Origin of the sequence: Thermoactinomyces sp. DSM 45891, assembly GCF_900119485.1 — a bacterium.
Taxonomy (GTDB): domain Bacteria; phylum Bacillota; class Bacilli; order Thermoactinomycetales; family Thermoactinomycetaceae; genus Baia.
In genome coordinates this window covers 238,382-347,171 of record NZ_FPJZ01000002.1, presented here as the reverse complement: position 1 = coordinate 347,171, position 108,790 = coordinate 238,382, and the positions used below count along the sequence as shown (strand labels likewise).

Here is a 108,790-nt window from a genome sequence, read left to right as displayed (position 1 = left end):
GTCTGGTGATGATGGCGGAGGGGATCCACTCGTTCCCATCCCGAACACGACCGTTAAGCCCTCCAGCGCCGATGGTACTTGGACCGCAGGGTCCTGGAAGAGTAGGACGTCGCCAGGCATATACATAATAAAAGAAGCATCTAGTCCATTTGGATAAACTAGATGCTTCTTTTATTATGTATATGCCACATCTGGTATAGAATGTGTTTCTGCTTAGAAAAAGCTCCCTCTAGGTTTCAAGACATGGTTAACAACCACCATACCTAATTCTAGAAGAAGCTTTTGAATGCATGCAAGAATAGTGAAGGATAACTGATAAAGACTTATGGCTACTCCATAGCAAGAACTACATTACCAGTTGCAGAACATCCTTGACTATATCCGTTTTGGCATTTCAAAACGAGTAAATACTCACCCGGGCCTTTTGGCTCTAGTCCATGTGCTGTTTCGCCTCTTCTCAGATAGCCAGTTTTGACTACTTTCCCATTTTTTACGATTTCATATTGAACATAGTAACGAGTATCTTGACCCGCCTGTACATCCCAGCCAAAATAGGTATACTTATCTAGATTATAGGTTTGAGAGAAGACGATACGATCTTGCTTGCCAAGTACCATTCCTTCACTGGCATGAGCTGTTTGAGATAGTAAAAGGAGAGAGCCTAGAGTGGCCATTATTACTTTTTTCATTTTACATTCCTTCTTTCAAGGTTAGGTTGTGAGTCGATTTAGCCTTCTAGAATATACCACACGACAAAAAACTGTGTCTATAAATTATTTTAAATTATTTACAAAATACTCTTTTGAATATCTATTTTGCTAGATAAATAATGAGGCTAGCTTAGTGTATGTATATGGTGGGTAGGCGATTCGGAAGGTTTAAGTCTTATATTTATAAAAGAAAGTATTTATGTAGCTACAGTTTTCAAGGAGAAGGGCATCGTCTAGGAGTCGTAGATATTGGAGAGTCTTTGCTATTTATTATCTAAGTAGAGATTCGGTGTGTATGCAGTGAACGAACAGGTTCTTGTCCAAATCATCTTATAAATTTAATCGATATATCTAATGCTGGAATTGAACCTAGCCAACCACTACAGCTTTTCCCAAAAAGAAATCTATTTTTTTTAGATACATTATATCAACAAATTAGACACTATTTTAGCCTTTTGCTATAATCATTATTAATGATTCAAAACAATATATAAAATCATTCTATTAATTCTAGTTTGTTATTTTTTGATTTTGTTGTTGAGAATCAGGTTACATGCATAGTTTGTTAGAAGGATATATAGGTTATTTGGGCTAGGGAGGGCTTTTGCATGGAGTTAGAGGCTAGTTTTCTAACGATTGCTTGGTTTATTGCACTCGGGATATTGTTGCCTGTAGCAGCATTGACAGTTGGGAAGTGGCTAAGACCGAATAAACCATCTTCTCGCAAAGCAATCACGTACGAAAGTGGGGTAGATCCTACTGGAGAGGGATGGGTGCAGTTCCACGTTCGTTATTATTTATTTGCTCTTCTCTTTGTTATTTTCGATGTGGAGACCATTTTTCTGTATCCATGGGCAGTCGCGTATGATTCTCTGCGGGCTACATTAGGTGTATGGGTTTTGTATGAAATGATTATCTTTATTGGGCTTTTGGTACTAGGCCTCGCCTATGCTTGGAAAAAGAAGGTGTTGAAATGGGAGTAAATTTTGAGGATTTTTCTCCGTTTGAAGAACAAGAACTACAGCGCAATGTACTAACTACGAATCTAGAGCAAATGAAATCTCTTATTCGAAGTAATTCTTTGTGGCCGCTTACATTTGGCCTTGCTTGTTGTGCGATTGAAATGATGGGGACAGGTGGCTCTCACTATGATTTGGACCGTTTTGGAGTGATTTTTCGTGCTTCTCCTCGTCAGTCAGATGTGATGATTGTAGCAGGTACGGTGACGAAGAAAATGGCACCGCTTTTACGTAGATTATATGATCAAATGCCAGAGCCTAAGTGGGTTATCGCAATGGGTTCTTGTGCCACAGCAGGCGGACCCTACATTAAGTCCTACTCTGTAGTAAAAGGTGTGGATCAAATTGTACCTGTGGATGTGTACATACCTGGTTGTCCACCTAATCCAGCCGCGTTAATATATGGAATCCACAAATTACAAGAAAAGATTCGCTATGAAGCGAAGCATGGAAAGCGGGTGACAATCCGTGAGTGACCAAGAAAAAAAACAGGAAAGAGAGCTTATTACAGAGACGAAGCCTGCAAATGCGATGGGTGAGGGAACTGTGAAAAATGAGTCATCTAATGGGGAACAAGGTGTTCAAAAGTCAGATGCTCCTTCTCAAGAGGTGACAGGGGATGGATCTGAACCCGTAAGCAAAGAACAAGATACTCAAATGTCGGTAAAGACTTTGTCTGGGCAAGCAGAAGAAGCTGTAACGAAGCCCCAGGCGGCATCTGTCCCCCCTAGGAAACCAGCGGCTACACCACGCCCAGTGGCGAAGAAACCAGTGGAGGATAAGCCGTTAGAGCCTTCTCGTAAACAACCTTGGTTGGATAAGTTCGTGGTCAAGCTAAAGGATCTGGAAGGATCTGAGCACTTAGAGGATGCCTTTATTAATCGAGCGAATCTTGATCTGCCCACTTTGGTTATAAAAGGTGAGTGGTGGCGTTTTCTCGCTCTTCATTTACGAAATCATTCGGATTGTCAGTTTCATTATGTGCAGAACTTTTCATCTGTGGATTATGAAACTCATTTGGAAGTGGTTGTACATCTTTTTTCGTTCCCGCATAAAGAACGTCTTGGAGTGCGAATCAAAGTAGATCGGACAGAAGCAAAAGCGGATTCAGTAGCTGATATTTGGGATGCTGCTAATTGGAATGAACGAGAAGCGTATGATTTGATGGGGATTACGTTCGAGGGACATCCAGATTTGCGTAGAATCATGTTAACAGATCAATGGGTTGGGCATCCGCTACGTAAAGATTATGTGCCGTATGATGAGGGGGTGTGAGCATGTTACGTACAGAAGAAATGTTACTAAATATGGGCCCACAGCACCCTAGTACCCACGGAGTTTTACGTCTGGTTATTAAGATAGATGGAGAGATTATCCGTGAGGTTGATCCTGTGGTAGGTTATTTGCATCGTGGAACAGAAAAGTTAGCCGAAGATTTAACTTATACACAGATCATTCCCTATACGGATCGCCTTGATTATGTATCCGCGATGACAAATAACTATGCGGTGGTTCATGCGACGGAGCTGCTGATGGGTCTGGAAATACCTGAGCGCGCAGATTATCTACGCATGATTACCATGGAACTAAATCGGGTTGCGAGCCATTTGGTTTGGGTGGGAACGTTTCTACTTGATTTAGGTGCGATGAGTCCATTCCTCTACTGCTTCAAGGATCGGGAAACCATTTTGAACCTATTTAACGAGCTCTGTGGAGCGCGTTTGACATATAACTATATGCGAGTAGGGGGCGTCAAGTGGGATGCTCCAGATGGATGGCTTCAGAAAGTGGAAGAATTTGTTCGTTATATGCAGAAGGAATTGAATACTTATCATGATCTGATTTCAGGTAATGATATTTTCCTTCAACGGACTAGAGGGATTGGGGTTTATACAAAAGAGCAAGCCCTCTCCTATGCCTTATCGGGAAGCAATCTGCGCGTGACAGGAATACCGTGGGATTTAAGGCAGCATCAGTCGTATTCGTTATATCATCAGTTTCAGTTTGAGATTCCAGTTGGTGAAATAGGTGATGTATTAGATAAGTATCATCTACGAATGCAGGAGATAGCAGAGTCGTTAAAAATTGTGAAACAAGTTCTTGATGTGATAAAAGAAGGCCCGATTATGGGGAAAGTACCGAAAGTATTACGTGTGCCAGAAGGGGAGGTTTATGCGGGTGTGGAGTCTCCTCGAGGGGAGTTAGGCTGTCATATCGTCAGCAATGGGAAGAATAAGCCGTGGCGCTTGAAATTCCGTCGTCCATCCTTTTACAACCTTCAGATCTTGCCAGTATTACTAAAAGGAGAGAATATCTCAAACTTGGTTGCGATTTTAGGTGGGATCGATATTATTTTGGGAGAGGTTGATGGGTAATGGATTTGTTCTTCTATCTCGGTCCGATCATCTTAATGCTTCTATTGCTTGGTTTTGTGACATATGCCATTTTGTTTGAGCGGAAAGTCATTGGATGGATTCAGAATCGACCTGGTCCCAACCAAGTAGGTCCCTGGGGATTATTTCAAACGATTGCAGATGTGGCGAAGCTATTGCTGAAAGAAGATATAGTACCAGGGAAAGCAGATCGCTCTTTATTCAAATTAGCGCCTGTTATTGCTTTTGTGCCAGCATTTGCTGTTTTGGCCGTTATTCCTTTTACAGATTCATGGCAGTTTGGTGATTTTGCGGTGGGGCTTCTATATTACATTGCGATCTCTAGTATTACCATCATCGGGATTTTGACAGGAGCTTGGGCTTCGAATAATAAATATTCATTACTTGGTGGAATGCGTTCAGCAGCACAGATGATTAGTTATGAGATTCCACTCGTGCTTTCTGTGATTGGGATCGTGATGACTACGGGGTCTTTAGATTTAAATGATATTGTCCTTGCCCAGAAAAAAGTTTGGTTTATTGTTCCACAATTTTTAGCGTTTCTCATCTTCTTCATCGCTTCATTGGCGGAGTTAAATCGAACGCCGTTTGATTTGCCAGAAGCGGAGTCTGAGTTAGTAGCTGGATATCACGTGGAGTATACTGGATTTCGTTTTGCTTTCTTTATGCTCGCGGAGTATGTGTATGTATTTGCGATGGCATCGCTTACCACTTGTCTCTTTTTAGGTGGATGGCTTCCATTGTTTGGATTGACGATGATTCCTGGGATCTTGTGGTTCTTATTAAAGTTCTCACTGGTTGTATTTTCATTATTTTGGATTCGGGCCACAATGCCACGATTGCGTGTAGACCAACTCATGCAGTTTGCATGGAAAGTACTGCTTCCATTATCGCTTCTCAATATTTTCTTAACGGCGATCTTCAAAGAAATACCCGTTCTTTCTTCATTCTATTGATTTGATTGAGACAAGGTAGGTGGAACAGAATGTTTGGATTGGTAAAAGGGCTTGGTGTAACATTGAAAAACATGACGAAGCCGAAAGTTACCTATAATTACCCTGCGGAACCCATTCCCGTTCCAGATCGATTTCGTGGGATTCAGCATTTTGATGCGGAAAAATGCATTGTCTGTAACCAATGTGCGTTGGTTTGTCCAACTGATTGTATTACGCTCACAGGAAAGAGAAATCCAGATCCTGAGAAAAAAGGAAAAGTAATTGAAGTCTACGATATAAATTTTGAAATTTGTATTTTGTGTGACTTATGTACAGAGGTTTGTCCCACAGAAGCGATTGTGATGACCAATAACTTTGAATTAGCGACTTATAGCCGCGATGATCTATTCAAGAGTATGCAGTGGCTTCATGATAACAATCAAAATATCCGGCAAGAAAACATGTCTAGCAAACCGCCTGGGGCTACAGGGAGGGCGAATAAGTAAATGGAGATTACGGGCGAATTTATTGCGTTTTTTATTTTATCTGTTTTAGCGATTTGCGGAGCCGTTTTTATGATCTTCTTCACGAATGTTGTCCATATGGTAGTATCGATGGCATTTACTTTCCTTAGTATTGCGGGGATCTACTTCTTACTAAACGCTGATTTTCTTGCTGTTATTCAAATTATGGTGTACACCGGGGCTATCTCTATTTTGATGTTATTTGGAATTATGATGACGAGACATAAAGAGACCGAAGAAACACTAAATCGACCTGTTCACTATTGGTTGAGTGTAGTAGGTGCAGGAGTGTTGCTAGTGAGTTTGGTCTTGTTATCACGGGGCGCTACATTTGTCTCGGATGCTGTAGATACCAACGAATACGGGATTGAGAAGATTGGTGAGTTGTTTTTTGGGACTTATATGATTCCATTTGAACTTGCTTCGATCCTGCTATTAGTTGCTCTGATTGGATCGATTATTATAGCAAGGAAAGAGGGGCAGGAGTAATGTTAATAGCTTCTTATCTAGCGCTTGCTGCCATCTTATTTGTCATTGGATTGATTGGCGTGTTGACCAAACGGAATGCAGTGATCGTGCTGTTTTCACTAGAATTAATGCTAAATGCTGCCAATATCAATTTGGTGATCTTTTCAAAAATGGGTCTCGTGCCTAATTTGAATGGGCAAGTATTTGCGCTCTTTAATGTGGTAGTTGCTGCGGCAGAAGCGGCGGTGGGTCTTGCGATTTTGTTTGCTATTTATCGCAATCGAGAAACAATCGATGCTGAGAAATTTAATTTGCTGAAGGGATAGAGGTGGTATGAAGCATGATGTTTACGTGGGCATGGGTTTTACCTCTTTTTCCGTTGATTGCGTTTGTCCTTCTTATTGCCTTGCGCGATGTAATTGAGAAAAGGCTTGCGGTTACGTTAAGTCTGATAGGGATAGGCATTTCATTCGGTTTCGCTGTTTACCTAGCTTGGATGGGGATTTTTCAGCAAAATGTGATTCAAACGGCGAAATATCAGTGGTTTTCGATAGCAGGTAAACCGCTGTATCTTGATTTTATGTTAGAGCCATTGAACATAATAATGGTTTTCTTAGTTTCACTGGTTAGCTTACTGGTTCAGATTTATTCCATGGGATATATGAAAAAGGATGCTCGCATAACCACGTTTTATGCGTATCTTTCACTGTTTACTAGCTCGATGTTAGGTCTCGTAATCTCCGCTAATTTACTACAAATTTATTTCTTCTGGGAACTTGTAGGTTTATGTTCCTTCTTACTAGTAGGGTTCTGGTATTTTAGACCGGAAGCAAAGGAAGCGGCTAAAAAAGCGTTTATCGTGACAAGGATTGGTGACATTGGCTTACTAATCGCGATCTTTATGGTCTATCACAAGGTAGGTAGTTTTGATCTACGAGTGATTCAAGATGCGGTTGGTTCAGGTGTATTAACAGGTGGAGCACTAACAACGGTGGCGATTCTCATCTTTGTGGGGGCCGTGGGAAAATCGGGCCAGTTTCCATTACATACTTGGTTACCTGATGCGATGGAAGGGCCGACTCCTGTAAGTGCTCTTATCCACGCGGCTACGATGGTGGCGGCAGGAGTTTACCTGGTAGGGAATCTATTCTTCCTATTTCAGGGTTCAGAGGTTGCTCTTACAACAATAGCGTATATCGGTGGGTTTACGGCTTTATTTGGGGCCACGATTGCGGTTACACAGAACGATATCAAACGAGTTTTAGCATACTCGACCGTTAGTCAACTAGGCTTTATGATGCTAGGAATGGGTGTAGGATCTGTCTATGCTAGTAGCTTCCATCTGCTCACACATGGATTTTTCAAAGCCCTTCTCTTCTTATCGGCTGGTGCGGTAATGGTTGCCTTGCATCATGAGCAAGACGTTCGCAAAATGGGGGGACTATGGAAGTGTTCCAAATGGCTTGGCATTCCTTTCTTAATCGGATGTTTGTCAATTGCTGGAATCCCGCCGTTCTCAGGATTTTTCTCAAAAGATGAAATCATGTATGCGATCCAGTTATCGGGTAAGACAGATTTATTAGTGATCGGGCTACTCACAACCTTTTTTACAGCCTTTTACATGTTCCGGCTCTTTTACCTGGTGTTTGCAAAGAAATCCCGCGGAGATCAAAAAATCCATTCGATTTCTGGGAGTATGAAGGTTAGCTTAGCTGTTTTAGCGGTGTTTTCAATCGTTGGGGGATTCTTTTCCTATCCAACAACGAGTGCGAGTGCTGAAACGATTACCCAGATAACGAAATTGCCCGGCCATGCTCCTCTATGGTTGATTGGTTCAGCAGTAGGGGCATCCTTACTAGGGATCTTGCTTGCTACTTTTCTATATGTGTGGAAACAGGGAGCGGCAGAGGGGTTGTCTAAACGGCTCTCTTGGCTCTATCAGGCATCGTATCGAAAATATTGGATTGATGAGCTTTATCAGATGATGTTTGTTTCATCGTTAAAAGCAGTTGCGTGGTTCTTGAATGGATTTGATCGCTTTGTCGTGGGTGGGATCGTTCGCTTTGTGGGTTGGGGGACGATGTCTATAGGTAGATTGGGTTCCATGATGCAAAATGGGCAGGTTCAGACGTATGTATGGGTAAGTCTCATCGCATTCTTGATTTTATTTGTTAGTTTGGCATTCGGGAGGTTGATCGGATGAATGCTCTACAGCACTGGCTCCTGAGTTTTATTATATTTGCTCCTTTGCTTGGTTTGCTGTTTTTGGCTGTCGTACCAAGTGCGAAAATCTCTTGGCATCGTATGATTGGTTTACTCGCGATGCTTCCCTCACTTGTCCTTAGCATTTATCTCTATCAACGATTGGGTAGTGGAGCAAGTAGTCTTCAATGGACTCAGAAGTTTGAATGGTTTCACATTGGCGATATGAAGCTGTTTTACCACTTAGGAGTAGATGGTTTATCCGTTATTATGTTGCTCCTCACTGCGGCGATTGCTTTATTTGCAGGGATCGCTTCACTCTACATCACAACGAAGACGAAGCTATACTATTCACTACTATTGCTTCTGGAAGTGGGTACTCTCGGTGTATTTGCTTCCCAAAATCTCCTTCTTTTCTTCTTGTTTTTTGAAATGACGCTGGTTACGTTATTCCTTCTCATCAGTGGTTGGGGTGGTTTGGAAAAGAAAAAAGCATCGTACATGTTCTTGCTATATAACGGGCTTGGATCTGCTTTTCTGCTCTTTGCGATCATCGGTTTGTTAGCTTTCACGAGTACGCTTGAATTAGATCAAATCAAAGCTGTTTTTGCACAAGTTGATTTAGGAGGACTTCCTCCAGAGGCGACTACATTCGTATGGGGAATCTTTCTCAGTTTCATGATTGCATTTGCCATTAAATTGCCTGTTTTCCCGTTCCACACATGGATGTTAAAGGTTCATGTGGAGGCACCACCATCTGTGGTGATGATTCATGCGGGTGTTCTACTAAAAATGGGAGCATATGGCATGATTCGTTTCGGTGTTGGATTGTTTCCGACGCTCTTTGCGCAGATCGCAACGGGGCTTATGATTCTAGGTTTGATAGGTATTCTGTACGGGGCGGTACTTGCTTTTTCACAAAAAGAGTTAAAAAGTGTGATCGCGTATTCAAGCGTTAGTCATATGGGGATTCTCGTAATCGGCCTAGCTTCATTGACGGAAGCCGGGATGCAAGGAGCGATCTATCAGGCTGTTTCTCACGGGATTATATCGGCGCTTCTTTTCTTTCTTATTACCAGTTTAGTAGAGCGTACACGTACGACGGAACTGATTGAATTAGGAGGGTTAGCGAAACAACTTCCGATTCTATCAGGATTGTTTATGGTGGGGGCTATGGGATTACTGGGTCTCCCGGGATTATCGGGTTTTGTAAGTGAATTGATTGCTTTCCTAGGGGTGTATCAAGTAAATCCACAGATTGCGATTATCGGCTCTTTTGGGTTTATTATCGCGGCTGCTTATACCTTACGAGCTTTATTAAAAGTAACTTATGGGCAGTCTGTAACTCGCTTTCAACATTTGCAAGATATCCAAGTGAGGGAATGGCTACCGATGTTGTTACTAGTCATTTTATCGATTTGGATGGGGGTTGATCCAGACTGGATTGGAAACCAACTCCAGCAGACCATTCAGATGGGGAGGTAAGGATAATGAATAATGTATTTGCACAGATAGAGTGGTCTCTTTTGACACCTGAAACAACCATTATCGCTGGGATTGTCCTGCTTCTCTTGATGGACTTGATTTTTCCTTCATCCCTATCACGTAAATGGTTTGGCTTTATTGGTTTAGCTAGTGTTCTGGGAGCCTTAGTGTTTGTAGTAGGTCAATTACCGCTAAAGTCAGCAGAAATCCTATTTGGAACATATCGCTTAGATCCAATGTCTCTCGTTTTTAAGCTTCTGTTCTTAACCTCGACTGCGTTAATTCTGCTTGTTGCGATGGATCGAAAAAAGGCCGATAGGACCGATCGCTATATTGCGGAAGAATATATCTTAATGCTCTCTGCCTTATTAGGTGCGATGTTCTTGGCATCCTCTGTGGATGTTATCACCTTATTTATCGGATTAGAGTTATTAAGTATCTCTTCGTATATCTTAGTAGGGATGAGAAAGCATGAACGTCTTGCCACAGAAGCCGCATGGAAGTATGTCATATATGGAGGGGTCTCCTCTGCCTTCTTCTTATATGGATATTCGTTTCTCTATGGGATATCAGGAACAACGAATTTGTTTACTTTGGGGCAGAGTTTGTCAGAAGTCGTGCAGAGTACTCAATCCGATCTTTTTATTATAGTGGGTCTTTGTCTAATGCTAGTTGGATTTGCTTTTAAAATTTCGCTAGCTCCCTTCCATATGTGGGCACCGGACGTATATCAAGGTGCTTCCTCCCCTGTTGCATCGTTCTTAGCGGTCGTATCGAAGGCAGCAGGCATTCTGTTCTTAATTCGCTTTTTATTAATTGGAATGTATCCCTTGCTCCGTTCTGAAGTATGGGGGGAGAACGTGATGTGGGCCTTGGCGATTTTAGCGGCTGTTTCCATGATTGTTGGAAATACAGTGGCTCTTAGACAGCAGAATGTGAAGAGGATTCTGGCTTACTCTGGAATTGCTCAAGCAGGCTATCTGTTTATTATATTTCCAAGCTTACAGTCTAACTTAATCTTTGTTAGCGTGGTTTTTTACCTAGTCGTTTATATGTTCATGACGATCGGTGCATTTGCGGTCGTACATGTTGTATCAAAAGAGACAGGAAATGATGAGCTTACTAGCTTTGATGGTTTGGTTCGAAGATCTCCAGGACTTGGAATTGCGATGACACTCTTTTTACTCTCACTAGCGGGAATACCGCTTACAGCAGGTTTCATTGGAAAAGTAAACTTGTCCTTAAATACGTTTGCTTCAAGCCATATGTGGCTATTGATAAGCACTTTGCTCGTAACCACTGTGATTTCGTATTATTACTACTTCCGGATTGTGCAACGTATGTTTGTCGAAAATGCAACTTCGGATCAAAAGATACCTATCTCGATTTTCCCAGCCCTCACCATACTCGTAGTAGTACTCGGAACAATCGGGCTTGGGATTGTTCCAGATATTTTATTAAGTAAGCTAGAAGCAGTAAAATGGGGATATGGTCTAATACCGTTAGAGGGGATTCAGCAATTGAAAAACTGATTCTTTTTCGAAGGCAATTTGGCTCACCATACAAATTTTTGTTTTACAAAATTTGTATGGTGAGCCTGTTCATTATGCGTTTGCTTCATAGATGAAAAAAGATTAAACTAGTAGTTGGTTTTAAAAAGGAAGCTTTGAAATATAGCGAAATTAAGTCAAACGCAGGATTTCTTTGATTCCGGTTGGAATTTACGATACCATAGGTTTATTGCAGAGAGAACAAGACGTGAAAGGGGTGCATAGCATGAACGGAGCGGCATCAATTGGTTTCCAGTCCTTATTATCTATCTTCGTATCGCTCTTTTGCATTGTACTTGCGTGGAGACTTCTGCTGAATGTCCGGATTGAGGCTATTTTACGAGTGAAACAAGCGTATCATGTAAAGTGGATGATGATCTTTTTATCGGTTATATTAGGACATTTGCTAGCACGGTTTATTTTGGACTATTTGACATGGTCGAGATGGCTTCCTAGCCTGATATCATCTTAGTAAGGGTATAATCTATTGATTTCATGTACACAATGATAGTGAGAAAATTCTGTGTACGTGAGGGGTATGAGTGATGAAGGCAAAGTGGGGAGTGTTTCTGGTTTGGATTGTACTTTGTGTGTTGTTGATGGGAAATACCCAAGCTCAAACGGATTTGATTCGAGAAATCCTGGATCATTATCAGACAACCAGATCAACTCCATCTTTATTTGTCCTCCATCATGGAAGTCGAACCAATCAGTTACTCACTGGGCAACAAGTGGAAGAGCTAGCAAAACGACTGAACGGTGAATTCCATGGAACAAACTTGCAGACATATAAAGGCAAAGACGGTGTGCGTTACCAAAGTGATTATCTACTCTCGCCATCTTTAAAAATAGCTATTCGAGTCATAGATGATAAACCCACAGAAATAAAGAAAAAGCCATATGTATCATTGCAACTGAGGGGAACGGGTGCACCAGATGCTCGTTTGTACGAATTTCAAAAGCAATTTCAGCAAATTTGCCAAACGTTAGGGATGACTCCTAGTCTTCACTTCTCGATTCAAGGAGATGTGGATTTGAAGCAAGCTAGTGAATTAAAAAGTCTGATTCAATCAACGATGAAGCCTTTGGGAGCAACTCAAATTGAAGAAATGACAACTGAAAAAACGGTTAGTATCTCCTACTTTATACCGAGATGGGGATCTGGGATTGTTACACAAGGCGGCGAAATGAATTTACAAGTTTCTGCACGCTGGAATTATCAGACCAATCGGGCGGTCCTTACAATGGGGACGCCGATTATCACCATAGAATATTAGATCAAGCGGAGGGAAGATCATTGGAAAAAATCGTTGTACAGGGTGGAGCTAGACTAAAAGGTAGAGTAAAAGTTCATGGAGCCAAAAATGCAGTGCTTCCACTCATCACGGCATCGCTTTTAGCATCTAGAGGAAACGTCCACATTGAAGATGTTCCGTTATTGGAAGATGTAAAAACCATTACAGAAACACTAAACAGTCTAGGAGCAGAAGCAAGCTTAGGAGAGGACTCTGTCACGATTAATGCAGAGAATTTATCGAATACAGCTGCTCCATACGAGTTAGTTCGGAAAATGCGTGCTTCTATCTTGGTGATGGGACCTCTTTTGGCTCGAAAGAAACATGCTAGTATTCCATTACCTGGTGGTTGTGCGATTGGTTCACGTCCAATTGATCTTCACCTTAAAGGCTTCGAAGCGATGGGTGTTCAATTTGAAGTTTCACATGGTTGTGTAGAAGGATTTGTAGCAGATCGCTTAAAAGGTGCGAATATCTATCTCGATTTTCCTAGCGTAGGAGCGACCCAAAATTTAATGATGGCGGCTACATTGGCGCAGGGGCGTACTGTAATTGGCAATGCAGCATGTGAACCAGAAATCGTAGACTTAGCGAATCTTCTAAATGCGATGGGAGCTAAAGTACGCGGTGCTGGTACAGATGAGATTCGCATTGATGGAGTCGATTTCTTACGTGGTACAGAACATACCGTGATTCCAGACCGCATTGAAGCAGGTACTTATATGGTTGCTGCGGCCATCACGCGTGGTGATGTATTTGTAGAGGGAGCAATCTCCGAACACTTAGTACCTCTAATCGCTAAGTTGCGAGAGATGGGAGTTAGTGTTTTAGATGGAGATAACGGCATTCATGTAAGTGCAAAAGGGGATCTGAGGCCAGTTGATGTGAAGACTCTACCGTATCCTGGGTTCCCAACCGATTTACAATCGCAGATGATGGCGCTCCAGCTAACCGCAAAAGGAACAAGTATGATTACGGAAACTGTATTTGAGAATCGCTTTATGCATGTGGAAGAGTTTAAGCGTATGAATGCACATATCAAAATTGATGGCCGTTCTTCTGTCATCGAAGGTGGCCACATACTATCTGGGGCTGAGGTCAAATCAACCGATTTGCGTGCAGGTGCCTCTCTAGTACTTACAGGATTAGTTGCGGATGGGATCACGGAAGTGACAGAGCTAAAGCATATTGATCGTGGTTATGTAGATTTAGTAGGAAAGTTACAAAAACTAGGTGCTACCATCTCCCGAGTAAAGATCGGTGAAGAAGTAGAGGAAGTACAGCAAGTAACTTTTGCATAGTTTTTCTTCCGGAAGCACGTTGCTAGAGAGCGACGTGCTTTTTTATGAGTTATACAATCTCCCCTGTTTATTCCCAATTTTGAAATCTATCAAACTCAGTTCTAGAGTCACGAGGAGACCCATAGAGTAGTATAAGCAGATAGATGAGGGGGATGCAGGTGAGATCGTATAAGGAAATATGGTTGACTAGGTGGAGACGAATACGAGGGAATAAGAGGCTTTTGTTCAAAGGAAAGATGATCCTCCTCTTTATCGGGGGCTTTCTATTATTATTAGCGATCCCGACGGTTCTAGTGGGATTTGGGTCGAATGTGGCACTTGTGGCGGGGCAAGCAATCCAGGAGAAGGAAACGAACCCTGGTGCGCAGAAGGCGCAGATAACAGACGCTAAGAGAGCAATTACCAATACCTATAATCCAAATGTACGCGTGTATTTGTCTAAAGAGAAGAAGGTGATCTCACTCCCATTGGAGACCTATTTAGAGGGAGTCGTTGCTGCGGAGATGCCGATTACGTTTGAGATTGAAGCGCTGAAAGCACAAGCAATGGCAGCACGGACCTTTGTGGTTAATCGATTAGAAAAGGGTTCTACAGTGAACCTAAAATCATATGGACTCCCCCATCAATTAGCAGACGTAACCGATACAGTGCAACATCAAGCTTATTCAACGGATGACAAATTAAAAAATCAATGGAAAGATCGCTATCATGAGTATAAAGCGAAGATAAAATGGGCTATTGCAGAAACGAGAGGACAGATTTTAACTTATCAAGGCCAGCCGATCTATGCCGCTTTCTTCTCTACTAGTAATGGCAGAACGGAAAGCTCGGATGAATACTTTACTGCTAAGTATCCGTATCTCGTCAGTGTTGACTCATCATGGGATCGTTCTTCTCCTAAGTTTGAGAAAGAGGCTACATATCCTATATCAGAGGTTTTTTCTAAGCTGGAAAAGCAAACGAAAAAATCGTTAGATGTGCCGGTATCCTTATTCCAATCTGGGAATCAAATGAGAATTGTGAAAAAGACGACAGGGAACCGTATTGCTAGCTTGAGTATCGGTGATAAGAGTTTTTCGGGTAGAGAAGTGAGAGAAGCCCTTGGATTAGCTTCCACCGACTTTACTTGGAAGCAAGAAGGCGACAAGATCACGTTTACTACATATGGATACGGTCACGGGGTAGGCTTAAGCCAATGGGGTGCTAATCTCATGGCACAGACCGGTGCGAAGGCGGATAAAATCGTTAAGCATTATTATCAAGGCATTCAGATTAGCGAGTTTGAGCGGAAATAGTGTGGATAGTCGGGTCGTTCTAATATAAAGCTCGCAACTATCAACAAACTATAATGATTTTCACCCACTCGCAATATACCAAAAATTTAACAACTTAGGTATAAAATGAGTTTTTCACGTCGACAATGTAGTCAGAGGTGAGAAACTTATGAAAATAGAGGATCCAAAAACGAAGGTATCCTTCTTGAATCAAAACAAACGCCAACTTGCGTGGAAAAGACTTCTTACGAAAAAATGGTTCTTTCCCGCTGTGTACTTAACAGTCGTCGCGCTTGTACTAGGTGGAGTATGGTTGGTACAGGGGACTGTTAGCAAAGACGTAAGCAAAAATATGCCATCGATTGATACCATCTTACCCGTAGAAAAACCATCCACTGCTGAAACGATGGTACTGCCTGTAGCATCCAACGCTGAAGCGACGGTCATCAAGAAGTTTTATGATGAGAAAATGACTGGTAAAGATAAAGAGCTAGCCCTTGTAAATTATCAAGGTACTTTTTATCGGAATACAGGTGTAAATTTTGCACGAAAAGATGGGAAGCCATTTGATGTGGTAGCTGCTATGGGTGGTACCGTAACCAGAGTAGAAACCAATCCAGTAGTAGGCTTGCAAGTTGAAATAAAGCATGAAAATGGTTTCATTACCATTTACCAAAGTTTAGCGGCCACTTCTGCAAAAGTGGGACAAACCGTGAACCAAGGAGATGTACTTGGACAAGCAGGTACGAACAAGTTTGAACAAGCTAATGGAAATCACTTACACTTCGAGGTAAGAAAGAATAACCAACCTCAAAACCCAGAACAATTTATCAAGTAAGATACGAAAAGCCCACGAAATAGTGGGTTTTTTCTATTCCTGTCCAAATTCGAAGAATAACCTCATTTTTGCCTCATATACTTTATCAAGAAATGAGGGGAGGGAGGACGGAATCGATGCATGACTATATAAAAGAACGTACTATAAAAATTGGAAGATACTTTGTAGAAACAAAAAATACAGTTCGCTCGATTGCCAAAGAATTTGGAGTTTCCAAAAGTACAGTTCATAAAGATTTAACGGAAAGACTACCAGAGATTAATCCCGATTTGGCAAATCAAGTAAAGGAAATATTAGAATACCATAAATCTATTCGTCATCTTAGAGGTGGAGAAGCTACGAAGATCAAATATAAAAGAAAGCCAAATACCAAAGATTCTCGTTTGAAAGAAGCGGTAAAGATCTGATATTAACTACACCGGGGTAGTACTTTTTATGTAACAAAATTGACGAAATGACAATAAAAGGAATCCTCCGGTGTGTTCGAATTTATGGTACAATCTAACAGAGTCGTCACACATGAATCTAGACGTACTGGTTTTTCTAGGATATATTCTATTTATGATCGTAAAGTGTTGCTGTATAAGACAGCATTCGTTTTTTATATAGACAGAATAAGATATACGTAGGTTTACAAAAAAATGATCTGCTTTTGGAGAGGTAGAAAAAATGAGTCAATTAGACCGAGAAAAAGAGCTGGAGCTTGATGAAAAAAATCATACAGATACTCAAGAGGATCGTGTGATGGTGGGGAAATTAAAGTGGAGTCAAAAAGAGGAAGAAAAGCGGACAGACGAAGGATTGGATGATGAGTTTAAAGAATTGAAAAAAGAGGAAGAAAAGCAAGGGAGCGAGGGTTCTAAAGAGGACAAGCTTGCGAATTTTGAAGATACACTCAGCCCTCTTGATTTTAAAGAATATAAAGTCGATCTTGAACAGCTTCAGGAAGCTTCTGCTGCAGTTGAAACACCTCTAAAAGAAGAAAATATTGTAATGGATGATGTAGAAGATCTCAAGAAGGAAGAGCATGTGCAGGATGAGGTTGTGAAAACGTCTTTTGATGCGCATGATAATGAACAAGAACTAGTAGAGTCTATAGACCAAGAGAATCAAGAAGTATTAGCAAACGAAATAAAGCCAGAAACAAAAAGAAGTCCTTTGAAAGCAGCTATAAAAATTCTCTGGATTCCGATGTTATTGATAGCGGCATTAATGACGGGTCTAGTGATCGGGAATACGATAATTGGTGGAAAGCCCATTTCAGACATATTTAGTTGGAATTCATGGGAACACTTATATAACTTAATTTATCAGAAGTAACCCCCCTAAATCCCGCTTAAGTAGACGGGGTTTCTTCGTGTCAAACCACTGCTTAGGAGGGACTATGTTGAATGTGCCCAATCTGTTGACGTTGGTTCGTTTTCTATTAGTTCCAGTTTACTTGTTCATATTTTTCTCGGATATTCCTTCACCAGCGCGTCTTTGTTGGGCGATTGGAATTATCTTCTTAGCGGGCCTGACCGATGTAGTAGATGGGTATCTAGCTAGGCGTAATAATCAAGTAACGCAAATGGGTGCTATGTTAGACCCACTGGCGGATAAGTGTATGTTAATGGCCATTTTTCTATCCTTATTATTGTCGGATAAAATCTCATGGGAAGCAGCATTTGCAATCCTTTTCCGTGATTTGGGTATGATTGTTTATGGGGCGATTGTTCATTTTCAAGGAAGAAAAACGGTGCCTGCTAACTTTTTAGGGAAATTGACAACAGTGCTTTCCTATCTCGTGTTATTTATGGTTATGTTTGATGTTCCATATGCTTCAACGATACTATGGATTGTAATTGGGCTCTCTTATATCGCGACTTTGTCTTATATGTTCCAATTAAAAGTGGTAAATGAGTAAGGGGATGTGAATAATAGAGGGATCGGGGCGATGAACCCCGATTCTTTCTCTTTGCGATATCGTTTTTCATTCTTGTATACATAAAATTAGGAGGATGCAACATGGGGGCAAGAAATGTAACTCGCACTATTATAGTCGAAACACCATCAAAGCCAGGGAATTTAGGGAAAGTGACAACGGCTATTGGCTTGTTTGGTGGGGATATCGGAGAGATTAAAACCAGACAAATAGGACCGTATTCGACTGTACGGGATATTACTGTACAGTGTGAAAGTGAAGAGCAATTAGAGACAGCGATAGCGGCTGTTGAACAGCTAGGGGAAGGAATCCATGTAAGAGCTGTCTCTGATGATGTCCTCCACGCCCATGAAGGCGGTAAGATTCATATGAGTAGCCGTTTTGATATACGTTCAATAGATGACTTGCGAAAAGTATATACTCCCGGTGTTGCTAACGTGTGCCGCGCGATTGAAGAGGACCCATCTTTGGCTCAATACTATACAAGCATAGGAAATACCGTTGCAATCATTACAGATGGAACGGCTATTTTAGGTCTTGGAAATATTGGACCATTGGCAGGGATGCCAGTAATGGAGGGGAAAGCGGCCTTATTTGATCGCTTAGCAGGGATTAGTGGAATTCCCATCTTGCTAGATACAAGCGATCCGGATGAAGTGGTAACAACTGTAAAGCGGATTTCAAAAGGATTCGGTGGCATTTTATTAGAGGATATTGGTTCCCCGCACTGCTTTGAGATTGAAGAACGTTTGATTGAAGAGCTTGATATCCCTGTGATGCATGATGATCAACATGGTACTGCTGTGGTTACGCTGGCAGCTGTTATGTCTGCTTGCCGTAGTGCGGGTGTTAACTTAAAAGAAGCAGTGGTCGGGCAAATCGGACTGGGTGCAGCGGGCTTAGCTATCTGTCGGATGTTTATGGCTTACGGTGTAAAAGAAATGGTTGGAGTTGACCGTCAGCCTGCTGCCTTAGATCGACTTGCTATGTATGGTGGAACACCTGCTCACTCGCTGGAAGAAATCATGGAGAAATGCGATATCGTGATCGCTACGACGGGTGTACCTAACCTAATCAAACCTGAATGGGTACGAGAGGGACAAGTGATCTTAGCTCTTTCGAATCCAAAACCAGAGATTGAGCCAGATGAGGCAATTAAAGCAGGAGCTTTGTTTGCAGCAGATGGACGATCGGTAAATAATGTTCTTGGATTTCCAGGCATTTTCCGTGGAGCATTAAATGCTGGAGCAAAACGGATTACCCATGATATGTTAGTAGCAGCTGCTACTGCTATTTCAAACCATACCAAGCCAGGCCAGCTAGTTCCTCACCCACTCGATTTAAAAGCACATCAAATTGTGGCAGAAGCAGTCGAGATGGCTGTGATGAAAGAGGAGTAAAGTAAATAAGAAATGAGGTTTGTTTATGGAATGGGCAATCGATAAGATTAAAGAGACGATTCCACACAGATATCCTTTTTTATTAGTGGATCGTGTGCTGGAATGTGAACCAAATGTTCGAGCAGTTGGCATTAAAAACGTGTCGATAAACGAGCCATTTTTCCAGGGGCATTTCCCCCATTACCCAGTCATGCCAGGCGTACTCATCGTCGAAGCATTAGCTCAAGTTGGAGCATTAGCCGTTCTCACCTCAGAAGAGCACAAAGGCAAAACGGGTTTCCTTACAGGGGTTGATGGTTTCCGTTTTCGTGGACAAGTTGTGCCGGGGGATCAGTTGCGCTTAGAGGTGGAATTAACTCGTTTTAAAGGAAGTATTGGTAAGGGAAAAGGAACGGCGAGTGTTGATGGAAAGGTAGTCGCATCAGGGGAATTGATGTTTGCGATTATTGATGTAGCGAGCTAAGGATAAAAGGTATTCAAGGGGATAGGATGGGTCATAGTGACCTCTCCTTTTTCTTTATCTGAATGGGTAGATAACGAGATAAAGAATGATCCAGAGTAGGATACTAAGAAGTAATGAGTTACGAATTCCAATTAAGGGATTTTGAGGCTCATCCATATCGATATCTGTTTCCAATTCTAACTCGACTGAATCGTGGTTTTCCATTGCTTCATCCTCCTTGGTCGCCTGAGTGTTCATTTAGTTTGCGAATGTTGGATAGGGGTTTATACGACGGTGCAAATGGAAGATTCCGCTGATTGTGGGTAACGTAACGTATATACATATTTAGGAACCGCGCATTCTACCAGTGTGCTACCCAAAAGATTTCAGTTATGTTACAGTGAGATTGTAGTTTGTAATGTTTCTGTAACATTAGATGCGTAATTCTACATTTGTTAGAGGTACAATAATAGTAAGTTTTTCTATACGGAACAAGTTTCGGAAATGAGGGAGATCTATGGTACGCTATGGTATTGTAGGTTGTGGTCATATTGCTAAGAAGCATGTTTCAGCGATTCAAGCTGATCCTGGGGCTGTACTCGTGGCAGTATGCGACACCAATAAAGAGCGTTTGAAGGAATTTGCAATCGATGGAGTCATCGGATATACGGACTTAGCTGATATGTTACAAGCAGATGTTGATGTTGTATCGATTTGTACACCAAGCGGTCTACACCCTGCACTCACTATCCAAGTGGCTGAAGCGAAGAAGCATGTCGTGGTTGAAAAGCCAATGGCATTAACTTTGGAAGATGCTGATCGAATGATCGATTCATGTGAGGAAAATGGTGTTAAGATGGCTGTGGTCCATCCAAACCGCTTTCGCCCAGCTATCGTAGAACTACGAAAACAAATTGAAAATGAAAAATTTGGGACCATCGGTCATGCTAACGCAACGGTTCGATGGAATCGAAATCAAGCATATTATGATCAAGCGCCTTGGCGTGGAACGAAGGCCATGGATGGTGGAGTCTTGATGAATCAAGCGATTCATAATATGGACTTGCTTTTATGGATGATGGGGGACGTGGATGAAGTTTATACATATGATGCGACCCGGATTCGCAAAATTGAAGCAGAAGATACATCCATTTCGGTGATTCGCTTTAAAAATGGGGCACTTGGGTTACTGGAAGCGGCTGTTACGATTTATCCGAAGAACTTAGAAGAATCACTAAGTATTTTTGGTGAAAAAGGTAGCGCTGTTGTAGGTGGTCCAACTGCTAACTGGATTAAAACGTGGGATTTTGAAGGCCTGACGGAAGAAGAAGTGACACAGTTGAAAGAACAAATTACGCAAGATCCATGGGGTGTGCCAGGTCATGAGTGTATTATTCGTGATATGACGCTTGCGATTACAGAAGGTCGTACTCCGATTGTCTCGGGCACAGAAGGCCGTGATGCACTCAGCTTAGTCGTCGCTTGTCAGATGTCGGCAGAATCAGGTAAGCCAATTAAAATGAATACGCTAGAACGGAAAATCCTAATAAAATAAATGATAAAAGGGGTATTTCAAAATGAAAAAAATTCCTTTACTAGACTTGAAAGCACAGTTTGCTACTATTCGCGAAGAAGTTTTAGCATCAGTAGAAAATGTATTTGAAAGTGGAGCTTATATTCTCGGACCGGAAGTAAAAGCATTAGAAAAAGAAGTGGCTGAGTACATTGGAGTGAAACATGCGATTGGGGTTGCAAACGGGACAGATGCCCTTGTACTAACGCTAGATGCGATGGGAGTGGGACCTGGAGACGAAGTGATCACGACTCCGTTTACCTTCTTTGCTTCTGCCGAAACCGTATCACAAGTAGGGGGAACGCCTGTATTCGTGGATGTGGACCCAAAGACATATAACTTAGATATCGAACAAGTGAAAGAAAAAATTACAGATAAAACGAAAGTAATCATTCCAGTTCATATCTTCGGTCAACCTGCGAACATGGACGAGCTTCGTGCGATTGCAGAGGAGAAAGGCATCTACATCTTAGAGGATGCGGCACAAGCGATAGGCTCTCAATATCAAGGTCAGATGATCGGCTCTTGGGGCGATGCGGCCACTTACTCCTTCTTCCCAACTAAAAACCTCGGTGGTTACGGAGATGGGGGAATGGTTGTAACGAATAACGATGAACTTGCACAGAAAATCCGCATTCTCCGGGTGCATGGTAGTAGCCCGAAATATTATCACAGCATGATTGGTTATAACAGCCGTTTGGACGAAATTCAGGCAACCGCATTACGTATTAAATTACGCCATCTTGACAAGTGGAACGATGCACGTCGAGAAAAAGCGACCATCTATAATGAACTATTAAAAGATACTCCTCTTGTGACACCTTACGAAGCACCCGATCGTAAGCATATTTATCACTTGTATATTGTACAAGCTGAAAAGCGTGATGAATTGATGAAGTATCTAGGGGAACATGGCATCTCTACAGGTGTTTACTACCCAGTTCCACTTCATCTTCAAGAAGTGTATAAAGATCTTGGTCAAGGCGAAGGTAGTATGCCAGTATCGGAGTATTTATCGAAACGTACTTTTGCTCTTCCACTTTACCCAGAGCTGTCTCGTGAGGATATGAATTATATCGCGGATACCATTAAGAAGTTCTATCAATAAGGAGGTATGAGGAGTGACAAACGTGCTACTAGAGAAGTTAGAGAGTCGTTCCGCTGTCATCGGAGTCGTAGGGCTTGGTTATGTGGGTTTACCACTTGCGGTTGAGAAAGCAAAAGCAGGCTTCCGTGTCATCGGTTTTGATGTATTGCAACATCGTGTGGATGAAGTAAATCGGGGGATTAACTATATCGGTGATGTCGTTGATGAAGAGTTAAAAGAACTAGTTGCCAGCGGAAAGATTATGGCTACGACAGATTACTCTAAGATCGCGGAAGTAGATGCAGTTGCGATCTGTGTACCAACTCCTTTGGATAAATATCAACAGCCAGATGTCTCGTATGTAGAGTCATCTAGTAAAGATATCGCGAAATATCTACATCCGGGGATGTTAGTTGTCTTAGAAAGTACAACTTATCCAGGCACAACGGAAGAAGTAGTCGGACCGATCTTAGAAGCAACGGGACAGAAAATAGGTCAAGATTTCTATCTAGCCTACTCCCCAGAGCGTGTCGATCCAGGTAATAAAATCTTTAATACCAAAAACACCCCGAAAGTAGTGGGTGGTGTTACAGCAGATTGCACGAAGGTAGCGGCTGCGATGTATCGCGCGGTATTGGAAGGGGAAGTTCACGAAGTATCAAGTCCGAAAGTAGCGGAGATGGAGAAGATTTTCGAGAACACATTCCGTAACATTAACATTGGACTTGCCAACGAAATGGCGATCCTCTGTCATAAGATGGGGATTGATATATGGGAAGTAATCGATGCCGCTAAGACTAAGCCATACGGGTTTATGGCGTTTTATCCAGGCCCAGGGCTAGGTGGACACTGTATTCCAATCGACCCATTCTACTTAACATGGAAAGCACGTGAATATAATTATCACACTCGTTTAATCGAATGTTCAGGTGAAATTAATAATGCAATGCCAGAATTTGTGGTAGATCGTACGATGAAAATCTTAAATCGCTATGGAAAAGCCCTCGCAGGCTCTAAGGTTCTTGTGCTGGGTGTGGCTTACAAGAAAGATATTGATGATATGCGCGAATCTCCTGTTCTTCCGATCTTAGAGTTGCTCGAAACGTATAACGCGGATGTTGAAGTAGCGGACCCACATGTACCTTCTTTCCGCTTCTCACATAATGCAGATGCAAAAGTGATGGAGACTGTCGAGTTGACAGCAGAGCGTCTTCAAAATGCGGATCTTGTCCTGCTTACTACGGACCACAGTGCCTTTGATTATGAGATGATTGCACGAGAATCAAAAGTGATTTTTGATACGCGTAATGCCTTTAAAGGAGTAGGTATTTCTACTTCTGACATTCGAGCAGACTACGAAAAATTATAGGAAATGGGTGTGGGCTCATGAACAATTTCGTACATGAACGTGCGACGATGGGGACAGATGTCTCCATTGGCCATTTTTCGGTTATTGAGGACGGTGTTGTATTAGGGGATCGTGTGACGATCGGGAATAATGTCACGATTCATGCAGGAACTATTCTTGGTAATGATGTATTTATTTCTGATAATTGCGTGGTAGGGCGTTGGCCGAGACCTGCGAAAGCATCGACGGTAAAAGTAGATGCTTCTTTGCCGGCGCTTGTGATCGGAGATGGGACAACCCTTGGAGCAAATACAGTTTTATATCGTGGCTCCTCATTTGGGAAGGAATGTATGGTTGGAGATCAAGCTTCTGTACGGGAGAAGTGTGAGATCGGGGATCGCGTGGTAATCGGGCGTGGAGTAGCGGTCGAGAACCAAGTTTCCATCGGCTCCTTTACGAAGATTCAAACCAATTCTTACATTACTGCTTATACGACGATTGAAGAAAGGGTTTTTATCGCTCCAACTGTAACGACTACCAACGATAACTTTATGGGGCGTACGAAAGAGCGCTTCCAGTTTGTAAAAGGTGCACACATCAAGAAAGGAGCACGTATTGGTGGAGCTTCTATCTTGTTACCAGGTGTAGTGGTAGCCGAGGAAAGCTTTATCGCCGCAGGCGCTGTTGTACACCGTGATACAGAGGAAAAGAAAGTGTATGTTGGGGTGCCAGCGCGTGTGCTACGTGATGTGCCAGTCCGTGAATTATTAGAAAATCAAGAGTAGTTGAGGTAGGAGCAATCCATGAACCAACTAATCAAGCGTTTGTTTTCAGACTCAGCTGCCTTTGCGATCGCTACGATGGGAAACAAGCTGGCAGCAGTCGTGTTGGCCCCTATTTATATTCGAATTCTACAAAAAGACCAGCATGCTATCGGTGACTGGGGCCTGACGCAGACGTACACGCTTATTTTAACGTATCTGTGTATCCTAGGTACGGATACGGCACTGGCTTATTATTTCTATGACACCAAAGATGAGAAGGATCGCCAGGTCTACTTCACAAATACCTTATTGTTTAGTGTAGGGATGTGCATTCTGTTTAGTGTACTATCCTTCCTCTTTGATTCTGCGATCTCTTCCGTCGTCTATCGAAGTAATCGGTATGACGATACCCATCTATTGACGATTGCAACCGTTGCGACATTGGGGGCGATTGTGATTCAGCATATCCTCGCCTATGCTCGCTACAACCGAAGAGTCTGGTTTTTTAATGTTTTTTCCATGGCATTTGTGATCGGGTCCTCTGTGCTAAGTGTGGTACTTGCTTACTACATGAAACCGTCTGTGCTCGGTATTTTTTACGGTCAGTTGATCGGTCAAGGTTCGGTAGCCTTGATCTTGCTATGGCTATATCGAAAAGAGCTAACATGGAAGTTCTCTAAACCTCATACGATGAGGCTCATTAAATATGGGTCTCCTGTGATGATTTCCCTATTATCTTTTTGGATTATGTCATCCATCAGTAGACCTATGCTGAATTACTTAGTAGAAGATAACTCTGCTATTAAGTACGATGCAAACGCCATCTATGAAGCGACTGTACGTATCGCCAGCTTTATCGTTTTGATTACGGCACCGTTTCAATTAGCTTGGCGCCCTTTTTCGATGTCGATTAAGGATCGTGATGATGCACAGCAGGTGTATGGATTGATCGGCAGAGGTTTACTCGTGTTTGGAACGTTAGCTATTATGGTACTCACATTCTTTATACAACCTTTGTACAATCTATATATCGGTACTCCCGGCCCAGAGACGAAGGTGGACCTGTCCAGTGGGTATCTCTATGTATGGATGTTATCGTTGGGGACCTTATTAAACGTACTACATCCCGTATTTGGCGTTGGATTATTCATTAAAAAACAAACCAAACACATCTCACGAATCTTTATCCTCGTTTCTGTGATTTTCTTAATTGGTAACTTTCTACTCGTGCCGTATTTTAAAATTTGGGGTACAGTTAGTATGACCGCTACTAGTTATTTCATTGCGGTGATCCTGATCTATCGAGCCAGTCAAAAAGTATATCCAGTTGAGTTTAAATTTGGCGCTATGATGCTCTACATGACGGTGTTCCTCGCTTCTATGGCTTGGATTAGCTACGTGCAAGCTAATCATTTGCCGAATCCGTGGATTACGTATGTGGTTGCATTTATAGTGAATATAGCTGTCGTTTTCTTAACAGGATTAATTCCTTTTCGCATGTTGAATCGAATAGGCAGTCTTTTGCCCAAACTAGGAGGTAAAAAGTGAGAGATGGTGAATGAGGGTTTGCTTTCCCAACGAAAACGTTTAGATACGTGGTTTTATCTAACGGCCGCCTTCGCTCTACTCGGGCCTAGCTTTGGTATTCCGGTGACATCCGGTTTTACATTAACTTTCTTCCGCCTCGCTTTTTTGGTTTTACTAGTCGGATTCATTTTTCGCTTTGTAAACAAAAAAAGCTTAGAAGCATCCTATATGGTTCCGATTCGTTGGTATGTCGTTTTTCTATGCTTTTGGATCTTGTATGCCGTCTTAACATTAACGTGGGTTATTGATATGGGAAAAGGGATTCGTTATGTCGTATTTTTAACTAATATGATTGCGTTAGCTCTTTCATTTCCTTACTTTATTCGAAATGAATCCTACTATCAAAAGATCACGAAAATATTATTCGGTATATATACAGCGATTATTTTATTTGCGGTCTTTGAATCGGTTACCTTAATCCATCTTCCTACTTCTCGAGCGGCAGATGAAAATGTTTCAGATGGAGTAAGTGCGTCGATTACATCCGTTTTTACTAACCAAAATGATTTGGCGACATGCATTACACTGGCTTTGCCATTTATCGTCGCTGCCATGATCATGTTACCTTTGTCCCGAATGATGAAAGCGGTACTGTACGGAGTATTCATCCTATCAGGATATGTTTTGTTTGCTACAGGATCACGCGTAAACGAGTTAATCGTTCTCCCATTGATTGGAGTGACCTTGCTCGTGCTTTTTTGGAAAAGTTTGGATCGGGATCGATTCCGTCTAAAAAGCATCCGGACAAATGGCCTCTTTCTACTCCTTGCTGTGGTATTGGTTCAGGTAATGCTATCGACTATGTTGACCCCAGAGGGTCAAAGAGTAGTGGAGGATAAGCTTGGAAGTACTTCTGCAAGCATTTCTGACCTTCATGATGCGGTTTCGGAGGAACTTGTAGAAGGAGAGGAGTCAAAGATAGAAGGCCAATCAGGAGAGAGCATAACGGTACGTGTCAATCTCTTAAAGCATGGACTTGATTTTCTAGTCAAAAGCCATTTTATGGGAGTGGGTGCAGGTAATATTGAACGGTGGATGCACCCTTCTTCAGATGAGTATGTGAGTGGAAATGTAAATAAGGAAAATATCCATAACTGGTGGGCTGAGATTTTAGTTAACTTCGGTGTGATTACCTTTGCGCTTTACCTGGCTTTATACGTCTGGTTGCTGTGGCGATTGTGGAAGCTGATCAGTTTAAAAAGATCTCCACATCTTTCCCCATATTTACGCTTCGGGGCAGTAGCGAGTTTAGCGGCGATGACTGGATATTTTTTCGGTGGCATGGCGATGAGCACTGCGATCCATTTCACTCCGATGTGGATTAGTTATGGCCTTGCTTTAGCTGTATTAGTACTAGGTGAACATGATAAACAAGTTAGACCAAAGTTGATATCTGGATCGAAATGAGCGGGGGGAGCCTAGATTTGTGATTCCTTCCCTTTCTTTATAGAGTAAGTTGCCTGAAGGAGCTGAACCCGTGAATGAAAAAAGTGATGATATTTAGTTCAGTTCATCCTTGTGATGACTCCCGAATTTTTCATAAACAAGCTGTCTCATTAGCAAAATCGGGATACGAGGTAGAGCTACATGCCATTTCGGATGTGGAAGAGAAAAGGGAGCAAGGTGTTAGGATTGTAGGAGTGAAGAGGGCGTCGAATCGCTTTCGCAGGTTACTAAAGGGATATGAATTATATAAACGGGCAAGAAAAAGTGGCGCTGATGTGTTCCATTTTCATGATCCGGAACTACTTCCGTGGGGAGTTCTCTTGCGGCTTCGAACGGGTAAGCCTGTGATCTATGACGTACATGAGGACTTACCCAAACAAATCTATACCAAAGTGTGGATTAATCCCAAGATTCGTAGGCCCCTATCTAGATGGGTTCACCGAATTGAAAAGGGGCTAGCGCGCAAATTAACAGCGGTCATCGCCGCAACGGAACCCATTGCCATCCAGTTTACTGGAGTGACGCGTAGGGAAGTCATAAAAAACTATCCACTTCCCATGCCGATGATCGAACGACAAGAAGATGGTAAAAATCAAATCCTATATGTGGGTGGGGTTTCTCGCCTGCGAGGGTATGATGAAATGATTCAAATGATGAATCATATTCCCGAAGAACTACAAGCGGAATTACACATTATCGGTCCGCTTCAGCATATCCAAGTGAGTGTGGAGGAAGCAGAGCGATTTAGTGAAAGACGGATCTACCTTCATGGAAGAATTCCTTTTACAGAGGTTCAGCAGAAATTAGCATCTGGAAAAGTTGGATTGGTTTGCTTGCATCCGGTTGAAAACTACCGTGAATCTCTACCCATTAAGATGTTCGAGTATATGTCAGCTGGTATGCCTGTACTTGCAACCGATTTCCCGTTATGGAAAGAGATTGTGGAGGGAAGCGACTGTGGGTTTACTGTAAATGCTCTGGACCCGAAGGAAATGGCAGAGAAGGCAACGCAGATATTGACTAATACAGAACTAGCTAAATCGATGAGTGTTAATGGACGGAAAGCATACGAAGAAAACTATAATTGGCATATTGAAGAGCAAAAATTGCTGCGCTTGTACCAAGAAATGGGACTATGAGATGTTCAAGGTAGGAAAACAAAGGGGGTATCAGCATGAAAGTTCTTGTGACAGGAGGAGCTGGCTTTATCGGATCCCATATCGTAGATCAACTGATTAACGAAGGGAATGAAGTGGTTGTCCTAGATAACCTGATAACAGGACACGAAGAGCAGATTCATCCAAAGGCGACCTTTTATCGGATTGATGTGACTCATCCAGAAGTCCATCAGATATTTGAACAGGTGAGACCGGATGCAGTAATTCATCAGGCGGCGCAAACGCATGTCCCTACATCGATTGAAAAGCCTCTCTATGATGCAAATGTAAATATCATGGGAGTGATTAATTTATTAGAAGCAGCAAAAGATACAGGAGTGAGAAAATTCGTGTATGCTTCTTCTGCCGCTGTATATGGAGAGCCTAAGTATTTGCCAATCGATGAATGCCACCCAACGCATCCTATTTCCCCTTACGGTATCTCCAAATACACAGTCGAACATTATCTAGACGTTTACCATCGTCTATTTGGACTAGAGTACACAGCACTTCGCTATGCAAATGTATACGGCATTCGTCAGGACCCAAGGGGCGAAGGTGGTGTGGTATCCATCTTCACCGACAAAGTACTAAGTAAACAGACGCTAACGGTGTTTGGTGATGGGGAACATACACGAGACTATGTGTATGTAGAAGATGTAGCCAAAGCAAATGTACAAGCATTGTCAAAGGCATCAGGGGAAATTATCAATATCGGTACGGGTGTTCAGACTTCATTAAATGAATTAATCGAAGCGTTTCGCATAGCCTCTGGAAAAGAAGTAGTCGTTACGTATGGACCAGAGCGTGCTGGAGATATTAAAGATAGTTATTTTAATGCGAAGAAAGCCGCGGACACCTTAGAGTGGGAAGCGAAAATCCCATTATTAGATGGCTTAAAGCAAACGTATCAATACTATTTAGAGAGGTACTAGCATACTCTTTTACATAGCAAACGTTGGACCAAGCAGAGATGGTTATGTATTCATACATAAATCGCTAAAGCTGTAACAAAACGTCTATTGTTATTTAGGCTCTCCTGAAGTATACTGTGTCATTATAGGCTTGAAATATTACTGTAATGTTACTGTTACTTTTGTAATCTAACTATGAGTATAAACTGTTGATAAACATAGATGATTTATAGCGATCAGGAGTGAATAGCAGATGCGTTTGAAGATGTCGGTCGAAAACGATGCAAGTGTTTTGACAGGAGAATTAGGAGCTGCTTCTATGGTCTACTTAATCGTTAAACGGGCGTTTGAGATCATCTTCTCGCTAGCCCTTCTCATCTTCACCTTACCTGTCCTCATCTTATCAGCGATTGCGATTAAAATGGAGTCTACTGGCCCTGTTTTCTATAAGCAAGAGCGAGTGGGGCTACAAGGGAAGAAATTTTGGATTTATAAATTGCGTTCCATGCGAACGGATGCTGAGAAAAACGGACCGCAATGGGCTGCTAAAGATGATCCTCGTGTTACGCAGGTAGGTAAATTTATTCGTAAAACCCGGATTGACGAACTTCCTCAGATTCTCAACGTATTAAATGGAGATATGAGCTTAATCGGGCCTCGCCCAGAGCGAGATTGTTTTACGGAGCAATTTGAAAAAGAGATTCCTGGATTTAAGAAGCGCTTGTTAGTGAAACCAGGCCTTACTGGATGGGCACAGGTAACAGGCGGTTACGAAGTGACTCCACGTGAAAAATGGGAACAAGATATGTACTATATTCAAAATCAATCGATTGCCATGGATGTGCGTATTCTACTACGTACGGTTTGGGTTGTCTTGTCAGGAAGCGGTGCAAGATAAAAAGAAAACACGGATACCATCTCATCATGATGATCCGTGCTTTCTTTTTATATGACTGTGACTCACATTAGAATATCAGACGAAGTCCTGCATACATCAGCAACCAAAACGGTACACTGATACCAGCGGCATTCATGACACCAATCCAAAATGATTTACCAACGACTGGATATTCCATGTGAGACACCTCCGTTTTCGCTTTGTAAACTTATTATACGCCACGGTATACTCATTTAGTTACATTTGTCGAACTTGTTAACAAAATGTAATCTGCAGGTAACATAAGCTTGATATTGACGATGAAAAGAGTGAGGATTGGTGGATCAATTGTTACTTCGAAAACACGATCGATTAGAAAAGATTTTCTACTACATGATTGCATTTGCACTGATTGGTCCGACACTGGGAATTGGTGCAGGGGACTTCCGTCTTACTTTTTTTAGGATCGCTTTTTTTGTTTTATCTGTAGGTGTTTTGATTCGACTTGTTTGGAACAAAGAATACATGAACTTTAATCAAAATCACGGGCTAACCACAATTTATCAAGTTCGTTGGTTTGGAGCATTCTTCTGCTTTTGGCTCTTTTATGCACTGATTTCGCTAACTTGGGCTGTTAGTTTAAAAGAGGGTATTCGATATTTGATTTTCCTTGGAATGATGCTTGCACTCACTTTTTCTTTCCCCTTCTTTATCCGTACATATGAAAATATTTGGAAAACAGCGAAAACACTGGTAACAGTATACGCAATGATTATTGCTTATGCTGTATTTGAATCGATGACCTTTATCCATTTACCTGTTTCTAGGGGTTACAATTCTGAACTGGTAAGTGTGGTTACTTCGGTTTTTACCAATCAAAATGACTTAGCTACGTTTATTACATTGGCACTGCCATTTTTGATTACGGCGATCTTTTTGTTGCCATTACATAAAAAATATAAATGGTTCCTGTATATTGGATGTGTTTTTAGTCTCTATACCCTTTTCGCAACGGGTTCACGTAGTAATGTGATGTTTGCCCTGCCGCTTGCTTGTGGAGTACTATTGATCGGTGCTTTTTTCGTAGTGAAGCGCGAGAAATGGACGAAGAAAAACGTGGTCAAGTCAATCATAGCTGTTTTAGCGGCAATTATATTAGCTAATGCAGTAGGCTTTGTTCTTTTATCTGATAAGGCAAGGGCTGCCAATAATGCAAAATTGGCTTCCATCTTCGGCTTTCTAGGTGATTTTCAAAAAGGTGGCTGGGATGCAGAGGGAGAAGATGTCATTGAAGGAGAAACGGGCCGAAGTGCTACGGTTCGTAAGTTTCTCATTATCAATGGACTCCACTTCTTACATGATTCGTATTACTTGGGAGTAGGACCGGGTAATGTTGAGCCGTTAATGGAAGGTGCGCCTCATGTAGATAAAAAAAATATCCACAACTGGTGGCTAGAAATCCTTGTTAATTTTGGGGTGCTGATCTTTATGATGTATATGGCGCTATATTTCTGGTTGTTGTGGCGCTTATGGAAGCTCGCTTCCTTAAAACACGGGGCATCAACGAGCCCTGTGGTCCGTTGTGGTGCTTTTGCTACGTTGTCCAGCTTGATCGGCTTCTTCTTCGGCGGGATGGCACCTAGTAGTTGTATTCACTATACCCCGATGTGGATTACGCTAGGGATTGGTTTAGCTGTGGTTGGTGTTGGCGAATTGGAGAGAAAGAAACAGGCTGTTGTACAAGGAAGTGAATGAATTGACGAAAAAAGTTTTGGTTGTTTCACATATGTACCCAAGCAAGATAAATCCACAATCTGGAATCTTCGTACATAATCAGACAAAGGCACTACAAGATGCAGGATGCGAAGTGCAAGTAGTCGTACCGATTCCTAGGTTTCCGTTATATAAAAAGTGGAAGGGGTACTCAGACCTACAAGGCCAAATCGATCTGGATGGAATTCCTGTCCATTATGTGCCTACATGGATGTTTCCTGGCGGTTTCTTTTTCCATCGCTATGGCGAATTTTATATACGATCCCTTAAACCGATTTTGCACCAAATGAAGCATGAGTTTCCTTATGAGTTACTCCATTGTCACACGATCTTTCCAGATGGATATGCAGGTGGACAGTTGAAAGAAGAACTTGGAGTCCCTGTTATTAGCACGATTCATGGCTCTGATATTATGCTTTATCCGAAGAAAAGTAAAAAGGTCTATGATCGAACGATCGAAGCATTAAAGACGAGTGACCAATTGATTACGGTAAGTGATCGGCTCTGTAGTGAAGTGGAACAAATGGTTCCAAGGTTACCTGTATCTACGATCTATAATGGCTTTGATCCGAAGCGATTTTACCCGATTGATCAGCAAGAGGCTCGCCATCGTCTGGGGATTCAGCTTGAGGGCAAACAGATTGTATTTATCGGGAATTTACTGCCTGTCAAGGGAATCAGTTATTTGGTACAAGCTTTTCGCCGTCTCGTTCAGGATGAGCAACATGAAGGTTTGAATCTATATTTAGTAGGCGCAGGACCACTTCAAAGTAGCATAGAGGATGAGATCACAAAGCTTGGTCTCACAGGTCGCGTTCACTTGATGGGGAGAAGACCGTACGATGAAATGATACATTGGATGAATAGTGCGGATGTGATTGCGTTAACCAGTCTCAGCGAAGGATTGCCTTCCATCTTATTTGAATCGATGGGATGTGGACGTCCGATGGTGGCGACGGATGTTGGCGGAATCAAAGAAGTCCTACAAGATGGTGTAACGGGAAAGCTTGCACGCCCCAAAGATGTAGAGCATATCTCGCAATGTTTACATGAAATTTTGACCATGGACGATGTGCGAGAAGTGCTAGGGAAACAAGCCTATGTAGCATCGCGTGACTTTTCGCTGGAGCAAAATGCAAATCAATTGATCGAGCGCTATGAGAAAATAAAAACATTGACATATTAAATAAATTGATCTAGTATAAGTTTTAGTTCGTTACAATATTGAATTGAAAAATGAATATCTGAGATTTTCTCTTATCCAGAGAGGTTGAGGGACAGGCCCTATGATACCTCGGCAACCAGTCTGTATGATCAAACATACAAACAAGGTGCCAATTCCTGCAGAGCTTTTTGTTCTGGTAGATGAGAGGAAAGTGGATCTTTGTATAGATACATATCCCCTTTCTGCAATCATCTGCAGAGGGGGATTTTTTATTTTGTAAATAAGGATGGTGATCAAATTGATCCAAATCGAGCAAGTTTCAAAACGATATCCAGCCAAAGGGCGAGAGCAAGAAGTGATTGCGTTGCAAGAGATTACTCTCCAGATCGATAAGGGTGATATCTTCGGGATCGTCGGTTACAGTGGTGCTGGTAAAAGTACCTTACTTCGCCTGCTAAACGGATTAGAAAAGCCAACCAGTGGTTCGATCCATGTGAACGGCAAAGAGATAGTAGCCTTGTCCGGTGGAGAACTCAGGTTGCTAAGACAAAAAATCGGCATGATTTTTCAACATTATCATTTACTATGGTCCCGTACCGTAAGAGAAAATGTAGCCTTTCCACTTGAAATTGCAGGAAAAGCCAAGCACGGGATCGAGCAACGAACGGAAGAATTATTGCGTCGTGTAGGGCTATGGGAGCGGCGAGATGCGTATCCATCCGAATTGAGCGGTGGGCAAAAGCAACGTGTTGGGATTGCGCGTGCACTTGCTAACGATCCCTTTTTGCTACTATGCGACGAGGCTACTTCTGCACTTGATCCAGAGACGACGTCTTCCATTTTGCAATTAGTAAAAGAGATCAATCAAGAGATGGGGATTACCGTTGTCTTGATCACGCACGAGATGAGTGTAGTAGATGCGATTTGTAACAAAGTAGCCGTGATGGAGACGGGATCGATAGTGGAATTGGGTGAGGTACAACAAGTGTTTCGGGATCCACAACATGAAGTAACGAAGCGTTTTACAGAAAGTTTGGGAGGTGGTCACATTGCTTAATCAGGTAGATTGGGTGACTGTCTGGCAGGCCACATTAGATACATTGCAAATGGTAGGGATTTCAACGTTATTTACAGTGCTATTGGGTTTACCGCTCGGAGTACTCCTCGTGATTACGAACCGTGATCATTTATGGGAGAACCAAGTGGCTCATAAAAGTTTAGCTGTTGTAGTGAATGTATTTCGTGGTGTTCCTTTTATTGTCCTTATTTTATTATTATTTCCGCTCTCTACGTTTCTCATCGGTACTAGTTTAGGACCGACTGCTGCTACGATTCCACTAACCGTAGCGGCTGCACCTTTTTTTGCTCGAATGGTGGAAACGGCATTACTGGAAGTGGATCGCGGCACACTAGAAGCCGCACATGCGATGGGGGCGAATCGATTTACGATCATTTGCAAGGTTTTATTAGCCGAGTCCCTGCCGGCGATTATTTCGGGAGTTACAGTAACGTGCGTTTCACTAGTCGGTTATTCCGCTTTTGCTGGGATAGTGGGTGGCGGTGGATTGGGAGACGTTGCTCTACGAGTAGGTTTCCAGTCGTTTAATAATGAGATGTTGCTTGTATGTAGCTTCATTTTGGTAGCGATTGTTCAAATCGTTCAGTGGATCGGCGATGTGATCAGTCGCAAAGTTGACCACCGTTAAGAGAGTAACTATATATTACATTGGAGGAATAAGAGATGAGAAAAAGCTGGCTTGTTACCTTAATTGCGATTGTATCCCTACTTGCCGTTGCTTGTGGAGGGAAGAAAGAAGAGTCAACGTTAACAGTAGGAGCTTCCCAAGTACCACATGCTGAGATTTTAGAGCATATCAAACCACAACTGGAAAAAGAAGGCGTAAAACTGAGTGTAAAAGTATTTCAAGACTATGTATTACCAAACAAAGCAGTAGAAGAAGGACAACTTGATGCGAATTTCTTCCAACACGTTCCTTGGTTAGAGACAACGAATAAAGAAAAGGGATACCATATCGCAAAAGTTGTAGGCGTTCACATTGAACCAATGGGGGCATATTCAAAGAAATGGAAAGAGGTAGCGCAGATTCCAAACGGTGCAACGGTAACACTGCCGAACGATCCTTCTAATTTCAAACGAGCCCTTCAGCTTTTAGAGACGAAAGGTTTGATCAAATTAGATAGCTCAGATGGTGAGAAAACTCTTCAGTCCATTAAAGAGAATCCGAAGAAACTTCAATTTAAGCAATTAGAAGCTGCTATGCTTCCTCGTACTATCGGTGAGGTAGACTTAGCGGTTATCAACACAAACTATGCATTACAAGCAAAACTAAATCCAATCAAGGATGCCCTGTTCATCGAGGATAAAAACTCACCGTATGTAAATATACTTGCGGCAAAACAAGGTAACGAAAATAAAGAAGCCCTGAAAAAATTGGCGAAAGTCTTGAACTCACCAGAAGTGAAAAAATTCATTGATGAGAAATACAAAGGTGCAGTAGTGGCCGCATTTTAATCGAATTCCCCAGTACGAACCTATCAACGTAATAGGACGTGCTGGGGAATTTTTGTTTCTCTGTCATGTAACGTGAATAATTTGGCAATAATGTAGATACAATGTATATACATGGAAATAAGGAGGGGATATAATGGGAGCAAAGGCAAGAAAGGGAGGAATTAGTATGACTGCATTAGTGTCTAAGTGGGGTAACAGCCTTGCCATCCGAATTCCGAATCATGTTGCGGAAATGTTATCGATTGAGAATGGATCGGAAATGGAAATGGTAGTAGAGGGTCAGGAGATTAAATTAATCCCCATGAAGCAGAGACCGACACTTGAGGAGCTATTAGCAAAAGTGACTCCCGAAAACCGACATCATGAAGTTGATTTTGGGGAAGCAGAAGGAGCTGAGCTTTTGTAATGGCCGCACCAGAAAGAGGTGATCTTGTATACCTCAGTTTTAATCCACAAGCTGGGCACGAACAGGCAGGGCGACGACCTGCGATTGTGTTATCGCCGAAAAACTTTAATGAAACTACGAAATTTGCAGTTGTCTGCCCGATTACCACCGTAGAAAAAGGGTATCCGTTTGAGGTGAAGCTACCAGAAGGTCTTCCATTTCAAGGGGTGATACTTGCTGATCAAGTGAAGAGCTTAGACTGGCATGCACGGGGATTTGAAACAAAGGGGCAAGTGACGGATGAAGTGGTGGCTGATTGTTTAGAACTAATTCATACATTTTTATCATAAGTGAGCGGGTAGACGTAGCTCGCTATTTTTGTGTTCATCATGAGAAATAAGAGGTGTACAGGGTGGATTTAGGTTAGAGATGGACTTTAATCTGTCACAGTTCCCTCCTATTTCTCGTTTTTTTTAGTTTCATAGGGGAAATAGAATCCCCTAAGGGAGGTGTCTTTTTCGAAGGAATAAAGTGGGAAACCAAATTCCCCCTCTACAAATCTATACAAAAAAGGATGATATCTCTTGAAGAAAATGAAAATGGCTATGAGTATGCTTGCTGGCTTATGTTTATTTAGTCTTACGGGTGTAAGTGGAATGGTTCAAGCAGAAGAAAATAAAGTCAAACATCGTGTAAGTGCTGCTGATGTGAATCAAGCGTTCACTGATCTGGAAAAGAAATTTGAGGCGAGGCTAGGTGTTTATGCGATCGATACTGGAACAGGACGAACTGTTACTCACCGATCGGATGAGCGTTTTGCTTATGCCTCTACGTTTAAGACTCTAATCGTAGGAATGCTGTTGAAGCAAAAGTCTGTTGATCAGCTAAATGAATTAATTACTTATACAAAAGAGGATGTAACTCGATCTGGGTATGCACCTATTACCGAAAAACATATAGACACGGGAATGACCCTAAGAGAACTTTGCGATGCTACCCTTCGCTATAGTGATAATGCGGCACTAAATTTAATACTCGAAGAAATAGGGGGTCCGAAAGTAGCTAGACAGGAATTAATGAGGATAGGCGATCATACTACGAAACCTTCTCGTTTTGAGCCGGATCTGAATGAGGCGACTCCTGGTGACATCCGTGATACAAGCACGCCAAAGGCGTTAGCAACAAGTCTAAAGGCTTTCACACTGGAGAATGTTCTTCCGATGGAAAAGCGTAATATGTTGATTGATTGGATGAAGAGAAATACGACAGGGGATAAGCTAATACGTGCTGGTGTTCCAGATGGATGGATCGTGGGGGATAAAACGGGATCAGGTGGTTACGGAACTCGCAATGATATTGCTATCGTGTGGCCACCGAACCGAGCACCGATTGTGATTGCGATGTTATCAAGCCGAGGCGAGAAGGATGCAACTTATAACGAGGAGTTGATTGCACAGGCGACTAAAGAAGTGGTTCATGCTCTGTATAAGAAGTAGATCTATGGAGAAACAATGTAGATTCAACTGAGAAGATTGGCTTAACCCCCTATGTAGATACTACGTAGGGGGTTAATACTTGAAGAGATAGTTAATTATCTGGTGGATCATGAGCTAGCAAAAATGGTTCTGTATCGTTTCTACTTCACTCGGTATTCTAACTCTCCCAGTTCTACATTTGCCTGACCATGGGTCCAATCGATGATCTGGGATTGGATTTGCTCTATTTCGTCCACAGGTACCCATAGGGTCCAGCTTACGTGCTCGGTAAATATAGGTTGGTCTAAAAAGTAGGAGGTTTGACGTAGTTCGTGCTCGAGCTTACCTATATGAGTGTAATCAAAGGAGATGTTGATGGATTGATGGAGGACAGGCTGGACGATTCCTGCGGCTTCTAGGGCCGCGGATGTTCCTTGGCTATAAGCTCTGACGAGGCCGCCAGCTCCTAGCTTAATTCCTCCGAAGTATCGCGTAATGACGACCGCAGTGTATTGAACTTTCTTGGAATGTAGGACTTCGAGCATCGGCTTGCCTGCTGTTCCGGAAGGCTCGCCATCGTCGGATGCTTTTTGGATGAGATCGGTGACGAGGTAGGCAGAGCAGTTATGGCTTGCGTCCCAGTATTTTTTAGAGATGTCAGCGATAAATTTTTGGGCTTCCTCCTCCGTTTTGACAGGTGTAGCTTGACAAATAAAACGAGATTTTTGAATAATGATCTCCGTTTCTCCATATCTAGCAATGGTTAGATACGATAAGGGTGTTTTCATGATGTAGGGGCTCCTCTCCCAAAGAAAAGACGGCGTTTATTGGCCGTCTTTGAGGTGTTGTTCAATTTGTCTTCTTCATTTGAGGGACCTCGATTTTATTTTGATCGTAAGGGAGGTCTAACTCTTTTTTTAGTAGATTGCTAACACGATCACGCTCTTTTTGGCTAACTAAATCATACCAGATTCCGTTGATTCTTTCAGAAGGGGCCTGAATCGTTATGTGTTTTAAGGATTCTTTTGGAATACTACGATAGATGCTAGCTAGAGTAGGGATTTCGGAGGGACTGAAGCTATAGGAAAAGTTGTTCCCAACGATTTCCGTGAGGGAAGTAAATTTGGTTAGCACTTGAACCCCTGTTAATTTGTCTAATAGTTGATTGATTACTTCTTGTTGTCTGCGATTACGACCGTGATCACCTTCAGGGTCTTGTTTTCTCATGCGGACATAGGCTAAGGCTTCTTCCCCATTTAAGTGCATGGGCCCAAGTCTGAAGTGGATGATTTTATCGTTAAAGGAGCGGTAAGTGAAAGCCCTCTTTACATCTACGTCAACTCCCCCCAGTTGATTGACGACGTCCATAAAGCCTTGGAAATTAATCTTCGCATAGTAATCAATGGGGACGCCTTCTAGAAAACTCTCAACGGTGAGTCTTACATTAGAAACGGGGTCGATGCCCTTTTCTCTTCCCCATGTGGCAGCGGAATTAATCTTATCTTTCCAGCCATTTGTATGGGTGATGGTGGTTCGAGTATCGCGGGGGATACTGACGATGGAGGCTGATTTTTTTGCTGGATTAATGGTAGCAATCATGAGTACATCGGGGCGCCACGACTCCTTTTCCCCTTTGGCAGTGCGTGAATCGACACCCATGAGCAAGACGGTAAACGGATCCTTCCCGATTTCTACTTGCTTCTGTCTAAGATCCGATTTTGTTGCATTAGAATCATGTCCTTTCGCCAGTGCATTCCACATTTGATATATGTAAAAGCTACCCGTTAGAGCGAGAATTGCCAAGCATATGAGGAGTATTCGATTCCTCTTTTTTCTACGCGCTACTTGTTGCTCTGAGCGTTGATTCTTCACCAAATGATTCCTCATTTCATTAGAAGCTTGGGAAAACGAATTGCCCTTATACTATCATCTGGGAAATATTAGGATCAAGTTTCGAGGGCGGAATATAAAAAATACCTGAATGGGATCAGGTATTTTTTATACGATTATGGAGTAGTGGTAGTCGATTTACCTTCCATTGTTAGTGGAGCCTGAAGGTTGATTCGATTCATGGGTACCTGTACCTTCAGAATTCCGATATGCTTTCTGTGGTACTTGTTTCGGGATTTGTTCGAGCGTTTTTGCCTCGAAAGGATCTAGCGTGTGATCATATGTGATGGCACGCTTGTCGTACTCTTTTCCTAGATGTTTGAGTAACTCAGCGATGGCACGTTGACGCTCACCCTCGGGAACGATCTGGAACCATTTCTCATTTTGTTTAAGAGAGTAGTTGTGTAGAGCGATCGATTCTTTATTGTTTTGTGCTTCACGATACACATTAAACATAGGGAGGATCTCGCCCATATCAAAGCTATAACGGAAGTTCTTCCCTACTGCTTTGGTGATGTCGCTAAACTGAGTCACGCCAGTAAATCCAGTCATTTTACCTAAAATGGCACTGATTACTTCTTGTTGACGACGGTTTCGATCATTATCGTTTTCCATTTCTGTAGGCACGATGGAGCCAGTGCCTTTGTGGTTTTTACGAGTTCTTACATACATCAGGGCTTTTTCTCCGTTTAAGTTAATTTGCCCTTTTTCGTATTTCAGCATTTTCCCCCCGTAGAATGGAACTTGGAATTTATATTTGTTATCTACGGTAATGCCACCTACTGCATCTACTAGATCCATAAATCCTGAGAAATTAATCTGTGCTACATAGTTGATCTGGATCTTGTTATCCAAGAATTGTTCTACCTGTTTTACGATTTGCTGGTTTTTTGCTTTTGCATCCGAACCAGAGTGCAGAGAAGATAGTGTCTCCGTAATCTTCCCTTTGCTGGTGGAATTATAAAATTTCACATACGTATCACGAGGGATACTCATGGTTCGTACAGATTTTTCCTTTGGATTTACTGTAGCTACCATTAAGACGTCGGGACGCCCTCCATTTTTACTTTCATTTTCAAGATCATACTGGTCAATTCCCACTAAAAGCATGGTAAAAGGCTCTTGTTTTATGTCTACTTTCTTGGCATCTGTTTTCAAGCTCTCATCGTGGGAATTTGAAAATGCACTCAGGAGATTAGTTGCATAGTAGCCAGCTACACCGATAAAGAGAGCTAGGATGGCACTAAAAATAATGACTCTCTTTTTCTTCTTCTTTTTACGCATCTCTACTCGTTCGAGTCGACTTCGTTGGGAGTTCATCATTTCATTCTCCTTTCAGAGATCTTTATTTTGCGGGCTTCTGTTTCCGATTGGGATTCTTGAGATCTTGTTCAAAATCGTACAAGAGATCTGCCTCATTGAATGGTTTGTCCATTGCTTTTTGCAGTTCTGCGACTACTCGTTTACGTTCACCCTCTGTCGTGATCTGACAGTCGCCGTGACCAGGGAGGGTTTTAGAATAGGTATTTAATTTAATGATGTGGTTATTTTCTTTAGGTATATCCGCATAAATACTCATTAGCGGTAAGATATCCGAAACATGAAAGCTATACTGGAAGTTATTCCCGATTACTTCAGTGATATCAGTAAACTGTGTTAAGTTTTTGAAACTGAGCATTTTATCTAAAACATGCCGTACAGCTTGTTGTTGGCGTTTGTTACGTCCGAGATCACCTTCAGGGTCTAGTTTTCGTTGTCGTACAAAAACAAGTGCTTCTTCCCCATTTAAATGTTGGTTTCCTTTTTTAAAGTGGAGATATTTCCCACCAAATGTTTGCATTTTAAAGTTGTATGGAACTTCTACGTCAATTCCACCTACTTTGTCGACAAGGCCTATGAACCCACTAAAATTGATTTTAGCATAGTAATCGATAGGGACTTGTCGATTCAGAAAATCTTGAGCGGTTTCCCGTACAGAGTTGATGGGGGTAAGCTTGTTGATATTCGTATATATGGAGGCTGCAGAAGCATTGATTTTCGTTTGTGTCTTCGTCCCATGGATTTGGAAAAAGGTATCGCGGGGGATACTTACCATGTGGATATTCTTTTTTTCTGGATTGACGACAGCAAGCATCATCACATCAGGACGCCAGCCTTCTTTTGACTCTTTTTTGGAGTTGTATTGGTCTGCACCGATGAATAGGATGGTAAAGGGCTCTTTCTTTACATCTACTTGTTCTTCTCGTAAGGAAGATTTTCCGGCTGTAGAGTCTTGACTGTTGGCCACTGTCGTATAGAGATTATAGGAATAAACACCAACTGTTACAAGAAGAGTTGAGAGAATAGCGGATGTCCAAATGACAATCTTTTTTTTTCTACTCTTTTTCGGAGTTAGTTGTTTACTTGAACCTGTGGGCCCGAAGCCATCTTGCATAACTAACCCTCACTTATTCTGTATAATTTTTTACTACATCCTATCACCTTTTCTACCTTTTTAACACATTACTATGTAAGTTACACAAAATCCTCAAAAATGAACGGAGACGTTGAGTCTGTGCAGGGGGTGGTGGAATATTTATTTAATTAAGAAATAAAACTATATGCATACCGAATATTGCTTGTGTTTATGAGTATAATCTTGTATTCTTAGTGGTGATGTAGAGATTGACTAAGAATCAGGTAGCCTCTTTTTACTAGGTGTTCACACGAGAAGTTTGTCATCAAGCTGAAGAGTAGAAACACCTTTCCAAGAGAGGAGAGGTTTTTTTGTTTACATATAATGGCTATTTAGGGGGAATGAATCCATGTCTGAAAAGAAGCGTACGTTATTTACTTCTGAATCTGTAACAGCGGGTCATCCAGATAAAATTTGTGATCAGATCTCGGATGCTATTTTGGATGCTATTTTAGAGAAAGATCCGAATGCCCGTGTTGCTGCAGAAACTTCTGTTACCACTGGCTTGGTTTTGGTTGCGGGTGAAATTACAACCAACTGCTATGTTGATATCCCAAAGATTGTACGTAAAACAGTAAGTGATATCGGATATACTCGTGCAAAATTTGGCTTTGATGCTCAAACTTGTGCAGTTTTGACATCGATTGATGAGCAGTCTGCTGATATTGCTCAAGGTGTAGACCAAGCATTAGAGGCTCGTGAGGGCTCTATGACGGAAGAAGAAATTGAAGCGATTGGTGCAGGTGACCAAGGACTCATGTTTGGTTTTGCTTGTAACGAGACTCCCGAATTGATGCCACTCCCGATTTCTCTAGCACATAAACTGGCTAGAAGACTTCATGAAGTACGTGTCGATGGAACACTCAATTACTTGCGCCCTGATGGTAAAATCCAAGTGACAGTAGAATATGAAGATGACAAGCCAGTTCGAATTGATGCACTTGTATGCTCTACTCAACACGCTGAGGATGCTACACTTGAGCAGATTCAGAGCGATATAAGGAAGCATGTCTTTGGTCCGATCGTCCCAAAAGATATGATCGATGAAAATACAAAGTACTTCATTAATCCAACAGGTCGATTCGTAATCGGTGGACCACTTGGAGATGCAGGATTAACAGGTCGTAAGATAATCGTAGATACTTACGGTGGATATGCTCGTCATGGTGGAGGAGCATTCTCTGGTAAAGATCCTACTAAGGTAGACCGCTCTGCTGCATATGCGGCACGTTATGTAGCGAAAAACCTAGTTGCTGCAGGTCTTGCTGAGAAATGTGAAGTGCAATTGGCTTATGCGATCGGAGTGGCTCGCCCTATGTCCGTTCGTGTTGAGACGTTTGGTACGGGTAAGGTAGATGAAGGGGTTCTAGTTGAATTAGTAAATAAACACTTCGATCTCCGCCCAGCCGGAATCATCCGTCAACTAGACTTACGTCGTCCACTCTACCGCCAAACCGCCGCTTACGGTCATTTCGGTCGCACCGATATTGACCTACCGTGGGAGCGCACAGATAAAGTAGAGGTATTAAAGACTGACGCAGGCTTATAAATGAATCACGAGGAGTCATCCAACAAAGGATGGCTCTTTTTGTTTAAACAAAAAAGGATTCATGATAGAATAAAAAGAGATGTCAGGCGATTTTGGATATTCATCAAGGGAGTGAGGTGAACGTTTTGATTGAGAGTCCGTTTCTTCACCAACGAAATGCCCATTTCAGTGAGCCTTCCAATATATCCCCCATTCGTATCTTAGTAGCAGATTCCAGTGACATTTATCTGAATAGATATAAAAATTTATTTTCTTATTATCCTGAGTTGCAAATTGTAGCATCTTGTATAGATGGATCGGAAGTAGCGCATGTATGTGAAACTCTTATACCGCAAGTAGTTGTGATGGATCTATATTTACCCAGAATGGATGCAGTAGAGGTTACGCACTACATCAATCGAGTGACTCCTCAAACAAAAGTCCTCATTCTAACGGATCAAGCCGATCAATATGCAGTAGAAGCCATCCGCAATGGAGCGACTGGCTATCTCCTAAAGGAAATAGAACCGAAACAACTTATTGAAGCCTTAAAAGTGGTGGTTTGTGGTGGAACCTATATACACCCAGTATTGGTGAGCAAGATGGCAAGTGAACTTCGTCGATTGAGTCGGCAAGAAGGTGCTTTTAGTCGAATTCATACATCGTATCATACAGTGAATTGGCAAGAAATTCTAACCAACCGAGAGATGGAAGTCTTACGTCTATTGTCACAAGGAAAAAATAACAGGGCGGTTGGAGAACATTTATTTATTAGTGAGAAGACCGTTAAGAATCATGTAAGTAAGATTTTATATAAATTAGATGTCCAAGATCGTACACAAGCTGTGTTGCTTGCTATCAAATACGGGTGGGTCCAATTAATATAGAAATCCAGTTGAGATAGGAAAAGGGGGTTGTGATGATGATGGTATGGGTTTGTTTAGCAGGAGTAGCTACCTATTTTGTAATCTGGATGTTAGTAAAGAGGTCAAATTGGCTTTACGGAAGTTATTATCATAATAAAGCATCGCACTTGGTCGTCATTGCAGATAATACAGAACAGCAATTAGAATGGTGGATTCGATCTTATTATACGAATCATCGCATTTCAGGGAGTCATGGAAAGGTTAGTTGTCTGCTAATCGGCCACACGGAAGAGGCAGACCGATTGCTGGAGAAGCTAAACCGCATATATGTGGAGTTAGAGTTTATTCATATGCAATCCGATGATGGTGCTGTAGAGCGATGGATGAAAGACAATCAGAAGGTCGGAGAGCGATTTATTGTGATGGATCTACGAGTTTCGTATGAAGAGGATACAGTTAAAGGAAAGTGGTCAGCATCGTAATATCACCAGACTCCGTGTACGTGTCTGGTTTTTTTATTGGTTTTGTGGGGTGATGTGATAAGTGGAGATCAAACAAGAAAGTGATTACGCCTATTCATTTTGGGAAGGTCGTCTACTACTAGATCAGGAAGTACAGCGATTTCGAGCACTTCATTTTCCACAACAATCGGAGAATGAGTGGAATGAAATAATACATCAATGGAGGGGGAAGAATTGGCTTTCTGTGTTTCCTGCCATTGTGCTTCGGGAAGGGAGATGGAAGTGTCTTCGTTGCGGTGCAGATCAAGAGTTTATCTTCTTCACCCCTTGTGGAAGGTGCGAACGAGATAGTTGTGCCAGCTGTAAACATTGTCTACTACTTGGAAGGGCAAGAAGTTGCCGGTATCTGTATCAGTTTGTGCGAGTAGGACGAGATAGGGTGCAGATTCCACGAGATGTAAACGCGCCCTCGATCCAACTAACAGCGAAGCAGTTGACTGCTGTGCAGGAGTTATCTACTTACGTGAGACAAAAAATGCCTTCTGTCTTGTTTTGGGCTGTAACGGGGGCAGGTAAGACAGAGACGATGATTCCGGTGATCGAACCACTGATTCGCCAAGGGAAGTCGGTACTATGGTGTACGCCTAGGCAAGATGTGGTGAAGGAACTAGCCCCGCGGTTAAAACGATTTTTTCCAGATGGGATTGTCTCTGAACATTATGCAGGAAGCCCAGATAAATGGATGTTAAGTCCATTGGTGATTGCTACAGCGCATCAGACGATTCGAATGGCCCATCTCTTTGATCTAGTCATAGTGGATGAGGCGGATGCCTTTCCGCTCGAGGGGAATCCTGCGTTAGAATATTCAATCCAAAGGTCAAAAAGAACAGGTGGTACGATTGTTCTCTTAACCGCGACGCCTACGGATTTATGGATTTATAGGATGCGAAAGGGAATTTTACCTACTGTATTGTTGCCATGTAGATTTCATGGCAAACTGATGCCATGCCCGATTTGGAAAAGAGAAAGGGCCTTGTGGGCTCAGATCAAATCTCACAAAATGAATCGAACGGTGCAACGAATCATAAGTGAGATTACGAGTACAGATGGACAAGCATTGTGGTTTGTGCCTCGTATTGAGGATACAAGGGTGGTAGGGGAATGGTTAAAAAGACAATTTCTTTGTGATGAGGGACAAGTGGATTTTGTATCGAGTACAGATGAAAATCGAACGGGGAAAATTATGCGATTTCGTGATGGAAACATTCTTCATCTAGTAACTACTACTATTTTAGAACGTGGTATTACGGTCCCAAAATGTAATGCGGTCGTGCTCGGTGCAGATCATTCCGTATATGACAGGGCTTCTTTGGTCCAAATTGCAGGTAGGGTCGGAAGAAGTTTGCAATACCAAGCAGGAAAAGTGTGGTTTATATCCAATCATAAAACAGAACCTATTTGCCAAGCGATTCGGGAGATACAACTCTTAAATCGAGAGGCTTGCAAGGAGTTTGGCGGATGAGGAGTTGGTGGTCGAAAATATTTGGTGATTCGTCTGCATACTGTTGGTTTTGTCAGTCCCCTCGTCCTAGGATGATAGGCAATCCTATCTGGGAACAGTTATGTGCAGGTTGTACAGAGAAACGCAAGATTTTAGCATACCCACAGTGCAGAGTTTGTGGGAAACCGAATTTGATCGATGATTCTTTTTGCTACGATTGCCTGCGGACTCCTGAGTCTGACCGAGTTGTAAACATGAGTTGTGTCGAGTATAACCATTGGGCGCGTTTAGTTGTTCAGCAATGGAAGTATCGGGGTGATGAGCGACTATCGAGGCCGATGGGACTTTGGATGGCTTCGCTGATTAAGCAACGTTTTTTACATAGGGATCGCTTTTTGATTACATATGTTCCCTGCCATCGCAAGAGAGTATATGAGCGTGGGTTTGATCAAGCCAAACAGCTAGCCCATATTATCGGTGCACAATTACATATTCCTGTAGTGGAATTGTTAGTTCGACAGAGGTATCAAGATCAGCCGCAAAGTAAGCGAAGTCGAGATCAAAGGCTTCAAGCACTTGTAGGAACTTTTTCTTACCAAAGAAAACAGATGGATTTATCCGGTCACTCGGTTGTTTTGATCGATGATGTATATACAACTGGATCAACCGTAAGGGAGTGCGCAAAGCTCTTGCGAAGAGCTAACTTACAGCCTGTTGCGTGTACATTTGCAAGGACGAATTCTGAATATGTATAAATCGGGTGAGTTTGGGAAAGACAGATGAATAAGAAAAAATGAGGAGAGTGTAAGATATGAATAAATCAGAATTAGTGGAACGAGTAGCAGAGTCTACTGGAAAATCAAAAAAGGAAGCAAGTGCTGTGGTGGATTCTGTACTCCAAGCGATTGCGGAGGCCCTTGTAAGTGGAGATAAAGTGACGTTAGTAGGATTTGGAAACTTTGAGGTAAAAGAGCGTGCCGCTCGTATGGGCCGCAATCCACAGACCGGCGAAGAAATTCAGATTGAAGCGAGCAAGGTTCCTGCTTTTAAACCTGGTAAACAATTAAAAGATGCAGTAAATGTATAGTTTGGCCCATTAGACACTTCTCTCGCGGAGGTGTCTTACTTTTGTGATTTGAACTCATTCTCCCTCATTAGGTTACCTCGAATTGGGCGTAGATCGATAATTTGGATAAATGATGGTAGTGAGTATATACTCATGTTAACTTGACATGATGAAAGTTCTGGTGATATAGTTTAATCGCAAAGATGTAACTCTTCTGCAATATTTTTTAACCAAGAAGGAAGTGTTTCCATGCAAGGCAAAGTAAAATGGTTTAACGCTGATAAAGGCTACGGCTTCATCGAGCGCGAAGGCGGAGACGACGTATTCGTACATTTCACCGCAATTCAAACCGACGGATTCAAAACCCTTGAAGAAGGTCAAACAGTAGAATTCGAAATCGTTGATGGCCCACGTGGTCCACAAGCGGCAAACGTAGTAAGAGCTTAATTGGCTTTTTCGAGGACTTCTTCAAGTCTAATACTAAGCTAGTCCACTCCCTAGGCCTATTTGGCTAGGGAGTTTTCTATATAATCCTTTTGGTCCACTATCATAACATGATTTTTTTCAAGTCTTATTGGAATAATTTAACTTACTTTTTTCGTAAAGATTTAGGAGGAATTTTTTCAGTAAAAGGGTAATAGATAGTATAAAGCGGAAGGAGGATTCAATTTTATGGATTATATCGTCCGTGGCAATAACATTGTGGTGACAGATGCACTAAGAGAGTACGTCGAAAAGCGTTTAGCAAAACTGGAGCGTTACCTCATAAGTAATGATACTTCTGAGGCGCATGTATCGTTAACTGTACAAGGCAACAAAGATCAACACAAGGTGGAAGTAACGATTCCGTTTCCAGGGTTACTTCTTCGAGCCGAAGATCAGGGTGAGGACATGTATGCATCAATTGATCTTGTGGTAGAGAAGCTAGAACGTCAGGTTCGTAAGTACAAGACCCGAATTCATCGCAAAGCCCGTCAGGAAGGTAGTCTCCGTTCGCAATATATGGAAGAAGCTTTAGCCGCCTACTCATCTATCGCGGCAACAGCAGTGGAAGAAGAGTGGGATTCTAGTTCTCCCGCAGATGTTGAGATCGTCCGCACGAAGCGTTTTCAATTTAAACCAATGGGTATGGACGAAGCGGTGTTACAAATGGACATGCTAAGTCACAACTTCTTTGTCTTTGAAAATGCTGAGACAGATGAGGTGAATGTGGTTTATCGCAGAAAAGATGGTAAGTATGGACTCATTACTCCAGAGTAAGTGCTGGATAATGAATTGATGATATAAAGAATAATGGAAAACAGACTAAAGGCTAGTGGGTACACTCACTCGCCTTTAGTCTGTTTTATGTCAGATTAGTCTGGATGGTTTAGAGTGGGGCAGGTTCTGTGTTAAGATAGGCATCATACACTATGCTCTAGGTCGTTGGAGGAATGATGATGAAGGTAGTAACAGTGGTAGGAGCTCGTCCGCAATTTGTAAAAGCAGCTCCTGTATCACGAGCAATCCGTTCGCGTGGACAAGAAGTTCTTGTGCACACTGGACAACATTATGATCAATCGATGTCGGATATTTTCTTTGAAGAACTACAAATTCCTCATCCTGAATACCATTTACATGTTGGTTCCAAATCGCATGGCGCACAAACAGGAGAGATGCTAACAAAAGTCGAAGAAGTGTTGATGAAAGAGAAGCCTGATGCACTTCTCGTATATGGAGATACCAACTCCACTCTTGCGGGAGCTCTTGCCGCAGCAAAGCTACATATCCCAGTAGCACATGTGGAGGCAGGGCTTAGAAGCTTTAACCGTCGCATGCCTGAAGAGGTAAATCGTGTGCTAACGGATCATGTATCTCGTTGGCTATTTTGTCCGACTGAGACGGCTTTGAGGCATTTATCTTCTGAGGGAGTGACTGAAGGAGTTTCTCTTGTGGGGGATGTTATGCTAGATGTGGTGAATTTTAATCGTACCTTAGCAGAGGATCAATCTCATATACTAGATGAATGTCGGATTACGTCTAAATCGTATATTCTGGTCACCTTGCATCGTGCAGAGAATACAGATGATCCAGCTCGTCTAAGAGCGATCGTGTCAGCACTGAATGAGCTACCTATGACTACGATTCTCCCTCTACATCCGCGTACCGTTGGAAAGTTAGAGCAGTTCAGCTTACAGATTACGAACCCTAATGTGCGGGTGATTCCGCCTGTGGGTTACTTAGACATGTTGCAGTTAGAGGTGCATGCGAGTAAGATTTTAACCGATTCAGGTGGTGTGCAGAAGGAAGCTTTTTTTGCACAAGTTCCTTGTATTACGATGCGTGATGAAACGGAATGGACAGAGACAGTAGATCTTGGAACCAATGTATTAGTTGGAGCCGATACTGCACAGATTTTAGAGATGGTGGAGCGGTTTACAGTCGATTTCTCAGAGGTGCCAGCCGCATTTGGAGATGGAACAACCGCTACACAGATCGTGGACATCTTAGAACAAGAGCTGTGATAGAGATGAATGATTCGTTATTACAAGGAAGTGTGTAGAGCAATGAAGATTTGGTTGGCCAATCACTATGCTGTTCCCCCTAATATTGCAGGGATTACGAGGCACTATGAGCTAGCGAAAGAATGGGCGGAAGAGGAGGGAGCAGAGGTAGATCTATGGATGTCCCGCTTCGTCCACCCGCGTCGTAGCTGGGTAACAGAAGAAGAGAAACAAGCGATTCCTCCTGTAAAAGGCTTGCGCTTAAACTGGTTATGGTCGTTTCCGCATAAGGTAAACGATTTTCGTAGAATGATTAACATGGCAAGCTTTGCTGTCGTCTTTTTCTTGCAGGGTTTGTTTAAGAAGCGTCCGGATGTGTTGATTGCTTCCTCGCCTCATCTCTTTTTAGCCTTTTCAGGCTGGATGTTAGCGGCAATCAAGCGCGTTCCGTTTGTGTTTGAAGTCCGTGATCTGTGGCCAGATTCCCTGATCAAGATGGGCGGGCTTACGAATAAACATATTATTCGAATCTTGACTTGGATGGAAAATCATCTGTATCGAAAAGCGGATCAGATTATAGTTCTTACCGATCACCAACGTACTTTTATCACAGATCGGGGAATCGATCCAAGTAAGATTGAATTGATTCCTAACGGAGTCGTACTCGGTTCATGGGAACCTACGCCGCAGACAAGAGATGAGTTTCGCAAGCGGATGGGAATTCGGGAAGATGAGTTTTTAGCGGTATATACAGGGGCACATGGACCAGCAAATGCTCTAGAGTATGTAGTGCGCGCAGGACTTTATCTGGAACCTGGGACATCGATTGTATTGATCGGGGATGGACCTGAAAAAGAGAAGTTGGTTCGCCTTCGTGAGGAGTTGGGATTAACGAATGTCCACCTACTGGATCCGGTTGCGAAGTCGGAGATCTTTGATTACACATATGCGGCTGATTGCGGAATCATTTCCTTGGCTGATAACGAAGTGTTTCGCGGGGCACGCCCGAATAAATTATTTGACTATACTTTTTTAGGAAAACCCATTTTATCAACGGTAGATGGGGAAGTTCGCGAAATTGTAGAGAAGAATGAGGTAGGGATTTTTGCGGGTGCTGAAAATCCGGAAGGGCTGGCGGCCGCTATTGGTCAAGTGCGCCAATATTCGGAGGAGCAAAAAGAACAGATTGCCATAAACGGCCTCAATTACATTGACCGTGAAGGTGATCGTAAGAAGCTTGCGCATGCGTTTTACTTGCGGTTGAAAAAATTGGTATCGAAAGAGAAATAGGAGCTGCCAGTATATAGACCATGGTGGGGATTCGTAGAGAGAAAGGGGAGTTGAGCATTTTTTATCATCTGTTCTCTCTATCGAATCGACCGGATGGTTTTCTTTCGGTTTTCTGTTTTGTTAAAGGATTAAAGTGAAAAACGGTATGTTATTTGATAGAATAAATAATAGTATGTTGAAAACGGTATGAGACTACCTCTTGGAGGGTGTTTACATGATTAAAGCGCTAAAGAAGTTTTTAGATCCGACGGAACGACAATTGAAAAAGTATTTTCAGCTTGCTAAGCAGGTTGATGCGCTGGAAGAACAGATGATTGCGTTAAGTGATGAAGCACTGCAGGCAAAGACAGGAGAATTCCAAAGACGTTATCAGGACGGGGAAACGCTAGATGACCTGTTGATAGAAGCGTTTGCTGTGATGCGCGAAGCAGGGAAACGTGTGCTGGGCATGCGTCATTTTGAGGTGCAATTAATCGGTGGGATGGTAATTCACAACGGCGATATCGCGGAGATGAAGACGGGTGAAGGGAAAACCTTAGTGTCTACTCTACCTGCGTATCTCAATGCGATCTCAGGCAAAGGTGTTCATATCATTACTGTGAACGATTACTTGGCTCAACGTGACAAAGAGTGGATGGGGCAAGTGTTTGAGTTCCTAGGGTTAACGGTTGGACTTAATTTGCCATTTATGTCTCCGGAAGAGAAGCGGGAAGCGTATGCCGCTGATATCACATTTGGTACGAATAATGAATTTGGTTTTGACTATCTGCGTGATAACATGGTTACGGATGTGGATAGTTTATCGCAACGCGAATTAAATTTCGCAATTGTCGATGAGGTTGACAGTATTTTAGTCGACGAAGCCCGTACTCCACTCATTATTAGTGGGCAAGCGGCGAAAGCCACTGATTTGTACTATACTGCGGACCAGATTATCAAACGCCTTCGTGACGAAGAGGATTATTCCATCGATATTAAGACGAAGCAAGTGGCATTAACGGATGATGGGGTTAAGAAGGTAGAGTCTTTCTTAGGTGTTGACAATTTATTTGACATGAAACACATTACCTTAAATCATCACGTGCAACAGGCCTTAAAAGCTCATGTGATCATGAAGCGTGACCAAGATTATGTCGTTACCGAAGAGGGCGAAGTGGTTATCGTTGACGAATTCACAGGACGTTTGATGCAAGGTCGTCGTTACAGTGATGGCTTACATCAAGCGATCGAGGCGAAAGAGGGTCTAGAAGTACAGAGAGAGAGCATGACACTAGCAACGATTACCTTACAAAACTATTTCCGGATGTACGATAAATTGGGTGGCATGACGGGTACGGCAAAGACGGAGGAAGAGGAGTTCCGTAAGATTTATAATATGGACGTTATACAAATTCCTACCAACCGTCCGATGATCCGAGAAGATAAAAATGACGTACTCTATAAGACAGAAGAGGCGAAGTTCCGTGCCGTTGTAGAGGAAATCGTACTAAGCCACCAAACAGGACGACCTGTACTAGTGGGAACGGTATCGATTGAAAACTCCGAGAAACTTTCACGTTTACTGAAAAAACGCGGTATCGCTCATCAAGTACTCAACGCAAAAAATCATGCTCAAGAGGCTGAGATTGTAGCACAAGCAGGGCAGATGGGCGCTGTTACGATTGCAACCAATATGGCGGGCCGTGGTACCGATATCAAACTGGGTGAAGGTGTGGCTGAGTTAGGTGGACTCCATATTATTGGAACAGAACGTCATGAGAGCCGTCGGATTGATAACCAGCTCCGTGGTCGTTCGGGACGACAAGGGGACCCAGGTACCTCCCAATTTTTCCTTTCTTTCTCTGACGATTTAATGCGTCGTTTCGGTTCGGAGCGAATAGAAGGCTTGATGAATCGTCTGGGCATGGATGAAGACCAACCGATTGAAGGTGGTATGTTTAGCCGTGCTGTCGAGAATGCACAGAAAAAGGTGGAAGGAAATAACTTTGATACACGCCGCTGGGTTCTTCAATATGATGATGTGATGAACCAACAGCGGGGGATTATCTACACACAGCGGAAGGAGATTTTAACTTCTACCGATCTACAAGATGTTGTGCTTAACATGATTAAGGCTGATATCGAGCGAGTTGTTAGTATCCATACTGCTGATAGTGATGAAGAAGAATGGGATCTAGATGCAATTGTGGATTATGCGCATAGTAACTTGCTTCCAGATGATACACTAGATGACGACGATCTCGAACATAAAACGTCGCAAGAAATCATCGACATTCTTTCTGAAGAGGTTGAGAGATTCTATAAGCAACGTGTAGAAGAAATCGGTCATGATCGTTTCCAAGAGTTTTCAAAGGTGGTTATCCTGCGCACAGTAGACCGCAAATGGATGGATCATATTGATGCGATGGAACAATTGCGTCAAGGAATTCACCTTCGCGCCTATGGTCAAGATAACCCGCTTCGTAGCTATCAAATGGAAGGCTTCGCTATGTTTGAGGCTCTCACTGCTGAGATCCAAGAAGAAGTGGCGAAGTATATGATGAAAACGGTCATCGAAGAAGATGAAGCCATTGAAGTAGAGCCAAACGAAATTGTCATGAATGCTCAAGCTGTCTCCGGTGACGACACTGAACGCTCTGAGCAAGCTAAAAAGAAACGCCCTGTCCGCAACATGGAAAAAATAGGGCGTAATGACCTTTGTCCATGTGGAAGCGGAAAGAAATACAAACAGTGTTGTATGAAAAAGCCACAGTAACGTTTATAACCAACAAGAGAAGAGGTAGCCGCCGTGCTACCTTTTTTCCATCCTATTGGAATCGTGGGTTTTCTTGCTCGTATACGTTATAATGGACATACATGCTTCAAGAGAGGCCAGCAACTAGAATAGGAATGATTAGGGGAGATACATTACCCCAGAACAAACTAACGCGACATAACCATAAGAGGTGAGAGCTTTGGATCTATCAGAAATCAGACATGAGCTCCAGAATACAGCCAAACGACTGGCGGACATTCGGGGGTCTCTTTGACTTAGACCAGAAAAAAGAACGACTGCAAGAACTAGAAACACAAATGACAGACGCTACTTTTTGGAATGACCAGCAGGCCGCCCAAAAAGTAATCGATGAGATGAAATCGTTGAAAGAACAAGTGGAGCAGATCACATCTCTTGATGAAGCACTTGAAGAGCAAAACATGATGTTAGAATTAATAGTAGAGGAACAAGATGAAGATTTGTTAGAAGAACAAAAGAGGGCAGTTCGGCAACTCGTTAAAGATGTTGATGCTTTTGAACTTCACATGATGTTGAGTGAGCCATATGACCGGAATTCAGCTATTTTGGAACTACATCCGGGAGCGGGTGGTACAGAGTCCCAGGACTGGGCTGAGATGTTGTTACGCATGTACACCAGATGGTCCGAACGAAATGGATATAAAGTGGAAACCCTTGATTATTTGCCTGGAGATGAGGCAGGAGTGAAAAGTGTTACCTTACTCATTAAAGGGATAAACGCATATGGTTATCTAAAAGCAGAAAAAGGAGTCCATCGCTTAGTACGGATTAGTCCGTTTGACTCTTCGGGACGTCGTCATACATCTTTTGCTTCGTGTAACGTTATGCCTGAGATAGATAATGATATTGAAATCGAGATTCGTACAGAAGATCTTAAGATTGACACCTATCGTTCTAGCGGAGCAGGCGGTCAGCATGTAAATACAACGGACTCGGCAGTTCGGATCACGCATGTTCCGACCAACGTGGTGGTAACTTGTCAATCGGAGCGCTCGCAAATTAAGAACCGTGAACGAGCGATGAAGATCCTGAAAGCCCGCTTATATGAAAGACAGCTAGCAGAACAACAAAAAGAGATGAATGCGATACAAGGGGAACAAGCAGAGATTGGATGGGGGAGTCAAATCCGTTCGTATGTATTTCACCCGTATAGTATGGTAAAAGATCACCGTACCTCGGTGGAGATGGGAAATGTCCAAGCTGTCATGGACGGAGAAATCACCTCTTTTATTGAAGGGTATCTTCGTAGCAAAATGAAATAATGTTAACTTAGCCAAAGCGACCGATTTACAATTCGGTCGCTTTGATTTCATTTCTCCCAGTGAAATGTTACAATATAATAGGTTCGAAGTAGCAACCTAAGAAGGATGAAAACATTTTCCAATTTTTATATTTTTATGAATGAATTGTTCGTTTTGTATAATGAAGGAGGAGAATATTGCTCTTTCTTGAACTAATGGGAAGAACCCTTGTTTGAAAGCGATAAATCAAGCATGATAGGTAAAGGCGCAGAAGGGTGGATTATATGATGGAAGCATATAAACATTTATTGGTAGAGCAATCAGACGGAACGGTAATGGTCACCTTAAATCGTCCTAAAGTATTAAATGCACTTAATGTAGAGTTGTTAGAAGAATTGGATCAAGTTATTACTTGGATTCAGCAAGAAGAGTCTGTTCGTGCGGTTATTATAACGGGTGCGGGTGAGAAGGCATTTGTAGCTGGTGCAGATATTACGGAGTTGCGTCAGATCGAAACATCGATTGAAGCAGAGCAGAAAGCTCTACGAGGGCAAGCCATTTTCCAAAAAATAGAGGACCTTACCAAGCCTGTTATTATGGCAATTAATGGATTTGCTCTAGGTGGAGGTTGCGAACTTGCCATGTGTGGAGATATGATACTAGCATCAGATCAAGCTTCATTTGGACAACCAGAGATTAATTTAGGTGTAATCCCGGGTTATGGAGGTACGCAACGTCTTGCTCGCGCGATTGGGCGGAATCATGCGAAGTATCTTTGTATGACGGGGGATCGTATTTCTGCTCAGGAAGCTTATCAACTCGGGCTTGTACAGAAAGTGGTACCTACTGATCAACTAATGGATGAAGCGAAACGTCTAGCTGACCAGTTGTCGAAACAGGCTCCGCTAGCACTTCATTTTATAAAGAAAGCCATTCATAATGGTGTGGAAGTAGACCTTAAGAGTGGTTTGCGTATGGAGGCCTCTTATTTCGGACTCACTTTCCACTCACAGGACCGGATGGAAGGAATGGATGCGTTTATTGAAAAACGTCGTCCTCATTTTAAAGGAAATTAATGATCAATGGAGGTTTCGTTATGTCTTTTCTTAACGGACCAATGCTTTGGGTTGGTCTTGGAGTAATCATCGTTGTTATGATTGCTGGAGTTAGTATTATCATCGGAAAAAAGCGGGCTAAGGAATTGGAAGAGCTGAATCAATTCTTTCCAGAAGATGAGCAATACGAAACTTCAAGTATATCGGTAGAAAAAGTGCGTCGGAGTACTCGTAGACGTGAACGAAAACGCCAACAAGCACAATACTTATCAGAGACAGAACAAGTGGACGAGGATCAGGAAGAAATTACTAATAAAGATCATGTAGCATCCTCGTTAATTGAACATAAACTAGTAAGGAAAAAAGAAGTAGAAAAAGCAGAATTTGGCCAACCATCTTCTTGGAGAAGTCGAAGAGAGCAGCATGCACAGAACACTCTTCTAGAAGATGATAGGAAAGAAAGTGGACAGAATGGTCATCATGAAGAAGAGTTCTTAACGCACACTCAACCATTTGCACGTCGTCGTTTTGCTAGGAAGGAACCTACTTCCCCCCATTCTGTTGTGCAACCTGAGCTAGGGCTAGAGCAGGATCAAGATTCGTCTTCGACTCATTCTAAAGCGATTACGCGACGATTGTATAAGCAAAACCTTTTAGGGGTAGATTCTACTGAAGAAGAGACGGATTCCTCTAAACAGGTCCCGGTGGTGGAAGCAATGGAGACAATGAAGGTGACTCCGATAGCTGCAGATCATTCTCAGAGCAAGGAATTACAAGAGCCAAGTGCTACTCGGGAAAAAGCGAACCCCGAAGGGTTTCAAGATAGAAAAAGGGTTAATAAGAAAAAACGGTTGTACTAATAGAATTTCGTGTTATGTTTTATAAGAAATACTCATTGACAGTATTTTGATTACTCGATTATGATGGAAGTAACAAATGCCATATATGTATGTTTAAAGGGGAGTAGCTGTTACAACAAAGTCGTCATTACGGGAGGATTCCCCGGCTTTGTTGGCAACGTAATCGTTGTTAGCAAGACCTTTATCCTATTTGGATTTTTCCTTTTAGGGTAAAGGTCTTTTCTTGTGGTTACGTAATTTTAAACAAAAAAAGGAGAAGGTTTATATGGATTTATTTACAACAGAGTTTTTAACAGCACTTATATCGATTGTGATCATCGACCTCGTACTAGCAGGGGATAATGCAATTGTCATTGGTTTAGCAGCAAGAAACCTTCCAAAAGAGCAACAAAACAAGGTTATATTTTGGGGGACTGTAGGTGCTGTTGTCATGCGGGTTGTAGCAACCTCAGCGGTAGTGTGGTTACTAAAAATTCCGGGTTTATTATTAGTTGGTGGCATTTTATTATTATGGATTTCTTGCAAGTTATTAGCTGATGACAAGGGTCATGAGATTGAAGCGAAGAAAACGGTATTCCAAGCGATTCAAACGATTATAATTGCAGATACCGTAATGGGCTTGGATAATGTATTAGCAGTAGCAGGTGCTGCACATGGAAATTATCTACTCGTGATCTTAGGCTTAGTAATTAGTGTGCCGATTATTGTTTGGGGAAGTACTCTATTCCTCCGGTTGATGGATCGTTTTCCATGGATTTTATATGTGGGCTCTGGAGTATTAGCTTGGACGGCGGGTGGCATGCTCATCAAAGAGAAATTTATGAAACCTTATTTCCCGTCAGGCTCGCTGCTTAGCTACGGTGTTCAAGTATTAGCTGTACTTGGTGTTTTGGCTTGGGGATATTTTCAAAAACAGAAGAGTAAAAAAGCAACGGATGAGGTACAAACCTCATAGTAGATGATTAGATAACAGTGGATCTTGATTATAGGGGGGGTAAGATGAAAAGCAGAACAGCCAAATTAGTAGGACTGTTTGTTGCTTCTGTGACAATGGCTCCACTTTCGGGATGTAGTAGTGGGAGCGACTTGGAATTCTGTGATGACTTGAACTCAGATAAATTTTGTGATGATGATGGAAGTACCTATAATCCCAACTCTTATCTTATTAAGGATGGAAAAAAAGCCGGGTATGTAAAATATGATAGCTCTGTTTCATCTAGTTCGGGTGGTTAGGGTGGAACAATAGATTATGAATAAATATAATCAAATGCGAGAACAAATGTACCAGCCTATTCGTGAGGAAGGGATATTTACATGGGATCTCACGCAGGGACAAGAGTATGCCTTAGGACAGTGTAAGACTATAACAGAGTCATTTGTCGATGAGATTCGCGTGGCAACTCAGTGCATCGGAGATCTTTACGGACGGCTGACCTGTGCTCTTCAACAAGGTTCTGATCCATTACTCAGTGAACTAGGGATTCCTCATGCTGCCTTTCTGTTTTGCCGTACGACCCTACCGCTTTCGTTTATCACTACGATTGGTAGGTTTGATTTTGCATGTACTCCTCAAGGTATTAAGATGATGGAATTTAATAGTGATACGCCGACGAGTGTGGTAGAGGCTTATTATGTGAATGAACAAGCTTGCCGTTTTTTTGGAATGGAGAACCCGAATCACGGTATGGAAGCACATATCACAAAAGCCTTTCAGCAAACGGTAACAGCCTATCAAGAATCCGGATACGGTATCCATACAAAGGTGTTTACCTCAATTGGCGGTCATGCAGAGGATGAGGGAACGGCGAAATTCCTTCTGAATCACAGTGGGATTGGCGGTCGTTTTATCCCACTTTCTCAATTAGGGATTTTACTTGAGGATCATCAGCTATGTTACATGGATGAAGGAAATTGGGTTTCTGTCGATGTTTTGTATCGGTTACATGCAGGTGAGTTTTTTGCCAAGGATCAGACGGAACAGGGCTACCCCATTGGTGAACATATTCTTCAATTAGTAGCGGGAAAGCGATTGGCAATGATTAACCCACCATCTGCCTTCGTAGCTCAGACAAAGGCGATCCAGGCACTTATATGGTCATTGCATGAGCAAAATCAATTTTTTACCCCTGAAGAGCATGAAGTGATTGAAACTTATTTTTTACCGACCTATTTAGATGATGAATTTAGTGGTGAAAAGCCATATGTAAAAAAACCAATCTTCGGACGGGAAGGTGGAGCAGTCACCTTATATTCGGCTGAAGGTGAGATTCTTGCGAAAGATGGAGAAGACGAATACAGGGACCAAATGATGATTTATCAGGAGTTGGCCGAACTACCTACTATGGAAGTGGAGACACTGAAAGGCCCTTATCGTGGGAAGTTGTTATGGGGCTGCTTTTATGTGGGAGGGCAAGCTTCTGCCTTGGTGACTCGCTTGGATCGGGAGATTACAGGTAATTTAGCTTACTATCTCCCATTTGGTTATAAATAAGGGGGCTAATGGTCAATGACGCAGTGGGAGGCATTTATTAATTTTTTAACTTATTTAGGGATTTCCATCCCTATTTTAATATTAGGGATAGTCGTTTTTGCTGTAACCACACCGTACCCAGAATTTCAATTGCTTAAGGAAGCTTCTCAGACGGATGACGCAAGTAAAGTCGCAGCAGGTAAAGCGGCAGCTTATGATTTGAGCGGCAAGATTTTAGGGCTGACTATTGTCTTAGCTTCGGCTATCTTAAGCGCTCAAAATATAGTTGATTTCATTATTTGGGGTGTGATTGGGGTTGTCTTTCAAGTATTGGTATTCTATCTTTTCCATCTCATCACTCCATTTAGCGTGATTAAGGAGATTCCGAAGGGGAATGTTCCTGTAGCGATCTTTTCTTCGCGAATCAGTCTCATTAGTAGCTTAATTTTAGCAGCTTCCATCTATTATTAAGGAGAGCTTTCTCGTGCATTATTTGCAGTATATTTTAGATGATTCTAATAAAAAGTATCCTGTTATTGCTCACTATCCGAGGATCGCCAAAGAGGAGATCCTCCTCCGTTTTGCTTGTGATTACTGGGTAAAAGACCATAAGGTATACGAGCAGACATTGACGGAGATCGACGGGATGATTTATTCGATTTATGTACAACACAATCCGGAGGAACAGGTTGTGGAGAAGGGGATTGTATTTGAGCCCAATTGGAAAGGGGTGAAATTGGAATTTCGCCATTTTCACCCAGATTGGACTCAATATCCGATTTTACAAGAACAGAAGCATTTTTCAGCACAGGACGTGTTGCTATCTTTACTAGCGGAATTGCATGTGATTCAAGGGCGTTGTTGGCAAAAGCAGTCGACAGAAGTGGATGAAAATCGAAAAAAATATGTAATCTATGTTTCCCCTTATGAAGGTTGAGTAGGAATATACGGGTCCATTTTTACAAAGCGGTATCCTTGCTTTTTTAGAAGGGGTATCGCTTCTTTTATGCCTTCTGCTGTATTGCCTCTGGGTTGGTTCATATGTAGGAGAATGATGGATCCGGGTTTCGCTTGTAACATTGCATTTTTAACTTGTACTTGATTAAAAGTAGCTCCAGCATCTCCTGTAATGTGGAATCCAGCGATCTGCTCATCTAACTGTTTGGCTACCTGAACTGCGATATCATCGTAATAAGCAGTGCCTGCACGGAAAAAGCGGGGCGCTCTGCCAGTCATCTTTTCAATGAGGCGATGATTGACGATGATTTCTTGGATGATACCATCAAGATTTTGGGTTCCTTGAATTCCATAAACAGAACGTCCGTTTATAGAAAGTGGACGGTGTTCAGAGCCGTGATTTTCGATTTCAAATAATGGATTGTTAGCGAGTTGCTTTGTCAACTCTGGGTGGGATTCAATCCAACGAGCATTTAAGAAGAGTGTCGCTGGGATCTGATTTTCTTGTAAATATTGAATCAGTTCCGCATCATACCCGTCTCCGTGTTTGCCTCCACACGCATCAAAAGTGAGGGCAATTACTTTTTCGCTTGTGGGAAGCTTGGAGATGATTCCAGGCATTTTCTCTCCCCAATGAGCAGGGGTGGCGTTTTGAAACTGGGATCGGATTGCTTGGATTTGCTTTTCATCGGGAGTAGTCTTGTCTTTTTGACTCGTTTCAGCCGTTGTCTTCGTAGTTTCTGATGGCTCAGTGGGACTTGTCTGATTTGATTGACAAGCAGTCATGATCATAGATGAGAAAACAGTGACAGTCATGACAAGAGTTGCTATTTTCGTAGATTTATTCATCAAACCATCCTTTTTTCTTAAAGAGTAAATACATAGTAAAACCCAGAATGGCCATTACACCCAGAACCAGAAAATAACCATATTGCCATTTTAGCTCAGGCATGTTTTGGAAGTTCATACCGTAGATTCCGGCAATAAAGGTTAGGGGCATAAAGATCGTTGTAATGACAGTAAGGGTCATCATCACAGTGTTCATACGGTTTGAGTTAACCGAAAGGTAGTTATCCCGAATATCCGATGTGATTTCTCTACTGGCCTCAATCATGGCGGCGAGCTTTACTAGATGATCGTGGACATCTTGGTAATGTCTCCGTTCTTCGTTACTATGGTTTTGTTTTTCTGAGTGAATCATACGATCTATCAATTCCCGCATAGGGATGGCAAAGTGACGGATATGAGATAGTTTTCTTCGTATCACAAATAACTCATCCATTAATGTTTGAATTTGATAGGAACGAGAGGACTTACTTTCTAAACGATTTAATTGTTCTTCTATATTTTCAAGATGGGGGAAACTAGCGTCTACCATTTTATCGATAATCCTATATAAAATCCATTTTGTATCTTGCAGTGGTGTTTCTTGGTTAGAAGAAAGATAGTCCCATACTTCATCAATCTCGACATAATCTAAGGCATGGTATGTAACCAGCATAGTCGGGCTTAAGAAGGCACTGATTTCATGGGATTTTAATGTTTTGTGATAGAGACCATTCATTACATAGAATTGATAGTTATCGTAATAGTCTACCTTGGGGCGCTGATTTACATGTAGGCAATCCTCTACGGCTAAAGGATGGAAGCCGAATGAATGTATGGAATCCCTTTCTTCTATAGTAGGTTTTGAAAAGTCGATCCAATACCATCTTAAATCCCTTCTCGCCAAAATATCATGGATCGGCTCATCTAAAATGAGTCTATCTTCCTTAGTGAGAACCATCGTTCGGATCAATATTTCTCACCCTTTCTTGTTTAGAAGTGGTAATAATATCTACATTTTTGTCATTGATTCATAAGAAAATGTATGTAAAGATAGATGATAACTTAATGAAGAGAGATAGAAAAAGAGAGAGTGATAGTTGATAGGCTAACCAAGTTATGGATTAAAGGTTATTCCAGATATTAGTAGAATTATTAAATACTAGTTTCAGAGAGGTTCTTTGGAGTGTATTTTCTCCATTTGGACCGTATTTATGTAACCTTAAGTGTCTGATCTATCATGATTTTGAAAAATGTTATCTGAGAAAACAAGTAGATGAATGCTATAATAGGAGTGTTATTGATCAAAAATCCTATTATATTTAGTAGGGATACATACGTGATCATTGTAGAGAAATGGAATTTCAAATAAAGTGATTAATGTAAGAAGGTGACTCTGTGATTGAAATGCATGATGTGTGGAAGGTATATCCAAACGGAATCGAAGCTCTTCGTGGTGTGAACATCACGATTGATACGGGTGAGTTTGTTTATGTGGTAGGTCCGAGTGGAGCTGGTAAAAGTTCTTTTATCAAGTTGATGTATCGAGAAGAGAAGCCTACTTCTGGAGTTGTTTTAATTAACGGAGTAAATGTAAAACGTGTTCGTGACTGGAAGATTCCTCATTTGCGCAGAAAAATCGGAGTTGTATTCCAAGACTATAAGTTATTACCACATATGTCTGCTTATGATAATGTGGCCTTTGCTCTGGAAGCGGTCGAAGTCCCAACGAAACAGATCCAACCTAGGGTAGAGGAAGCGCTGGAGCTTGTGGGTCTATCTGATCGCATGAAGGCTCTCCCTTCTCAACTATCAGGTGGAGAACAACAACGGGTATCGATTGCTAGAGCAATCGTTAATAATCCAGGATTTATCATTGCGGACGAGCCTACTGGTAACTTAGATCCGGAAAACTCTTGGGATATCATGTACTTACTGGAAGAAATTAATATGCGTGGTACGACAGTTGTCATGGCTACTCACAACAAAGAGATAGTTAATACCATGCGTCAACGTGTCATTGCCATTGAACAGGGAATAGTGGTTCGTGATGAAGTAGGAGGCGAATACGGTTATGAAGATTGATACCCTACGTCGCCATTTCCGTGAAGCGTACCGAGGGATTGTAAAGAATTCTTGGATGAGCTTTGCAGCAATTGGTGCTGTCGCTGTAACGTTGATGATTTTTGGTGTGTTTGTGATCTTTGCGATTAACTTAGGAAGTATTACCGATGAAGTTGGAGATAACGTGTCGATGAATGTGGTCCTGAAGGACGAAGTGACGAAAGAGCAGGCTGCTGCGTTAACTACCAAAATCAAAGGCTTACCTAATGTAAATGATGCTCGCTTTATCTCAAAGGATGAAGGGGTAGATGAAGTTAAGAAGAACTTAAAAGATGCTGACTTTACACGTGTTCTCCAAAAAGGGGAAAACAATTTCTTGCCCAACTTGATTAAAGTGACACCGAAAAATGTCTCCGTGTCAAAGCAAGTAGAGCAATCGGTTAAAGACCTTGAGGGGATTGAAAACGTAAAGAATAGCAACACAGCAAAGGAGCTTCTTGATTCCGTTTTGCTGTTTAAAAATATCATTTTGGTATTCGGGGTTGGACTAGCTGTATTGGCGGCCTTTTTGATCTCCAATACGATTAAACTGACCATCATTGCACGGAGGCGCGAAATTGAAGTGCAACGTCTGGTAGGAGCTAGTAACTGGTTTATTCGTTGGCCGTTTTTTATTGAAGGAGGCTTTATCGGGTTTGTTGGTTCGGTTCTTCCAATCGGGGTTTTGCTCCTCGTCTATCAAGGTTTTGTAAAGATGATAAGTGGTGGCTCTCAAAATACAAACTTGCTACAAATGGTAGGGTTTGGTGACATGGCTATGTACCTAACCGTTTCGATACTCGGAATTGGAATTTTTATTGGAGTATTTGGTTCGATCCTATCTATCCGTCGCTTCTTGAAAATCTAAGGGAGGGGAATAGATCATTTTGGGCAATAAACGTTTAGTAGCAATAGCTATTGTTTGTGTTTCTGTCATGGGTACATTCGATAGTCCTGTACTTGCGGAAAAGTTAAAACAAGGGTCCAAAAATCAGCAGACCAAACTAGAAAATGAGAAGAAGACACTAGAAGATGAGGCACGAAAGCAAGATCTGGAAGTACAGCAATTGGAACAAAAACTCGATGAACATTATAAAGAGATGAACGAGCAAGCGTCTCTATTAGCTGGAACGGAGTACAAACTAGAGCTTCAAGAGAAAAAAGTGAAAAATCTCCTCCGCTCTATGTATATGGAAAACTATCTTTATCCACTTACACAACTCCTTGATGCGAATAACCTAAATGATTTCTTAGAGCGGTATGATTTTACGATGTTCTTCTTAAATGAGCAACAACGGGCTGTAACCGAACTCAAAGAAATAAAACAGATGGCTCAAGATAAGAAAAAAAAGCTAGCTGACTTAGGTGAGAAACAGGATCAGGTATTAAAAGAGACCAAGCAAAAACAAGACGAGCTAGAGAAGAAGATCGCACAACTGGGTAAAGATATCCGTACGCTGAAAGCGACAGAGGATCAGACGGACCTGAGTGAGCGGGATCGTACGATGATCGCTCCTCATGATAAGGTTGCTAAAGGATCAGGGCGATATATATGGCCTGTCGGTGGTGGTGGCATGATTACTGATACGTTTGGTACTCGTGGTGGCAGCCATAAGGGATTAGATATTGCTGCACCTCCCAAAACCCCGATTCTGGCTGCAGATAGTGGAGTGGTCTCGATGGTTTCAAGCGGTGGAGGGTACGGTAATTGTATTATCATCAGTCATGGTGGAGGGATACAAACTCGTTACGCCCATATTTCCTCCGGGACGATTCTCGTGAAGCCGGGGCAAAGTGTTTCTAGAGGTCAACAGATTGCAGGTGTGGGAAATACAGGGAATGTACGAGGAGCACGTGGTGGATATCACTTACATTTTGAAGTAATGATAAATGGCGTTGCAACAAACCCATCGAGGTATGTATCAAGATAAAATTTAGAGGGTTAAGAAGTTTTTGTATTGTACGATTCTCCTTTTAAGATATTAGGAGGGACATCTCTTTTGAAGAAACGATCATGGATCACTTTGTCTTCCGCTTCTGTTTTCATCGCGTTGATTCTACTATCCGTTCAGGTATCTGCCGAGAGTTCTAGTAAGATACAAGAAAAATTTAAAGATGCTCAAGATGAAAAAAATAAGCTGCAATCTCAAATTGATGCGAAGGATACTCAGTTAAAAGAATTTGAACAGAAGATGGAGCAAATCGAGGGAAAAATTGATGAGATTCAAATGGAAATTACCCCCATTGAGGACAAACTGGATCGGGAAACAACTGCGTTAAACAATATGGAATCTCAGTACGCTGATTTAGTATCTAACATGTATGAAGAAGGAGTTTTTTCACCACTTGCTATGCTTCTACAATCAAAAGGTTTTGATGATTTTATCGTGAATCTTGATACGGTTCAACTGATTGCGGACCGCAAGCATGACTTGGTTAACAAGATAAAAGAGGCTCGAAATCAAGTTAAGAAACAAAGAGATGATCTCGTTGCTAGGCAAAACCTTCAACAACAGGAAGTCGATAAAGCGAAACAGCTATATTTAGACCTAGTAGAAGCGAAAAAGAAAGATAATAGTGCTTTAACAGAAGCAAATAAGATCATTGAACAGTATGCAGAAGAAATGATTGATGTAAACAAAGCACTTATTGCGAGTGGTAAACTAAACTTCTCTTATACAGGGCCACTAAAGAGCCCAATTAATGCGAGAATGAATTCTCCATTTGGATTACGGAAGCATCCGATCTACGGTAGATATATCATGCACCAAGGTGTCGATTATCCGAGTCCGACGGGCACGCCGATCTATGCTGCTGCAGATGGAGTTGTTGTTTCGAGCAAAGCATCGGGTGGATATGGTTGGTTGTTGACGATCTATCACGGTCATAAGAGTGGGGTTCCGATTTACACCCGGTACGCCCATAGTTACCCAAATCAAATTAAAGTTAGAGTGGGAGAACAGGTAACCAAGGGTCAGCAGGTTACCTCAGTAGGTGCAAACGGTCAAGTAACGGGTGCCCATCTTCATTTCGAAGTATATGCAGGTGCGAATCATGCAGTAAATCCAACGAGTTATCTTCAATAATGATAACCATTCCCCTTTTCTTCAGAGAGATAGAATAGAAAAGCAGCGTGAAAGGGAGAGGAGCTAGAATGAAGAAACAGATCATAATCAGTATGTTTTCACTAAGCCTTGTCTTTTCGACATTTGCTGTTCAGGGTGTATATGCAACAAAGCCTGATCCTTCTGTAAAGTTAGACAAGATTCAAAAGGAAAAAGAGAAAGCAACAAATGAATTGAAGGACGCTTCCAAAGATATGGAAGAGAAAAAAAAGAGCTTGGAAGCTTTAGAGAAAGACATTGTGAAACTGGATACCGACCTAAATGATTTAAATAAGAGCATCCAATTAGAAGAGCAGAAAATGAATAGGTCTAAAGAATCACTAGAAGGACAGGTTCGTCAGATGTACGAATCAGGCGAATATAGCTTCTTTAAACAATTACTCTCCTCTGTAGACTTTGGTAACTTCTTTGAGAAGCTAGATCAGACTCGTTTTGTACTAGATGCACAAAACGATCAGATTAAACGCTACCTTACTTCGAAGAAAAAACTGGAAGGCCAGCAGGCAGAGATGAAAACCAAGCTTGAGGCACAAAAGCCACTAGTCGAAGAGGCAAAGAAGAAATATGAAGAGTTGGTCAAGGAACAAGAGAAGTTAAAGAAAGACGTAGAGAAGTTAAAAGAGGATGAAGAGGTTGCGAAGGAAGAAATCGCTGAGAAAAATAAACAGGTTCAACAAGCAACTCAATTTTATGATGGTCCAGCTGGTTCAGGTCAACTTGGTTGGCCGATGAAAACCCGTAGTGTTAGTTCGGGTTTTGGTCCGCGTGGTGGTCGTATGCATGAAGGGATTGACTTTCGCACCCCAATAGGAACACCCATCTATGCAGCTGATTCGGGAAGAGTGGTATTAGTCAAATCAAATCCAGGTGGGTATGGGAACTATGTAGTCATTGCCCATGGAAATAATATATCAACTTTATATGCACATATGAAGCGCTCTGGCATTACGGTAAGTGTGGGTCAAAGTGTACAAAAAGGTCAATTGATTGCTTACTCAGGTAATGAGGGACGCTCATCAGGTCCACATTTACACTTTGAAGTTCATAAAGGCTCTACTCCCGTCAATCCATTAAGTTACCTAAGATAAGCGATGGGTCGTAAGGGATATAAAATTTGAACCATCTTGTTATCGGATGAAAATAGTAGATTCACTAGCAAGATGGTTCAAACTTTTTACTTTTAGTAGATTCATTTCATATACCTAAACGTTAGGAGATCCAACATCTATGCGTATGTGGAAGCGTTTATTTATCGCAATGCTAGTTCTACAAGTAACTACGACACCAGCTGTTACAACCTATGCAGAGTCACAAGCGGACACGAAAAAGAAGGTAGATGACCTTACCAATAAGAAAAAAGAAGAACAGAGTAAGTTAAATGATATAAATGGACAAATCACTCAGATTGAGTCCGAAATTGCTGGATATCAAAAAAAGATGGATGAATTAGGCCAAACATTTGAATCCGCTGAGCAGGAGTTAGTGAAAGCCAGAGAGCAAGAGGCTGCCGCTATGAAGAAAGTAGTAACCGCTACGAAGGGCTTATATGAAGAAGGATACTTAGATAGTCCACTGGCGAATTTGTTGCAATCTGATGGGGTTCGTGAGTTCACAGAGCAATTTGACCTATTGAAGTCTGTGATGGACTTTATGGTTGAGGACTTCCAACACTACAAAAAAGCAACAGATCAAGTGAAGCAAAAAAAGAAAGAGCTTCAGGGGATTCAGGATGAATTAGGGGGAGAAATGAAGAAGATTGGTCTGGCCAAAGATCAATTGCGTGAGAAACAAAAAGTGAGCCAAAATAAAGTAGATGGGTACGATCAGGAATTAGAGCATTATGAAGATGAGATCATTGAAATTAATCAAGATTTATTACGGAGTGGTAAGTTGAATTTCCCTTTTACAGGCCCGATGAGTTTACCGTGTGATAGTTGTACTAAGGTGAATTCTGAATTTGGAGTACGAATCCATCCGGTTACGAAGAAACGGAGTAGGCATGATGGATTAGATATAGATGCCCCTTATGGAAAACCAATCAATGCAGTGGCAGATGGCGTGGTAGTAGCTAGTAAACCTTCTAGTGGATATGGCTGGCTGATTGTAATCTATCATGGCCATAAAGATGGAAGAGCGATCTATAGTGCGTATGCACATAGTTTTTCCCAACAAGTTATCACGAAGCTGATTGGGGACCCTGTTAAGAGGGGAGAGCGTATTTCCTCAGTAGGGAATAATGGTATTGGAACTGGCCCTCACCTTCATTTTGAAGTACGAGTAGGGAATGTAAATAAGGAAGGCGCTGTGAATCCACGCTCGTGGTTACCGCCTCTTCAGTAAGATAGAGCGACTATTACATTATAAATTTGTAGTAGTCGTTTTTTCCTAGGAATGGATAGGATTTGTAAGGTTTCAAACCTTTTCCTAACTCGAAGACTATTTTGTTTTTTGATAACATATGTTTTATGAGACAAGTTTAGCGGCAACGCAGATGAATGAGGGTGAAGCGAACGTGGAGTTTAGAAAAAAGACAGTTGCACTTTTAATGGCTGGCTCGATGCTAGTAGGTGGGGTGGTTACGTCAGCAGTGATGATGACCCCATGGGGAAAGGGATCACTTGTTCAGACTAGCGGGAAAAACAGTACCCCATATCAGGCTAAAATGGATGAAGCATATCGCATCATTAAAGAACGGTATGTGCGTGATGTGGCGGATGATAAGTTGATTGATGGTGCTTTGAAAGGAATGGTTCAAGCTCTAGGTGATCCTTACTCCGATTATATGAACCAAACGGAGGCAAAAGAGTTTCTACAAGACTTGGATTCCTCTTTTTCTGGCATAGGTGCAGAAGTTACGATTAAAAATGGTCGCCTAACAGTCGTATCGCCTATTAAGGGATCTCCTGCTGAGCGTGCCGGGATTCGCCCGGATGATCAGATTCTACGTGTAAATGAGACCAGTATGGAAGGTTTAAGTGTGAAAGAGGCTGTTTCGAAAATACGAGGCCCGAAAGGTTCCAAGGTAGCTATCGAAATCCTCCGTCCAGGTGTATCTACCGTTCAAAAAATAAATGTAGTACGTGATGAGATTCCCTTGATCACTGTACACGGGAAGATGTTACCTGACCAGGTTGGATATGTTCAAGTTACGCAGTTTTCGAAGGATACAGCAGACGAATTTTTAAAGAGTATTGCTAGCTTGGAGAAAGATGGTATGAAGGGGCTTATCATTGATGTACGTCAAAATCCAGGTGGATTACTTCCAGCTGTTCAGCAGATGGCAGAACAACTCGTTCCCGGTAAGAAAGCGATTTTGCAAGTAGAAGCCAAAGATGGATCGAAAAAGAAATTTCCTTCCAAAGTATCAGAAGGAAAACCATACCCTATTGCCATGTTGATTAATAAAGGGAGCGCAAGTGCTTCTGAGATCTTAGCGGGTGCCTTAAAAGAGAGTGCAGGGGTTCCGTTAATCGGGGAAACTACTTTTGGTAAAGGTACCGTACAGACAGCGATCGATTTAGCGGATTCTAGCAATCTGAAAATCACAGTTGCGAAATGGCTTACACCGAATGGAAACTGGGTGGACCAACATGGAGGAACGAAAGGAATTAAGCCAGATATCGAAGTAAAACCTCCTGCATACACAGCGGCAGGTCCAATTAATGCGGAGACACCATGGAAAAAGGATTCCAATGATCTGCAAGTGAAAAATGCTCAGTTGATGTTGGATGCTCTCGGCTTTGCACCTGGAAGAGTAGATGGCTACTTTGATAGTAAAACAGAGACCTCAGTGACAGCATTCCAAAGGGCGAATAGTTTATCTGCCTCAGGTGTGATTGATAAAAATACGGCCGAGAAGCTACTGAACAAGTTTCGTGAGCATTTACAAGATCCAAAGCAAGATGCTCAGCTACAAGTTGCTGTTCAAACAGTAAAAAAGAATATGAAGTGATGTCATAAAAAGGATTTTATGGAAATCTCGTCGAAATTACCCCCTTAGCTATATTTTTTGGGGGTAATTTTTTTTGAGGTGGGGGGCGAAGTCTCATGGATTGGTCGGTCTGGTTGCAATACGGAATGGATGTTTTACAGTCGGTTGGAGATGTTGGGTTGGTTTGGCTTCAGATGTGGGAACAGCCGTGGTGGTTGATTGCTTTTTTATTACCATTCATTCACGTTTTCTCTCTTGTGTGGCGTGAATATCGCTTATATGGAAGAACAATTGAATCTCCAATCCGTTTGTTATTGCGCACTTGCTTAATTGGGATTGGATGGGGTTTTGTAGCTTCCCTTGCTTGGACGTCATTTTCTTTTGATATTACAGCCCAGCAGATTGTATATGTATGGTGTGTATGTTTCGCTGTTTCGCTACTCCGTTTTCGTTTTGCAGGTTTTTCTTATGCGGTTGGTTTGTTGTCAGTGATAAGCTTGGTCCTCGCGGCGAATCCTGAGTTCCGCTTGGCGGCTGAATATGAATTATGGTTAGAGCCAATTCGAACTTTTGCAGTCTTAGATTGGATCATGATTGTTGCAAGTGCACAACTAATAGAGTGGGTGCTTATTCGGTTAGAAGGGAATCGAGGTATGCTTCCCGTTGAGATCAAACAGAATCATGGACAAGTGGTAAGTGGATACCTCTTAAGTCGTGTGTGGACCCTATTTTCCATGATTCAAACCTCAAGTGGTTGGTTACCATTACCGATTTCCCTTAGCTTTGCTAGTAATAATTGCACAAAATCGTTAGCACGTCAGCAGAGGTTAACGTCTACATATGTCTTGATGCTTTCTGCCTTGTTATTTGTAAGTAGTTGGATTTCCCTGCAATGGCAACCTTTTATCTGGATCGCATCCATCTTAACGCTGGTTGGTCATGAATGCATCTATTTAATTGAAAAGTATAGAGAGAAACGAAAAGAGCCTGTATTTGTATCGGATGAACGGGGAGTGAAGGTGCTAGCTGTGGTACCGGAGACCCCTGCTGCGGAGATGGGGATCCGACCTGGATATACGATTCAAAAGGTAAACGGAATTTGTGTGAATACGATGGATGATATGGAAAGTGCACTGGCGACTTCTGCCTATAGTAAGTTTGAATTACTAGATGAGCGTAATGATTTTCAGATTCTGCATACAGCGATTTATGAGGATACACCGAAGCATCTAGGTATGATTGGGGCCATACCGGCATCGGTTAAGATGGGCCAAGAGATGAGATGGTTAGACATGAAATGGAAGAGCAGATGAGTACAGGTGCGTAAGAGTTATTTATATCGTGTACGTTAGGAGAAGTGTGCTCCTAACGTTTTTTACTTCTTTCAGTATGAAATAGTATATATTAGAGAATGATTGTAAAGAGATTAAAGAACTTATGTTCGTATCTATATGAATTATGATATAATTTTTTTGTGATATCTGGAAATGGGGGTGACTACCATGCAAGAGAATGTATTCCAACTTGTGTCAGAATATAAACCGCAAGGAGATCAACCTCGCGCGATTGAACAGTTGACAGAAGGGATTCAATCTGGCAAGAAGTTTCAAACGCTATTAGGAGCGACTGGGACGGGGAAGACGTTTACGATTGCTCAGACCATAGCTCGTGTGAACAAACCAACACTGGTAATTGCCCATAATAAGACACTCGCGGCCCAGTTATGTGGAGAGCTAAAAGAGTTCTTTCCAAATAACGCTGTCGAGTATTTTGTAAGTTATTACGATTATTATCAGCCTGAAGCATATGTTCCTTCGACGGATACTTTTATCGAGAAGGATTCCTCCATTAATGATGAGATAGATAAATTACGCCACTCTGCTACGAGTGCTTTATTTGAGCGCCAAGATGTAATTATCGTGGCAAGTGTTTCCTGTATTTATGGCTTGGGGTCCCCTAAGGAATACGGAGATTTAGTGTTGTCGCTTCGTGTGGGAATGGAGCGGGAGCGCAACGAGATTTTGCGCAAACTTGTGGATATTCAATATGAGCGAAATGATATCAACTTTACACGGGGGAGTTTTCGTGTCAGAGGCGATGTGATTGAGATTTTCCCAGTTTCAAAGAGTGAACAAGCAGTCCGTGTCGAATTCTTTGGTGATGAGATTGAGCGCATTCGTGAAATTGATGTTCTTACAGGAGAAATTATAGGAGATCGTGAGCATGTAGCGATTTTTCCGGCTTCTCACTATGTAACCAGTGTTGAAGTGATGGAACGAGCGATTCAAACAATACAAGAAGAGCTGGAGATCAGGTTGGAAGAATTCCGAGCTGATAACAAACTATTAGAAGCACAAAGACTGGAACAACGTACTCGTTACGATATTGAGATGATGAGAGAGATCGGTTTCTGTTCGGGGATCGAGAACTACTCTCGCCATTTAATAGGGAATCAACCCGGTGAAGCGCCATATACATTGATCGATTTTTTTCCAGATGATTTTTTAATTGTGGTGGACGAGTCTCATGTTTCCATCCCACAAATTAATGCTATGTATAACGGTGACCAAGCACGAAAAGGTGTATTGGTGGATCACGGCTTCCGTTTACCATCTGCTAAAGATAATCGACCTTTGAAATTTGCAGAGTTTGAGCAGAAGATTCATCAATTGATTTTTGTTTCCGCTACTCCAGGCGGATATGAGCTTGAGAAAGCTCCTGAAGTAATCGAACAGATCATTCGCCCGACAGGACTCCTTGATCCTGTGATCCATATTCAACCGATTAAGGGGCAGATTGATCACTTAATTGGTGAGATTCACAAACGAATCAAACGAAATGAACGTGTGTTGGTTACGACGCTTACTAAGAAGATGTCAGAGGATTTAACAGACTATCTTAAAGAGATCGGGATTAAGGTGCGATATCTTCATTCGGATATTAAAACGATTGAACGAATGGCGATTTTACGAGACCTTCGTGTGGGGGTATTTGATGTACTGATTGGGATTAATTTATTACGGGAAGGCTTAGATTTACCAGAGGTTTCGTTAGTCGCGATTCTTGATGCAGATAAAGAGGGATTCCTTCGTGCAGAGAAGTCACTTATTCAGACGATCGGCCGAGCAGCGCGTAATTCAAATGGTGAAGTGATTATGTATGCAGACAAAATAACCCGATCGATGGATGTCGCGATCCGAGAGACTGAGCGTCGTCGTTCCATTCAGATGGCTTATAACGAAGAGCATGGCGTTACACCGACGACGATTCAGAAGAAGATTCGTGAAGTCATTGAAGCGACGAAAGTGGCAGAGAGTGAAGAGACATATGCTACCAGTAAAACGGGCAAAAAGCTATCGAAAGCGGATCGAGTGAAACTGATTGAACAGACAGAGTATGAGATGAAAAAGGCGGCAAAGGAACTGCAATTCGAAAGAGCGGCAGAATTGCGTGACTTGCTGATTGAATTAAAAGCAGAGGGAGTATAACACGCATATGGCTCAAGATTCTATCGTAATCCGTGGGGCGAAGGTGCATAACCTCAAAAATATCGATGTTACCATCCCACGTGATCAATTTGTGGTTTTAACCGGTTTAAGTGGTTCAGGAAAGTCATCGTTGGCATTTGATACGATTTATGCAGAAGGACAACGTCGCTATGTCGAGTCGTTGTCTGCTTATGCTCGTCAATTTCTCGGGCAGATGGATAAACCAGATGTCGAGGCGATTGAAGGTCTCTCGCCAGCCATCTCGATTGATCAGAAAACGACGAGCCGCAATCCCCGCTCTACAGTAGGGACTGTGACGGAGATTTACGACTATCTACGGCTTCTCTTTGCTCGTGTTGGGCATCCTCATTGTCCCGCACATGGTATTGAGATTGCATCACAAACTGTACCGATGATGGTGGATCGAATCATGGAATTGGCTGAGCGGACTCGGATTCAAATTTTGGCACCGATTGTAAAGGGGCGTAAAGGTGAGCACGTTAAACTTCTGCAAGAGATAGGACGTCAGGGGTTTGTACGGGTACGAGTGAATGGAGAGCTAATGGAGATTTCCGAGGAAATTCAACTGGAAAAAAACAAAAAGCACTCGATTGAAGTGGTTGTGGATCGGATTGTGATCAAAGAAGGCATTGAAACAAGGTTAACAGATTCTATTGAGACGGCGCTTCAATTATCAGATGGAGAAGTACTCATTGATGTGATAGATGGCGAGGAATTAATGTTTAGTCAGAATCTGGCTTGTCCGATTTGTGGATTTAGTATGGATGAGTTATCGCCTAGAATGTTTTCTTTTAACAGCCCTTTTGGTGCTTGTGCTACTTGCGATGGTCTGGGGAATCGAATGGAGATTGATCCTGATCTTATGATTCCAGATCGTTCTTTGTCCTTGCGCGAGGGGGCGATTGAACCTTGGTTTTCCTCCCCTAACTCTTATTATGAGAAGTTGTTGACAGCGGCGTGTGAGGCATTTGGGATCGATATGGATACTGGTTTTGAGAAATTGAGTAAAAAGCATCAAGACATAGTCTTGTACGGATCAAAAGAAAAATTTCGTTTTCTCTATCAAAATGATATGGGCATGTCCCGGGAAATGGATGCTCGTTTTGAAGGTGTTATTACCAATATGCAGCGCCGTTATCGAGAGACGAGTTCTGAGATGGTAAGAGAGCAGCTAGAGTCTTATATGACGACAAAGCCTTGTCCAACCTGTAAGGGTGCACGTCTTCGTCAGGAGATTCTTCATGTAACGGTTGGTGGAGAGAATATTCATTTTGTAGGCTCTTTATCGATCGCCGATGCGTGGGAGTTCTTTGATCAACTCCAATTATCTGAGAAAGATACACAGATCGCTCGTCAAGTAATGAAAGAAATCAAGGACCGTCTTGGTTTCTTGGTTAATGTGGGATTAACTTATTTAACCTTGAATCGTGCGGCGGGGACCTTATCAGGTGGAGAGGCCCAACGGATTCGACTGGCTACTCAGATCGGTTCCAGTTTAATGGGAGTCCTCTATATTCTCGATGAACCTAGTATCGGACTGCATCAACGAGACAATACTCGCTTGATTGAAACCTTAAAAAGGATGCGTGATCTAGGCAATACGCTGATTGTGGTGGAGCATGACGAAGATACGATGCTAGCCGCTGATTATATCCTTGATATTGGACCGGGTGCTGGCGTACACGGGGGTGTGGTAACCGCTGAGGGGACTCCCCAAGAAGTAATGGCGAATCCTGAGTCTTTGACAGGTGCCTATTTAAGTGGTCGCAAGTTTATCTCCTTGCCAGAAGAGCGTAGAAAGACGAGTGAGAAGTGGTTAGAGATAAAGGGAGCAAGTGAAAATAATTTGCGTAATGTTTCCGTGAAAATCCCACTCGGTGTGTTTACTGCAGTGACAGGGGTCTCTGGCTCTGGAAAAAGTACCTTAATCAATGAGATCTTGCTAAAATCGTTGTCACGCGAGTTGCATCGTTCTAGGGTTGTTCCGGGTCAGTATAAACAAATTATTGGTTTAAAGCAGTTGGATAAAGTAATTAATATCGACCAATCGCCTATCGGTCGTACCCCGCGGAGCAATCCAGCTACGTACACTGGTGTGTTCGATGACGTACGTGATGTCTTTTCGGCCACACAAGAGGCGAAAGTGCGTGGTTATCAGAAAGGACGATTTAGTTTTAATGTGAAAGGTGGACGTTGTGAAGCTTGTCGTGGGGATGGGATTATTAAAATTGAGATGCATTTCTTGCCTGATGTCTACGTTCCGTGTGAAGAATGTAAAGGGAAACGCTATAATCGCGATACGCTAGAGATCAAGTATAAAGGGAAAAATGTTTCCGACATCCTCGATATGACCATCGAAGATGCGCTTGCTTTCTTTGAGAATATCCCCCGTATCAAGCGAAAGTTACAAACGTTGTTTGATGTGGGCTTGGGTTATATGAAGCTTGGACAGCCAGCTACTACCTTATCGGGTGGGGAAGCACAGCGGGTGAAACTCGCTTCTGAGTTGTACAAACGGAGCACAGGACGAACCTTGTATATCTTAGATGAACCTACAACAGGACTTCATATTGATGATATTGCTCGCTTGCTGGTTGTGCTCCAACGACTCTGTCAAAATGGGGATTCCGTACTTGTTATTGAGCATAATCTGGATGTGATTAAAACAGCTGATTATATTATTGACCTAGGTCCAGAGGGAGGAAACGGAGGCGGAAAGATTATCGCTAAAGGGACTCCTGAGGAAGTAGTGAAGGTGAAAGGATCCTACACTGGGCAATATCTAGAGCCGATATTGAGACGAGATCGAGAGCGGATGGAGCAGGAGAAAAAAGATCGGGCTACGCGAGAAGAGACTGCGGTTACGTTATCGTGAGAGTGCTTGATTGAGTTAGTCCGGGGCATGTATCTGCCCACAGTTCAAAATTTGAACAAACATACCCCTATGATCAATCTTGATCGTAGGGGTATAGTATTAGATTCATCTACTTTTTGACTACTGCATGACCGCCGAACTCGTTACGTAGAGCGGCGACTACTTTTCCGTGGAAGGTATCATCTTCAAGCGAGCGGAAGCGCATGAACATGGATAGGGCGATGACTGGGGCATTTGCTTTGAGATCAAGGGCGGTTTCAACGGTCCATTGGCCTTCACCGGAAGCATTCATCACACCACGGATTTGATCTAGTTTCGGATCTTTGGAGAAGGCATTTTCCATAAGGTCCATTAGCCAGCCACGGATGACAGAACCATTGGCCCATACTCGTGATACTTCTTCAAAGTTATAATCAAACTGGCTTTTGTCTAGAATTTCAAAGCCTTCCGCGATGGCTTGCATCATGCCGTACTCAATTCCGTTATGTATCATCTTAAGGAAGTGCCCACTACCTACTTTTCCGGTATATAGGTACCCTTTTTCGACCGACAAATCGTGGAACATATCTTTCACATGCTCCCATGCTTCTGGAGAACCCCCAATCATGAAACAGCCACCTTCTAGAGCGCCAGAAGTACCCCCAGATGTACCGGCATCCATATAATGAATGCCTTGGGCTTGGAGCCTTTCACCTCTTGCAAGGGTGTCTTTATAGTGGGAATTTCCTCCATCGATCACGATATCACCGGGTTCTAGATGAGGAGTCACTTGATCAATCACCTGATCCACAATTTTACCTGCAGGCACCATCATCCAGACCGTGCGTGGTTTATGAAGTTTGCCTACCAGCTCTTCAATGGTAGCAGCTGGGATGGCTCCGTAGCTTGCTAACTCCTTTGCAGGCTCTGGCGATACATCGTACGCAATCACTTCATGACGATGACTTAACATATTTCGTACTAAGTTGAAACCCATCTTACCGAGACCAATCATTCCTAATTGCATAATCGTTCACCTCATAATCGACTTTAAGTATGGAAACATTTATTATTAGAGAGTAACATAAAAGTAGGAAAAAGAAGAAGCATACTTCAATATAGAATCTGCTTTTTCCTTAAAACTATACCTTATAAGCTTGTTTTGTATCAGAAAGGGTATAAGAAAGATAAAGTATTTACGAAATGGGGTATGTACTATGACTTGGATTTTCCGGCTTTTATTAAATGCCGTTGTAATCTTCCTTATCGCCCACTATGTGCCTGGTATCAGCGTTAATGGAGCAGGAACCGCATTAGCGGTGGCTATCGTTTTGGGACTGGTTAATCTCCTTATTCGTCCCATTATCTCATTCTTATCGTTACCCATTCAAGTCGTAACACTAGGCTTGTTTACCTTGTTAATAAATGTAGGAATGTTATATTTAACCGCATTTTTAGTCGATGGATTTGAGATTCAAAGCTTTATTTCTGCGATCATTGCATCGTTGATTATCAGTATGACTTCTTGGGTCATTGGACTCATACTAGATTGAATTAAAACAGGATTCCCACGTTGAGTGAGGAATCCTGTTTTTCTGTTTGTGACTAAGATTGATTCTGTTTACGACGACGTGCGACGAGGAAGAGCCCGGCACCCGCCATTAGAACAGCCGCACCCGCAACAGTAGCGATTGGATAGTTAGTAGCGGTTTTTGGCAGTGTACCACCTTGGCCGTTTGTAGTAGTTTTTTTGGCTTCTTTTTTGTCAGTGGTAGCTTTCTCTGCAGTAGCTTCTTTTTTAGCTGAAGCTTTAACAGTTGTCTTATTTTCTACTGGTTTTGTAGCTCCACCCTTTCTTGTATCGATTTTTAGTACAACGAAGTCCTCGTCGTTACCTACTTCTAAATCGTCTATGGTCCCAATAAAGCCTACAGCCACATGATAGACACCCGGTTTTACATTTTTAAATGTGAAGGTTTGAGTGAAGCCGTTTTTACTTTGTTTTTCAGATGTAAACTCTACTTTTTCTGAACCTGGTTTATATCCATCTGCGTACCAAAGACCTTTAATATGTTTTGCATTTGCAACAGAGGCGATTACTGTAAGAGTGCCATTTTTAAATGAAGCTTTTGCATGTAGCGAAGGACCTTTCGCTTCATCTTCTTTTTTATCAACTGGCTTACTTGTTCCAGGTGTTGAAGGGTTGGTATTAGGTGATGTTTCACCTGGTTTCCCATCAGTCTTCCCACCTGCTGTACTGTCAGCTTTTTCAGTTGTTTTCTCATCTGTTTTGTTACCAGTCTCGGTTGCTTTTTTGTCCTCTGGTTTCACTTCTGCTTGCTTTTCTGCTTCCGTACTTTTTGTATCTTCCGCTTTCACTTCTACTTTGACTTCCGGAGCTGTAGTTTTCTGCTCTGTAGCCGGGGTGATAGGGGCTTTTGGTTCTTCTGCTGCTACAACGCCTTGAAAAGCGGTAACAGAAAGGGCTAGTGTTGCAAGTACTGCATACGGTTTTGTCATACGTGCCATAAATAGTCATCTCCTAGAATGATGTATAAAATGAGTTCTACATATTTTATATCGAAACACTTTTCTTTTTTTGTGTCATAAAAGGAGTAAATGTAATTTGTTTCACACTTTGTTCATATTTAACTAACCAATTTATTACATGTAGGAGTTTGATTTTATAATAAAAAGGAATCCCCTGTACTAAAATGAGGGTTTCCTTTTTGCCTATTATGATAATGGGCTTCGCTACTTATTTTGAATTTCAATTAGTTCAGATTCGATAATATATCGCTTCGGTGCACTACCTAACATATTAAATGGATAGCAAGTAACTAAGGTAAGGATTGGTTTATCTTTTGTTACGATAACCTTTCGGTCTTCCTTGGATGTAACCCACATCTTCCGTACCTGATAGATAAAATGGTGATTGTTATAATCAATAATTAATCGATCTCCAACTTTTAGTTCGCCCATGCCCTTGAACTTAGTATCACGGTGACCAGATAAAACAACATGTCCAGTTTCACCTGGCTTTACTGTTTTATCGTTAGTATTGGGATCGTTATCTTCTATATAGCTCCCGACGCCTTTGGTCAATGAATCGGAGTCTGCACCATACACAACTTCAAGATTCTTTTTTAAACGGGGAACGCTTAATGTAGCGATCATATCTCCTCTATTATGTTTGAGGGCAGATGAGACCCCTTTCGCAAGAGCTGGTTGTGGGGATGTATCGTCTCCCTTTTTATCAACTTTATTCATTACAGCTTCATCATAAGGTATAGATGAAGCACTTTCACTCCACCAATTATATGCGTTCCACCCAAGAACGACCGTTCCTGCTATGATTAATAACCAAGATAGTATTCGAATGATGTCCACTCCTTCATTTCAATGGTATGTAGTTTTATGTTGATTGTCTAGTGTAGGAAAAGGCAATTTTCTTGATTCACATTTATAGAAAGAAAGCATACCCACAATAGGTATGCTTTCTTTCTACTTACCAATAACCAAGATTATTGTTGTTTTTGTTTACGACGACGTGCTACGAAGAAGAGACCTGCACCCACCATTAGAACTGCTGCACCCGCAACAGTAGCGATTGGATAGCTAGTAGCGGTTTTTGGTAGTTTACCACCTTTGGCATCTTCAACTGCTTTTTTCGTTTCTTGTTTTGTAACAGGCTTTTGAACTGGAGTAGCTTCTACAGTAGTGTCCTTATCAGAACCAGTTTTGCCTTCTTTCTTGACAACAACTCTAAGGATATTACCGGTTTCTCTCTCTTTACCGTCAACAGTACCCTCAAAAACGACAAGTACATAGTAAGTACCAGGCTTTAAATCTTTGAAGGTAAACTTACTGGAGAGACCACCGTTTTCAATCATGTCATGAACCACAATATTTTTTTCGCTAAAGTCCATGCTTCTGCTTACTAAAGCAACCCACGTACCTTTTGCTTTTTTAGCATCATTTATCTTGGAAGTTACAGTAAGAGTATTGTTTTTCACTGAGGCTTTTGAATCAACCTCTTGTGCAAAATTCTCTTTAATTTGTCCTTTGATAGGTGTTCCATTAGAAGTTCCTTCGAACTGGATTACGCCATAATCAGCACCCGCGTCAATGAGTTTTTTTGTGATTTCTGGTTTTGAGAAGTCAACTTCAAAAGAAGTTCCGCCTTGTTTGGAGATGATCTCTGTTGTACCAGCTAAAAACTTCCAAGTACCTTTTGCTTCTTTAACGCCCTTAAGTTCCGCTTTTAGTACTGATTCCGTTTGAGTTACCACGATCTCCACTTGTTTTACTTCTTTTTTATCAGCTACTTTGCCTTTCTCAGCGGCTGGAGTAGTAGTGGTCTTGCCATCAGTTGCTTTTTTATCTTCGACTTTAGCATCGGTTTTGCCGTCAGCTTTTTTGTCCTCAACCTTCGTTTCAGTTGTACCTTCCACTTTTGTATCAGCTGGTTTTTGTTCTGCAGTAGCAGGGGCAGCCGGGGTATTAGCTGGTTTGGTATCTTCAGCTGCTACGACCCCTTGGAAAGCAGTTACAGAAAGTGCTAGTGTCGCAAGTACTGCGAATGGCTTTGTCATACGTGCCATGATTCAAATCATCTCCTATGTAACCAAAATAATTAGTTCTATATTCTATATCGAAATAAACTCGATTTTTGTGTCCTAAATTGGCGTGATTTTGGTAATTTCACATTTTGTTCATATTAATATGATAGAAATATATAAGAGACCCATAGTGAAATCTGATTTTTGTTTCAAGAAAACAGGATAATATAGCAGGATTTCCCATATGTTTTGCGGTATTGGTATGAGTGAATATATATGTGAATGATGCCGGAAATGGTAGGCTATTTGGTAGAGTAATGTGAGAGAAAGGAGAGAGAGCGGGTGTATCTAGAAGAAACATGAGGCGCTCTCTATATAGAAAATGACTAAATCACAAGAATTAATTCAAACTTGTTCTAACTCGGATAGCGTCGCTTTGCTCTGGCAACAAGGGGTTCGGGGTTCTCTTTCTCACGATTTCTTTAAAAGAATAAAGAAATGGTCTTTATTCTATATTCAAGTCGATCCTCCGGTTCATGGGGAACAGATAGAGGTAGATTGGGAGAAACTTCTACACCGCTACTTTGAAGACCCAGATGTACTTTTTGTAGAGGTTTTGTATGAACAGTGGATTGTCATGCAACCAGATCGTGGTTCGGATCAGCGGGATCGTATGGTGGAGCGAAGTGAATTGATTTCTAAGGCTCGAGGGTTTCTAGAAATTGTGAGATCCGAGGTGGGCGGAGAAGCACGAATCATTGTGGGAGAAACGGTAGATTCGCCCGAAACGTTGTTTGAAGAGATGGATCGAATGAAAAGGGCAGAGAAAATGTCATATAAGATTGATCCGGATCAAGCGATTGTAACGACATGGAATACTTTTTTATATGAACTCATTCATAGTCTTCAGATACACCAACTAGACCAAGTTTGCGCTGTGATTCCTACGACTCCTTTATGGAGTGATGCGGAGATGATGAAGACGATCCAATGTTTTCTAGACGAGGATCTAAATGTGAGTGAAACGGCTCGTAAATTATATATTCACCGAAATACGCTACTCTATCGCTTAGAAAAGATTCGCGAAGAGATTGGCTATGATTTACGTGTTTTTGATGATGCGATGATGGTGAAGCTGATGCAGTTCATCTTACGTCGGAAAGCAGATGTTGCCCGTTAGGTGCTCATCTGCGTTGTTTTTTTTATGGACTTGATAGAGTAAAATAGAAGCGTACTACAAAAGCGAAAAAGGGGCTTGCGGACCAAATGGCCAAGGTAGTTCTGGAACATATTTATAAACAATCTTCAGTTGATGAACCAACGATTCAAGATTTTCATCTCGAGATTCAAGATAAGGAGTTTCTCGTGATAGTGGGGCCATCTGGCTGTGGGAAGTCGACGATTCTTCGTATGTTGGCTGGATTAGAAGAAATTTCGGATGGAACTGTATCGATCGATGGTCGCGTGATGAATCATGTAGAGCCTAAAGATCGTAATATTGCAATGGTGTTTCAATCTCATGCCCTCTATCCACATATGACGGTGTATGAAAATATAGCATTTGGTTTAAAAATGAAGAAAATAGATGAAAAAGAGATCAATCAGCGAGTGCGTAATGCGGTGAAGATGTTAGAGTTAGAATCTTATTTAGATCAGAGACCTAAGTCACTTTCAGGTGACCAGCATCAAAGGGTAGCTCTCGGCCGTGCTATGGTACGTGAACCAGAGCTGTTTTTGCTAGACGAGCCTCTCTCTAATCTAGATGAAACATTACGAGTACATATGCGAGCGGAGATTAGAAAGCTACATCAACGCTTAGGGACCACGACGATCTATGTAACACACAATCAAACAGAAGCGATGATGGGGGATCGCGTTGTGGTGATGAAGGATGGTGTTATTCAACAAATTGCTACACCCAGCGAACTATATCATCATCCGGCAAATCTATTTGTAGCTAGATTTATGGGTTCTCCAGCCATGAATGTACTAGATGGATTTGTTACAGAAGAAGATGGTCTACTCTTCTTCGTAACAGAAGGTGTGAGATGGGGAATCCCAATGGAGAAGGCAAATCGTCTGCGAGAAAAAGGATACATTGGGAGGAATGTTACTTTCGGAATCCGCCCCGAGGCGTTTTATGATGAATCAGAATCGCCAAACCGATCAAACGTGCTTGTGTCGGAGATTGAGATGGTAGAGAATACAGGTTCTGAGATGTACCTTTATCTGAAAGGTGTGGGCCAAGGTAGTATGACGGCTCGTGTAAAAGCGCGGTCTGAATATCGTTTGGGTTCTCAGTTGACACTATCAGTAAATATGGATCAGGCTTATATTTTCGATATAGAAACCGAAGAGACGGTTGTATGAATCAAAATAGCAAGCGACTGATCCATGATCGGTCGCTTGCGACGCAGAAAGGGCTTATTTCGTATGTTGAAAACGGTGTCGGTCCGTAAATTGCAGCAACATTTCCAGTTAGAAATTGTTTGTGGTGAGGAGCAATTGGACCGGAATATTACAGTAAGTGACTTGTATCGTCCTGGATTGGAGCTTTCTGGCTTTTTTACTTACCATCCGATTGAACGTTTGCAGATTTTAGGGAAGACGGAGTTAACTTTTATCGAGAGTCTGTCCCCTGATGTTCGGAAACAGCGTATTGAACGTTTTTGTCACCCTTTTCTACCATGTATTTGTGTAACGAGAAATATGGAGATACCGGAAGAATTAATTCATATTGCTAAACGCCACCGAGTTCCGCTCCTGAGAACCGTGCTCGCAACGACTCGCTTCTCGAGTAAGGTAACCAACTATCTTGAAAAAGTATTAGCTCCAACCACGACGGTTCATGGGGTTTTAGTCGATATATATGGTGAGGGAGTCCTCATCATGGGAGATAGTGGGATTGGGAAAAGCGAGACAGCTCTAGAGCTAGTAAAGAGGGGCCATCGGCTTGTAGCAGATGATGCAGTGGAGATCAAACAGGCTGAGGAGAATATGCTGATCGGGAGTGCACCGGAGTTGATCAGGCATCTCCTTGAAATTCGTGGCCTCGGAATCATTAATGTCATGACACTATTTGGTGCAGGTGCTGTGCGGAATAAAAAACGTCTCTCCTTCGTGATTCAACTCGAGACATGGCAAGCCAATAGGCAGTATGATCGTCTGGGATTAGATGAGGAACGAATGAAAATTATTGATACCAATGTGCCCCTGCTGACTGTACCTGTTCGACCAGGGCGAAACTTAGCGGTGATTATCGAAGTAGCAGCAATGAATATGAGATTAAGGCAAATGGGGTATGATGCTGCCCAACAATTTGTCCAAAAGCTAGGTGAAACAATCGATGATCAAGATCCAGATGTAGATGATTATGATTGATCGAGAAACTGCTGATGAAAACCATATAATATCCAAGGATTTTCAGGTAAAATGGGTTTATGAAATATAACGTTCGTGATTCGGTAAGGAGGAATATGGATTCATGCTATCTTCATATTTGGCGGCAATCAATCCAGTTGCATTGGAACTGGGCCCTCTGAAAATTCATTGGTATGGAATTATTATGGGGACCGCTGTGCTATTAGGGTTGTTGCTTGCAGTTCGAGAAGGAAAACGCCGTGGTGTAAAAGAAGATGATCTGATTGATTTGGTATTCTGGGTCATTCCTGCAGCTATTATTGGCGCCCGATTGTATTATGTTTTATTTGAATGGAGCTATTATAAAGATCATCTAAGTGAAATCATTGCAATTTGGAATGGTGGTTTAGCGATTCACGGTGGTTTGATCGGAGCGATTGTCGTTGGATACTGGTATGTGAAACGTAAAAATATGCCATTTCTGAAGGTAGCTGATATTATCGCGCCTAGTATCATTTTAGGACAAGCGATCGGGCGATGGGGAAACTTCTTGAATCAAGAAGCTCATGGTGGAGAGGTTGGCCGGAATTTCTTAGAGAGCTTGCATCTCCCGAATTTTATCATCGATCAAATGCAGATAAATGGAACCTATTACCATCCTACCTTTTTATATGAATCCCTTTGGAATCTAGTTGGCTTCGCACTTCTACTCATGATGCGTCGCTTCAATCCGAAGCGTGGAGAGATCTTCCTTACATATTTTGCTTGGTATTCGTTGGGGCGTTTCTTTATCGAAGGGCTACGTACAGATAGTTTAACCTTTACGGGTCCAGGTTGGTTAGAAAGTATTTTAAATGGACTGTGGTCTCCGATGCAGGTGATGTTTGCCGCAGGAAGTATGGATTCTGGTAATATTCGTATTGCACAGTTTATTAGCTTGTTATTGATGCTAGGTGCTATTTTTATGATCGTATGGCGTCGCGTACGAGGCACTGCCAAGGAATCCTATCGGGACCCAGAACAAGTTCGCGAACAATTGATAGAAGGTTAAAGGGAACCCTCTCTCTACACGGGAGAGGGATTTTCTATAAGGAGCTTAGATTGTGAGAAATACAAAGAGATATCCAGTGACAGGTAGCAACTCATTATGGCAACAATACAATACAATCTCCTTCTGGAAAGTATTTCGTCAAACCGTTGTTATTTTAATAGCCCGTTATATGCCGTTTTTGAGCATCAAGAATGGACTTTACCGATTAGTTGGGATGAAAGTAGGAGATCAGACGGCGGTAGCATTTTTCGTGATGATGGATTTATTCTATCCAGAGCTGATCCATATCGGGAGGAACTCGATTATTGGCTACAATACGACTATCCTCACACATGAATATTTGATTGCTGAGTATCGTTTGGGTGAGGTACATATTGGTGATAACGTTATGATCGGTGCGAATGTAACCGTCTTGCCGGGGGTGACCATTGGCGATGGGGCTGTCGTGGGGGCGGGCACAGTGGTAACGGGCGATGTTCCACCTTACACGTTTGTTGCGGGGAATCCGATGAGGGAGATAAAGAAAGTGGATGTTCCTAAATAGAAACATCCACCCCGATCGCATCTCGTACGGATGAAAAGCCATCTCTTTCGAGGAGTTGTACAAGCCCTTGATTCACCTGCTTGACCACAGTAGGTCCTTGGTAAATCATACCTGTGTAAATTTGAACCAGACTAGCACCTGCGCGGATTTTGGCGTATGCATCTTCAGCGGTAAAGATCCCACCGACACCGATGATGGGTAACTTTCCTTGAGTGAAGCGGTAGATCTCCGCGATCCATCGGGTAGAACGACTGGTCAGTGGGCGTCCGCTTAAGCCACCGGTTTCATGGGTAGATACTTGATTCAAAAGTCCATCTCGCGATAAGGTAGTATTGGTTGCGATGATGCCGTCCATCTTTGTATGTAAAACGATCTCCATGATCTCGATTAATTGTTCCTCTGTTAAATCAGGGGCGATTTTTAGGAAAATCGGCTTTTTCACTTGATGAGATTGGATACAGTGGTCTCTTGTCTGCAAGATATGGGTTAGCAGCTTCTCAAGTGCTTTTGCCTCTTGTAGATCTCGTAAGCCTTGTGTATTAGGGGAGCTAATGTTGATGACAAAGTAATCCCCATATGAATATAGTGCTTGAAGTCCAGTGGTATAGTCCTTACTAGCTTGTTCATTAGAAGTATCTTTATTTTTTCCGAGATTGATCCCGATGGGGATGGTAGGACGAGGAAGGGTCTGAAAAGAATGAACCGCATCTTCTACTCCGTGGTTATTAAAGCCCATTCGATTAATGACAGCTTGATCTTCCGGTAAGCGGAATAAACGAGGGCGCTCGTTTCCAGATTGAGGGCGTGGGGTAAGGGTTCCTACTTCGACAAAACCAAAGCCCAAGTGAGCCAAGGCAGGATATACATTGGCGTGCTTATCAAAACCTGCGGCCAGCCCGACCGGATTCGAAAAAGAGAGCCCAGCTACTTGGGAAGATAGAGAAGGATGTTGTATTTCCCATTTTTGTTGGAGGCTCTTAGCTAGAAAAGGCACTCGTTGAAGAAGCTGTAAGGATCGAATCGTCCATTCATGTGCTACTTCAGGATCCATTCGAAATAAGACTTTTTTCATGATTGGGTACATAGCGCGTTATCCTTTCTTACGTCATACAAAAGCCTCTCGTGCATGATTGGTCACAAGAGGCTTTTATCTGATTTATACGTTGGTTACCTTCATTGTACATGATTTTGCTGGAAAAAACGCCTGCTTTTTTCTTTCAAGACGAAATTTCATCAGGAGGAGCAATATGGAAATCTATTTTGCCACAATGAACGAATCTAAGTTACACGAAGCAAGGCAAGTTCTAGAGCCGATAGGATATCAGGTTTTAGGCCTAGAAGTGAATTACATAGAGCCAGATGAAGGAACTGTTCAAGAAATTGCGATGCAAAAATTAGAGCAAGTCTTGCAAGCTCACTCCCAGTTGCCGCGAGTGATGGTAGATGATGCAGGAATCTTTTTTCAAGCATACCCCTTATTTCCAGGTGTTTTAGCGAAGCGAGTCTTTCAGAGGATCGGATACCGCGGCATTGATAAGTTATTATCGGGTGAAGATCGTAGAGCCCAATTTGAGGGAGCGATTGCGTTATATTGGCATGGTCAGAAGAAGATATTTTCCGGTATGACCAAAGGAGCGATCATAGAAGGAGTTCCTACTACCGATTCGTTTACCAATGTAGGATTTCCGTATGATCCTCTTTTTGTGCCTGAGGGCGGAAAGCAAGTGTTGGCTGATATGGATATCGAAGAACGATTATCCTTTTCATATAGACGAAAAGTACTCGATAAAATGGCCCTTTGGATGAAAGAGAATGTAAGGGACTAAGTGGATTGTTGTTACGAGAGGAGTTTAGATATAAATGATCGCGGTCTTGGATTACGGTGTAAATAAGGTGGATGGACTCTTACAAGTTTTGGATGATTTAGGACATTCATATGTGGTTGCGACAGAAGCAGCAGACGTGCGGATGGCTAAGGGAATTATTCTGACTGGTGACGGCACATTCGGCGAGGGTATGGCTGGTTTAGCTAGTTCGGGATTGGATCAAGTAGTGAAGGAAGAGTTTTTTTCAGGTAAGCCTATATTAGGGATTAATTTAGGAATGCAACTTTTTTTTACTAGTAGTGATGAAGGTGGTTACCATCAGGGTTTAAATCTATTAGCGGGTCATGTGCAGAAATTAGAAGGGGACGATGTGATTCACAAGGGATGGAATTGGCTAAAATTCAAATATCCACATCGTCTATACAAAGGCCTTGCAGAAAATAAGGTTTATTTCTCCCACACATACGTAATCGATGCGGATAATGAAGATGATGTAGTCGGTTATACAAACTATCTTAGGTTTATTCCTGCTGTGGTGTCCCGGGGAAATTTGGTAGGAATGCAATTTCATCCTGAAAAAAGTGGTACTTATGGAATACAACTTCTGGATCAATTTTTGACACAGATTTTCTATCAAGGCAATCGACAATAGAAGTAGCTTGAAATAAAGGTAGATCCAATTCCTCAATTGGATCTACTTTTATTTAACGAAGAAGCATTGTTGCGATATCTTGATAAAAAATCGTTACATTGGTAAGGCCAAAGAATCCAATGACCAAAAACAGCATCGTTATGATTTGAGAATGTTGTTTTGATAGTCCAGAAATCTCTTGTAGACCTGAGATAAGCCAGATTGCATACCATACAGTAAATAAAGAGAGGTAGCTGAGTAGAGAAGATAGCAATCCTCCAGAGAGGTCTGGAAATAATATGCCCAAGCTGGTAACCGGTGCTCCTAGAGGGCCGGCCAACCGATTCACCAAAAAGTCAGCGATAAGTGACAGTGTAGTTAAGAGGTACAAGTGAGCCGAAAAAGCATACAGTTGTTTAAAGGTTGCCTTTCCTTGATAAGCCTTAACAAGAAGAAAAAGGACAAGGGAATTTAACAAACACGTTACCCATGGAATCATGAATCCTGCGAAACCGTAAGAGAGCCCCATGAACACATTTGCTTGATCTTTTATAGCTTGAGGAAATGCCTGTCCTTGAAGCCTTTCAATATTAGCAATCGCTTCAGGGTTTGAACCGATCTTTTCTCCCATATAGTAGAAAGTCATCGATACAATGAAGCTGAGCAAGAGAAGAGAGAGAAAGAAGCGAGGTTGCTCCCGAATCAAACGAAATTCTCTGATCGGATTCGTAAATAGTCCAAAAAGGGACGGCTTCACGCGCTCGATTTGTTTTAACATTTTTCATCACCTATTTTTAATCTGGAACTGTTCTAGTTTATAATAGTGGTAATCACATAATGACTGAATGATTTCATCTAAAGGGGCTGCTTGTCCATATGAAGAATGTGAAAATCTTTACTGGTTCCTCTAATCCTACACTAGCACAAAACATTTGTACATATCTGGGGATACCGCTAGGAGAGGCTCGAATTAACCGTTTTAAGAGCGGGGAAATTTATGTGCATTATGAAGAGGGAGTTCGTAACTGTCATGTGTTCCTCATTCAGACAATGGGTGCTCCTGTTCATGAAAACCTAATGGAACTTTTGATCATGGCAGATGCTGCACATCGAGCATCCGCGAAAAGTGTGACAGCAGTTGTTCCCTATTATCCTTATGCCCGTCAAGAGAAAAAAGATGCACCGCGGGAACCGATTACTGCTAAGATGGTCGCTGATATTTTCAAAACGGTTGGGGTGGACCGCGTTGTAACAGTCGATTTACACGCCCCTGCCATCCAAGGATTTTTTGATATCCCAGTGGATCATTTGACCGCGTTAGACTATATTACGGAATACCTGAAAGAAAAAGATATCAAAAATCCAGTTGTCGTATCTCCAGATGCAGGGCGGGCGAAAATGGCTGAAAAATTAGCCACTCATTTAGATGCACCGTTCGCTATCATGTTAAAGAAACGACCTTCTCATAATTCAGCAAAGATTACCCATATCATTGGAGACGTTGGGGGATACACTCCAATTATTATTGAAGATATTATCGATACAGGCGGGACGATTGTGAGTGTAGTAGAGGGGCTGATGGAAAAGGGAGCAAATCCCGCTTACATTTGTGCCACGCACCCACTCTTTTCTGCGAATGCCTTGGAGCGCCTTAACCATCCAGGGATTCACGAAGTGGTGGTGACGGATAGTATCCCTTTTATACCAAACAGTGACAAGTATAAAACGATTCCGATTGCTCCCCTATTAGGACAGGCCATCCACATTATTATCTCAGGTGGCTCAATTAGTACCCTGTTTCGTTCGGAGTCTGGTGTGTAAATCAAGGGGAATGTGGTATACTTGCCCAAGCTACCAAACCACCAGCTTTTGTGGTTGAATGATGCTGGTTGGAGGAAAATGATGAAGAGACAAGTAGAATTTGATCATACGAGCAAAAAAGTGGTAAGCATTAACTTAGATGCTAGCTTCTTTTTTGAACGTGCTTTAAAAATGTTAGATCGTAGGCAGTATGAAAAGGCTCTAAAATATTTCCGCTTTGCTACCGAAAAAGACCCTTCGAACCCGATTAACCACTGTAATTTAGCGGGGCTTCTTTCGGAGATGGGGAAATTTCAAGAGTCTAACGATATATTGGAATGCGTAGTCCGTGAAATCGATCCAAACCTCACTGAATGTTGGTTTTATCTGGCGAATAATGCTACCAATATGGAGGAATTTGAACTGGCTGAGGAATACTTGTTAGAGTATCTTGGACGAGATCCAGAAGGTGAGTTTGCGGAGGAGGCTGAAGAGCTTCTCATGCTGATTTCCTATGAGTTAGGTCGTCCAGCCAAAGAAGTGGTTCCGCTGTTTGGGGAAGCATATGTCCAAAAACATGAATCAGCTAGGCAGCTCCTAGAAACAGGTATGTTTGTTCAAGCAACTGAGATGTTACAAGAGATCATAGAGGAACATTCTGATTTCCTACCTGCACGTAATAATCTAGCATTAGCTTATTACTATATGGGTCAGATGGACTCAGCCTTCCGTACAGTTTCAGAAGTGTTAGAGATGGAAGAAGATAACATCCATGCTCTTTGTAACTTAGCTGTTTTATGTAGCCATATCGGAAAGAATGAAGAGTACGAACAATTGATCGAGATGCTACGTAATTTGATACCGCTTCAAAAGGATCAGGCATACAAGCTAGCAACCACAATGGGAATTTTAGGTGAGCATGAAGTGGCGTATGAATTATTTATCCGGATTGCTCGCTTAGAAGATCGCCCAGATGCCGCTTTATATCATGCCGCGGCGATTGCTTCCTATCGTGTTGGCAAACTAGATCGTGCCCGTGCTTTTTGGCATAAAGCAAAGCAGTTAGCTCCAGATTCAGAGGTTCCGTCTTTCTTTATAAATGCCTTGGACGGGGAAGATCCTAGCCTACATTATGCGAGTTATCAAATGCAGCTCCCCTTTGAAGAACAGCTATTGCGTACTCCCATTACAGATACGAAGCAGTTACAGAAACAGGTAAAAGAAAGCCCCCTGATTCGGTCCAGTCTACTATGGGGCTTAGAGCACGGCGAAGAGGATACGAAGTTGCAGGTGATTTATGCACTGGGAATGATCGAAGATGCTGAATCGGAGAGGGCCCTTCGCTCTTTCTTAATGTCTCCAGATGAGCCAGATTGGTTAAAAGAGATTGCGATCTTGCAAATTAAGAAAATGAACCCAGATGCTTCCTTATCTGCGATCCTTCAAGGGAGTGTACGGTCTGATCATCCGGACGAAGATGCTGACTTATCTGGACAGGTATGGAAGATTTGCTTGCCCCATTTGAAGGAGATGGGAGAGTTAATCGTGATGGCGATGGAGGATTTTTGGAGGGCTTGGTCTGTTCAGCCAAAATCGCAGATCTTGCTTCAATCGGCTCGTAAATTAGAAGTGTGGGCAGCAGCGCTAGAGTATTGGGTTTCTAACCAATTGGATCGCCCTCTCTCCAAAACACATGTTGCTCAAAAATACGGAATCTCTCCTTCATCTATCACCAAGGCGATAAAGGAGTTTGACAAATACCCAATTAACTAAATGGAGGTTTTTTTCATGAAACAACTTCAAACAAACACATTCCCTGAGTTCATTACTAACGGCCGAAAAGTAGTTGAATTTAGTGCAGACTGGTGCATTGATTGTGTTCGGATTGCACCCGATCTTCCGGAGCTTGAGAGTACATTTTCTTCCACGTTTGAATTTGCCATGATCGATGTGGATGAGTCGCAAGAGGTTGCACAGCAGTTTCAGGTAAAAGGAATTCCTACCTTTATTGTCTTTGAAAATGGAAAAGAAGTAGGGCGTCTCCCATCTCGCAATGCTAAGACAAAAGAGCAAGTTACCACCTTCTTAAGGGAGTTGGAATAACTAGATCTATCTCTGATCCAAAGTTCGATGCAGATGCTTTCTCTGCATCTTTTTTGTATACTTAACAACAAAGGGGGATATGACCATGCCAAGCAATGAGTTACATTTAGTTGTCATCACAGGTATGTCCGGTGCTGGGAAGACGGTTGCGGTACAGAGTCTTGAAGATCTAGGCTATTTTTGTATCGATAACCTCCCCCCTATCTTGTTATCCAAGTTTGCTGAACTCTTAGAGCAGACCAATGGAAGACTCCAGAAGGTTGCACTGGTGATTGACTTACGAGGACGTGAATTTTTTAGCGCTTTAGTTGAATCATTGGAGGCACTAAAGGAATCAAAAGGTGTAAACTACCAAATCTTATTTCTCGAAGCAAACGACGAAACGCTCGTTCGTCGATATAAATTAACACGTCGAACCCATCCGCTCTCCCCAGATGGTACGGTTTTAGATGGGATCCTTCAAGAGCGAGAGTTACTGTGTGACCTGAGAGGTCGATCACATCAAATCATTGATACGAGTAACTTGAAGCCTACTGAATTAAAGGAAAAAATCGTTCATACGTATTCGGAGCAACATAACTCTGGGTTAAATCTTAGCTTTATGTCATTTGGTTTTAAGCACGGGATTCCTCTTGATGCGGATCTTGTATTCGATGTTCGTTTTGTCCCAAATCCGTATTACGTTGAGTCCATGCGTCCTTTGACCGGAAAACAAAAAGAAGTAGCCGACTATGTGATGAAATGGGAAGAAACCAATCGCTTCTTGAACCAACTTAAAGAGATGTTGACCTTTTTACTTCCTAAGTATGAAAAAGAAGGAAAGAGACAGCTCGTTGTCGGGATTGGGTGTACAGGTGGTCAGCATCGCTCTGTAGCAATGGCTGAGGCTCTTTATGAGGATTTTAAAGAGAATGAACGTTGCCAAGTGCTCCATCGTGATATAGAGAAAGGCGGCTTCTAAATTGTCATCCAAAAGACCGAAAGTCGTGTGCATGGGTGGTGGGACGGGGCTCTCGGTCATATTGCGAGGTCTAAAGAAATTCCCTGTTGATATTACCGCTATCGTAACAGTAGCTGATGATGGAGGAAGCTCAGGTCGCCTACGCACGGATCTTCAAATGCCTCCCCCTGGTGATATTCGAAATGTATTAATCTCTCTTGCTGATACAGAACCTTTATTAGAAAGTGTATTTCAGTATCGTTTTCAAACAGGAGACGGACTGGCGGGACATACATTGGGAAACTTGATGCTCGCTGCGATGAAGGAGATAACGGGAGATTTTACGACGGCAGTAAAAGAGCTAAGTAGAGTCTTTTCTGTCCGAGGTAGGGTTCTTCCGGCAAGTGATCAAGATGTTACACTATGTGCTGAGATGACAGATGGAACCGTTATAAAAGGGGAATCACAGATTCCAAACATAGATAAAATCATTCGGCGAGTCTATCTCGAACCTTCCTCTCCCCTTCCTTTGGATGAAGCGATTGAAGCAATCTTAGAAGCGGATGGTGTGGTAATAGGGCCAGGTAGTCTTTATACAAGTATACTTCCAAATCTACTGGTAAAAGATATGGCGACGACTATTCGAAAATCCTCAGCGCTCAAAATTTATATCTGTAATATCATGACACAGTTAGGGGAAACAGATGGCTTTCATGCTAGTGATCATATCCGTGCCATCTATGACCATGTGGGTGAATCATTTTTTGATGTAGCTATTTTGAATAATGAGGTTCCTCCAACTGTGATTCAACAACAATATGCTAATCAAAATCAAACCATGGTTTTGCCTGATTTGGAGTTAGTTCATCAGTTAGGCTGTCAACCATTGGCTGATAATTTATTGTTATACCGCTCTGTTTTGCGACACGATGCAGAGCGTATTAGCCGCCACATCCTGCGCCTGATCCAAGAGCGCATGGCGTGATAAGAGCTAATAGGAAGGAATAATGATGTCATTTACCTCTGAAACCAAAAAAGAACTGACACAGGTGGAGTCTCAGATCTGTTGTAAACGCGCAGAATTATCAGCGTTAGTCCGAATGAATGGCACGATTCATCTGAGGCCTAGGCATTTGGTGATGGATATGGTCACAGAAAACCCTTCGACTGCACGTTACATGTTTACCTTAGTCAAAAGTATTTATCATCTTCAGCCGGAAGTGTTGGTTCAGCGAAAAGTCCGTTTGAAGAAGAATAATGTTTACTTAGTTCGTGTAACGCAGCGTGCTCAAGAAATTCTAGCAGACTTACAGATTTTGAAACCGAATACATGGGAGAGAATTGAAGGGATTTCACCGGCTCTCTTTGTAGATCCATGTTGCAAACGTGCTTATCTTCGAGGCGCATTTCTAGCATGTGGTTCAGTGAATAGTCCGGATAGTGCATCCTACCATTTAGAGGTTATTTCTACCTATTACCAACATAGCTTAGCTTTATGTGAACTAATGAATGAGTTTCAATTACATGCGAAATTAATTGAGCGGAAAAAGGGTTATGTTGTGTATATTAAAGAGGGAGACAAGATTGGTGAGTTTTTAAATGTCATCGGAGCCCACCCATCCCTTCTACACTTTGAGAATATCCGAATTTTAAAGGACATGCGAAATTCAGTTAACCGGCTCGTAAATTGTGAAACCGCTAACTTAAATAAAACGATCTTAGCGGCAATGAGACAGAAGGAAAATATAGAGCTGATTGAACGAGAGATGGGACTTGACCAACTGCCTGATCGTCTTCGAGAGATCGCAGAGGCTCGTCTCCAATATCCCGAAGTAAACCTTACGGAACTAGGACAACTTCTACCCAAGCCAGTAAGTAAATCAGCTGTAAATCATCGCCTTCGCAAACTGGATGAGATCGCCCAGCAATTAAAAGAAGATTAGAGGATAATCGGAGGAAAGATAAAATGGCTGTTGAAAAAAAAGTGATGGTTCAACTTGAAACAGGATTACACGCTCGCCCTGCGGCTTACTTTGTTCAAGAAGCAAATAAGTATGCTTCCCAAGTATTTATAGAAAAAGAAGGTCGAAAGGTAAACGCTAAAAGCATTATGGGTGTAATGAGCTTAGCTGTTGCGAAAGGTACAGAGATTGTAATTAGTGCCGAAGGAACCGATGAAGAAAAAGCAGTGGAGGCGCTCGCGGCAATTGTGATGAAAACAGAATAGATTGGATAAAAAAGAAGAACCCAAGCACTGTTATGTACTAGGGTTCTTTTTTGGGCTTACGTTTGATTGGTTGAAGTAATTACTTTATCGATCAATCCGTAATCTAGAGCTTCTTGCGCTGACATAAAGTTGTCGCGATCGGTGTCTCTCTCAATCTTTTTAAGAGACTGACCTGTAAACTCAGCAAGTTTATGATTCAGTTGGTCACGCATTTTGAGGATTCGGCGTGCCCTGATTTCGATATCACTTGCTTGACCTTGTGCGCCACCAAGTGGTTGGTGAATCATCACTTCACTATTTGGCAGAGCATATCGCTTTCCCTTTGCCCCAGCAGAAAGCAAGAAAGCCCCCATTGATGCCGCCATACCGATACAGATCGTAGATACATCAGGTTTTACAAATTGCATCGTATCATAGATTGCCATCCCTGCTGTAATCGAGCCACCGGGTGAATTGATATATAAGTGAATATCTTTGTCCGGATCGTCCGCTTGCAAGAAAAGTAATTGTGCTACGATCGCGTTAGCTACTTGGTCATCCACTTGACTTCCTAGCAGAATAATACGGTCTTTTAGCAAGCGAGAATATATGTCGTAAGAGCGCTCTCCACGAGATGTCTGTTCCACAACAATTGGTACTAAATTCATCCGAAGCAACTCCTTATGTAAAGAAAATATTGGATTTCAATACCTATATCATAACCTAAAGGTCAAAAAAGGTCAAATAAAATCAATAAAAAAGTACAATACTAATTCTGGTAGTGTTTTTTCCAGGTTGTAACGGATAGGTTGCGGGCAGATGCACTCATAACTAGCTGTACTTTGTATTCATTCTCTTGTCATACTAAGGTTGAAGAAAGGATGAACTTGCTTATGACTTTTAGTGAACGACTAAAAAATGAACGTGAGAAAAAAGGCTGGTCACAACATGATCTAGCAGAAAAAATCCACGTAAGTCGCCAATCGATCTCGAAATGGGAAACGGGAAAGAACTATCCAAGTATAGAAATCATCATCCATTTAAGTGATTTGTTTGGTATTACCGTTGATGAATTGTTGAGGAGTGACGAAGAGTTGCAAAAGAAAGTGATACGAGATAGTAAGCAGTTAGCATATCCAAAGTGGAAAGGATTTTTTGACAATTTGTTTATAGTAGGCTTACTTTTATTAGTGACGAAATTGATTATAATGGCTTTAAATCGGTTTGCAGGTACAGATATCACCATCCTGAAGGAAATACCATACCTTTCTAATTTCTTGCCGTTAGTTCTTATGGTAGTAGGTGGGGTAGGATCTGACCAATTGAAAAAGAAATATGTGGAGTAATCGTTAAAATCATATTGGTGGTGGGTCTGATCTTATGAAAAAATGGATGATTCGGGTTGCTCTTACTCTTGCTATTTTAGTTATAGTTGCGTATGGACTATTTCAACTGTCTAAATCTAGAACCTATCAATTCATTGGAGAGCTAACCGACAGGGTTGATACCAATGAAAAAGTGGTAGCCCTAACCTTAGACGATGGACCAACCGAAAAAACGGACGAAGTACTAAGAGTCCTCAAAGAGGCGGATGTGAAAGCTACTTTTTTTGTGACAGGAGCAGAGTTACAACAGCGCCCAGAAGAAGGGAATAGGATTGTTCAAGCGGGTCATGAATTAGGAAATCATTCATATGCACACACTCGGATGGTATTAAAATCGCCTAACTTTATTAAGAATGAAATAGAGAAGACGGATCAACTCATTCGAGATGCAGGTTACAGAGGGGAGATCCTATTTAGGCCACCCAATGGAAAGAAACTACTATTGTTACCGTATTACCTAAACCAGCATAACCGAAAAACGATTATGTGGGATATTGAACCAGATTCATATACAGACATCGGCTCAAATTCAGATAAAATTGTGCAACATGTAAAAGAGAATGTAAAGCCGGGATCGATTATCCTCCTGCACGTTATGTACAAGAATAGAGAGGAATCACTGAAATCGATAAAGGGAATCGTAGAGTCTTTGCGGAGTCAAGGCTATACATTTAAGACGGTCTCCGAACTACTAGCCGAGAAAAAGTAATGTGAATCATACCATAAAAGAACTACCTAGTTAATTTCAACTGCAATCACTTAACTAGGTAGTTCTTTTAGTTTTGAGTAGGAACATCCTTCTTCCTAATCAATACTGAGGTTTTTCACGGAACCATAGTGTGGCAATCCATTTTTCGCCCTCGCCTACTGGTTGCCCTGCATGCATCGATCGTTCATTTGGAACATTGGTTCCTCTAATGCAATTTTCAAAGAATAGAATATTGCCCTCGCGAGGAGTAAATTTGAGATCTAGATAGTCAAAAGTAGTCTCTCCACCCACTTGAACATCATTTAGATAGAGGATTGCTGTAAACATCCGTTGTCCACCTGAGTCTACTTGGATCTTTCCATGTTCCCTATGAACATTATAAGTATCATGATGAAAAATGAACTGCCCTCCCGGTTGGTATGTTGCTACTTGTAACGGCTCCGCATGATTGAGTTGCTTATCTACAAGAACCGCAGCTCGTGTGCATACGTTAGAGAATATTAGGTCATAGTGATGATTGATCCAGGTATAATCTGATGTCCGTTCTGGTCCGTGCCCGTAAGATTGAGCAGGAATAATATGTTGCTTTGCGATCTCAATAATATATTTACATTCCTCTGGGGTTATCACTTGCTCATAAAGGGACACCAAAGGATCGTCATATAAAATGGTCGGATTTGTAGTCAATCCTGTCAATTAATACCGCCTCCACTTATGATTTTATCTATTACGATAATAAGTATTATTCGTTTAATACTTATTATGCGTTCGTAGTTTAAAATATAATGGAAAGGAGTATGTCATGTTGACTAGGATGATATATTTTACATACCTGTTTGGATTCGAACCCTGATAGCTAGCTTGGTGGAGACCAAGCTAGCACCAATGGAAGATCGTAATCAATGCACCTTGCTAATTCTCTAGACTTGTAGGATCTTTCTCTTGTGAACCTTCTGGGTGGTCATTTCCTAGGCTCGGCTTTCCTTCGCTCTCATTCTCTGAATCTGGTTCTTTTATATCTGGTATACTTGGACCAGGATTAGGATTAGGATTAGGTTGACTTTTATCTGGTTGACTTTGATTCTTGTTGGGTGAGGGCTCTTTTAATTTTTGAAGAGTTAACTCTTTCTCTACGACTACTGGGAGAACAGATGTATCTTTTGACTTGGCAATAATCCTATAGGTAAACTTCTGATTTGGAATCTTTGGATCCACAGGGGCAAACGTATCCTTTAGTGAATCCACAGCACCTTCTGTGATGAGTAAATATTGACCTTTTGAATCCATTCTTTCGACTCTATAAATGACTTTGGAGTCACGGGAGCCTCCGATAATGTTAATCTTGATATCTCTACTTGATCCTTCTGTTGAGATCGTAACGTCAAAATTTTGTAACTGTACGGGTGGAGTGGGTTCCGGGACATCTGCCGGTTTTTCAAAGCGATGTGTATCACTGCTTTTCACTACTTTCGCCATAATTTTGCCCCACATTTCAGCCACTGCGTCACTGGTCACTTTTGTATTACCTTGCCTCCCATTTTTCTCTTCATTAAAGATGACAGCAGACGCTACGTAATCGGGTGTAAAACCTATAAACCAACCCGCTCGCTTATTGGGAGTTGTTCCTGTTTTACCCCCTACTTCAAATCCTGGTATCTGCGCACCCTTATCATCTCCTTTAGGATTTTCTACCGCCCCTTTCAACATCCGGGTCATATAGTATGAAGTCCTAGGGGAGAGAACTTGTTTAGCGCTATTTTGTTTTTGTTCAATCTCATGATTAGGCAAGGGTTCTATTTTATTTTGTTTGTTATCCTGTACTTCTAAAACAGTATATACATTAGTAAATTTACCGTTATTAGGAAATACAGAGTAAGCTTGTGCCATCTGTATAGGGGAAAAACCTTTAATTAAATCACCTGTGGCAATGGCAGACGGTGATTTTGAATCTTTCTTTTCTAGTGCCAGCTGGAATGTATCTTGTAAGAATGGTACTCCCCGGCTTAATGTAACTTCTTTTTCGAAAAGCTGAGTAGTTGCATACCCAGACGAATTAGATACTACTTGGGCAAGTGGGACGGTCCCAACTGGAGAATATTCATTTTTATCTTTATGGAACTCTAGATAGGGACTATAAACAGCAAGCGGCATAATCGAAGAACCGGGCTGTTGTTTTGTCACTCCCCAGTTTAGACCTCCAGGTATGTAATCCTTCCCACTGGATAGGGCGAGAATGAGTCCTTTTTTTCGATCCAGCACCGCAAAACTACTATTTAAATCTGCCTTAGCCTCAAAGAGCTTCTTTGTCTCATTTTCTATCATTTTATTTATTTCTGGATCAATCGCAATTTTAATCACATATGCTTTTGTACGTAGGTCTTCTTTTGTGATTCCATATCGCTCTTTTAACTCAGTCCGTACTAAGTCAATATACGCTGCATGGTTCTTCTGTTTAAACTCATTTAAGAATGGATTTTGCTCATCTGTAGCGGTTTGAAGTGGTTTTGTAGTAGCGACTGCAGCATCTTTCTTAGAGATGACTGCAGGTGTGTCTTCGTTGCTGATCATCTTCTTCTTTAGAATCCAATCACGGCGTTCCCTAGCATTTGTCTTCTGTTCTTCGCTTCCTTTGGGATTAAGCCGAGTAGGGTTGTTAGGAATGGCCACAAGCAAAGCAACCTCTTCATCTGTTAAGGCAGTCTTGGTTAAATCTTTCCCAAAGTAGAACTTCGAAGCAGCTTGGACCCCTTGGATGGTCGGACCAAAGTCAATATAGTTTAAATATGCTTCTAATACTCCTTCATGCTTATGTGTATCAATCAACTTTTGAGCGGATACGATTTCGTTAACCTTTCGTTGTAAGGTTTTTTGTTTTGAGTCCAGTACCATGTTCCGAGCAACTTGCATGGGAATGGTTCCTCCACCCCCCGAACGGCCTTGCAAGTTATCGAACACAGCTCTGGTAAGGCCCAAAAAATCAACCCCATCATGCTTCCAAAAGCGTTGATCTTCCACTTTAACTAAGGTAGCAGGTAGCTTGGGATTCACCTTCATAAGCTCAGCCAGTTTGACAGGCTCAATCTTTTGTGCCCCGATCTTCGTTACGATGTTACCATTTTGATCCACTAGAGTAGAAGGAGAGTCTGGTTTTTGAAGTTCCGCGTTTGCATTATCAGGTACTTTAGATATAAGGTACATTACATAAATCAAACCAAATAAAACAGGAAGACCTATTGCAGCTATTAATGTCTTCCAATTCACATACTTCTTCCATTTTTGCTTACCATGACTTCCATCTTTATGTTGTTTGGAGCGAGGAGGAAGAGTATCTTGTGTCTCCAACTTTCTTGTTTGTACTTGCATGGCACTGGCTAAAAGTTTTGGTTTCTTCAAATGATTCAGCTCCTTAACCCAACATCTAGTGCCAAGAAATAATAGAGTTTTCGTTTTCCATTTAAGCGAAGAAAAATGTAAGATTTAATGGAATATTTTAAAGTAAGGAGATAAAGATCAGATAAAGATGAAATCGATTTAGGATAAAGATTCTGGAGATGATTCGTTTCACTCTTTCTAGACAGCAAAACACGCTTTCAAATGTGGAGTTTCGTATCCACATTTGAAAGCGTGTTTTGCCCTAGTAAAATCTCAGAGTAATTTTCGGTTTATACATAAAATATGCTGTATATTTTTAAAGGCTATTAAGTTCATGACTATACATTTAAGGCAATATGTTCATATAGTAAATCAACCTTAATTTTAAGCGGTGGGATTATGTCTAAAAAATCCTATTGGGAGCATATAGTTACTAAATTATGAGATGTGTTTTTAGTTTGAAAAAACACGTCTTAGGACGAAATGGTGATTAGAAGTGATAAATAAGAAGTATAGACGCTATAGACCATTCATGTCCTATGTAAGGACTTTTTATGCTATTTCAGATGGAGAAAAAAGGATATATACCTATAATGATGGTGTGGAAGGGTATAGACGTTCTCTCCTTCTCAATCCTAATAACATGACATACATTAATTTATTTATCAATGGTATTTTGCAACCCGAATCACATTTTCGGATTAAAAAGGGAAAGTTATTGTTAAATGTAGACCCTATCCCAGATGCTGGTGTACCAATTATTGTTCAGTTTATCCAAATCCGCCCATCTTCTAGAAGAATGTCTAAAAAACGCTTAGCAAAACAGCCTCAGAGCCTAATCAAACCTCATGTAAGAGGTAAATCTACTGCTCCCATTGCGAGTAACGAGGAAGCAACAACCACAATTCGTCCTGATATCAGGAAGTTGTATGCTATACTCTCGGGTGAAATGATAGGTAGTTTGAATACAATAATCCCTGCAACTAGTTTTATTGAAGAAGGGATTATTGTAGCGAAACTGCCCCCTATACCTTCAAATGGTTATGTAAACGTAAGTATAAACGGCATCCTACAAGCAGATAACTTATATTCACTTTCAGAAGACCGATTTACTTTGCATTCTACGGAAATATATGGAGGAATGCCTATCACTCTAGAATTCATTGAGTTTTCAAATATGACAACAATCAAGATCCAGCCAACCATTTCGCCACCAGATATTATCATTTTCACTTAGAGAGAAGTACTTGAGCTGGTGATAGGGGTATTACTTATTTTAGTAATGCAGATTCAAGCTAATACTACTGTATTCATTTCTCTCTTCATTTTAGTAACTATTAGCCGTGCTCAATTTCGAGCTATTTACATTTAATAAGATTGAAGCTATTTCAAAAAATAATTATAGAATGAAGAGATATGTAAATATTTACGAAATATGTCTTTTAAAATAGCTTCTGAATCTATTTTAAGGAGAGTGTTATTTTTGCCTATTGTTAAACCATTTATAGGTGGAAGACGTTTTACATCCACTATTGGTGTTGGTACAGGTACGGGTGCTACATTTGCGATTGCTGCTACTGATTTTATTGATGACGCTGGAGTTGCTGCTACAGCCTTTCCAAGCTCGTTTGCATTTTATGAACTTTATATTAATGGTGTACTTCAGACCGCTGATGTTTCAAGTATAACGACAACCACAATTACAATTCCAGGTGGAGATGCACTTGACGATGCTACTCCACTTATCGTTGAATTTATCGTGAACTAATTAAAGATATGTAAGTTGAACAAGCCGACTTCTTCACATACAAGAAGTCGGCTTGTTCAACTTACATCTTCAAAATTGAGGTATTTTTGAAACACTACTCTGTATTTCTTTTCGACTACCAACAGGAAACTAGACGATTTTTAAGGTGTATGCAGTTCGTTTGCAATCCATATTTCTTCACAAGAAAAAACACCCCCAAGAATGATAACACCAAGCGTGCCAACATGTTGAGGGTATTCTATTTTACGTTTTACGCGCCTAATAGGATTCGAACCTATGCACTTGGTTCCGGAGACCAACGCTCTATCCCCTGAGCTATAGGCGCACATGAAATCAAATGAAATTATATCATATCTATCTATTGAGAAACAAGGATATTTTCACTTGATCTACAGGAGATAGCCTTATTGTTAACTTTTGTTACATACGAGTAAGTCCCGTTTATGATAAGATGATGATAATGAAGGTAGTTCTGTATTATCTAAAGTCTGAATGATTCCCATTGCTATGTGACTGAATACAATATATCACGAATTCATTTGTGGCTCGGAGGTGGAGAATTGGCTCTTGAACTTGGGTTTCACTTACAACAAGAACAGCGTTTACAATTGACGATGACCCCTGAACTGCGTCAATCCATTCAACTCCTTCAATACTCAGCTTCTGAATTAGCATTGTATATTCATGAGCAAATACAGGAAAACCCGCTTATTTCTTTGAAAGAAAAACCAAAGAATGACGAATCGGTGGGCTTTTTTGGAGTTCGTTACACGTCTAAAAGGCAACGTTACGATCATCATAATCAGGAACTGTATGAGGTCGAAGCGTGTCCATCTCTCATACAAGAACTAGAGGAGCAGATACGATTGCTTCCTTTAAACGCTAAGGAACGAGATGCTTGTTTATTTCTGATTCATTCACTTGATGAACGTGGAATGATCGATTCCCTTTCCATAGAAGAATGTAAGCGCTTACAAAATTCTGAAATACTTATTTCCCGTGCGCTACATACGATCCAGTCTTTAGATCCAGCGGGAATCGGTGCCAGAAGTGTATCTGAGTGTCTAGAACTTCAACTTCGGAGAATGAAGGCGACGGAACTTGCTTGTCAATTGGTTTATCATTTAGCCGAACTAGCCGAGAAGCGGTATAAGGAGCTCTCGATACGATATCAATGTACAGTGGATGATATCGTATCGGCAGTAAACGAAATACAAAAGTGTAATCCTAGACCTGTAGCCCATTATGGAACGGAATCCCCTCGATACATTGAGCCCGATATTCGTATTCATTGGGCACAAGAGGATTATACGGTTCAACTAAATGAGAGATTGATTCCCCAGATCGAGATTCACTCTGGATATGATGAATGTACCTATCGTTTACTTGATGACTCATCAAAGGAGTATGTGCGGGGTGCCATTCAACGTGCGATCTGGTTAAGCAAAGCGATTGAACAGCGCCGAAAAACGATTTTATCTGTTACACAAACGGTAATTGAGTATCAAAGGGCTTTTTTTGAGCAAGGGGAATTCTATCTTCGCCCTCTTAACTTACGCGAAGTAGCAGAGGAAATTGGGGTGCATGAATCAACAGTAAGTCGCGTCACTCAAAACAAATTCATCGAAACAAACCGAGGTGTCTTCCCATTTCGTTATTTCTTCCCGAACGGCATTATAAATCAACATGGGATTGAGATGACAACAACCAAAGTGAAGAATCAAATAGCCGAACTAATCACAGACGAAGATCCAGCCCAACCTTTATCTGATCAACTTATTTCCAATCTACTTGGACAAACTGGCATTTCTATCTCTCGCAGAACGGTTGCCAAATACCGAGAAGAGCTAGGGATCCCCTCATCCACCAAGAGGCGTAGGGGATAAGAAAAAAACGAGAAATTAGGTTCAGAGGGAAGAGAGAATTTGTTCGATATTTCGAGTAGATATCGAATAAATTCTCCAGTCCTTTATCTTCTCATAGCTGAATCCATTCACATCCCTATCCCACCTTGAGAGCGCTTTCGCAAAATAAAATAAAAAAACCCTTTGCATTCAACAGACATTCCGCTAAAATAAAGGAGGAAAGATTGGATTTATTTTTTTTGCTCTATGTGGGACTTATTTTGTATAACAGGGACATAATAAGTCCCTTGGAGGAAAAAATATGCGAACCCTTTTAACTCTTCAAAGTCAGTTATGTCCCGATTTACTTTCTGTCATGCATAAGAGATATACGGTTCTCAGACGAATCTATTATCTTCAGCCGGTTGGAAGGCGTTCTCTTACCGCATCTCTTCAGATGACCGAACGAATTCTTCGCTCAGAGGTTGATTTTTTGCGTGAGCAAGGGTTGGTAAATATCGCTCAAGCAGGGATGACCTTAACAGAGCAAGGGTTGGAGGTTCTGCAGAAACTTCAACCCTTTATAGAAGAGTATTTGGGTTATTCACAGCTTTCGGAGGAACTAAAGGAACGACTCAACATCCAAGAAGTTTGGATTGTTCCAGGGGATTCAGAGCATGATGAGTGGGCGAAGAAAGAATTGGCACGAGCTGGTGCTCAATTGATTAAATCCTGGGTCCGGGAGGATCAGGTGGTAGCAGTAGCAGGTGGATCCACTATGCAGGCTGTTGCTGAATCGATGAGCCCTACTCCAACCTTCAAACGGACTATTTTTGTACCGGCACGTGGGGGAGTAGGAGATGCGGTGGAACACGAAGCGAACTACATTGCCTCTCGCATGGCGAAGAACTCAGGTGGCCGCTATCGAATGTTACACGTTCCAGACCAGATTAGTGAAGAGGCATATCAGTTACTAACACAAGAAACACAGATTTCTGATGTGCTTCACATGATTCAAGAGGCCAGCGTGTTGGTTTATAGTATTGGGGATGCAAAGACGATGGCAGGTCGGAGGAAATATGGCCGGGAGTTTATGCAGCTACTTGAAGAGAAACAAGCGGTGGGAGAGAGCTTCGGATATTATTTCGACCGAAACGGTACGATTGTCCATCGTACTAAGACAGCAGGATTACGTCTTCGTGACCTTCCGAAAGTGGGGCACAAGATTGCTGTAGCAGGTGGAGCTAGTAAAGCGGAAGCGATCGCAGCGATTTGTTCAGTATTTCCACAAGATACACTGGTTACAGATGAAGCTGCGGCGCGCAAAATTTTATCTCAAAATTACCCGCTATGAAAATAAATAAGACAAAACTTACCGGGTCATACTACACAAGAGGAAACATAGGAGGAAACTCGAATGGCAAAAACAAAAATTGGTATTAACGGCTTTGGACGTATTGGACGTAACGTATTCCGTGCGATGTTAGATCATCCTGAATTAGAAGTGGTAGCCGTAAACGATTTAACTGATTCGAAAACACTTGCACACCTTTTAAAGTACGATTCGGTTCATGGAAAATTAGATGCAAAAGTAGAAGCAAATGAAGGTAGTATCGTTGTGAACGGCCGCGAAATCAAAGTATTAGCGGAACGTGATCCGGCTCAGTTAAAATGGGCGGACTATGGTGTGGATATCGTGGTAGAGTCGACAGGCCGCTTTACCAAACGTGAAGATGCAGCGAAACATATGGTAGGTGGAGCGAAGAAAGTAATCATTTCTGCTCCAGCAAATAACGAAGATATCACCGTTGTGATGGGTGTTAACCATGAAAGTTATGATCCAGCAAAACACGATGTAATTTCTAACGCTTCTTGTACGACAAACTGTTTAGCGCCATTTGCAAAAGTGCTACATGATAAATTTGGTATTCGTCGTGGTTTGATGACAACGGTTCATTCCTACACGAACGACCAACAAATTCTTGATTTACCGCATAAAGACTTACGTCGTGCCCGTGCAGCCGCTGAAAACATTATCCCTACTTCTACTGGTGCGGCTAAGGCTGTTTCTTTGGTACTTCCAGAGCTTGCTGGAAAACTGAACGGTTTCTCCATGCGTGTCCCAACACCAAACGTATCCGTTGTAGATTTAGTAGCAGAGCTAGATAAATCCGTAACCATTGAAGAAGTAAATGAAGTGTTGAAAAATGCAGCAGATCATGAGCTAAGTGGAATCCTAGCTTTCTCGGACGAGCCTCTCGTATCTTCTGACTATAATGGTAACCCTCATTCCTCGATCGTGGATGGTCTTTCTACTATGGTGTTAGAAGGAAACATGGTGAAAGTCGTTTCTTGGTATGACAATGAGTGGGGCTACTCTAGCCGCGTTGTTGACTTGGCTGTATATATTGCCAAACGTGGGATCTAAGAATTAGAATGAATGAGTAGGGAATTTGGAAAGAGGAGAATCGTTCTCCTCTTTCTTCTTAATAAGGAGGGGCATCCTTGAACAAAAAATCCATCAAAGATGTTGATGTTCATGGAAAGCGAGTGTTTTGTCGGGTAGACTTTAATGTTCCGATGGAGCAAGGAAAGATTACAGACGATACGCGGATTCGAGCAGCACTACCTACGATTCAGTACCTGATGGATCAAGGGGCTAAGTTGATTCTAGCAAGCCACTTAGGACGACCAAAGGGAAAAATAGTAGAAGAGATGCGTTTAACGGCTGTGGCAGAGCGTTTAAGCCAACTATTAGGTAAAGAAGTGACGAAGACAAATGAAGTGATTGGTCCAGAAGTCACAGAAAAAGTAGCAGGGTTACATAATGGTGACGTTCTCCTCTTGGAAAACGTTCGTTTTGATGCGCGCGAAGAAAAAAATGATGCTGAACTATCTCGTCAATTTGCCGCTCTAGCGGATTTATTTGTAAATGATGCATTTGGCACTTCTCATCGTGCTCACGCTTCTACAGCGGGAATTGCTGATTATATTCCAGCAGTGGCAGGGTTCTTATTACAAAAAGAGCTAGAGATATTAGGTAGTGCTCTTCAGACTCCCAAACGGCCCTTTACCGCGATCGTGGGTGGAGCCAAGGTTAAAGATAAAATTGGTGTCATTGAAAATTTATTGACCAAAGTGGATAACTTAATTATTGGTGGAGGACTTGCTTATACCTTCATCAAAGCAAAAGGTCTGGAAATAGGAAAATCTCTTTTAGAGGAAGATAAGATTGAATTAGCTGCTTCGTATCTACGACAAGCTGAGGAGGCAGGAGTCCGCATCTATCTACCTGTCGATGTTGTGGTAGTCGATGAATTTTCCCCGCATCCGCCGATTGTAAAAGTAGTGGATATTGATCAAATTCCAGCCGATTTAGAGGCCCTTGATATTGGTCCGAAAACATGTGAGTTGTATGCCGACGTGATTCGTTCATCTCAGCTCGTCATTTGGAATGGGCCAATGGGTGTATTTGAATTTGATCAATTTGCTCAAGGGACGAATACCGTTGCCAAGGCCCTCGCAGAATCGGAAGCATTATCCATCGTGGGTGGTGGGGATTCCGCAGCTGCGATTGAGAA

Annotated in this window: 106 protein-coding genes, 1 tRNA gene, 1 rRNA gene, 1 pseudogene and 1 riboswitch (1 of these 110 only partly in view); of the genes and pseudogenes, 91 read left to right on the top strand and 18 right to left on the bottom strand. The window is 41.9% G+C overall.

Going from position 1 to position 108,790, the window contains the following annotated elements; translation table 11 throughout:
- Nucleotide 1 precedes the first annotated feature (1 nt).
- Nucleotides 2–118 (top strand): 5S ribosomal RNA (gene rrf, locus BT147_RS04790).
- 211 nt (nucleotides 119–329) lie between these two features.
- Here rrf and BT147_RS04785 read toward each other — a convergent pair.
- Nucleotides 330–689: a hypothetical protein gene (locus BT147_RS04785; RefSeq protein ID WP_072331474.1), complete on the bottom strand. Its 360-nt coding sequence runs from the start codon at nucleotides 687–689 to the stop codon at nucleotides 330–332.
- 629 nt (nucleotides 690–1,318) lie between these two features.
- Between BT147_RS04785 and BT147_RS04780 the strand changes: the two genes are divergently transcribed.
- The 21 genes from BT147_RS04780 (at nucleotide 1,319) to fabZ (ending at nucleotide 19,781) form a co-directional block, all read left to right on the top strand.
- On the top strand, nucleotides 1,319–1,693 hold the full coding sequence (locus BT147_RS04780; protein WP_072331471.1) for an NADH-quinone oxidoreductase subunit A: 375 nt from the start codon (nucleotides 1,319–1,321) through the stop codon (nucleotides 1,691–1,693).
- On the top strand, nucleotides 1,684–2,205 hold the full coding sequence (locus tag BT147_RS04775) for a NuoB/complex I 20 kDa subunit family protein (RefSeq protein WP_072331468.1): 522 nt from the start codon (nucleotides 1,684–1,686) through the stop codon (nucleotides 2,203–2,205). Before BT147_RS04780 ends, BT147_RS04775 begins: the two co-directional genes overlap by 10 nt.
- Entirely contained in the window at nucleotides 2,198–3,004 is an 807-nt protein-coding gene (locus BT147_RS04770) for an NADH-quinone oxidoreductase subunit C (protein WP_072331465.1), read from the top strand. Before BT147_RS04775 ends, BT147_RS04770 begins: the two co-directional genes overlap by 8 nt.
- A 2-nt stretch (nucleotides 3,005–3,006) precedes the next feature.
- Nucleotides 3,007–4,104, top strand: coding sequence for an NADH-quinone oxidoreductase subunit D (locus BT147_RS04765; RefSeq protein WP_072331462.1), 1,098 nt, complete (start codon nucleotides 3,007–3,009; stop codon nucleotides 4,102–4,104).
- Nucleotides 4,104–5,078, top strand: a complete 975-nt coding sequence (gene nuoH, locus BT147_RS04760) for an NADH-quinone oxidoreductase subunit NuoH (protein WP_072331459.1) — start codon at nucleotides 4,104–4,106, stop codon at nucleotides 5,076–5,078. The genes BT147_RS04765 and nuoH overlap by 1 nt, the downstream gene beginning before the upstream one ends.
- A gap of 29 nt (nucleotides 5,079–5,107) precedes the next feature.
- Entirely contained in the window at nucleotides 5,108–5,563 is a 456-nt protein-coding gene (nuoI, locus tag BT147_RS04755; protein WP_072331456.1) for an NADH-quinone oxidoreductase subunit NuoI, read from the top strand.
- Nucleotides 5,564–6,070 (top strand): NADH-quinone oxidoreductase subunit J, encoded by a 507-nt coding sequence (locus BT147_RS04750; RefSeq protein WP_083426372.1) that lies wholly within the window; start codon nucleotides 5,564–5,566, stop codon nucleotides 6,068–6,070.
- Nucleotides 6,070–6,375: an NADH-quinone oxidoreductase subunit NuoK gene (gene nuoK, locus BT147_RS04745; RefSeq protein ID WP_072331453.1), complete on the top strand. Its 306-nt coding sequence runs from the start codon at nucleotides 6,070–6,072 to the stop codon at nucleotides 6,373–6,375. Before BT147_RS04750 ends, nuoK begins: the two co-directional genes overlap by 1 nt.
- A 14-nt stretch (nucleotides 6,376–6,389) precedes the next feature.
- A complete protein-coding gene (gene nuoL / locus BT147_RS04740) occupies nucleotides 6,390–8,252 on the top strand; it encodes an NADH-quinone oxidoreductase subunit L (protein WP_353640702.1) in 1,863 nt (620 codons plus the stop codon).
- Nucleotides 8,249–9,736, top strand: coding sequence for a complex I subunit 4 family protein (locus BT147_RS04735; protein ID WP_072331450.1), 1,488 nt, complete (start codon nucleotides 8,249–8,251; stop codon nucleotides 9,734–9,736). Before nuoL ends, BT147_RS04735 begins: the two co-directional genes overlap by 4 nt.
- Nucleotides 9,737–9,741: 5 nt before the next feature.
- Nucleotides 9,742–11,268: an NADH-quinone oxidoreductase subunit N gene (locus BT147_RS04730; protein ID WP_072331447.1), complete on the top strand. Its 1,527-nt coding sequence runs from the start codon at nucleotides 9,742–9,744 to the stop codon at nucleotides 11,266–11,268.
- A 244-nt stretch (nucleotides 11,269–11,512) separates the two neighbouring features.
- Nucleotides 11,513–11,758 carry a DUF1146 domain-containing protein gene (locus tag BT147_RS04725; RefSeq protein ID WP_072331444.1) on the top strand — a complete coding sequence of 82 codons (246 nt, stop codon included), beginning with the start codon at nucleotides 11,513–11,515 and terminating at the stop codon, nucleotides 11,756–11,758.
- Between the two features lie 73 nt (nucleotides 11,759–11,831).
- A complete protein-coding gene (locus BT147_RS04720) occupies nucleotides 11,832–12,563 on the top strand; it encodes a YwmB family TATA-box binding protein (protein ID WP_072331442.1) in 732 nt (243 codons plus the stop codon).
- Nucleotides 12,564–12,583: 20 nt separating this feature from the next.
- Nucleotides 12,584–13,882, top strand: a complete 1,299-nt coding sequence (gene murA, locus BT147_RS04715) for a UDP-N-acetylglucosamine 1-carboxyvinyltransferase (protein ID WP_072331440.1) — start codon at nucleotides 12,584–12,586, stop codon at nucleotides 13,880–13,882.
- Nucleotides 13,883–14,040: 158 nt separating this feature from the next.
- A complete protein-coding gene (spoIID, locus tag BT147_RS04710; RefSeq protein ID WP_177239675.1) occupies nucleotides 14,041–15,177 on the top strand; it encodes a stage II sporulation protein D in 1,137 nt (378 codons plus the stop codon).
- A 148-nt stretch (nucleotides 15,178–15,325) separates the two neighbouring features.
- Nucleotides 15,326–15,994 (top strand): M23 family metallopeptidase, encoded by a 669-nt coding sequence (locus tag BT147_RS04705; protein ID WP_083426370.1) that lies wholly within the window; start codon nucleotides 15,326–15,328, stop codon nucleotides 15,992–15,994.
- Nucleotides 15,995–16,110: 116 nt separating this feature from the next.
- Nucleotides 16,111–16,401 carry a sporulation transcriptional regulator SpoIIID gene (gene spoIIID, locus BT147_RS04700; protein WP_072331438.1) on the top strand — a complete coding sequence of 97 codons (291 nt, stop codon included), beginning with the start codon at nucleotides 16,111–16,113 and terminating at the stop codon, nucleotides 16,399–16,401.
- A gap of 262 nt (nucleotides 16,402–16,663) precedes the next feature.
- Nucleotides 16,664–17,314, top strand: coding sequence for a DNA-directed RNA polymerase subunit beta (locus BT147_RS04695; RefSeq protein WP_072331436.1), 651 nt, complete (start codon nucleotides 16,664–16,666; stop codon nucleotides 17,312–17,314).
- 64 nt (nucleotides 17,315–17,378) lie between these two features.
- Complete coding sequence (locus tag BT147_RS04690) at nucleotides 17,379–17,900, top strand: CDP-alcohol phosphatidyltransferase family protein (protein WP_072331434.1); 522 nt, start codon at nucleotides 17,379–17,381, stop codon at nucleotides 17,898–17,900.
- A 101-nt stretch (nucleotides 17,901–18,001) separates the two neighbouring features.
- Entirely contained in the window at nucleotides 18,002–19,318 is a 1,317-nt protein-coding gene (locus BT147_RS04685; RefSeq protein ID WP_072331432.1) for an NAD-dependent malic enzyme, read from the top strand.
- Nucleotides 19,319–19,343: 25 nt separating this feature from the next.
- Nucleotides 19,344–19,781, top strand: a complete 438-nt coding sequence (fabZ, locus tag BT147_RS04680) for a 3-hydroxyacyl-ACP dehydratase FabZ (RefSeq protein ID WP_072331430.1) — start codon at nucleotides 19,344–19,346, stop codon at nucleotides 19,779–19,781.
- A 54-nt stretch (nucleotides 19,782–19,835) separates the two neighbouring features.
- On the opposite strand, the gene BT147_RS15415 is transcribed toward fabZ, so the two are convergent.
- Nucleotides 19,836–19,985 carry a hypothetical protein gene (locus tag BT147_RS15415; RefSeq protein ID WP_177239674.1) on the bottom strand — a complete coding sequence of 50 codons (150 nt, stop codon included), beginning with the start codon at nucleotides 19,983–19,985 and terminating at the stop codon, nucleotides 19,836–19,838.
- Nucleotides 19,986–20,277: 292 nt separating this feature from the next.
- Here BT147_RS15415 and BT147_RS04675 point away from each other — a divergent pair, with 292 nt between their 5' ends.
- The 17 genes and pseudogenes from BT147_RS04675 (at nucleotide 20,278) to bla (ending at nucleotide 37,865) form a co-directional block, all read left to right on the top strand.
- A complete protein-coding gene (locus BT147_RS04675) occupies nucleotides 20,278–21,315 on the top strand; it encodes a Gfo/Idh/MocA family protein (protein WP_072331428.1) in 1,038 nt (345 codons plus the stop codon).
- A 22-nt stretch (nucleotides 21,316–21,337) separates the two neighbouring features.
- Nucleotides 21,338–22,441 (top strand): DegT/DnrJ/EryC1/StrS family aminotransferase, encoded by a 1,104-nt coding sequence (locus tag BT147_RS04670; protein WP_072331426.1) that lies wholly within the window; start codon nucleotides 21,338–21,340, stop codon nucleotides 22,439–22,441.
- Nucleotides 22,442–22,454: 13 nt separating this feature from the next.
- Nucleotides 22,455–23,789, top strand: coding sequence for a nucleotide sugar dehydrogenase (locus BT147_RS04665; protein ID WP_072331424.1), 1,335 nt, complete (start codon nucleotides 22,455–22,457; stop codon nucleotides 23,787–23,789).
- A 17-nt stretch (nucleotides 23,790–23,806) separates the two neighbouring features.
- Entirely contained in the window at nucleotides 23,807–24,553 is a 747-nt protein-coding gene (locus BT147_RS04660; RefSeq protein ID WP_083426369.1) for an N-acetyltransferase, read from the top strand.
- Between the two features lie 18 nt (nucleotides 24,554–24,571).
- The gene (locus BT147_RS04655; protein ID WP_072331422.1) at nucleotides 24,572–26,080 is read left to right on the top strand and encodes a lipopolysaccharide biosynthesis protein; all 1,509 of its coding nucleotides are present in this window, start codon (nucleotides 24,572–24,574) and stop codon (nucleotides 26,078–26,080) included.
- Between the two features lie 3 nt (nucleotides 26,081–26,083).
- Nucleotides 26,084–27,526, top strand: coding sequence for an O-antigen ligase family protein (locus BT147_RS04650; RefSeq protein ID WP_072331420.1), 1,443 nt, complete (start codon nucleotides 26,084–26,086; stop codon nucleotides 27,524–27,526).
- 74 nt (nucleotides 27,527–27,600) lie between these two features.
- Complete coding sequence (locus BT147_RS04645) at nucleotides 27,601–28,704, top strand: glycosyltransferase family 4 protein (RefSeq protein WP_072331418.1); 1,104 nt, start codon at nucleotides 27,601–27,603, stop codon at nucleotides 28,702–28,704.
- 35 nt (nucleotides 28,705–28,739) lie between these two features.
- Nucleotides 28,740–29,657, top strand: a complete 918-nt coding sequence (locus tag BT147_RS04640; RefSeq protein WP_072331416.1) for an NAD-dependent epimerase/dehydratase family protein — start codon at nucleotides 28,740–28,742, stop codon at nucleotides 29,655–29,657.
- 244 nt (nucleotides 29,658–29,901) lie between these two features.
- Nucleotides 29,902–30,534 carry a sugar transferase gene (locus BT147_RS04635; RefSeq protein WP_072331561.1) on the top strand — a complete coding sequence of 211 codons (633 nt, stop codon included), beginning with the start codon at nucleotides 29,902–29,904 and terminating at the stop codon, nucleotides 30,532–30,534.
- A 318-nt stretch (nucleotides 30,535–30,852) separates the two neighbouring features.
- Nucleotides 30,853–32,268: an O-antigen ligase family protein gene (locus tag BT147_RS04630; RefSeq protein ID WP_072331414.1), complete on the top strand. Its 1,416-nt coding sequence runs from the start codon at nucleotides 30,853–30,855 to the stop codon at nucleotides 32,266–32,268.
- 1 nt (nucleotide 32,269) lies between these two features.
- Nucleotides 32,270–33,472, top strand: a complete 1,203-nt coding sequence (locus BT147_RS04625) for a glycosyltransferase family 4 protein (RefSeq protein WP_072331412.1) — start codon at nucleotides 32,270–32,272, stop codon at nucleotides 33,470–33,472.
- Nucleotides 33,473–33,540: 68 nt separating this feature from the next.
- Nucleotides 33,541–33,658: riboswitch (SAM riboswitch) on the top strand.
- Between the two features lie 91 nt (nucleotides 33,659–33,749).
- A pseudogene (locus BT147_RS04620) lies at nucleotides 33,750–34,487 on the top strand (methionine ABC transporter ATP-binding protein); the annotation flags it as partial.
- A 13-nt stretch (nucleotides 34,488–34,500) separates the two neighbouring features.
- Nucleotides 34,501–35,157: a methionine ABC transporter permease gene (locus BT147_RS04615; RefSeq protein ID WP_502688554.1), complete on the top strand. Its 657-nt coding sequence runs from the start codon at nucleotides 34,501–34,503 to the stop codon at nucleotides 35,155–35,157.
- A 35-nt stretch (nucleotides 35,158–35,192) separates the two neighbouring features.
- Nucleotides 35,193–35,984, top strand: coding sequence for a MetQ/NlpA family ABC transporter substrate-binding protein (locus tag BT147_RS04610; RefSeq protein ID WP_072331406.1), 792 nt, complete (start codon nucleotides 35,193–35,195; stop codon nucleotides 35,982–35,984).
- Nucleotides 35,985–36,117: 133 nt separating this feature from the next.
- Nucleotides 36,118–36,390, top strand: coding sequence for an AbrB/MazE/SpoVT family DNA-binding domain-containing protein (locus BT147_RS04605; RefSeq protein WP_072331404.1), 273 nt, complete (start codon nucleotides 36,118–36,120; stop codon nucleotides 36,388–36,390).
- On the top strand, nucleotides 36,390–36,719 hold the full coding sequence (locus BT147_RS04600; RefSeq protein WP_072331402.1) for a type II toxin-antitoxin system PemK/MazF family toxin: 330 nt from the start codon (nucleotides 36,390–36,392) through the stop codon (nucleotides 36,717–36,719). The genes BT147_RS04605 and BT147_RS04600 overlap by 1 nt, the downstream gene beginning before the upstream one ends.
- A gap of 243 nt (nucleotides 36,720–36,962) precedes the next feature.
- Nucleotides 36,963–37,865 (top strand): class A beta-lactamase, encoded by a 903-nt coding sequence (gene bla, locus BT147_RS04595; protein ID WP_083426379.1) that lies wholly within the window; start codon nucleotides 36,963–36,965, stop codon nucleotides 37,863–37,865.
- 140 nt (nucleotides 37,866–38,005) lie between these two features.
- Here the strand turns inward: bla and BT147_RS04590 are convergent, their stop codons facing one another.
- From BT147_RS04590 to BT147_RS04575, 4 genes are all read right to left on the bottom strand, one after another.
- Nucleotides 38,006–38,632 (bottom strand): YigZ family protein, encoded by a 627-nt coding sequence (locus tag BT147_RS04590; RefSeq protein WP_072331400.1) that lies wholly within the window; start codon nucleotides 38,630–38,632, stop codon nucleotides 38,006–38,008.
- Nucleotides 38,633–38,693: 61 nt separating this feature from the next.
- A complete protein-coding gene (locus BT147_RS04585) occupies nucleotides 38,694–39,716 on the bottom strand; it encodes an LCP family protein (RefSeq protein ID WP_072331398.1) in 1,023 nt (340 codons plus the stop codon).
- 156 nt (nucleotides 39,717–39,872) lie between these two features.
- Nucleotides 39,873–41,054: an LCP family protein gene (locus BT147_RS04580; RefSeq protein WP_072331396.1), complete on the bottom strand. Its 1,182-nt coding sequence runs from the start codon at nucleotides 41,052–41,054 to the stop codon at nucleotides 39,873–39,875.
- 25 nt (nucleotides 41,055–41,079) lie between these two features.
- Nucleotides 41,080–42,168 carry an LCP family protein gene (locus BT147_RS04575; protein ID WP_072331394.1) on the bottom strand — a complete coding sequence of 363 codons (1,089 nt, stop codon included), beginning with the start codon at nucleotides 42,166–42,168 and terminating at the stop codon, nucleotides 41,080–41,082.
- A 370-nt stretch (nucleotides 42,169–42,538) separates the two neighbouring features.
- Between BT147_RS04575 and metK the strand changes: the two genes are divergently transcribed.
- The 19 genes from metK (at nucleotide 42,539) to BT147_RS04480 (ending at nucleotide 60,741) form a co-directional block, all read left to right on the top strand.
- On the top strand, nucleotides 42,539–43,738 hold the full coding sequence (metK, locus tag BT147_RS04570; RefSeq protein ID WP_072331392.1) for a methionine adenosyltransferase: 1,200 nt from the start codon (nucleotides 42,539–42,541) through the stop codon (nucleotides 43,736–43,738).
- Between the two features lie 125 nt (nucleotides 43,739–43,863).
- Nucleotides 43,864–44,604: a LuxR C-terminal-related transcriptional regulator gene (locus tag BT147_RS04565; protein WP_177239672.1), complete on the top strand. Its 741-nt coding sequence runs from the start codon at nucleotides 43,864–43,866 to the stop codon at nucleotides 44,602–44,604.
- A 35-nt stretch (nucleotides 44,605–44,639) separates the two neighbouring features.
- On the top strand, nucleotides 44,640–45,065 hold the full coding sequence (locus tag BT147_RS04560) for a hypothetical protein (RefSeq protein WP_072331390.1): 426 nt from the start codon (nucleotides 44,640–44,642) through the stop codon (nucleotides 45,063–45,065).
- Nucleotides 45,066–45,126: 61 nt separating this feature from the next.
- Nucleotides 45,127–46,566: a helicase-related protein gene (locus tag BT147_RS04555; protein ID WP_072331388.1), complete on the top strand. Its 1,440-nt coding sequence runs from the start codon at nucleotides 45,127–45,129 to the stop codon at nucleotides 46,564–46,566.
- Entirely contained in the window at nucleotides 46,563–47,300 is a 738-nt protein-coding gene (locus BT147_RS04550) for a ComFC family protein (protein ID WP_072331386.1), read from the top strand. Before BT147_RS04555 ends, BT147_RS04550 begins: the two co-directional genes overlap by 4 nt.
- A gap of 56 nt (nucleotides 47,301–47,356) precedes the next feature.
- Nucleotides 47,357–47,632 carry a non-specific DNA-binding protein Hbs gene (gene hbs / locus BT147_RS04545; RefSeq protein ID WP_072331384.1) on the top strand — a complete coding sequence of 92 codons (276 nt, stop codon included), beginning with the start codon at nucleotides 47,357–47,359 and terminating at the stop codon, nucleotides 47,630–47,632.
- Nucleotides 47,633–47,860: 228 nt separating this feature from the next.
- Entirely contained in the window at nucleotides 47,861–48,058 is a 198-nt protein-coding gene (locus BT147_RS04540) for a cold shock domain-containing protein (protein WP_072331382.1), read from the top strand.
- 225 nt (nucleotides 48,059–48,283) lie between these two features.
- Entirely contained in the window at nucleotides 48,284–48,871 is a 588-nt protein-coding gene (gene hpf / locus BT147_RS04535) for a ribosome hibernation-promoting factor, HPF/YfiA family (protein WP_072331380.1), read from the top strand.
- 179 nt (nucleotides 48,872–49,050) lie between these two features.
- Entirely contained in the window at nucleotides 49,051–50,115 is a 1,065-nt protein-coding gene (gene wecB / locus BT147_RS04530) for a non-hydrolyzing UDP-N-acetylglucosamine 2-epimerase (RefSeq protein WP_072331378.1), read from the top strand.
- Nucleotides 50,116–50,157: 42 nt separating this feature from the next.
- Complete coding sequence (locus BT147_RS04525; protein WP_072331376.1) at nucleotides 50,158–51,384, top strand: glycosyltransferase family 4 protein; 1,227 nt, start codon at nucleotides 50,158–50,160, stop codon at nucleotides 51,382–51,384.
- A 214-nt stretch (nucleotides 51,385–51,598) separates the two neighbouring features.
- Nucleotides 51,599–54,139: a preprotein translocase subunit SecA gene (gene secA / locus BT147_RS04520; RefSeq protein ID WP_072331373.1), complete on the top strand. Its 2,541-nt coding sequence runs from the start codon at nucleotides 51,599–51,601 to the stop codon at nucleotides 54,137–54,139.
- Between the two features lie 199 nt (nucleotides 54,140–54,338).
- Nucleotides 54,339–55,440, top strand: a protein-coding gene (gene prfB, locus BT147_RS04515; RefSeq protein ID WP_143187915.1) for a peptide chain release factor 2 whose coding sequence is annotated in 2 segments (ribosomal slippage) — nucleotides 54,339–54,410 and nucleotides 54,412–55,440 — 1,101 coding nt in all. Because the reading frame shifts where the segments join, the coding sequence is not laid out codon by codon here.
- Nucleotides 55,441–55,706: 266 nt separating this feature from the next.
- Complete coding sequence (locus BT147_RS04510) at nucleotides 55,707–56,495, top strand: enoyl-CoA hydratase/isomerase family protein (RefSeq protein ID WP_072331553.1); 789 nt, start codon at nucleotides 55,707–55,709, stop codon at nucleotides 56,493–56,495.
- Nucleotides 56,496–56,515: 20 nt separating this feature from the next.
- Nucleotides 56,516–57,334 (top strand): hypothetical protein, encoded by an 819-nt coding sequence (locus BT147_RS04505; protein WP_072331371.1) that lies wholly within the window; start codon nucleotides 56,516–56,518, stop codon nucleotides 57,332–57,334.
- 265 nt (nucleotides 57,335–57,599) lie between these two features.
- Complete coding sequence (locus tag BT147_RS04500) at nucleotides 57,600–58,289, top strand: TerC family protein (protein WP_072331369.1); 690 nt, start codon at nucleotides 57,600–57,602, stop codon at nucleotides 58,287–58,289.
- Nucleotides 58,290–58,333: 44 nt separating this feature from the next.
- Entirely contained in the window at nucleotides 58,334–58,567 is a 234-nt protein-coding gene (locus tag BT147_RS04495; protein WP_072331367.1) for a hypothetical protein, read from the top strand.
- Between the two features lie 16 nt (nucleotides 58,568–58,583).
- Entirely contained in the window at nucleotides 58,584–59,825 is a 1,242-nt protein-coding gene (locus tag BT147_RS04490; protein WP_072331365.1) for a glutathionylspermidine synthase family protein, read from the top strand.
- A gap of 15 nt (nucleotides 59,826–59,840) precedes the next feature.
- Nucleotides 59,841–60,275, top strand: a complete 435-nt coding sequence (locus tag BT147_RS04485) for a DUF350 domain-containing protein (RefSeq protein WP_072331363.1) — start codon at nucleotides 59,841–59,843, stop codon at nucleotides 60,273–60,275.
- A 13-nt stretch (nucleotides 60,276–60,288) separates the two neighbouring features.
- The gene (locus BT147_RS04480) at nucleotides 60,289–60,741 is read left to right on the top strand and encodes a hypothetical protein (protein WP_072331361.1); all 453 of its coding nucleotides are present in this window, start codon (nucleotides 60,289–60,291) and stop codon (nucleotides 60,739–60,741) included.
- Here BT147_RS04480 and BT147_RS04475 read toward each other — a convergent pair.
- Both BT147_RS04475 and corA read right to left on the bottom strand, forming a co-directional pair.
- The gene (locus BT147_RS04475) at nucleotides 60,729–61,610 is read right to left on the bottom strand and encodes a polysaccharide deacetylase family protein (RefSeq protein WP_072331359.1); all 882 of its coding nucleotides are present in this window, start codon (nucleotides 61,608–61,610) and stop codon (nucleotides 60,729–60,731) included. The two genes, BT147_RS04480 and BT147_RS04475, sit on opposite strands and share 13 nt — an antisense overlap.
- Nucleotides 61,603–62,559 (bottom strand): magnesium/cobalt transporter CorA, encoded by a 957-nt coding sequence (gene corA, locus BT147_RS04470; protein ID WP_072331357.1) that lies wholly within the window; start codon nucleotides 62,557–62,559, stop codon nucleotides 61,603–61,605. Before corA ends, BT147_RS04475 begins: the two co-directional genes overlap by 8 nt.
- 425 nt (nucleotides 62,560–62,984) lie before the next feature.
- Here corA and ftsE point away from each other — a divergent pair, with 425 nt between their 5' ends.
- The 10 genes from ftsE to uvrA all read left to right on the top strand — a co-directional run bounded on the left by ftsE (nucleotide 62,985) and on the right by uvrA (nucleotide 77,129).
- On the top strand, nucleotides 62,985–63,671 hold the full coding sequence (gene ftsE, locus BT147_RS04465) for a cell division ATP-binding protein FtsE (protein ID WP_072331355.1): 687 nt from the start codon (nucleotides 62,985–62,987) through the stop codon (nucleotides 63,669–63,671).
- Entirely contained in the window at nucleotides 63,661–64,557 is an 897-nt protein-coding gene (ftsX, locus tag BT147_RS04460; RefSeq protein WP_072331353.1) for a permease-like cell division protein FtsX, read from the top strand. Before ftsE ends, ftsX begins: the two co-directional genes overlap by 11 nt.
- A 19-nt stretch (nucleotides 64,558–64,576) precedes the next feature.
- Nucleotides 64,577–65,620 carry a murein hydrolase activator EnvC family protein gene (locus tag BT147_RS04455; protein ID WP_072331352.1) on the top strand — a complete coding sequence of 348 codons (1,044 nt, stop codon included), beginning with the start codon at nucleotides 64,577–64,579 and terminating at the stop codon, nucleotides 65,618–65,620.
- A gap of 69 nt (nucleotides 65,621–65,689) precedes the next feature.
- On the top strand, nucleotides 65,690–66,775 hold the full coding sequence (locus BT147_RS04450; RefSeq protein ID WP_072331351.1) for a peptidoglycan DD-metalloendopeptidase family protein: 1,086 nt from the start codon (nucleotides 65,690–65,692) through the stop codon (nucleotides 66,773–66,775).
- Nucleotides 66,776–66,843: 68 nt separating this feature from the next.
- Nucleotides 66,844–67,902 carry a murein hydrolase activator EnvC family protein gene (locus tag BT147_RS04445; RefSeq protein WP_072331349.1) on the top strand — a complete coding sequence of 353 codons (1,059 nt, stop codon included), beginning with the start codon at nucleotides 66,844–66,846 and terminating at the stop codon, nucleotides 67,900–67,902.
- Between the two features lie 139 nt (nucleotides 67,903–68,041).
- Nucleotides 68,042–69,154, top strand: a complete 1,113-nt coding sequence (locus tag BT147_RS04440; RefSeq protein ID WP_072331347.1) for a murein hydrolase activator EnvC family protein — start codon at nucleotides 68,042–68,044, stop codon at nucleotides 69,152–69,154.
- 172 nt (nucleotides 69,155–69,326) lie between these two features.
- Nucleotides 69,327–70,766, top strand: a complete 1,440-nt coding sequence (locus BT147_RS04435) for a S41 family peptidase (RefSeq protein WP_286119053.1) — start codon at nucleotides 69,327–69,329, stop codon at nucleotides 70,764–70,766.
- A 95-nt stretch (nucleotides 70,767–70,861) separates the two neighbouring features.
- Nucleotides 70,862–72,058, top strand: a complete 1,197-nt coding sequence (locus tag BT147_RS04430) for a PDZ domain-containing protein (protein ID WP_072331343.1) — start codon at nucleotides 70,862–70,864, stop codon at nucleotides 72,056–72,058.
- 189 nt (nucleotides 72,059–72,247) lie between these two features.
- Nucleotides 72,248–74,233, top strand: a complete 1,986-nt coding sequence (uvrB, locus tag BT147_RS04425) for an excinuclease ABC subunit UvrB (RefSeq protein WP_286119051.1) — start codon at nucleotides 72,248–72,250, stop codon at nucleotides 74,231–74,233.
- Between the two features lie 7 nt (nucleotides 74,234–74,240).
- Nucleotides 74,241–77,129, top strand: coding sequence for an excinuclease ABC subunit UvrA (gene uvrA, locus BT147_RS04420; RefSeq protein ID WP_072331339.1), 2,889 nt, complete (start codon nucleotides 74,241–74,243; stop codon nucleotides 77,127–77,129).
- Nucleotides 77,130–77,238: 109 nt separating this feature from the next.
- Here uvrA and gnd read toward each other — a convergent pair whose 3' ends face one another.
- Entirely contained in the window at nucleotides 77,239–78,135 is an 897-nt protein-coding gene (gene gnd / locus BT147_RS04415; protein WP_072331337.1) for a phosphogluconate dehydrogenase (NAD(+)-dependent, decarboxylating), read from the bottom strand.
- Between the two features lie 190 nt (nucleotides 78,136–78,325).
- Between gnd and BT147_RS04410 the strand changes: the two genes are divergently transcribed.
- Nucleotides 78,326–78,661 (top strand): phage holin family protein, encoded by a 336-nt coding sequence (locus BT147_RS04410; protein ID WP_072331335.1) that lies wholly within the window; start codon nucleotides 78,326–78,328, stop codon nucleotides 78,659–78,661.
- Nucleotides 78,662–78,713: 52 nt separating this feature from the next.
- On the opposite strand, the gene BT147_RS04405 is transcribed toward BT147_RS04410, so the two are convergent.
- From BT147_RS04405 to BT147_RS04395, 3 genes are all read right to left on the bottom strand, one after another.
- Entirely contained in the window at nucleotides 78,714–79,637 is a 924-nt protein-coding gene (locus tag BT147_RS04405) for an LPXTG cell wall anchor domain-containing protein (protein ID WP_072331333.1), read from the bottom strand.
- A 225-nt stretch (nucleotides 79,638–79,862) separates the two neighbouring features.
- The gene (srtD, locus tag BT147_RS04400) at nucleotides 79,863–80,498 is read right to left on the bottom strand and encodes a class D sortase, LPxTATN-specific (RefSeq protein WP_083426364.1); all 636 of its coding nucleotides are present in this window, start codon (nucleotides 80,496–80,498) and stop codon (nucleotides 79,863–79,865) included.
- 134 nt (nucleotides 80,499–80,632) lie between these two features.
- Nucleotides 80,633–81,712, bottom strand: coding sequence for an LPXTG cell wall anchor domain-containing protein (locus BT147_RS04395; RefSeq protein WP_072331331.1), 1,080 nt, complete (start codon nucleotides 81,710–81,712; stop codon nucleotides 80,633–80,635).
- Between the two features lie 340 nt (nucleotides 81,713–82,052).
- Between BT147_RS04395 and BT147_RS04390 the strand changes: the two genes are divergently transcribed.
- The 5 genes from BT147_RS04390 to BT147_RS04370 all read left to right on the top strand — a co-directional run bounded on the left by BT147_RS04390 (nucleotide 82,053) and on the right by BT147_RS04370 (nucleotide 86,625).
- Entirely contained in the window at nucleotides 82,053–82,850 is a 798-nt protein-coding gene (locus BT147_RS04390) for a PucR family transcriptional regulator (protein ID WP_072331329.1), read from the top strand.
- A gap of 86 nt (nucleotides 82,851–82,936) precedes the next feature.
- Nucleotides 82,937–84,040, top strand: a complete 1,104-nt coding sequence (locus BT147_RS04385) for an ABC transporter ATP-binding protein (RefSeq protein WP_072331327.1) — start codon at nucleotides 82,937–82,939, stop codon at nucleotides 84,038–84,040.
- A 63-nt stretch (nucleotides 84,041–84,103) separates the two neighbouring features.
- Complete coding sequence (gene hprK, locus BT147_RS04380; RefSeq protein ID WP_072331325.1) at nucleotides 84,104–85,051, top strand: HPr(Ser) kinase/phosphatase; 948 nt, start codon at nucleotides 84,104–84,106, stop codon at nucleotides 85,049–85,051.
- Between the two features lie 103 nt (nucleotides 85,052–85,154).
- Nucleotides 85,155–86,081, top strand: coding sequence for a prolipoprotein diacylglyceryl transferase (lgt, locus tag BT147_RS04375; protein ID WP_072331322.1), 927 nt, complete (start codon nucleotides 85,155–85,157; stop codon nucleotides 86,079–86,081).
- 52 nt (nucleotides 86,082–86,133) lie between these two features.
- Nucleotides 86,134–86,625 carry an acyltransferase gene (locus tag BT147_RS04370; protein ID WP_072331320.1) on the top strand — a complete coding sequence of 164 codons (492 nt, stop codon included), beginning with the start codon at nucleotides 86,134–86,136 and terminating at the stop codon, nucleotides 86,623–86,625.
- Here BT147_RS04370 and BT147_RS04365 read toward each other — a convergent pair.
- Nucleotides 86,618–87,709, bottom strand: coding sequence for a quinone-dependent dihydroorotate dehydrogenase (locus BT147_RS04365; protein ID WP_072331318.1), 1,092 nt, complete (start codon nucleotides 87,707–87,709; stop codon nucleotides 86,618–86,620). The genes BT147_RS04370 and BT147_RS04365 overlap by 8 nt on opposite strands.
- Before the next feature lie 163 nt (nucleotides 87,710–87,872).
- Here BT147_RS04365 and BT147_RS04360 point away from each other — a divergent pair, with 163 nt between their 5' ends.
- Together BT147_RS04360 and hisH are read left to right on the top strand one after the other, a co-directional pair.
- Nucleotides 87,873–88,451, top strand: a complete 579-nt coding sequence (locus BT147_RS04360) for a non-canonical purine NTP pyrophosphatase (protein ID WP_072331316.1) — start codon at nucleotides 87,873–87,875, stop codon at nucleotides 88,449–88,451.
- A gap of 34 nt (nucleotides 88,452–88,485) precedes the next feature.
- Nucleotides 88,486–89,103: an imidazole glycerol phosphate synthase subunit HisH gene (hisH, locus tag BT147_RS04355; RefSeq protein ID WP_072331314.1), complete on the top strand. Its 618-nt coding sequence runs from the start codon at nucleotides 88,486–88,488 to the stop codon at nucleotides 89,101–89,103.
- 52 nt (nucleotides 89,104–89,155) lie between these two features.
- Here the strand turns inward: hisH and yknW are convergent, their stop codons facing one another.
- Complete coding sequence (yknW, locus tag BT147_RS04350) at nucleotides 89,156–89,860, bottom strand: YknW family membrane protein (protein ID WP_072331312.1); 705 nt, start codon at nucleotides 89,858–89,860, stop codon at nucleotides 89,156–89,158.
- A 98-nt stretch (nucleotides 89,861–89,958) separates the two neighbouring features.
- Between yknW and BT147_RS04345 the strand changes: the two genes are divergently transcribed.
- The 7 genes from BT147_RS04345 (at nucleotide 89,959) to BT147_RS04315 (ending at nucleotide 96,152) form a co-directional block, all read left to right on the top strand.
- On the top strand, nucleotides 89,959–90,903 hold the full coding sequence (locus tag BT147_RS04345; RefSeq protein WP_072331310.1) for a ribose-phosphate diphosphokinase: 945 nt from the start codon (nucleotides 89,959–89,961) through the stop codon (nucleotides 90,901–90,903).
- An 81-nt stretch (nucleotides 90,904–90,984) separates the two neighbouring features.
- Entirely contained in the window at nucleotides 90,985–92,655 is a 1,671-nt protein-coding gene (locus BT147_RS04340; protein ID WP_083426363.1) for a tetratricopeptide repeat protein, read from the top strand.
- Nucleotides 92,656–92,670: 15 nt separating this feature from the next.
- Nucleotides 92,671–92,985 (top strand): thioredoxin family protein, encoded by a 315-nt coding sequence (locus BT147_RS04335; protein ID WP_083426362.1) that lies wholly within the window; start codon nucleotides 92,671–92,673, stop codon nucleotides 92,983–92,985.
- Between the two features lie 85 nt (nucleotides 92,986–93,070).
- Nucleotides 93,071–93,946 carry an RNase adapter RapZ gene (gene rapZ, locus BT147_RS04330; protein WP_286119043.1) on the top strand — a complete coding sequence of 292 codons (876 nt, stop codon included), beginning with the start codon at nucleotides 93,071–93,073 and terminating at the stop codon, nucleotides 93,944–93,946.
- A 1-nt stretch (nucleotide 93,947) separates the two neighbouring features.
- Nucleotides 93,948–94,910 carry a gluconeogenesis morphogenetic factor MgfK gene (gene mgfK / locus BT147_RS04325; protein WP_502688553.1) on the top strand — a complete coding sequence of 321 codons (963 nt, stop codon included), beginning with the start codon at nucleotides 93,948–93,950 and terminating at the stop codon, nucleotides 94,908–94,910.
- A 25-nt stretch (nucleotides 94,911–94,935) separates the two neighbouring features.
- Nucleotides 94,936–95,868 carry a DNA-binding protein WhiA gene (gene whiA, locus BT147_RS04320; protein ID WP_072331304.1) on the top strand — a complete coding sequence of 311 codons (933 nt, stop codon included), beginning with the start codon at nucleotides 94,936–94,938 and terminating at the stop codon, nucleotides 95,866–95,868.
- Nucleotides 95,869–95,891: 23 nt separating this feature from the next.
- Nucleotides 95,892–96,152: an HPr family phosphocarrier protein gene (locus BT147_RS04315; RefSeq protein ID WP_072331302.1), complete on the top strand. Its 261-nt coding sequence runs from the start codon at nucleotides 95,892–95,894 to the stop codon at nucleotides 96,150–96,152.
- A gap of 56 nt (nucleotides 96,153–96,208) precedes the next feature.
- On the opposite strand, the gene clpP is transcribed toward BT147_RS04315, so the two are convergent.
- On the bottom strand, nucleotides 96,209–96,799 hold the full coding sequence (gene clpP / locus BT147_RS04310; protein WP_072331300.1) for an ATP-dependent Clp endopeptidase proteolytic subunit ClpP: 591 nt from the start codon (nucleotides 96,797–96,799) through the stop codon (nucleotides 96,209–96,211).
- A gap of 225 nt (nucleotides 96,800–97,024) precedes the next feature.
- Between clpP and BT147_RS04305 the strand changes: the two genes are divergently transcribed.
- Both BT147_RS04305 and BT147_RS04300 read left to right on the top strand, forming a co-directional pair.
- Complete coding sequence (locus BT147_RS04305; RefSeq protein ID WP_072331297.1) at nucleotides 97,025–97,477, top strand: helix-turn-helix domain-containing protein; 453 nt, start codon at nucleotides 97,025–97,027, stop codon at nucleotides 97,475–97,477.
- Between the two features lie 34 nt (nucleotides 97,478–97,511).
- Nucleotides 97,512–98,225, top strand: a complete 714-nt coding sequence (locus BT147_RS04300) for a polysaccharide deacetylase family protein (RefSeq protein ID WP_072331295.1) — start codon at nucleotides 97,512–97,514, stop codon at nucleotides 98,223–98,225.
- A 99-nt stretch (nucleotides 98,226–98,324) separates the two neighbouring features.
- Here the strand turns inward: BT147_RS04300 and BT147_RS04295 are convergent, their stop codons facing one another.
- Nucleotides 98,325–98,921, bottom strand: coding sequence for a prolyl hydroxylase family protein (locus tag BT147_RS04295; RefSeq protein WP_286119040.1), 597 nt, complete (start codon nucleotides 98,919–98,921; stop codon nucleotides 98,325–98,327).
- A 216-nt stretch (nucleotides 98,922–99,137) separates the two neighbouring features.
- The gene (locus tag BT147_RS04290) at nucleotides 99,138–101,618 is read right to left on the bottom strand and encodes a transglycosylase domain-containing protein (protein WP_072331293.1); all 2,481 of its coding nucleotides are present in this window, start codon (nucleotides 101,616–101,618) and stop codon (nucleotides 99,138–99,140) included.
- Nucleotides 101,619–102,093: 475 nt separating this feature from the next.
- On the opposite strand from BT147_RS04290, the gene BT147_RS04285 reads away from it, so the two are divergent.
- Nucleotides 102,094–102,834: a DUF4183 domain-containing protein gene (locus BT147_RS04285; protein WP_143187913.1), complete on the top strand. Its 741-nt coding sequence runs from the start codon at nucleotides 102,094–102,096 to the stop codon at nucleotides 102,832–102,834.
- A gap of 246 nt (nucleotides 102,835–103,080) precedes the next feature.
- Complete coding sequence (locus tag BT147_RS04280; protein ID WP_072331289.1) at nucleotides 103,081–103,365, top strand: DUF4183 domain-containing protein; 285 nt, start codon at nucleotides 103,081–103,083, stop codon at nucleotides 103,363–103,365.
- A gap of 253 nt (nucleotides 103,366–103,618) precedes the next feature.
- Here the strand turns inward: BT147_RS04280 and BT147_RS04275 are convergent.
- Nucleotides 103,619–103,690 (bottom strand) — tRNA-Arg (locus BT147_RS04275).
- Between the two features lie 235 nt (nucleotides 103,691–103,925).
- Between BT147_RS04275 and rpoN the strand changes: the two genes are divergently transcribed.
- The 4 genes from rpoN to BT147_RS04255 all read left to right on the top strand — a co-directional run.
- On the top strand, nucleotides 103,926–105,251 hold the full coding sequence (gene rpoN / locus BT147_RS04270) for an RNA polymerase factor sigma-54 (protein ID WP_083426361.1): 1,326 nt from the start codon (nucleotides 103,926–103,928) through the stop codon (nucleotides 105,249–105,251).
- A gap of 280 nt (nucleotides 105,252–105,531) precedes the next feature.
- Complete coding sequence (locus tag BT147_RS04265) at nucleotides 105,532–106,563, top strand: sugar-binding transcriptional regulator (protein WP_072331287.1); 1,032 nt, start codon at nucleotides 105,532–105,534, stop codon at nucleotides 106,561–106,563.
- A gap of 63 nt (nucleotides 106,564–106,626) precedes the next feature.
- Nucleotides 106,627–107,637 carry a type I glyceraldehyde-3-phosphate dehydrogenase gene (gap, locus tag BT147_RS04260; RefSeq protein ID WP_072331285.1) on the top strand — a complete coding sequence of 337 codons (1,011 nt, stop codon included), beginning with the start codon at nucleotides 106,627–106,629 and terminating at the stop codon, nucleotides 107,635–107,637.
- A 77-nt stretch (nucleotides 107,638–107,714) separates the two neighbouring features.
- Nucleotides 107,715–108,790 carry the 5' portion of a phosphoglycerate kinase gene (locus BT147_RS04255; RefSeq protein WP_072331283.1) on the top strand. It continues 118 nt past the right edge of the window, so the window shows 1,076 of its 1,194 coding nt (coding positions 1–1,076); it begins with the start codon at nucleotides 107,715–107,717; the stop codon falls past the right edge of the window.

Bases quoted from the DNA above. Each gene is read 5' to 3' on its own strand.
- BT147_RS04785 (WP_072331474.1), bottom strand. From the start codon at position 689: ATGAAAAAAGTAATAATGGCCACTCTAGGCTCTCTCCTTTTACTATCT.
- BT147_RS04780 (WP_072331471.1), top strand. From the start codon at position 1,319: ATGGAGTTAGAGGCTAGTTTTCTAACGATTGCTTGGTTTATTGCACTC.
- BT147_RS04775 (WP_072331468.1), top strand. From the start codon at position 1,684: ATGGGAGTAAATTTTGAGGATTTTTCTCCGTTTGAAGAACAAGAACTA.
- BT147_RS04765 (WP_072331462.1), top strand. From the start codon at position 3,007: ATGTTACGTACAGAAGAAATGTTACTAAATATGGGCCCACAGCACCCT.
- nuoH (WP_072331459.1), top strand. From the start codon at position 4,104: ATGGATTTGTTCTTCTATCTCGGTCCGATCATCTTAATGCTTCTATTG.
- nuoI (WP_072331456.1), top strand. From the start codon at position 5,108: ATGTTTGGATTGGTAAAAGGGCTTGGTGTAACATTGAAAAACATGACG.
- BT147_RS04750 (WP_083426372.1), top strand. From the start codon at position 5,564: ATGGAGATTACGGGCGAATTTATTGCGTTTTTTATTTTATCTGTTTTA.
- nuoK (WP_072331453.1), top strand. From the start codon at position 6,070: ATGTTAATAGCTTCTTATCTAGCGCTTGCTGCCATCTTATTTGTCATT.
- nuoL (WP_353640702.1), top strand. From the start codon at position 6,390: ATGATGTTTACGTGGGCATGGGTTTTACCTCTTTTTCCGTTGATTGCG.
- BT147_RS04735 (WP_072331450.1), top strand. From the start codon at position 8,249: ATGAATGCTCTACAGCACTGGCTCCTGAGTTTTATTATATTTGCTCCT.
- BT147_RS04730 (WP_072331447.1), top strand. From the start codon at position 9,742: ATGAATAATGTATTTGCACAGATAGAGTGGTCTCTTTTGACACCTGAA.
- BT147_RS04725 (WP_072331444.1), top strand. From the start codon at position 11,513: ATGAACGGAGCGGCATCAATTGGTTTCCAGTCCTTATTATCTATCTTC.
- BT147_RS04720 (WP_072331442.1), top strand. From the start codon at position 11,832: ATGAAGGCAAAGTGGGGAGTGTTTCTGGTTTGGATTGTACTTTGTGTG.
- BT147_RS04705 (WP_083426370.1), top strand. From the start codon at position 15,326: ATGAAAATAGAGGATCCAAAAACGAAGGTATCCTTCTTGAATCAAAAC.
- spoIIID (WP_072331438.1), top strand. From the start codon at position 16,111: ATGCATGACTATATAAAAGAACGTACTATAAAAATTGGAAGATACTTT.
- BT147_RS04695 (WP_072331436.1), top strand. From the start codon at position 16,664: ATGAGTCAATTAGACCGAGAAAAAGAGCTGGAGCTTGATGAAAAAAAT.
- BT147_RS04690 (WP_072331434.1), top strand. From the start codon at position 17,379: ATGTTGAATGTGCCCAATCTGTTGACGTTGGTTCGTTTTCTATTAGTT.
- BT147_RS04685 (WP_072331432.1), top strand. From the start codon at position 18,002: ATGGGGGCAAGAAATGTAACTCGCACTATTATAGTCGAAACACCATCA.
- fabZ (WP_072331430.1), top strand. From the start codon at position 19,344: ATGGAATGGGCAATCGATAAGATTAAAGAGACGATTCCACACAGATAT.
- BT147_RS15415 (WP_177239674.1), bottom strand. From the start codon at position 19,985: ATGGAAAACCACGATTCAGTCGAGTTAGAATTGGAAACAGATATCGAT.
- BT147_RS04675 (WP_072331428.1), top strand. From the start codon at position 20,278: ATGGTACGCTATGGTATTGTAGGTTGTGGTCATATTGCTAAGAAGCAT.
- BT147_RS04670 (WP_072331426.1), top strand. From the start codon at position 21,338: ATGAAAAAAATTCCTTTACTAGACTTGAAAGCACAGTTTGCTACTATT.
- BT147_RS04660 (WP_083426369.1), top strand. From the start codon at position 23,807: ATGAACAATTTCGTACATGAACGTGCGACGATGGGGACAGATGTCTCC.
- BT147_RS04655 (WP_072331422.1), top strand. From the start codon at position 24,572: ATGAACCAACTAATCAAGCGTTTGTTTTCAGACTCAGCTGCCTTTGCG.
- BT147_RS04650 (WP_072331420.1), top strand. From the start codon at position 26,084: ATGGTGAATGAGGGTTTGCTTTCCCAACGAAAACGTTTAGATACGTGG.
- BT147_RS04645 (WP_072331418.1), top strand. From the start codon at position 27,601: ATGAAAAAAGTGATGATATTTAGTTCAGTTCATCCTTGTGATGACTCC.
- BT147_RS04640 (WP_072331416.1), top strand. From the start codon at position 28,740: ATGAAAGTTCTTGTGACAGGAGGAGCTGGCTTTATCGGATCCCATATC.
- BT147_RS04635 (WP_072331561.1), top strand. From the start codon at position 29,902: ATGTCGGTCGAAAACGATGCAAGTGTTTTGACAGGAGAATTAGGAGCT.
- BT147_RS04610 (WP_072331406.1), top strand. From the start codon at position 35,193: ATGAGAAAAAGCTGGCTTGTTACCTTAATTGCGATTGTATCCCTACTT.
- BT147_RS04605 (WP_072331404.1), top strand. From the start codon at position 36,118: ATGGGAGCAAAGGCAAGAAAGGGAGGAATTAGTATGACTGCATTAGTG.
- BT147_RS04600 (WP_072331402.1), top strand. From the start codon at position 36,390: ATGGCCGCACCAGAAAGAGGTGATCTTGTATACCTCAGTTTTAATCCA.
- bla (WP_083426379.1), top strand. From the start codon at position 36,963: ATGAAAATGGCTATGAGTATGCTTGCTGGCTTATGTTTATTTAGTCTT.
- BT147_RS04590 (WP_072331400.1), bottom strand. From the start codon at position 38,632: ATGAAAACACCCTTATCGTATCTAACCATTGCTAGATATGGAGAAACG.
- BT147_RS04580 (WP_072331396.1), bottom strand. From the start codon at position 41,054: ATGAACTCCCAACGAAGTCGACTCGAACGAGTAGAGATGCGTAAAAAG.
- BT147_RS04575 (WP_072331394.1), bottom strand. From the start codon at position 42,168: ATGCAAGATGGCTTCGGGCCCACAGGTTCAAGTAAACAACTAACTCCG.
- metK (WP_072331392.1), top strand. From the start codon at position 42,539: ATGTCTGAAAAGAAGCGTACGTTATTTACTTCTGAATCTGTAACAGCG.
- BT147_RS04560 (WP_072331390.1), top strand. From the start codon at position 44,640: ATGATGGTATGGGTTTGTTTAGCAGGAGTAGCTACCTATTTTGTAATC.
- BT147_RS04550 (WP_072331386.1), top strand. From the start codon at position 46,563: ATGAGGAGTTGGTGGTCGAAAATATTTGGTGATTCGTCTGCATACTGT.
- hbs (WP_072331384.1), top strand. From the start codon at position 47,357: ATGAATAAATCAGAATTAGTGGAACGAGTAGCAGAGTCTACTGGAAAA.
- BT147_RS04540 (WP_072331382.1), top strand. From the start codon at position 47,861: ATGCAAGGCAAAGTAAAATGGTTTAACGCTGATAAAGGCTACGGCTTC.
- hpf (WP_072331380.1), top strand. From the start codon at position 48,284: ATGGATTATATCGTCCGTGGCAATAACATTGTGGTGACAGATGCACTA.
- wecB (WP_072331378.1), top strand. From the start codon at position 49,051: ATGAAGGTAGTAACAGTGGTAGGAGCTCGTCCGCAATTTGTAAAAGCA.
- BT147_RS04525 (WP_072331376.1), top strand. From the start codon at position 50,158: ATGAAGATTTGGTTGGCCAATCACTATGCTGTTCCCCCTAATATTGCA.
- secA (WP_072331373.1), top strand. From the start codon at position 51,599: ATGATTAAAGCGCTAAAGAAGTTTTTAGATCCGACGGAACGACAATTG.
- BT147_RS04510 (WP_072331553.1), top strand. From the start codon at position 55,707: ATGGAAGCATATAAACATTTATTGGTAGAGCAATCAGACGGAACGGTA.
- BT147_RS04505 (WP_072331371.1), top strand. From the start codon at position 56,516: ATGTCTTTTCTTAACGGACCAATGCTTTGGGTTGGTCTTGGAGTAATC.
- BT147_RS04500 (WP_072331369.1), top strand. From the start codon at position 57,600: ATGGATTTATTTACAACAGAGTTTTTAACAGCACTTATATCGATTGTG.
- BT147_RS04495 (WP_072331367.1), top strand. From the start codon at position 58,334: ATGAAAAGCAGAACAGCCAAATTAGTAGGACTGTTTGTTGCTTCTGTG.
- BT147_RS04490 (WP_072331365.1), top strand. From the start codon at position 58,584: ATGAATAAATATAATCAAATGCGAGAACAAATGTACCAGCCTATTCGT.
- BT147_RS04485 (WP_072331363.1), top strand. From the start codon at position 59,841: ATGACGCAGTGGGAGGCATTTATTAATTTTTTAACTTATTTAGGGATT.
- BT147_RS04475 (WP_072331359.1), bottom strand. From the start codon at position 61,610: ATGAATAAATCTACGAAAATAGCAACTCTTGTCATGACTGTCACTGTT.
- ftsX (WP_072331353.1), top strand. From the start codon at position 63,661: ATGAAGATTGATACCCTACGTCGCCATTTCCGTGAAGCGTACCGAGGG.
- BT147_RS04445 (WP_072331349.1), top strand. From the start codon at position 66,844: ATGAAGAAACAGATCATAATCAGTATGTTTTCACTAAGCCTTGTCTTT.
- BT147_RS04440 (WP_072331347.1), top strand. From the start codon at position 68,042: ATGCGTATGTGGAAGCGTTTATTTATCGCAATGCTAGTTCTACAAGTA.
- BT147_RS04430 (WP_072331343.1), top strand. From the start codon at position 70,862: ATGGATTGGTCGGTCTGGTTGCAATACGGAATGGATGTTTTACAGTCG.
- uvrB (WP_286119051.1), top strand. From the start codon at position 72,248: ATGCAAGAGAATGTATTCCAACTTGTGTCAGAATATAAACCGCAAGGA.
- uvrA (WP_072331339.1), top strand. From the start codon at position 74,241: ATGGCTCAAGATTCTATCGTAATCCGTGGGGCGAAGGTGCATAACCTC.
- gnd (WP_072331337.1), bottom strand. From the start codon at position 78,135: ATGCAATTAGGAATGATTGGTCTCGGTAAGATGGGTTTCAACTTAGTA.
- BT147_RS04410 (WP_072331335.1), top strand. From the start codon at position 78,326: ATGACTTGGATTTTCCGGCTTTTATTAAATGCCGTTGTAATCTTCCTT.
- BT147_RS04405 (WP_072331333.1), bottom strand. From the start codon at position 79,637: ATGGCACGTATGACAAAACCGTATGCAGTACTTGCAACACTAGCCCTT.
- BT147_RS04395 (WP_072331331.1), bottom strand. From the start codon at position 81,712: ATGGCACGTATGACAAAGCCATTCGCAGTACTTGCGACACTAGCACTT.
- BT147_RS04390 (WP_072331329.1), top strand. From the start codon at position 82,053: ATGACTAAATCACAAGAATTAATTCAAACTTGTTCTAACTCGGATAGC.
- BT147_RS04385 (WP_072331327.1), top strand. From the start codon at position 82,937: ATGGCCAAGGTAGTTCTGGAACATATTTATAAACAATCTTCAGTTGAT.
- hprK (WP_072331325.1), top strand. From the start codon at position 84,104: ATGTTGAAAACGGTGTCGGTCCGTAAATTGCAGCAACATTTCCAGTTA.
- lgt (WP_072331322.1), top strand. From the start codon at position 85,155: ATGCTATCTTCATATTTGGCGGCAATCAATCCAGTTGCATTGGAACTG.
- BT147_RS04365 (WP_072331318.1), bottom strand. From the start codon at position 87,709: ATGTACCCAATCATGAAAAAAGTCTTATTTCGAATGGATCCTGAAGTA.
- BT147_RS04360 (WP_072331316.1), top strand. From the start codon at position 87,873: ATGGAAATCTATTTTGCCACAATGAACGAATCTAAGTTACACGAAGCA.
- hisH (WP_072331314.1), top strand. From the start codon at position 88,486: ATGATCGCGGTCTTGGATTACGGTGTAAATAAGGTGGATGGACTCTTA.
- yknW (WP_072331312.1), bottom strand. From the start codon at position 89,860: ATGTTAAAACAAATCGAGCGCGTGAAGCCGTCCCTTTTTGGACTATTT.
- BT147_RS04345 (WP_072331310.1), top strand. From the start codon at position 89,959: ATGAAGAATGTGAAAATCTTTACTGGTTCCTCTAATCCTACACTAGCA.
- BT147_RS04340 (WP_083426363.1), top strand. From the start codon at position 90,985: ATGAAGAGACAAGTAGAATTTGATCATACGAGCAAAAAAGTGGTAAGC.
- BT147_RS04335 (WP_083426362.1), top strand. From the start codon at position 92,671: ATGAAACAACTTCAAACAAACACATTCCCTGAGTTCATTACTAACGGC.
- rapZ (WP_286119043.1), top strand. From the start codon at position 93,071: ATGCCAAGCAATGAGTTACATTTAGTTGTCATCACAGGTATGTCCGGT.
- whiA (WP_072331304.1), top strand. From the start codon at position 94,936: ATGTCATTTACCTCTGAAACCAAAAAAGAACTGACACAGGTGGAGTCT.
- BT147_RS04315 (WP_072331302.1), top strand. From the start codon at position 95,892: ATGGCTGTTGAAAAAAAAGTGATGGTTCAACTTGAAACAGGATTACAC.
- clpP (WP_072331300.1), bottom strand. From the start codon at position 96,799: ATGAATTTAGTACCAATTGTTGTGGAACAGACATCTCGTGGAGAGCGC.
- BT147_RS04305 (WP_072331297.1), top strand. From the start codon at position 97,025: ATGACTTTTAGTGAACGACTAAAAAATGAACGTGAGAAAAAAGGCTGG.
- BT147_RS04300 (WP_072331295.1), top strand. From the start codon at position 97,512: ATGAAAAAATGGATGATTCGGGTTGCTCTTACTCTTGCTATTTTAGTT.
- BT147_RS04265 (WP_072331287.1), top strand. From the start codon at position 105,532: ATGCGAACCCTTTTAACTCTTCAAAGTCAGTTATGTCCCGATTTACTT.
- gap (WP_072331285.1), top strand. From the start codon at position 106,627: ATGGCAAAAACAAAAATTGGTATTAACGGCTTTGGACGTATTGGACGT.